General features: G+C 62.8%; 110 protein-coding genes and 1 tRNA gene (2 of these 111 cut by a window edge). 47 read left to right on the forward strand and 64 right to left on the reverse strand.

The features are described 5' to 3' along the window. Positions 1 to 14, forward strand: the 3' portion of a protein-coding gene (locus tag SJY08_RS10980) for a TetR family transcriptional regulator C-terminal domain-containing protein (protein ID WP_377275578.1). It extends 592 nt beyond the left edge of the window; the window shows 14 of its 606 coding nt (coding positions 593–606); the start codon falls outside the window, past its left edge; the stop codon is at positions 12 to 14. Positions 15 to 105: 91 nt separating this feature from the next. Here SJY08_RS10980 and dapA read toward each other — a convergent pair whose 3' ends face one another. Then, positions 106 to 990: a 4-hydroxy-tetrahydrodipicolinate synthase gene (dapA, locus tag SJY08_RS10985; protein WP_069041762.1), complete on the reverse strand. Its 885-nt coding sequence runs from the start codon at positions 988 to 990 to the stop codon at positions 106 to 108. Positions 991 to 1,213: 223 nt separating this feature from the next. Between dapA and SJY08_RS10990 the strand changes: the two genes are divergently transcribed. After that, on the forward strand, positions 1,214 to 3,283 hold the full coding sequence (locus SJY08_RS10990; RefSeq protein WP_377278554.1) for a transglycosylase SLT domain-containing protein: 2,070 nt from the start codon (positions 1,214 to 1,216) through the stop codon (positions 3,281 to 3,283). Positions 3,284 to 3,367: 84 nt separating this feature from the next. After that, entirely contained in the window at positions 3,368 to 4,228 is an 861-nt protein-coding gene (locus tag SJY08_RS10995) for an alpha/beta fold hydrolase (protein WP_377275581.1), read from the forward strand. 101 nt (positions 4,229 to 4,329) lie between these two features. On the opposite strand, the gene SJY08_RS11000 is transcribed toward SJY08_RS10995, so the two are convergent. Together SJY08_RS11000 and SJY08_RS11005 are read right to left on the reverse strand one after the other, a co-directional pair. Continuing rightward, positions 4,330 to 5,283 carry a porin gene (locus SJY08_RS11000; protein ID WP_377275583.1) on the reverse strand — a complete coding sequence of 318 codons (954 nt, stop codon included), beginning with the start codon at positions 5,281 to 5,283 and terminating at the stop codon, positions 4,330 to 4,332. A gap of 240 nt (positions 5,284 to 5,523) precedes the next feature. Next, a tRNA-Ser gene (locus tag SJY08_RS11005) sits at positions 5,524 to 5,614 on the reverse strand. A 605-nt stretch (positions 5,615 to 6,219) separates the two neighbouring features. On the opposite strand from SJY08_RS11005, the gene SJY08_RS11010 reads away from it, so the two are divergent. Together SJY08_RS11010 and SJY08_RS11015 are read left to right on the forward strand one after the other, a co-directional pair. After that, positions 6,220 to 7,224 (forward strand): porin, encoded by a 1,005-nt coding sequence (locus SJY08_RS11010; protein ID WP_069041766.1) that lies wholly within the window; start codon positions 6,220 to 6,222, stop codon positions 7,222 to 7,224. 298 nt (positions 7,225 to 7,522) lie between these two features. Further along, positions 7,523 to 8,455, forward strand: a complete 933-nt coding sequence (locus tag SJY08_RS11015) for a tyrosine-type recombinase/integrase (protein WP_377275585.1) — start codon at positions 7,523 to 7,525, stop codon at positions 8,453 to 8,455. Positions 8,456 to 8,555: 100 nt separating this feature from the next. Here the strand turns inward: SJY08_RS11015 and SJY08_RS11020 are convergent, their stop codons facing one another. Further along, positions 8,556 to 9,773: an NAD(P)/FAD-dependent oxidoreductase gene (locus SJY08_RS11020; protein ID WP_377275587.1), complete on the reverse strand. Its 1,218-nt coding sequence runs from the start codon at positions 9,771 to 9,773 to the stop codon at positions 8,556 to 8,558. 334 nt (positions 9,774 to 10,107) lie between these two features. Between SJY08_RS11020 and SJY08_RS11025 the strand changes: the two genes are divergently transcribed. The 3 genes from SJY08_RS11025 (at position 10,108) to SJY08_RS11035 (ending at position 12,279) form a co-directional block, all read left to right on the forward strand. Then, on the forward strand, positions 10,108 to 10,461 hold the full coding sequence (locus SJY08_RS11025; RefSeq protein WP_054149604.1) for a hypothetical protein: 354 nt from the start codon (positions 10,108 to 10,110) through the stop codon (positions 10,459 to 10,461). Positions 10,462 to 10,639: 178 nt separating this feature from the next. Continuing rightward, entirely contained in the window at positions 10,640 to 11,056 is a 417-nt protein-coding gene (locus SJY08_RS11030; protein WP_006727352.1) for a PilZ domain-containing protein, read from the forward strand. Positions 11,057 to 11,166: 110 nt separating this feature from the next. Further along, positions 11,167 to 12,279, forward strand: coding sequence for a pyridoxal phosphate-dependent aminotransferase (locus tag SJY08_RS11035; RefSeq protein WP_377275590.1), 1,113 nt, complete (start codon positions 11,167 to 11,169; stop codon positions 12,277 to 12,279). Positions 12,280 to 12,432: 153 nt separating this feature from the next. Here SJY08_RS11035 and SJY08_RS11040 read toward each other — a convergent pair whose 3' ends face one another. Further along, on the reverse strand, positions 12,433 to 12,699 hold the full coding sequence (locus SJY08_RS11040; RefSeq protein ID WP_006727350.1) for a sel1 repeat family protein: 267 nt from the start codon (positions 12,697 to 12,699) through the stop codon (positions 12,433 to 12,435). Between the two features lie 508 nt (positions 12,700 to 13,207). On the opposite strand from SJY08_RS11040, the gene SJY08_RS11045 reads away from it, so the two are divergent. After that, positions 13,208 to 13,543 carry a DUF2147 domain-containing protein gene (locus tag SJY08_RS11045; protein WP_054149607.1) on the forward strand — a complete coding sequence of 112 codons (336 nt, stop codon included), beginning with the start codon at positions 13,208 to 13,210 and terminating at the stop codon, positions 13,541 to 13,543. Between the two features lie 71 nt (positions 13,544 to 13,614). On the opposite strand, the gene SJY08_RS11050 is transcribed toward SJY08_RS11045, so the two are convergent. Beyond that, the gene (locus SJY08_RS11050; RefSeq protein ID WP_377275593.1) at positions 13,615 to 13,992 is read right to left on the reverse strand and encodes a glyoxalase superfamily protein; all 378 of its coding nucleotides are present in this window, start codon (positions 13,990 to 13,992) and stop codon (positions 13,615 to 13,617) included. Positions 13,993 to 14,247: 255 nt separating this feature from the next. On the opposite strand from SJY08_RS11050, the gene SJY08_RS11055 reads away from it, so the two are divergent. Both SJY08_RS11055 and SJY08_RS11060 read left to right on the forward strand, forming a co-directional pair. After that, positions 14,248 to 14,418, forward strand: coding sequence for a hypothetical protein (locus tag SJY08_RS11055; RefSeq protein ID WP_153761860.1), 171 nt, complete (start codon positions 14,248 to 14,250; stop codon positions 14,416 to 14,418). 92 nt (positions 14,419 to 14,510) lie between these two features. Beyond that, the gene (locus SJY08_RS11060) at positions 14,511 to 16,013 is read left to right on the forward strand and encodes an AMP nucleosidase (protein WP_054149609.1); all 1,503 of its coding nucleotides are present in this window, start codon (positions 14,511 to 14,513) and stop codon (positions 16,011 to 16,013) included. 91 nt (positions 16,014 to 16,104) lie between these two features. Here SJY08_RS11060 and SJY08_RS11065 read toward each other — a convergent pair whose 3' ends face one another. Then, a complete protein-coding gene (locus tag SJY08_RS11065; RefSeq protein WP_377275596.1) occupies positions 16,105 to 16,668 on the reverse strand; it encodes a GNAT family N-acetyltransferase in 564 nt (187 codons plus the stop codon). 61 nt (positions 16,669 to 16,729) lie between these two features. Then, positions 16,730 to 17,203, reverse strand: coding sequence for an OsmC family protein (locus SJY08_RS11070; RefSeq protein ID WP_377275598.1), 474 nt, complete (start codon positions 17,201 to 17,203; stop codon positions 16,730 to 16,732). Positions 17,204 to 17,353: 150 nt separating this feature from the next. Here SJY08_RS11070 and SJY08_RS11075 point away from each other — a divergent pair, with 150 nt between their 5' ends. From SJY08_RS11075 to SJY08_RS11090, 4 genes are all read left to right on the forward strand, one after another. Next, positions 17,354 to 17,944 carry a PadR family transcriptional regulator gene (locus SJY08_RS11075; RefSeq protein WP_054149645.1) on the forward strand — a complete coding sequence of 197 codons (591 nt, stop codon included), beginning with the start codon at positions 17,354 to 17,356 and terminating at the stop codon, positions 17,942 to 17,944. 2 nt (positions 17,945 to 17,946) lie between these two features. Next, positions 17,947 to 18,240: a DUF2218 domain-containing protein gene (locus tag SJY08_RS11080; RefSeq protein ID WP_377275600.1), complete on the forward strand. Its 294-nt coding sequence runs from the start codon at positions 17,947 to 17,949 to the stop codon at positions 18,238 to 18,240. A gap of 201 nt (positions 18,241 to 18,441) precedes the next feature. Next, positions 18,442 to 19,605, forward strand: a complete 1,164-nt coding sequence (locus tag SJY08_RS11085) for a TMEM43 family protein (protein WP_377275602.1) — start codon at positions 18,442 to 18,444, stop codon at positions 19,603 to 19,605. A 138-nt stretch (positions 19,606 to 19,743) separates the two neighbouring features. Continuing rightward, positions 19,744 to 20,517: an SDR family NAD(P)-dependent oxidoreductase gene (locus tag SJY08_RS11090; protein WP_377275604.1), complete on the forward strand. Its 774-nt coding sequence runs from the start codon at positions 19,744 to 19,746 to the stop codon at positions 20,515 to 20,517. Between the two features lie 45 nt (positions 20,518 to 20,562). On the opposite strand, the gene SJY08_RS11095 is transcribed toward SJY08_RS11090, so the two are convergent. Further along, entirely contained in the window at positions 20,563 to 21,936 is a 1,374-nt protein-coding gene (locus tag SJY08_RS11095; protein WP_377275606.1) for an aspartate aminotransferase family protein, read from the reverse strand. A 192-nt stretch (positions 21,937 to 22,128) separates the two neighbouring features. On the opposite strand from SJY08_RS11095, the gene SJY08_RS11100 reads away from it, so the two are divergent. The 5 genes from SJY08_RS11100 to SJY08_RS11120 all read left to right on the forward strand — a co-directional run bounded on the left by SJY08_RS11100 (position 22,129) and on the right by SJY08_RS11120 (position 29,048). After that, positions 22,129 to 23,487 carry a glutamine synthetase family protein gene (locus tag SJY08_RS11100; protein WP_377275608.1) on the forward strand — a complete coding sequence of 453 codons (1,359 nt, stop codon included), beginning with the start codon at positions 22,129 to 22,131 and terminating at the stop codon, positions 23,485 to 23,487. A gap of 247 nt (positions 23,488 to 23,734) precedes the next feature. After that, complete coding sequence (locus SJY08_RS11105; protein WP_069041773.1) at positions 23,735 to 25,333, forward strand: peptide ABC transporter substrate-binding protein; 1,599 nt, start codon at positions 23,735 to 23,737, stop codon at positions 25,331 to 25,333. A gap of 64 nt (positions 25,334 to 25,397) precedes the next feature. Further along, complete coding sequence (gene oppB / locus SJY08_RS11110) at positions 25,398 to 26,321, forward strand: oligopeptide ABC transporter permease OppB (protein ID WP_377275611.1); 924 nt, start codon at positions 25,398 to 25,400, stop codon at positions 26,319 to 26,321. Further along, positions 26,314 to 27,438, forward strand: coding sequence for an ABC transporter permease (locus tag SJY08_RS11115; protein ID WP_153761850.1), 1,125 nt, complete (start codon positions 26,314 to 26,316; stop codon positions 27,436 to 27,438). Before oppB ends, SJY08_RS11115 begins: the two co-directional genes overlap by 8 nt. Before the next feature lie 2 nt (positions 27,439 to 27,440). Then, positions 27,441 to 29,048 carry an ABC transporter ATP-binding protein gene (locus SJY08_RS11120; RefSeq protein ID WP_377275614.1) on the forward strand — a complete coding sequence of 536 codons (1,608 nt, stop codon included), beginning with the start codon at positions 27,441 to 27,443 and terminating at the stop codon, positions 29,046 to 29,048. Positions 29,049 to 29,104: 56 nt separating this feature from the next. On the opposite strand, the gene SJY08_RS11125 is transcribed toward SJY08_RS11120, so the two are convergent. After that, the gene (locus SJY08_RS11125) at positions 29,105 to 30,022 is read right to left on the reverse strand and encodes a diacylglycerol/lipid kinase family protein (RefSeq protein ID WP_377275616.1); all 918 of its coding nucleotides are present in this window, start codon (positions 30,020 to 30,022) and stop codon (positions 29,105 to 29,107) included. A gap of 252 nt (positions 30,023 to 30,274) precedes the next feature. Here SJY08_RS11125 and SJY08_RS11130 point away from each other — a divergent pair, with 252 nt between their 5' ends. Continuing rightward, positions 30,275 to 31,492 carry an MFS transporter gene (locus SJY08_RS11130; RefSeq protein ID WP_377275618.1) on the forward strand — a complete coding sequence of 406 codons (1,218 nt, stop codon included), beginning with the start codon at positions 30,275 to 30,277 and terminating at the stop codon, positions 31,490 to 31,492. A gap of 192 nt (positions 31,493 to 31,684) precedes the next feature. Next, a complete protein-coding gene (locus SJY08_RS11135) occupies positions 31,685 to 32,707 on the forward strand; it encodes a zinc-binding alcohol dehydrogenase family protein (RefSeq protein WP_377275620.1) in 1,023 nt (340 codons plus the stop codon). Positions 32,708 to 32,755: 48 nt separating this feature from the next. Here the strand turns inward: SJY08_RS11135 and SJY08_RS11140 are convergent, their stop codons facing one another. Continuing rightward, positions 32,756 to 33,229, reverse strand: coding sequence for an Lrp/AsnC family transcriptional regulator (locus SJY08_RS11140; protein ID WP_377278556.1), 474 nt, complete (start codon positions 33,227 to 33,229; stop codon positions 32,756 to 32,758). A gap of 129 nt (positions 33,230 to 33,358) precedes the next feature. On the opposite strand from SJY08_RS11140, the gene SJY08_RS11145 reads away from it, so the two are divergent. Next, positions 33,359 to 34,273 (forward strand): DMT family transporter, encoded by a 915-nt coding sequence (locus SJY08_RS11145; RefSeq protein WP_054149621.1) that lies wholly within the window; start codon positions 33,359 to 33,361, stop codon positions 34,271 to 34,273. A gap of 9 nt (positions 34,274 to 34,282) precedes the next feature. Here SJY08_RS11145 and SJY08_RS11150 read toward each other — a convergent pair whose 3' ends face one another. The 3 genes from SJY08_RS11150 to SJY08_RS11160 all read right to left on the reverse strand — a co-directional run bounded on the left by SJY08_RS11150 (position 34,283) and on the right by SJY08_RS11160 (position 37,528). After that, positions 34,283 to 34,690 carry a helix-turn-helix domain-containing protein gene (locus SJY08_RS11150; protein WP_054149622.1) on the reverse strand — a complete coding sequence of 136 codons (408 nt, stop codon included), beginning with the start codon at positions 34,688 to 34,690 and terminating at the stop codon, positions 34,283 to 34,285. A gap of 305 nt (positions 34,691 to 34,995) precedes the next feature. Continuing rightward, a complete protein-coding gene (locus SJY08_RS11155; RefSeq protein ID WP_054149623.1) occupies positions 34,996 to 35,610 on the reverse strand; it encodes a L,D-transpeptidase in 615 nt (204 codons plus the stop codon). 253 nt (positions 35,611 to 35,863) lie between these two features. Next, positions 35,864 to 37,528, reverse strand: a complete 1,665-nt coding sequence (locus tag SJY08_RS11160) for an electron transfer flavoprotein-ubiquinone oxidoreductase (protein WP_377275623.1) — start codon at positions 37,526 to 37,528, stop codon at positions 35,864 to 35,866. 331 nt (positions 37,529 to 37,859) lie between these two features. On the opposite strand from SJY08_RS11160, the gene SJY08_RS11165 reads away from it, so the two are divergent. From SJY08_RS11165 to SJY08_RS11180, 4 genes are all read left to right on the forward strand, one after another. Beyond that, positions 37,860 to 38,771: an NAD(P)-dependent oxidoreductase gene (locus tag SJY08_RS11165; protein WP_069041779.1), complete on the forward strand. Its 912-nt coding sequence runs from the start codon at positions 37,860 to 37,862 to the stop codon at positions 38,769 to 38,771. An 88-nt stretch (positions 38,772 to 38,859) separates the two neighbouring features. Continuing rightward, on the forward strand, positions 38,860 to 40,263 hold the full coding sequence (locus SJY08_RS11170) for an FAD-binding oxidoreductase (protein ID WP_377275626.1): 1,404 nt from the start codon (positions 38,860 to 38,862) through the stop codon (positions 40,261 to 40,263). 94 nt (positions 40,264 to 40,357) lie between these two features. Further along, the gene (locus SJY08_RS11175; RefSeq protein WP_377275628.1) at positions 40,358 to 41,143 is read left to right on the forward strand and encodes an SDR family oxidoreductase; all 786 of its coding nucleotides are present in this window, start codon (positions 40,358 to 40,360) and stop codon (positions 41,141 to 41,143) included. A 118-nt stretch (positions 41,144 to 41,261) separates the two neighbouring features. Further along, complete coding sequence (locus SJY08_RS11180; RefSeq protein ID WP_054149628.1) at positions 41,262 to 41,489, forward strand: hypothetical protein; 228 nt, start codon at positions 41,262 to 41,264, stop codon at positions 41,487 to 41,489. Between the two features lie 17 nt (positions 41,490 to 41,506). On the opposite strand, the gene SJY08_RS11185 is transcribed toward SJY08_RS11180, so the two are convergent. Then, positions 41,507 to 41,695, reverse strand: coding sequence for a hypothetical protein (locus SJY08_RS11185; protein WP_153763565.1), 189 nt, complete (start codon positions 41,693 to 41,695; stop codon positions 41,507 to 41,509). Positions 41,696 to 41,965: 270 nt separating this feature from the next. On the opposite strand from SJY08_RS11185, the gene SJY08_RS11190 reads away from it, so the two are divergent. From SJY08_RS11190 to SJY08_RS11205, 4 genes are all read left to right on the forward strand, one after another. Further along, on the forward strand, positions 41,966 to 43,258 hold the full coding sequence (locus tag SJY08_RS11190; RefSeq protein WP_054149629.1) for an Hsp70 family protein: 1,293 nt from the start codon (positions 41,966 to 41,968) through the stop codon (positions 43,256 to 43,258). A gap of 223 nt (positions 43,259 to 43,481) precedes the next feature. Beyond that, complete coding sequence (locus tag SJY08_RS11195; RefSeq protein WP_377275631.1) at positions 43,482 to 44,375, forward strand: uracil-DNA glycosylase family protein; 894 nt, start codon at positions 43,482 to 43,484, stop codon at positions 44,373 to 44,375. 143 nt (positions 44,376 to 44,518) lie between these two features. Next, positions 44,519 to 44,710 (forward strand): hypothetical protein, encoded by a 192-nt coding sequence (locus tag SJY08_RS11200; RefSeq protein WP_377275633.1) that lies wholly within the window; start codon positions 44,519 to 44,521, stop codon positions 44,708 to 44,710. 144 nt (positions 44,711 to 44,854) lie between these two features. After that, positions 44,855 to 45,013: a hypothetical protein gene (locus SJY08_RS11205; protein WP_153761840.1), complete on the forward strand. Its 159-nt coding sequence runs from the start codon at positions 44,855 to 44,857 to the stop codon at positions 45,011 to 45,013. Positions 45,014 to 45,089: 76 nt separating this feature from the next. On the opposite strand, the gene SJY08_RS11210 is transcribed toward SJY08_RS11205, so the two are convergent. Then, positions 45,090 to 45,986, reverse strand: coding sequence for a hypothetical protein (locus SJY08_RS11210; protein ID WP_377275636.1), 897 nt, complete (start codon positions 45,984 to 45,986; stop codon positions 45,090 to 45,092). Between the two features lie 327 nt (positions 45,987 to 46,313). Between SJY08_RS11210 and SJY08_RS11215 the strand changes: the two genes are divergently transcribed. Beyond that, a complete protein-coding gene (locus SJY08_RS11215; protein WP_377275638.1) occupies positions 46,314 to 47,585 on the forward strand; it encodes an MFS transporter in 1,272 nt (423 codons plus the stop codon). A 2-nt stretch (positions 47,586 to 47,587) separates the two neighbouring features. Here SJY08_RS11215 and SJY08_RS11220 read toward each other — a convergent pair whose 3' ends face one another. Further along, positions 47,588 to 48,526, reverse strand: a complete 939-nt coding sequence (locus SJY08_RS11220) for a DMT family transporter (RefSeq protein WP_377275640.1) — start codon at positions 48,524 to 48,526, stop codon at positions 47,588 to 47,590. A 300-nt stretch (positions 48,527 to 48,826) separates the two neighbouring features. Between SJY08_RS11220 and SJY08_RS11225 the strand changes: the two genes are divergently transcribed. From SJY08_RS11225 to SJY08_RS11240, 4 genes are all read left to right on the forward strand, one after another. Further along, entirely contained in the window at positions 48,827 to 49,936 is a 1,110-nt protein-coding gene (locus SJY08_RS11225) for a methyl-accepting chemotaxis protein (RefSeq protein ID WP_377275642.1), read from the forward strand. Positions 49,937 to 50,184: 248 nt separating this feature from the next. After that, positions 50,185 to 52,833 (forward strand): aminopeptidase N, encoded by a 2,649-nt coding sequence (pepN, locus tag SJY08_RS11230; RefSeq protein WP_377275644.1) that lies wholly within the window; start codon positions 50,185 to 50,187, stop codon positions 52,831 to 52,833. Between the two features lie 264 nt (positions 52,834 to 53,097). Continuing rightward, the gene (locus tag SJY08_RS11235; RefSeq protein WP_377275646.1) at positions 53,098 to 55,458 is read left to right on the forward strand and encodes a PAS domain-containing sensor histidine kinase; all 2,361 of its coding nucleotides are present in this window, start codon (positions 53,098 to 53,100) and stop codon (positions 55,456 to 55,458) included. Between the two features lie 889 nt (positions 55,459 to 56,347). Next, positions 56,348 to 58,423, forward strand: coding sequence for an autotransporter domain-containing protein (locus SJY08_RS11240; protein WP_377275648.1), 2,076 nt, complete (start codon positions 56,348 to 56,350; stop codon positions 58,421 to 58,423). Between the two features lie 91 nt (positions 58,424 to 58,514). On the opposite strand, the gene SJY08_RS11245 is transcribed toward SJY08_RS11240, so the two are convergent. From SJY08_RS11245 to SJY08_RS11260, 4 genes are all read right to left on the reverse strand, one after another. Then, on the reverse strand, positions 58,515 to 61,466 hold the full coding sequence (locus SJY08_RS11245; RefSeq protein ID WP_377275650.1) for a bifunctional [glutamine synthetase] adenylyltransferase/[glutamine synthetase]-adenylyl-L-tyrosine phosphorylase: 2,952 nt from the start codon (positions 61,464 to 61,466) through the stop codon (positions 58,515 to 58,517). Between the two features lie 52 nt (positions 61,467 to 61,518). After that, positions 61,519 to 62,934 (reverse strand): sensor histidine kinase, encoded by a 1,416-nt coding sequence (locus tag SJY08_RS11250; RefSeq protein ID WP_377275652.1) that lies wholly within the window; start codon positions 62,932 to 62,934, stop codon positions 61,519 to 61,521. Position 62,935: 1 nt separating this feature from the next. Beyond that, entirely contained in the window at positions 62,936 to 63,694 is a 759-nt protein-coding gene (locus SJY08_RS11255) for a response regulator transcription factor (RefSeq protein ID WP_150127417.1), read from the reverse strand. A gap of 97 nt (positions 63,695 to 63,791) precedes the next feature. Then, complete coding sequence (locus SJY08_RS11260) at positions 63,792 to 65,336, reverse strand: Do family serine endopeptidase (RefSeq protein WP_300889539.1); 1,545 nt, start codon at positions 65,334 to 65,336, stop codon at positions 63,792 to 63,794. Positions 65,337 to 65,544: 208 nt separating this feature from the next. Here SJY08_RS11260 and SJY08_RS11265 point away from each other — a divergent pair, with 208 nt between their 5' ends. Next, positions 65,545 to 65,805 carry a CopG family ribbon-helix-helix protein gene (locus SJY08_RS11265; RefSeq protein WP_054149641.1) on the forward strand — a complete coding sequence of 87 codons (261 nt, stop codon included), beginning with the start codon at positions 65,545 to 65,547 and terminating at the stop codon, positions 65,803 to 65,805. Next, on the forward strand, positions 65,802 to 66,119 hold the full coding sequence (locus SJY08_RS11270) for a type II toxin-antitoxin system RelE/ParE family toxin (RefSeq protein ID WP_377275656.1): 318 nt from the start codon (positions 65,802 to 65,804) through the stop codon (positions 66,117 to 66,119). Before SJY08_RS11265 ends, SJY08_RS11270 begins: the two co-directional genes overlap by 4 nt. Here SJY08_RS11270 and SJY08_RS11275 read toward each other — a convergent pair whose 3' ends face one another. The 13 genes from SJY08_RS11275 to SJY08_RS11335 all read right to left on the reverse strand — a co-directional run bounded on the left by SJY08_RS11275 (position 66,120) and on the right by SJY08_RS11335 (position 79,993). Beyond that, entirely contained in the window at positions 66,120 to 66,554 is a 435-nt protein-coding gene (locus SJY08_RS11275) for a cytochrome c-type biogenesis protein (RefSeq protein ID WP_153763564.1), read from the reverse strand. 164 nt (positions 66,555 to 66,718) lie between these two features. Next, positions 66,719 to 68,707, reverse strand: a complete 1,989-nt coding sequence (locus SJY08_RS11280) for a heme lyase CcmF/NrfE family subunit (protein ID WP_054151264.1) — start codon at positions 68,705 to 68,707, stop codon at positions 66,719 to 66,721. Then, positions 68,704 to 69,156 (reverse strand): cytochrome c maturation protein CcmE, encoded by a 453-nt coding sequence (gene ccmE, locus SJY08_RS11285; RefSeq protein WP_300889542.1) that lies wholly within the window; start codon positions 69,154 to 69,156, stop codon positions 68,704 to 68,706. The genes SJY08_RS11280 and ccmE overlap by 4 nt, the downstream gene beginning before the upstream one ends. After that, a complete protein-coding gene (gene ccmI / locus SJY08_RS11290) occupies positions 69,153 to 70,373 on the reverse strand; it encodes a c-type cytochrome biogenesis protein CcmI (protein WP_377275659.1) in 1,221 nt (406 codons plus the stop codon). Before ccmI ends, ccmE begins: the two co-directional genes overlap by 4 nt. A 181-nt stretch (positions 70,374 to 70,554) precedes the next feature. Next, positions 70,555 to 70,962 (reverse strand): hypothetical protein, encoded by a 408-nt coding sequence (locus SJY08_RS11295; protein WP_054151267.1) that lies wholly within the window; start codon positions 70,960 to 70,962, stop codon positions 70,555 to 70,557. Positions 70,963 to 71,085: 123 nt separating this feature from the next. Further along, the gene (locus SJY08_RS11300; RefSeq protein WP_054151268.1) at positions 71,086 to 72,480 is read right to left on the reverse strand and encodes an ATP-binding protein; all 1,395 of its coding nucleotides are present in this window, start codon (positions 72,478 to 72,480) and stop codon (positions 71,086 to 71,088) included. Then, complete coding sequence (locus tag SJY08_RS11305) at positions 72,477 to 73,142, reverse strand: response regulator transcription factor (RefSeq protein ID WP_006727294.1); 666 nt, start codon at positions 73,140 to 73,142, stop codon at positions 72,477 to 72,479. The genes SJY08_RS11300 and SJY08_RS11305 overlap by 4 nt, the downstream gene beginning before the upstream one ends. A 45-nt stretch (positions 73,143 to 73,187) precedes the next feature. Then, a complete protein-coding gene (locus tag SJY08_RS11310; RefSeq protein ID WP_069041794.1) occupies positions 73,188 to 73,427 on the reverse strand; it encodes a hypothetical protein in 240 nt (79 codons plus the stop codon). A gap of 377 nt (positions 73,428 to 73,804) precedes the next feature. Beyond that, positions 73,805 to 74,014, reverse strand: a complete 210-nt coding sequence (locus SJY08_RS11315) for a hypothetical protein (protein ID WP_377275663.1) — start codon at positions 74,012 to 74,014, stop codon at positions 73,805 to 73,807. Between the two features lie 23 nt (positions 74,015 to 74,037). Then, positions 74,038 to 77,817, reverse strand: coding sequence for a glycoside hydrolase/phage tail family protein (locus SJY08_RS11320; protein WP_377275665.1), 3,780 nt, complete (start codon positions 77,815 to 77,817; stop codon positions 74,038 to 74,040). A 2-nt stretch (positions 77,818 to 77,819) separates the two neighbouring features. Continuing rightward, complete coding sequence (locus SJY08_RS11325; protein ID WP_377275667.1) at positions 77,820 to 78,335, reverse strand: NlpC/P60 family protein; 516 nt, start codon at positions 78,333 to 78,335, stop codon at positions 77,820 to 77,822. Between the two features lie 132 nt (positions 78,336 to 78,467). Further along, positions 78,468 to 79,364 carry a DUF2163 domain-containing protein gene (locus SJY08_RS11330; protein WP_377275669.1) on the reverse strand — a complete coding sequence of 299 codons (897 nt, stop codon included), beginning with the start codon at positions 79,362 to 79,364 and terminating at the stop codon, positions 78,468 to 78,470. After that, positions 79,361 to 79,993 carry a TIGR02217 family protein gene (locus tag SJY08_RS11335; protein WP_377275671.1) on the reverse strand — a complete coding sequence of 211 codons (633 nt, stop codon included), beginning with the start codon at positions 79,991 to 79,993 and terminating at the stop codon, positions 79,361 to 79,363. The genes SJY08_RS11330 and SJY08_RS11335 overlap by 4 nt, the downstream gene beginning before the upstream one ends. A gap of 203 nt (positions 79,994 to 80,196) precedes the next feature. Between SJY08_RS11335 and SJY08_RS11340 the strand changes: the two genes are divergently transcribed. Both SJY08_RS11340 and SJY08_RS11345 read left to right on the forward strand, forming a co-directional pair. Next, on the forward strand, positions 80,197 to 80,442 hold the full coding sequence (locus tag SJY08_RS11340) for a type II toxin-antitoxin system VapB family antitoxin (RefSeq protein WP_054151275.1): 246 nt from the start codon (positions 80,197 to 80,199) through the stop codon (positions 80,440 to 80,442). Beyond that, on the forward strand, positions 80,442 to 80,846 hold the full coding sequence (locus SJY08_RS11345; protein ID WP_377275673.1) for a type II toxin-antitoxin system VapC family toxin: 405 nt from the start codon (positions 80,442 to 80,444) through the stop codon (positions 80,844 to 80,846). The genes SJY08_RS11340 and SJY08_RS11345 overlap by 1 nt, the downstream gene beginning before the upstream one ends. Before the next feature lie 104 nt (positions 80,847 to 80,950). Here SJY08_RS11345 and SJY08_RS11350 read toward each other — a convergent pair whose 3' ends face one another. The 4 genes from SJY08_RS11350 to SJY08_RS11365 form a co-directional block, all read right to left on the reverse strand. Continuing rightward, positions 80,951 to 81,559 (reverse strand): phage tail tape measure protein, encoded by a 609-nt coding sequence (locus tag SJY08_RS11350; RefSeq protein ID WP_377275675.1) that lies wholly within the window; start codon positions 81,557 to 81,559, stop codon positions 80,951 to 80,953. Between the two features lie 173 nt (positions 81,560 to 81,732). Then, entirely contained in the window at positions 81,733 to 81,936 is a 204-nt protein-coding gene (locus SJY08_RS11355) for a rcc01693 family protein (protein ID WP_082347826.1), read from the reverse strand. After that, positions 81,933 to 82,334 (reverse strand): gene transfer agent family protein, encoded by a 402-nt coding sequence (locus tag SJY08_RS11360; RefSeq protein WP_156322995.1) that lies wholly within the window; start codon positions 82,332 to 82,334, stop codon positions 81,933 to 81,935. The genes SJY08_RS11355 and SJY08_RS11360 overlap by 4 nt, the downstream gene beginning before the upstream one ends. A gap of 7 nt (positions 82,335 to 82,341) precedes the next feature. Then, on the reverse strand, positions 82,342 to 82,749 hold the full coding sequence (locus SJY08_RS11365; RefSeq protein ID WP_377275678.1) for a phage major tail protein, TP901-1 family: 408 nt from the start codon (positions 82,747 to 82,749) through the stop codon (positions 82,342 to 82,344). A gap of 431 nt (positions 82,750 to 83,180) precedes the next feature. Between SJY08_RS11365 and SJY08_RS11370 the strand changes: the two genes are divergently transcribed. Further along, on the forward strand, positions 83,181 to 84,377 hold the full coding sequence (locus tag SJY08_RS11370; protein ID WP_377275680.1) for an MFS transporter: 1,197 nt from the start codon (positions 83,181 to 83,183) through the stop codon (positions 84,375 to 84,377). On the opposite strand, the gene SJY08_RS11375 is transcribed toward SJY08_RS11370, so the two are convergent. The 13 genes from SJY08_RS11375 to SJY08_RS11435 form a co-directional block, all read right to left on the reverse strand. After that, positions 84,374 to 84,823, reverse strand: coding sequence for a HEPN domain-containing protein (locus SJY08_RS11375; RefSeq protein WP_054151340.1), 450 nt, complete (start codon positions 84,821 to 84,823; stop codon positions 84,374 to 84,376). The two genes, SJY08_RS11370 and SJY08_RS11375, sit on opposite strands and share 4 nt — an antisense overlap. Beyond that, positions 84,813 to 85,169, reverse strand: a complete 357-nt coding sequence (locus SJY08_RS11380) for a nucleotidyltransferase domain-containing protein (RefSeq protein WP_377275683.1) — start codon at positions 85,167 to 85,169, stop codon at positions 84,813 to 84,815. Before SJY08_RS11380 ends, SJY08_RS11375 begins: the two co-directional genes overlap by 11 nt. A 78-nt stretch (positions 85,170 to 85,247) precedes the next feature. Continuing rightward, positions 85,248 to 85,880: a hypothetical protein gene (locus SJY08_RS11385; RefSeq protein WP_377275685.1), complete on the reverse strand. Its 633-nt coding sequence runs from the start codon at positions 85,878 to 85,880 to the stop codon at positions 85,248 to 85,250. Between the two features lie 52 nt (positions 85,881 to 85,932). After that, the gene (locus tag SJY08_RS11390) at positions 85,933 to 86,331 is read right to left on the reverse strand and encodes a DUF3168 domain-containing protein (protein ID WP_377275687.1); all 399 of its coding nucleotides are present in this window, start codon (positions 86,329 to 86,331) and stop codon (positions 85,933 to 85,935) included. A gap of 90 nt (positions 86,332 to 86,421) precedes the next feature. Next, the gene (locus SJY08_RS11395) at positions 86,422 to 86,592 is read right to left on the reverse strand and encodes a hypothetical protein (RefSeq protein ID WP_156323007.1); all 171 of its coding nucleotides are present in this window, start codon (positions 86,590 to 86,592) and stop codon (positions 86,422 to 86,424) included. A gap of 80 nt (positions 86,593 to 86,672) precedes the next feature. Next, a complete protein-coding gene (locus tag SJY08_RS11400; protein ID WP_377275689.1) occupies positions 86,673 to 87,008 on the reverse strand; it encodes a phage head closure protein in 336 nt (111 codons plus the stop codon). Positions 87,009 to 87,010: 2 nt separating this feature from the next. Continuing rightward, on the reverse strand, positions 87,011 to 87,580 hold the full coding sequence (locus SJY08_RS11405; RefSeq protein WP_377275692.1) for a phage head-tail connector protein: 570 nt from the start codon (positions 87,578 to 87,580) through the stop codon (positions 87,011 to 87,013). 376 nt (positions 87,581 to 87,956) lie between these two features. Then, complete coding sequence (locus SJY08_RS11410) at positions 87,957 to 89,294, reverse strand: phage major capsid protein (RefSeq protein WP_377275694.1); 1,338 nt, start codon at positions 89,292 to 89,294, stop codon at positions 87,957 to 87,959. A gap of 5 nt (positions 89,295 to 89,299) precedes the next feature. After that, positions 89,300 to 89,875: an HK97 family phage prohead protease gene (locus tag SJY08_RS11415; RefSeq protein ID WP_377275696.1), complete on the reverse strand. Its 576-nt coding sequence runs from the start codon at positions 89,873 to 89,875 to the stop codon at positions 89,300 to 89,302. Positions 89,876 to 90,384: 509 nt separating this feature from the next. Further along, positions 90,385 to 90,705 carry a DUF6107 family protein gene (locus SJY08_RS11420; protein ID WP_054151347.1) on the reverse strand — a complete coding sequence of 107 codons (321 nt, stop codon included), beginning with the start codon at positions 90,703 to 90,705 and terminating at the stop codon, positions 90,385 to 90,387. Between the two features lie 238 nt (positions 90,706 to 90,943). After that, positions 90,944 to 91,513, reverse strand: coding sequence for an alpha-ketoglutarate-dependent dioxygenase AlkB (locus SJY08_RS11425; RefSeq protein ID WP_377275699.1), 570 nt, complete (start codon positions 91,511 to 91,513; stop codon positions 90,944 to 90,946). A 312-nt stretch (positions 91,514 to 91,825) separates the two neighbouring features. Beyond that, positions 91,826 to 92,998 (reverse strand): phage portal protein, encoded by a 1,173-nt coding sequence (locus tag SJY08_RS11430; protein WP_377275701.1) that lies wholly within the window; start codon positions 92,996 to 92,998, stop codon positions 91,826 to 91,828. 94 nt (positions 92,999 to 93,092) lie between these two features. Beyond that, positions 93,093 to 93,719 carry a TetR/AcrR family transcriptional regulator gene (locus SJY08_RS11435; protein WP_377275703.1) on the reverse strand — a complete coding sequence of 209 codons (627 nt, stop codon included), beginning with the start codon at positions 93,717 to 93,719 and terminating at the stop codon, positions 93,093 to 93,095. Positions 93,720 to 93,866: 147 nt separating this feature from the next. On the opposite strand from SJY08_RS11435, the gene SJY08_RS11440 reads away from it, so the two are divergent. After that, positions 93,867 to 94,841: an alpha/beta hydrolase family protein gene (locus tag SJY08_RS11440; protein WP_377275705.1), complete on the forward strand. Its 975-nt coding sequence runs from the start codon at positions 93,867 to 93,869 to the stop codon at positions 94,839 to 94,841. 246 nt (positions 94,842 to 95,087) lie between these two features. Here SJY08_RS11440 and SJY08_RS11445 read toward each other — a convergent pair whose 3' ends face one another. Beyond that, the gene (locus tag SJY08_RS11445; protein WP_377275707.1) at positions 95,088 to 95,393 is read right to left on the reverse strand and encodes a Dabb family protein; all 306 of its coding nucleotides are present in this window, start codon (positions 95,391 to 95,393) and stop codon (positions 95,088 to 95,090) included. A gap of 79 nt (positions 95,394 to 95,472) precedes the next feature. Continuing rightward, positions 95,473 to 96,156 carry a glycoside hydrolase family 19 protein gene (locus SJY08_RS11450; RefSeq protein ID WP_377275709.1) on the reverse strand — a complete coding sequence of 228 codons (684 nt, stop codon included), beginning with the start codon at positions 96,154 to 96,156 and terminating at the stop codon, positions 95,473 to 95,475. A 146-nt stretch (positions 96,157 to 96,302) separates the two neighbouring features. On the opposite strand from SJY08_RS11450, the gene SJY08_RS11455 reads away from it, so the two are divergent. Together SJY08_RS11455 and SJY08_RS11460 are read left to right on the forward strand one after the other, a co-directional pair. Continuing rightward, entirely contained in the window at positions 96,303 to 96,428 is a 126-nt protein-coding gene (locus SJY08_RS11455; protein ID WP_256367279.1) for a hypothetical protein, read from the forward strand. A gap of 348 nt (positions 96,429 to 96,776) precedes the next feature. After that, positions 96,777 to 97,133, forward strand: a complete 357-nt coding sequence (locus SJY08_RS11460) for an endonuclease domain-containing protein (protein WP_377275711.1) — start codon at positions 96,777 to 96,779, stop codon at positions 97,131 to 97,133. 275 nt (positions 97,134 to 97,408) lie between these two features. Here SJY08_RS11460 and SJY08_RS11465 read toward each other — a convergent pair whose 3' ends face one another. From SJY08_RS11465 to SJY08_RS11505, 9 genes are all read right to left on the reverse strand, one after another. Next, positions 97,409 to 98,890 carry a DNA-packaging protein gene (locus SJY08_RS11465; protein WP_377278559.1) on the reverse strand — a complete coding sequence of 494 codons (1,482 nt, stop codon included), beginning with the start codon at positions 98,888 to 98,890 and terminating at the stop codon, positions 97,409 to 97,411. A 443-nt stretch (positions 98,891 to 99,333) separates the two neighbouring features. After that, positions 99,334 to 99,807: a hypothetical protein gene (locus tag SJY08_RS11470; protein ID WP_377275713.1), complete on the reverse strand. Its 474-nt coding sequence runs from the start codon at positions 99,805 to 99,807 to the stop codon at positions 99,334 to 99,336. 279 nt (positions 99,808 to 100,086) lie between these two features. Next, the gene (locus tag SJY08_RS11475) at positions 100,087 to 101,247 is read right to left on the reverse strand and encodes a diguanylate cyclase (RefSeq protein WP_377275715.1); all 1,161 of its coding nucleotides are present in this window, start codon (positions 101,245 to 101,247) and stop codon (positions 100,087 to 100,089) included. A 196-nt stretch (positions 101,248 to 101,443) separates the two neighbouring features. Beyond that, positions 101,444 to 101,794, reverse strand: a complete 351-nt coding sequence (locus SJY08_RS11480; RefSeq protein ID WP_377275717.1) for a carboxymuconolactone decarboxylase family protein — start codon at positions 101,792 to 101,794, stop codon at positions 101,444 to 101,446. A 191-nt stretch (positions 101,795 to 101,985) separates the two neighbouring features. Continuing rightward, positions 101,986 to 102,189 carry a heavy-metal-associated domain-containing protein gene (locus SJY08_RS11485; protein ID WP_377275719.1) on the reverse strand — a complete coding sequence of 68 codons (204 nt, stop codon included), beginning with the start codon at positions 102,187 to 102,189 and terminating at the stop codon, positions 101,986 to 101,988. Between the two features lie 78 nt (positions 102,190 to 102,267). After that, positions 102,268 to 102,711 (reverse strand): Cu(I)-responsive transcriptional regulator, encoded by a 444-nt coding sequence (gene cueR / locus SJY08_RS11490; protein ID WP_377278561.1) that lies wholly within the window; start codon positions 102,709 to 102,711, stop codon positions 102,268 to 102,270. A 176-nt stretch (positions 102,712 to 102,887) separates the two neighbouring features. Continuing rightward, complete coding sequence (locus SJY08_RS11495; RefSeq protein ID WP_377278564.1) at positions 102,888 to 105,401, reverse strand: heavy metal translocating P-type ATPase; 2,514 nt, start codon at positions 105,399 to 105,401, stop codon at positions 102,888 to 102,890. A gap of 220 nt (positions 105,402 to 105,621) precedes the next feature. Further along, positions 105,622 to 106,050, reverse strand: coding sequence for a hypothetical protein (locus SJY08_RS11500; RefSeq protein ID WP_377275721.1), 429 nt, complete (start codon positions 106,048 to 106,050; stop codon positions 105,622 to 105,624). A 13-nt stretch (positions 106,051 to 106,063) separates the two neighbouring features. After that, the gene (locus tag SJY08_RS11505) at positions 106,064 to 106,546 is read right to left on the reverse strand and encodes an SRPBCC family protein (protein ID WP_377275723.1); all 483 of its coding nucleotides are present in this window, start codon (positions 106,544 to 106,546) and stop codon (positions 106,064 to 106,066) included. A gap of 411 nt (positions 106,547 to 106,957) precedes the next feature. Between SJY08_RS11505 and SJY08_RS11510 the strand changes: the two genes are divergently transcribed. Beyond that, a complete protein-coding gene (locus tag SJY08_RS11510; RefSeq protein ID WP_377275725.1) occupies positions 106,958 to 107,479 on the forward strand; it encodes a GNAT family N-acetyltransferase in 522 nt (173 codons plus the stop codon). A gap of 93 nt (positions 107,480 to 107,572) precedes the next feature. On the opposite strand, the gene SJY08_RS11515 is transcribed toward SJY08_RS11510, so the two are convergent. Next, positions 107,573 to 108,037, reverse strand: a complete 465-nt coding sequence (locus SJY08_RS11515; RefSeq protein ID WP_054149816.1) for a YcgN family cysteine cluster protein — start codon at positions 108,035 to 108,037, stop codon at positions 107,573 to 107,575. Positions 108,038 to 108,435: 398 nt separating this feature from the next. Between SJY08_RS11515 and SJY08_RS11520 the strand changes: the two genes are divergently transcribed. Further along, the gene (locus tag SJY08_RS11520) at positions 108,436 to 110,571 is read left to right on the forward strand and encodes a transglycosylase domain-containing protein (RefSeq protein ID WP_236759360.1); all 2,136 of its coding nucleotides are present in this window, start codon (positions 108,436 to 108,438) and stop codon (positions 110,569 to 110,571) included. Between the two features lie 314 nt (positions 110,572 to 110,885). Next, positions 110,886 to 112,076, forward strand: coding sequence for a GGDEF domain-containing protein (locus SJY08_RS11525; RefSeq protein WP_377275727.1), 1,191 nt, complete (start codon positions 110,886 to 110,888; stop codon positions 112,074 to 112,076). Here the strand turns inward: SJY08_RS11525 and SJY08_RS11530 are convergent. Beyond that, positions 112,045 to 112,171, reverse strand: partial view of a diguanylate cyclase gene (locus SJY08_RS11530; RefSeq protein WP_377275729.1) — the end only. 1,580 nt of this gene lie beyond the right edge of the window; 127 of the gene's 1,707 nt are visible here — the last part of the coding sequence; its start codon lies off the right edge, out of view — the gene reads right to left on this strand; its stop codon occupies positions 112,045 to 112,047. The two genes, SJY08_RS11525 and SJY08_RS11530, sit on opposite strands and share 32 nt — an antisense overlap.

Here is a 112,171-nt window from a genome sequence, read left to right on the forward strand (position 1 = left end):
GTCGGGAGACCTGACCGCCGTCTGATCAGATAAGATAAGATAAGATAAGATAAGATCAGGTCGAGGCCGTTGCGCTCGCCGCCTGGGCGGCGAGCGGTCATCTCCTCAGTTCAGAAGTCCTGCATGCTTCAGGGCCGCGTCGATCGCGGCTTCCGTCGAGGCCTCAAGCGTTGCCAACAGCGGCAGGCGGACGGTGCGGTTCATGCCGCGGGTGCGGTTCAGCGCATATTTCGCGCCGCAGAGGCCGGGCTCCAGGAAGATCGCCTTGTGCAGCGGCATCAGGCGGTCCTGGTAGGCGAGTGCCTTCGTATAATCGCCGGCCAGGGTCGCTGCCTGGAATTCGGCACAGAGGCGCGGGGCAACATTGGCCGTGACCGAAATGCAGCCGGTGCCGCCATGGGCGTTGAAGCCGAGTGCGGTTGCATCCTCGCCCGAGAGCTGGACGAAATCCGGGCCACAGGTGATGCGCTGGTCGGAGACACGCTCGATCTTGCCGGTCGCATCCTTCACACCGACTATGTTCTTGTGCGCCTTGGCCAGCGCGCCCATCGTTTCCGGCGACATGTCGATCACCGAGCGGCCGGGAATGTTGTAGATGATGATCGGCAGCGCGACGGCTTCTGCGATCGCCTTGTAGTGCGCGATCAGGCCCTTTTGGGTCGGCTTGTTGTAATAGGGTGTGACGACGAGCAGCGCATCGGCGCCGACGGCTTCGGCATGCTGGGCAAGCTCGATGGCCTCAAGCGTGTTGTTGGAGCCGGCACCGGCGATCACGGGCACGCGCTTGTTTGCCACTTCGACGCAGAGCTCGACCACGCGCTTGTGTTCGGCATGGGAGAGGGTCGGCGATTCACCCGTGGTGCCGACCGGCACGAGACCGGAGGAGCCTTCGGAAATCTGCCATTCGACATGGGCGGCGAAGGCTTGCTCGTCGACAGCGCCCTCTTCAGTGAACGGCGTGACGAGCGCGGGAATGGATCCCTGATACATGCAATGAACTCCTCGGGGGCCGACATCCACGCTTCGGCCGCATTCTCAGATTAAATCGGGGGCACATTACTTCGCACCATCAGGTGCGACAAGCGCATCTGCAGGAGATTTGTGACAGTTTTCCGAGGCTTCGTTCGAGAGAATGTGATCGCTGGCTTTAGGCTTTTGTTAACCGCGTGCTCGGCCTACTCTCTCGTGTGATGCCATGGGTTATAGTGTGTGGATGAAGATGTCGCTGCCTTATCGTTCTGTCCTCGGTCTCGGTCTTGCGCTCGTCCTGTCGTCGACGAGTGCGCAGGCGCTTTCCGACGTGCCTGTGCCGCCTATGAAGCCACTCGGCTTTGCACCGAGCAAGGCGGCACCGCCGTCGCTTGAGACCACCGGCGCCATTCCGCGCGGCGAGCGGCTGGCTGCGGCCAATCCGCAGCTGAAGTCCGGCCTTGATGCTCTGTCTGATCGCAAGGGCGCCCAGGCGATCGCGATCCGCGACCGCATGCCCGCGGGGCTCGACCGGCAGATGCTGACCTGGTCGATCGCCATGTCCGGCTTGAGCGACATACCGGCGGCCGAAATCGCCGCTGCCCAGCGGCAGCTTCAGGGCTGGCCGGGGCTCAAATCCTTCCGCGCCAATTCTGAAAAGGCGCTTTTCCGTGAAAATCCGCCGGCCGCCACCGTGCTTTCCGCCTTCGGCAATACCGCGCCGGAGACGACCGAAGGCACGATGCTTCTGGCACGCGCGCATCTCGCGACGGGTGACCGGAGCAAGGCTGCAAGCCTGATCCGCAACCTCTGGCGCACGGAGGGCCTGGACGAAGCGACGGAAGATCGGGTGAAGGGTGAGTTTTCCGGCCTGCTGCGGCCCGCCGATCACCGCGCCCGCATGGACTATCTGATGTATCGCGAGCGGGTGGGCCAGGCGAAGCGCTTTGCCTCGCTCGGTGAGGCGCAGTCGCTCTACCGCGCCTGGGCAGGGCTGATTTCGAAGGCCGACAATGTCGGCGGGCTGATCCAGGCCGTGGATGGCAAGTGGCGCAACGATCCGGCGCTGCTCTTCATCCGCATTGAAAACCTGCGCCGCCAGCAGAAATTCGAGGAAGCGGCCAAGCTACTCTCGCAGATGCCGCGTGATCGGGCCGAGCTGATCAATACCGGCGCCTGGTGGGACGAACAGCGTATCATCGCCCGCGGACTTGCCGATCAGGGTCAGGTCCGCGAGGCCTATCGCATCGTCTCCCGGCATGTGGCGACTCAGCCGACCGATATTGCCGATGCGGAATTCCATGCCGGCTGGTTTGCACTGCGCGCGCTGAACGATCCGGATACCGCGAGCCGGCATTTTGCCCGCATCCTCGAGGTTTCCAACCGGCCGCTGTCTGCCAGCCGCGCCTGGTACTGGCTGGGTCGCGCCGCGGAAGTGTCGCGCGACCGCAAGGCGCGCGAGTATTTTGCCCGCGCCGCCGAGCATTCCAGCACCTTCTATGGCCAGCTCGCCGCCGCGCGCCTCGACCGGCCGGGGATCCAGATCCCCTATCCGCGTCCCAGCCAATCCGATCGCAACCGCTTTGCGCAGCGCGAAGCCGTTCAGGCGATTGCCCGTTACGAAGCGGCCGGTCATGGCTGGCGGGCGCAAAGCCTCTACCGTGCGCTGGCCGATCAACTGGAGAGCCCTGGCGAACTCGCTATGTTGAGTGCAAGGGCGGAGAAATCCTCCGGCGGCCATCAACTGGCGCTGCAGATCGGCAAGACAGCCTATTCGCGGGGGATCGACGTGCCGGCGCTGGCCTTCCCCGTCGGCGTCATTCCGTCCTCGGCCAATATTGCCGGCTCCGGCAAGGCGCTTGCCTATGCCATTGCCCGCCAGGAAAGCGCGTTCAACCCGACCGCCATCTCGCCGGCGGACGCACGCGGGCTCCTGCAGCTTCTGCCGTCGACCGCAAAGGCTGTCGCGCAACGCCATGGCCTTGCCTATCGCCCGGAGAAGCTGACCAATGATCCCGGCTTCAATGCCACGCTCGGCGCCCATTATCTGGGCGAGCAGATCGACCGCTTCGACGGCTCCTATGTGCTGACCTTCATCGCTTACAATGCCGGCGCCAGCAAGGTGCCGGGCTGGATCGAGCGTTACGGCGATCCGCGTGGCAAGTCGATCGACGAGGTCGTCGACTGGATCGAGCGGATCCCCTTCCCCGAGACGCGCAACTACGTCATGCGGGTGATGGAGAATTACCAGGTCTACAAGAGCCGGCTTGGGCAAAAGACCGACATCGTGCACGACCTGCGCTTCGGCCGGTAAGCGCCCTGCCCTGTCCATTATTGCCTGGTGACCGGCGGTGAAGGCTCCGCTAGGCTCTCTTTCGACACAGCGAAGGAGAGCCGCATGGCCGATGTTATCGACCGCTTCATCACCGTTCCCGACGGACTCAACCTGCATGTGCGCATTCATGGCGCAGACAATGGCGGCACGCCAATCGTCTGCCTGCCTGGGCTCACACGCAATGTGCTCGATTTCGAAGAACTCGCGCGGATGCTGGCAGCTCCGCCCTATGATCGGCGGATCATCGCGATCTCCTCGCGCGGCCGCGGCCTGTCGGATCGGGACCCGCAGCCGGAGCGCTACACAATCCCGGTCGAAGCGGGCGACGTGGTCACCGTGCTCGACGCGTTGGGCGTAGACCACGCCGCCTTCATCGGCACCTCGCGTGGCGGCTTGATCCTGCATGTGCTGGCCATGACGCATCTTCACCGCATCGAAAAACTGGTGCTCAACGATATCGGGCCCGTGCTGGAGACGGAGGGGCTGAGGCAAATTCAGGGCTATCTCGGCACTCGGCCTGCGCCTTCCAGTTATGCCGAAGCGGCTGCCATTCTCAAGGCCACCCATGGCGCAGAGTTTCCGGCGCTGAGGCCGGACGACTGGGCCGGCATGGCGCATGCGCTCTATCGCGACATCGATGGAAAGCTCATCGCAGATTTTGACCAAGCCATCGCCGCGCAGTTTCGCGCCGCCGACTTAAGCCAGCCCTTCCCCGACCTCTGGGCGCAGTTTGCGCTGCTTGCGGACAAGCGGGTGATGGTGGTGCGGGGGGAACACTCGCGGCTTCTGTCCCGCGCCACGACGGATGAGATGGCTCAGCGACATGCCCAATGCACGGTCGTCGAGGCCAAGGGACAGGGCCATGCTCCGCTGCTGCATCTCAATGGGCTTGCAGAAGCGATCGGCGCGTTTCTCGGCAGCTGAACCCTGCCGCAGATCGCGCACCAGCGATCGTCACAAAACCTCTTCAAAAACGAAAAGCCCGGCACAAGGCCGGGCTTCCCTTATTCGATCTGGAGATCGAATTAGAACGAACGGATCAGGCGAACGAAGCCGGTCCAGTCCTTGGAGTCGGACTTGTTGTAGTCGACGGTTGCGTCAACCTTGAGGCCCGAAGCAACAGCGTAGGAAGCCAGAACGCCACCGGTTACGTAGTCGACGTTGTTGAACTGCTCAACAAAGTTGACCGACGGGGTGATCGTCAGCTTTTCGGTTGCCTTGAAGCCGTAAGCAGCGCCAACGGTCCACTCAACGGTGCCGACGTAGGTCGACGGGTCGGAAGCCCAACCAGCGTAGAGTTCGAAGGTGCCCGGGCCGATAGCAGCAGCGCCCTTACCGACGACGTAGCCTTCGTCAGCCTTGGTGTCGTAGCCGCCCCAGAGGGTCAGGGTTACGGCGCCGAGGGTCGTGGAAGCCAGGCCCTGGATGCCGAATGCGCCAGCAGCGCCGTTCAGTTCGTCAACGCCGAGACCGATGGTGAAGGCGTCAGCCGAGTAGGTGTAGCTGACCGAGTCAAACTTCGCGTTGTCGATGAACGTGTCGTTTTCGCCGGAGATGCCGATGTCGTCAGCCCAGGTCAGGAAGTAACCAGCCTTGAAGCCACCAACGGTGATGTAAGCCTGATCGAGCTGTACGTTGGTGTTGTCCGAGGTGCCTTCGAGACGGATGTACGAACCGATCGTGCCAACTTCCGAGTCGTTTGCAGACTGGATGACGAGACGGGCGCGGGTCTGGAAGTCGTCACGGTTGATACGGACCGTGTCGTTGTTGTTCCAATCGTAAGCGAAACGAACTTCGCCGCCGATCTTGAGGCAGGTTTCGGTGCCGGGGATGTAGAAGTAGCCGGTGCCGAAAGCGTCGCAAACGCGAACGTATTCCATGGGCTCGGGCTCAGCAGCGACGATTGCGTCAGCAGCCTGGGCGCCGGAAACTACAGCGAGAGCTGCAGCGGAGCCGAGAAGAAGGCTCTTGATGTTCATTATTGACCTCCAGTCAATTATAGAGGTCGCACCAGGTGATTTCAGAATTTAATTATTATTATCAATTGCTTGCTGGTGTCGCGTGAATCTGGTCGGCAACGCGGCGGCGAGTTGCGCGTCTCGGGAAACAGGATTTCTGACGGAGCTGTGGAAGGAAGCCAGGCGCGCAAGCTCGCGCAAAAGCTCGAGACAGTGCGAGCGATATGCAAAGTGTGATGGTGATGTGCAGGGGGAGAACAATGGCGGAGAGGAAGGGATTCGAACCCTCGATACGCTTTTGACGTATACTCCCTTAGCAGGGGAGCGCCTTCGACCACTCGGCCACCTCTCCGGTGACGCCTGATTATTTGCTTAAATCAGTGATTGCAAGGCCTTTTCTCCGCTCTCAACATTTTAGCGAGCGGTCGCCAATGCCAGGTGTTGATCCCATCACTCATAGGAAAAGCCGAATCGTTCCCGCCTCACGACATGATTCTGTCGCTCGGGCGGCCATCTGCTGCCGATTTTCAGGCTTAAGGTCTGAAACTGTCATTGTCGAAGATGCAGCTTCGAGGCGAGCCGACATGGTTCTAAATGCAACTTTTTGCAAAATCCTGTGCCAAAATGAGAAGAACACCCGTATGCGAACACCTGCGCCGGATACCCAAGACCCTGTGTAAGCGGCGGTTTTTTTTGGATTTTCTTAACAAACCCTAAATGGATATGGGACGCCGCAAGGGAGTTTGTGGCCTTTCAGCAACAGGCCGGGTGGAAGGGTGGCCACATTCTGTCCATTCCACTCTTTGGTGATTGCATGACCGACGGGGTTTTGTATTTTCAACCTCGGAAGCGAGGCGGTGGATCGTCCGTCTTCTGAAACCGACGGGGATGGGGCAGGGAATGCTGTCCTTCAGCCAATTAACCCAGACCCATACGAAACTTGACTGGAGGTCAATAATGAACATCAAGAGCCTTCTTCTCGGCTCCGCTGCAGCTCTCGCTGTAGTTTCCGGCGCCCAGGCTGCTGACGCAATCGTCGCTGCTGAGCCCGAGCCCATGGAATACGTTCGCGTTTGCGACGCTTTCGGCACCGGCTACTTCTACATCCCCGGCACCGAAACCTGCCTCAAGATCTCGGGTGAAGTCCGCGTTACTCTCTCGGCTAACGAGAACAACGCTCCTTACGGCACCCCGTCGAACGACACCTGGGATAGCGCAGTCCGTGCTCGCCTGGCATTCGACGCCAAGAACGACTCGGAAATCGGAACGATCGGTTCCTACGTCCGCATTCAGGCTGATAGCCAGGGCGCAACGACCACAGGCGCTAACATCACGCTCGATCAGGCCTACATTACTGTTGGCGGCTTCAAGGTTGGTCGTTCGCTGACCTGGGCTGACGACTGGGGTCTGGCTGGTGAGTCTGACGACTTCTTCGGCAATGCCAAGTTCAACACCGTTTCCTACACCTACTCGGCTGATGCCTTCACGGTCGGGCTCGGCGTGGACGACCTCTCCGACCAGTTTGCTGGCAACGAAGTTGGTCTGGAAGCCGTTGGTTCCGCTTCGCTCGGCGTGGCCACTGTCACCGTGAACGGCGTTTATGACTTTGGCTCGGAAGAAGGCGCGATCGCCGGCGTGGTCGCCGCTGACGTTGGTCCTGGCACCTTCGCTTTGGCCGCCGCTTGGGCGTCTGGTCAGTCGGTTGGTTACAACTTCACTTCCGAGTGGACTGTTGGCGCTGCCTACACCTTCAAGGCAACCGACAAGCTGTCGATCACCCCGCAGGTTGTTTACTGGGATAGCGTTGGCTTCACGAATGCTGACCAGTGGGGCGCAGACCTGCTCGTTGAATACGCTCTCGCTTCCGGCCTGAAAGCTTCGGCTGACGTTCGTTACCTCGATCGCGACGGCGCTGCTGACGGCAACTGGGACGGCTTCGTTCGCCTGACCCGCTCGTTCTAATCCACAGCGATTAGCGAAAAAATGCGTTGGGTCCGGCTTCATCACGAGCCGGACCCTTCGCGCATTCCAGAATGAGCTTGAATACGCGTTCTGCCAAAGGCTTGGGCAGGATCAGCCAGGCTCTTCCTCAGAACAGAAAGGAGCGCGAACGATCCATTTAGACAGTCCGATAGGGGCTTAACACGAAAGTTTGTGCTGTTCTGCACTATACTTTTTATAAGTTATAACGATATCTACGCCTGTGGGGACGGGCGGTGAGCCCGTTCGCGTGCTCGCCAAAGGGAAATTTGGGGGATACATGCAGGTGGAAATGCCGGCCGGGAAGGGTTTTGACGTCTTTGTGGGCGTGCCCGATTATTCGGTACATTATCAATACAGACAGGGAACGATCCTGCACGAGGTGCGCGAAACCAATTTGCGCGAACTGTTCGGCAAATATGGCGACCTGTTGTGGATGAATGGCAGCCACAAATATAACGTAACCAATTTTATCGGAGAGCTTCACGATCTCCTTGATTTTCCGAGTTTTTCGGCTTTTTCGGACGAGATGCTCGACCAATTGATCGGCAAATTGCGCAAACGCGGTAATAGCAATGCCACCATCAATCGAAAGATGGCGGCCTTAAGCAAACTGCTGCGAAAGGCGAACAAGATGGGAGACGTTCACAGTCTGCCTGAATTCAAGCGCCAGAAAGAGAAAGCGGGTCGCATTCGCTTCCTCGACAGGGATGAAGAGGACCTGCTGTTTTCCGAAATCCGGGCGCATTCCGAACTCTATTACCGGTTCTGCCTCTTCCTGGTCGATACCGGCGCCCGCCTGAGCGAGGGTCTGAACCTGCGCTGGGGTGACATACATAAAGACCGCGTGACCTTCTGGGTGACAAAATCGGGACGCTCGCGCTCGGTTCCGCTCACCCAGCGCGCGCTGGCTGCCATTGAATTGTCGGATCGTCGATATTCGGGCCCGTTTGCCGAGATCGACCAGCAGCGCTTCCGCATCGCCTGGCACAACGCCAAGGATGCGGTGGGCTTTGCCGACGACAAGGACGTTGTGCCGCACGTGCTGCGCCATACCTGCGCATCCCGTCTGGTTCAGGGCGGGATCGATATCCGTCGCGTTCAGATGTGGCTCGGCCACCAGACGCTCACCATGACCATGCGTTACGCCCATCTTGCTTCGCATGATCTCGACATGTGCGTTCCGATCCTGGAGCGGGCGGCGGCGTCGTGAGTCATATTGTAATGTAAGTTGCAAAAGGGCCGGCTTTGTCCGGCCCTTGCTCTTTATATTGTGTCATTCCCTGCCCTGCCCCAAAGGCGGGCTCATGGCCTCAGACCATCAGGCTCTTCAGGTCGAGCGCGGGATCGGCAATCGAGACAGGATCGACCGGCCGACCGAGTTCCAGGAGCTTCTTGCCGGTCACGTAGGCCTTGGCATCGTTGATCGCATCCACGGCAATGAAGACACCCTTGCGGAAATACCAGATCGAGAGGCTTCCCTCGCGGGTACCGGGGCGCAGCACCGTCTGATCATAGCCCAGATTGAAGCCGGCGATCTGCAGTTTGACATCATACTGGTCCGACCAGAACCAGGGCTTCGGGCGATAGGGCTCGGATCCACCCGCGATCACGGCTGCGACGGCTTCGGCCTGATCCACCGCATTCTGTACGGATTCGAGCCGTACCTGCTCGCCATTCCACGCCTGAACGGCGCAGTCGCCCATGGCGAAGATGGCAGGGTCGCTCGTGCGGCCAAAACTGTCGACGGCGATGCCGTTCTGAACCTCAAGACCGGCATCACCCGCCAGACGATCGTTTGGGGTCACACCGATCCCGACGATGACGAGGTCGACGTTGATGACGCGGCCGTCCGAGAGCTCGGCGGCCTTCACCCTGCCCTCATCGCCGATCAAACGGGTCAGACCCGTCTTTTCGTGGATGTGCACGCCCTCGGTTTCGTGGATCGTGCGGATCGCATCCGCCGTGTCGGAAGCTGCAACGCGGGACAGAATGCGGTCCGCCATTTCGATCAGCGTGACGTCGAGACCCAGCTTGCGGGCGACGGCTGCGGCCTCAAGACCGATATAACCGCCGCCGATAATGAGAAGCCGATGGCCCGGTTTCATCTCCTCGGCCAGACGATCGGCATCAGCCTTGTCACGCATCGTGAAGACGCCCTCGAGATCACCGCCGATTGCGGCCGGCAGACGGCGCGGCGTCGCCCCGGTGGCGATGGCGAGGGTCTCATAAGGGATCTCGCTGCCGTCGAAAAGCGTGACCACGCGCTTGTCACGATCGATCGCTTCGGCCGGCGTCGACAGCCGGATCTCGACCCCGTTCTCGCCATACCAGGCTTCGGGCCGGAACAGCAGTCGATCGAAGTCCATGTCGCCGAGCAGATACTTCTTGGAAAGTGGAGGCCGTTGATAGGGCAGGACCGGCTCGTTGCCGACAAGGGTGATCGGCCGCTCGTCCTTCAGCGCCCTCAGCTTTGCGGCCAGAGCGAAACCCGCCTGCCCCGCCCCGATAATCACCAGTCGCTCCGCCACGTGATGCACTCCCTGCCGCATGCCGTCCAAATCAGAATCGCTGCCTGAAGACCGGCCACGATGCGATGCAGCAAGGCCTAGCTTTGTGGCGGTTTGCGGTCAAGTTGGCCTGGGGCTCGCCGGTCGAAACCGCCCATTGTAAACGGCGTGCACATCCTCGCTGATTGCTACCTAAGGCATTCCCGACCAAAAACGGCACAGACTGCCAACTGACGAAGTGGCTGGCAAATCTTGCCAATTTGAAAGCTCGTCTGGATTTTACGGTTTGCATGCAGGATCTGGTAACGGACTTCGGCTAGCATGTCATTCTAACTTGACACCGCGGGAGGGTAACATGCCCTTGCAAAGGATACCGGACGCAAAATCGGACATCCCTCGGGATCAGATCTTCGAGAAATTCAAGATCGATCGCCCCGGCAAGATCGTGTTTGTCGGCCACCATCTCAGCATGGCACGGTCGCAGCGCTGCCTCATCCGGACGATTTCGCTCTATGGCGCCGATCTCGACGTCTCGCCGCATGTCCAGGTGCCGCCGAACTTCTTTCTGGAGATCCTCGGCATTCACGATGACATCGGCTGCACGCTGATCCGCCGCGAAGCCGAAAAGGTCACGGTCGGCTTCAACATGTTGATCGACCCCGAGTTCCTGCACCGTGTCGTCAGGCTTTCCTTCGAAACAAGTCACTGACATCTCGCGCCGACTGATCACCGCTTGCGCCCTCTTGCGGGCGCCAGCGCGGCCTGCGCTTGCCGGGACGTCCGTTGAAACCGAATATTCAGTATTGGTAAAATTTGAGCGATCTTATTGATGCTACTGCAAATATTAGTGCTCACAGTGTGAGACAGAAGAGTTTGGGGAGCCGGTCATGGCGATGGAAAATGCGACGCATCTGGCTGGGGTACGCTCGGAAATGTACGAGCGCAAATGGGAGCGCTTCTATGTTCGCCGGCCGGCCAAGGTGATGTCGGTTCGCCCCGGCCTCACCGGCATCACGATCCGCAGCTGCGAAGTGGTCGACATTTCGCAAGGCGGTGCGGCGATCGAACTCACGACCGCGATTGGCCTCTCCTCTCATTATTATCTGCAGATCGTCGGCCTTGCCGACCGGATCGGATGTGCCGAGGCCTATCGCAACGGCAACAGAGTCGGCGTGAAGTTCATTGCACCGATCTCCGAGCACATGTTGCACCGGATTGTCCGCGCCGACTTCATGCTTGGCGACGCCGTCAATACACCGCTCAAGCCTTTCCAGAACGGCAACGGTGCGCGCCTCGGTCGCTGAGAAAATCTCTGCCGGCAGATGAGGTCTGATCGCCGCGGATCCGGCTTGCTTCGGCTGCGGCGGCACTTATGGTGGGCGGATCGCTCTCGACCTCCGGATGCCGCTTCGCAATGACCGCCTTCTCACGCTTCACGCCCCTCTCCGCCTCGCTCCCCGCAACCGTGCCCTTTGTCGGTCCCGAAGCCATTGAACGGCAGCGGGGCCTTGCGGTTCGCGCCCGCATCGGCGCAAACGAAAGCGGCTTCGGTCCGGCACCTTCCGTGCTCGCGAGAATCGCCGAGAAGTCAGGCGAGATCTGGAAATACAATGATCCGGAAAACCATGCCCTCAAGGTGGCGCTCGCCGCGCATCTCGGACTGAAGCCTGAGAACTTCGTGATCGGCGAAGGCATCGACGACCTGCTCGGGCTGATCGTCCGGCTGGTGAGCGAGCCCGGCATGCCTGTCGTCACATCGCTCGGTGCCTATCCGACCTTCAATTTTCATGTAAACGGGTTTGGCGGGCGCCTGGTCACGGCTCCCTACCGAGATGACCGGGAGGATCTCGACGCGTTGCTCGCATTGGTGAAGCAAGAAGATGCGCCGCTCGTCTATTTCGCAAACCCCGACAATCCGATGGGAAGTTGGTGGGATTCAGACAGCATCGTCGCGTTCGCCCGCGCCCTACCCGCTACCACGCTTCTCATCCTCGATGAAGCCTATAGCGAGACGGCACCCGAAGGTTCGATCCCGGCGGCCGATGCGCTGATCGACCTGCCGAACGTGATCCGCACGCGCACCTTTTCCAAGGCCTATGGCCTGGCGGGTGCCCGCGTCGGCTATGGCATAGGCACGCCGGGCACCGTCTCTGCCTTCGACAAGATCCGCAACCATTTCGGCATGCCGCGGCTGTCGACCGAGGCGGCACTCGCGGCGCTCGCAGACCAGGGCTATCTCAACGACGTTGTCGGGCGGATCAAGGCGGCACGGGACAGGATCGCCAGAATTGCGACCGCGAACGGTCTTCGCCCCCTGCCCTCTGCCACCAATTTCGTCGCGATCGATTGCGGCCGCGACGGGGTCTATGCCCGGGCCATCGTCGACGGCCTGATGGAGCACGGTGTCTTCATCCGCATGCCCGGCGTCGCTCCGCTCAACCGGTGCATCCGGGTCTCGGCAGGCCTGCCTGAAGATCTCGACCTTTTCGAAGCGGCACTGCCGAAGGTCTTGAAGACAATCGGCTGACCTCGCCACAATGAAAAAGACCGCGCCGGCCTTGTTCCTGCCGGTCGCGGTCTTTGAAAAGTGTTGGCCCTGGCCCCGTCCAAAGGTCCCCGCCACGTTCCCCACTCAGGGTTATTCTTGTCATTCTCCTGCCGCGGTCGCGGCCGGAATTCGTCAGTGCATGGTCATCCATTCGCGGGCGGCACGAAGCGCCTCGGCGAGCTGGATCTTGCTCATCGTCTGGGCGAGATCGGCGCGCAGCTCGGCAGCGCGGTCGCAGCCCTTGATCGCGGCAATGTTCAGCCACTTGTGTGCCGACACCAGGTCAACAGGGCAACCGCGGCCGGTCGCATACATCAGACCCATGTCGCGGAAGACATCAGCCCGGGTTTCGCCACCCATCGTGGCATTTTCGGAATTGTGCATTTCAAAGCGTGCCATTGGTTTTGTCCCTGTTTGCCTAGTTTCTCGGTGGTCCCTGTTTTCCCTTGCGGGCCCTTCCGAAACGGCGCCGGATCTTTGTCCGGTCATTCTCGTATCGGTTGGGTTTGGCGGGGTTTTTCCCTGCTCGTTTGATGGGTTCACTATGCCAAACGGTCTTCAAAACTCGCTTAAAATGCATCCTTAATTTGCTGAAAACAAAGTACAAAAGCTTCGTAAACTTCGGATTCCGTTAAGCATCGCTTCCCCTGCAACCCAAGGATTTCCGCTCAAAATTTACGAAAGCTTCACGCTGACAAATCAACCGATTTTTCACCATGTTTCCCGAAGGCATTTCGCAAAAGTGCAGGATTTGCTGCGATCTGAGGCTTTCCACCGCTCGCATTTCGCGGCGGATTGCTTTTACCTTTACGTGTGCGTAAGATAATTCTTAACCGTTGGGCGGCTGCGGAGAGGACCGTCTCCGACCACGGGAGACGACCATCATCTCGGGAGGAGAGATCAGACCATGCGTTCCATCATCATTGCGGCAGCCCTTGCGCTTTCGGCCTTCACAGCCCAGGCCGCCGAGCCCATCGAAGGCAACTGGAAAACGGCATCCGGCGCCACGGCCCAGATCGCACCGTGCGGCGGCGCCTATTGCGTGACGCTGAAGAGCGGCAAGCACAACGGCAAGCAGATCGGCAAGATGTCCGGCAGCGGCGACAGCTACAAGGGCGAGATCACCGATCCGGAAACCGACAAGACCTATGCGGGCTCCGGCTCCGTCTCCGGCAATTCGCTGAAGATGAAGGGGTGCGTCATGGCCGTGCTCTGCAAGACGCAGACCTGGACGCGTCTCTGAAGCGATCGACATTCGAAAATAGCAAAGGGGCGCCGGCTACAACCGGCGCCCCTTCTGCATTCAAGGATTGATCACAGGGGCTGGCCCACATCGATGCGATTGCCATCGGGATCTTCGAAGACGAAGGCCCGCAGGCCATAATCCTTGTCCTGAAGACGCTTGACCACTTTCAACCCTCGTTGCTGCACGAGGTCATGCAGATGGTCGATATTCTCGACCATCATGTGGGCGATGTTGAAGTCAGCGGCCTTGTGGTTCTTTTGAAGCGTGAGATGCAGTTCGGCGTCGTCGCGCTGCAGGATCATGAAGCCGACGGGGCTACCGTTCTCGAAGACCTTTCGAAATCCAAGCAGATCGACATAGAAGGCTTGGGCCCGCTCCATGTCCTTGACGGGCAAGGTCGCGGCGATGCGCCCAAACCGGAGGGCGACGTCGTGTTTTTCTGTCATGGGTGAAACCCTGTTGCCGGACGGTGGGGCGCATGGCGACGGTGCACCAAAGGCGAGGCCATTCGGTAAGGAGAGCTGGACGGGACGGTGCCCGCCGGTTTCCATTATGTCCAGAAGCCGGAGAGAGGGAAGAGGCATTTCCAGACGCCCCGCATTTCAGTTAACCCTTCTGAATGCCAGATGAACCCACATCTCAGCCAGCATTCAGACCCGCTCCGCTATACCGGTCTCAACAGATCGGAAAGGAGCAAGGACATGGCCAAGCTGGCACGGCGTCTCACCATCATCTCTTTGAGCATGGCGCTTTTCGCCTTCATGTTCGCGCAGCTCGTCGTCAACACTCAGCCGACCGTGCGGCATCTTTCTTCGGGTCTCGTCGCAAGCTGCGCGCCGACCGGCCTCAACAGCTGCCGCCCGACCTTTTGATAGAAGCCGGGCGCGCAAGCGGCTCCGAAGAAATCTTGACGCATCCCCCATGACGTCGTTTGCTTGTCAGATTTCGTCTCCTATAATGCGCCATGAACACACGAATCCTGTCCCCAGCACCCCAGAACTCCATCAGCCCCGAGCCCTTTGCGCCTCAGGTCTTCACAGATGCGACGGCGGCCGTCGACGCGCTGACGGCGCTTTACGAGCGCAATACCAATTTCCTGATCGAGGCCTTTTCGTCTCTGGCCAAGGGCGGTCCGATCGAGGGTCGATATCGCGCCTTCTACCCTCAGGTCAGCATAGAGACGACGAGCTTCGGCCATGTCGACAGCCGTCTCTCCTACGGACACGTTACCTCGCCCGGCATCTACACCACGACGATCACACGGCCTCAGCTCTTTCGGCATTATCTGAAGGAACAGCTGGCGCTTCTGATGCGCAATCATCAGGTGCCGATTACGGTGTCTGAATCAGCAACCCCCATTCCGCTGCATTTTGCCTTTGCGGAAGGCGCCCACGTCGAGGCGTCTGCCGGCGGCCTCGTCGACATGCAGCTGCGCGACATCTTCGATACGCCTGATCTCACTGTTACCGATGACGAGATCGCCAATGGCGAATACGAGCCCTTGCCCGGCGAACCGCATCCGCTGGCCCCGTTTACGGCACAGCGCATCGATTATTCGCTAGCGCGGTTGTCGCATTATACCGCGACGAGCGCATCGCATTTCCAGAACTTCGTGCTGTTCACGAACTACCAATTCTATGTGGACGAGTTTTGCGCCTATGCCCGCAAGCTGATGGCGGACGGAAACAGCGACTATACGGCCTTCGTCGAGCCGGGCAACATTCTCACCCCTTCGGGCCATTCCGAACCGATCGAAGGTGTCGCCCTTGGACGCCTGCCGCAGATGCCGGCCTATCATCTGAAAAAGAAGGGGCACGGCGGCATCACGGTCGTCAATATCGGCGTCGGTCCTTCCAATGCCAAGACAATCACCGACCATATCGCAGTACTCCGGCCGCATGCCTGGCTGATGCTCGGCCATTGCGCCGGACTTCGCAACAGCCAGCGGCTCGGCGACTATGTGCTGGCGCATGCCTATATGCGCGAGGACCACGTGCTCGACGACGATCTGCCGGTCTGGGTGCCGATCCCGGCACTGTCGGAAGTGCAGCTTGCGCTGGAAGACGCGGTCGAGGAAATCACCGGCTATGAGGGCTTCGAGCTGAAGCGCATCATGCGCACAGGCACGGTCGCGACGATCGACAACCGCAACTGGGAACTGCGCGACCAGCGCGGCCCGGTAAAGCGGCTGTCCCAGGCACGCGCCATCGCACTCGACATGGAATCGGCCACCATCGCCGCCAACGGCTTCCGTTTCCGCGTGCCCTACGGCACGCTGCTCTGCGTCTCCGACAAGCCGCTGCATGGCGAGCTCAAACTGCCGGGCATGGCGACGGCCTTCTACAAGACCCAGGTCAGCCAGCATCTGCAGATCGGCATCCGGGCGCTGGAAAAGCTCGGCGCCATGCCGACCGAGAAGCTGCATTCCCGCAAGCTCAGAAGCTTCTTCGAGACGGCGTTCCAGTAAGTCAGCAAGCGCAGCGGCCGGCAGAAACGGCAGAATGGTGTCCGGCAGGAATTTCCTTCCTGCCGGCAATCATCTGATGGGAGCCTGAAGCTCAGCGCCCAAGGAATTCGCCGCGCGTCAGTTCGTACCAGACATCGCCGTGTTCGGAACCCGGGATGGGATCGGCAAAATCGGCAAACTCCGTGCGCGTGTGTTTCATGCCGATTTTTTCCATCACCCGTCGTGAACCCTGGTTCACGGCCATCGTGGTTGCCACGATTTTTTCGTAGCCACCGCTGGTGAAGCCCCATGTGACAAGCGCCGAGGCTCCTTCCGGCGCCAGTCCCTGGCCCCAGCACGCTCGGCGCAGGCGATAGCCGATCTCGGCGATCATCTCCGTTTCCGGAAACAGACAGAACCATCCGACAAACGCGCCGTCGGTCGTCATGCGTGCAGTCCACACATAGGGTTCCGTGCCTCTCGGCATCAGGAACGCCGCTTGCTCCGGGACAATCTTCTGGTGATCGACCGCGCCGCCGTTCAGAAAGCGCATCACGTCCGGGTCGCGTTCCAGCGCGATGAAATCGGCAGCGTCACTCGAGCGACAAGGAGCGAGCGTCAGGTTCGCCGTCTGCAATTGTACCATCAGGTCTCCTCGCAGGTCTTCCCGTTGCATGACGATATAGGTGGTCGACGGGAGAGCTTCCGTCGGGCAATACCTGCCCCGCCGTCACCTTTCACGCCTCGACGATCTTCGCCTCGCAGCGTACGGGAAAATTCACCGAATTGGCGATGAAACACTTTTCGTGCGCGTCGCCATGCAGGTCCAGCGCGAGTTCCGGAAAGGTGCCACGCTTGATGGTAACGGTGGGGCGAAGCACGACATCGGTAAAGCGCCCCGTACCATTGGCATCCATTTCCATGACACCTTCGGCATGGTCTTCATAAGCGATCACAATGACGCCGGAGACGGCGCAGAAGTGCAGATACCAAAGCTTGTGGCAGGCCGACAGCGAGGCGAGAAAGAGATCTTCCGGGTTCCAGCGCTTGGGATCGCCGCGAAAGGCCGGATCGGCGGAGCCGAGAATATCCGGCTTGCCTGCGGCTGAGATCAGATGATCACGTCCATAGTCGCGGTAGCCGGAGGTTCCTGTACCGACATTGCCCTGCCAGGTGACCGTGACTTGGTATTCGTGCCGCTTCTCGCTCATCGACGCCCTCCTCAGCGATTCCTCTTGCGATCTTAGTCCTCGCGCACAAGCCGGACCAGCATGACCCCGGAGAGATTTTTATGGCCGGGCCTTGCATCGTCCGATCTAAGATATATCTTAGATGCAATTCAAACAGAACGAGAGATGATCATGAGACATTCCCAGAGCGGCCGCGGCGAATGCGGCAATCCCTTCCACGCCTTTCGCCAGGCGATGCATGCTATGCGCCATGGCGGCCCCCAGGGCGGGCCTTTCGGCGGCCCCAGAGGGCGTGGCGAACGCCGCCGTATGTTCGACGGCGGCGAGCTGCGCCTCGTTCTCTTGAAGCTGGTCGAGGACCAGCCTCGTCATGGCTATGACCTGATCCGCGAGATCGAGAGCCTGTCGGGCGGTGCCTATGCCCCTTCGCCCGGCGTCGTCTATCCGACCATGACGCTGCTTCTCGACATGGGGCTGGCGGAAGAACATGAGAGCGACGGGCCGCGCAAGGTGATGACCATCACCGAAGCCGGCCGAACACATCTCGCAGAGCGGGCCGACGAGGTCGCGACCGCGATGGGACGCCTGACGGCCCTTGCAAAAGTCAGCGAAAGAACAGATGCAGCCCCGGTGCGTCGCGCCATGCACAACCTGAAGCAGGCCCTGCACGACTGTCTGTCGCGCGAAACGACCACGCGCGAGACGCAATTGGAGGTCGCCCGCATTCTGGACGAGGCGGTCGGCAAGATCGAAAGGCTTTGATCATGGCAACATCGACGACAACCGTTTCCACCGAAAACGGCTGGAAATATCTGCAGCAGCTCTGCAAGCACTGGTCCCACAAGCTCGAGGTCGAGCTGGACGAGCAGAACCACAAGGCCGTGGTGAAGTTTCCCGAGGCAACAGCATCCATGCACAGCGATGCATCGAGCCTGACGGTCACGATCGAGACCGAAGATGCCGGAAAGCTCGAAACCTATCAGGGCGTGGTGGCCAGCCACCTTGACCGCTTCGCCTTCCGCGAGGCCCCCCTGCCCTTCAACTGGAAAGCGGCTTAAGCCATTCCCGACGTCACGGGTCCGCCGGCCAGAACAGTCTGGTTTTTGGATCAGTCTCCTGCGTGAGGCTGATCCCTCTGGCGGAGGATGTGCAATACGTTCTGCCCCGCCTTCGATCCCCCCAAGATAAGAACTTTCCCTGGCAACAAAACTTGCTAGAAACTTGCAACTCGGCAAGGGCGCTAGGCAATGGGGGATGCCATGAATGTGGTAACAAGGACATCGACATCTTGGTTTTCCCGTCTGGGTGGGGCACTGACGGGGGCCATATTCGGCTTCATTCTCGTCATCGTGGCAATCGTCGCGCTGCTCTGGAACGAAGGGCGATCGGTCGCGACGTATGAGTTGCTGGTGGAAGGCCAGTCGATCGTCGTCAGCACCGATGCAGCGCGGATAGACCCTGCGCTCGATGGCAAGCTGGTGCATATCGAAAGCGGCGTGGTTCCGGAGGCTGACGTCGTCGACCCGGACACGGGAATCAGCGCGAGCGGCGTGATTGGCCTGGCTCGCAAGGTCGAGATGTATCAGTGGGTCGAGGAAAAAAGCAGTAAGACCGAGAAGAAGCTGGGCGGCGGCGAAGAAACCGTGACCACCTACACCTATTCCAGGGAATGGAGTGGGGATGCGCAGGACTCCTCGAAATTCCAGGAATCTGCGGGGCATGAGAACCCCGAATTCTGGCTGCCGTCGACGGAAACGCTGGTGGAGACGGCGAAACTGGGTGCCTTCAGTGTGGAAGGCTCGCAGATTGCCTCGGCTGGCACGCGGCAAGCCTTGCCGATCACCGCTGAAACGGCAGCCGAGGCTTCCGAAGCCCTCGGCTATCCCGGCGAAGGCCGTGCCGTCACGCAGGCGCTTTATTTCGGCGCCGATGAGAAGGCGCCGCAGGTCGGGGACACCCGGGTCCGCTTCGAGAAGATCGTGCTGCCCGAAGTCAGCATCGTGGCCATGCAGCGTGGTGATCGCCTGGCCGAATACACCACGGAAAATGGCTACACGCTCTTCCTGCTCGCCGCTGGCCGCGAAACCTCGGATAAGATGTTCGCCGACAGCCAGACCGAAAACGTCATTCTGACCTGGGTGATCAGGGCAGCGGGGATCCTGGGTTTGTTCGTCGGCTTTGCCCTGATCCTGCGGATCTTCAGCGTGATCGGTGACGTCATTCCGTTCGTCGGCACCCTGATCGGCTTCGGGACGGGGCTGATTTCGTTCGTCCTGGCGATCGCGGTCGGCGTAACGGTCATTGCGATCGGCTGGTTCGCCGTCAGGCCGCTGCTGTCGATCGGGCTGATCGTGGGCGTGGTCGCGATTATCTGGGCCTATTCCAGGTATGTCCGCAAACAGACGGCCCAGCCTGCAGCGTGACCCGTGGACGGTAGAGCACTGAGCACCCTGGGTTCACTGAAACATCCTAGGTCAAGGTGCAACGAGATGGACGAGAGCGGCCTTGCCAAATCACATCGGGGCCGCTCTAAGCTTGTCTGACAACAGGAGGACAAGCCCATGACCGCACTCACCATCCCCGACCTTTCTGGCAAGGCCGTGCTGATCACCGGCGCATCGAGCGGCATCGGCGAGGCCCTGGCACGCGGTTTTGCCGCACAAGGCGCCCTGGTCGGCCTGCACTACAATTCGAATGCGGAAGCGGCGCATGCCATCGCCCGCGACATAGAAGCCGCCGGTGGCAGCGTCGTACTGGTGAAAGCCGATGCGGCGTCATCGGAGGCCATGGCCGAGGCCGTCGAGCATGTCGCCAAGACCTTCGGTCGGCTCGATGGTGTCATCAACAATGCCGGCAGCATGATCGCCCGCGTGCTCTATGAAGAGATGACGGACGCTCATTACGACAAGGTGATGGACGTGAACGCCCGCTCGGTGATCGCTACGACACAGGCCGCCGTGCCGTATCTGAAGCGTGAGGGCGGCTTCGTCATCAATACGACGTCGGTGGCTGCTCGCACGGGCGGCACCGCAGGCTCCGGCGTCTACGGTTCCTCGAAAGCCTTTGTCGGTGCAGTCACCAAGGGCATGGCGCTGGAATTCGGCAAATACAAGATCCGCGTCAACGCGGTGGCGCCCGGCGTCATCACCACCCCATTCCAGGACAAATATGCCCTGCCCGGCCAACTCGATCAGGTGGCAGCCGCCGTGCCCTTGAAGCGCACCGGCACACCGGAGGACTGCGTCGGCGCCTATCTCTTCCTGGCGTCCTCCATGCTCTCCGGCTACATCACCGGACAGACGATCGACATCAATGGTGGCCAGTTCATGCCGTGAGGCAAAGGGCGCCGGTCTCGCCGGCGCCTCATTGGTTGGGCCGCTTCACCCGTCGCCGCGATTGTCCTTCAACCAGTCCAGGCCGTTGCGCAACGTATCGACCGCCTGGTCGATCTCGGCGCGCGAGATGATCAGCGGCGGGGAGAAGAGCATGCGGTCGCCGGTGGCGCGCAGCACGACGCCGGCATTGACACACTGGTTACGGACGGCGGTTCCCGTATCGTCTGGTTTCTTGAAGCGGCGGCGGGTGGCCTTGTCGGCAGCGATCTGCACTGCACCCATCAGGCCGACGCTGACGGCTTCGCCGACGAGTTCGTGGTCGGTGAGCGAGGCCAATGCCTGGGCGAGATAGGGGCCGGTGTCGTCGCGGACACGCTCGACCAGGCCTTCTTCCTCGATGATGCGGATGTTTTCGAGCGCTGCGGCGGCTGCCACCGGGTGACCGGAATAGGTGTAGCCGTGGTAGAAGTCGCCGAGCTCGTTGACCATGACCTCCGCCACGCGGTCGGAGACGAGTACGCCGCCGATCGGCAGGTAGCCGGAGGACAGGCCCTTGGCGATCGGGGCGAGGTCAGGCTCGAAGTCATAATGCTGATGGCCGAACCAGGAACCCAGGCGGCCGAAGCCGGAGATGACTTCGTCGGCGACGAGCAGGATCTGGTACTTGGCGCAGATGCGCTTGATTTCCGGCCAGTAGGTCGAGGGCGGTACGATGACGCCGCCGGCCCCCTGGATCGGCTCGGCAACGAAGGCCGCGACATTCTCTTCGCCGAGTTCGATAATCTTCTCTTCCAGCTCGCGGGCGACCTTCAGGCCGAAATCCTCGGGCGAGAGATCGCCGCCCTCGGCATACCAATAGGGCTGGTTGATGTGGTGGATGCCCTCGATCGGCAGATTGCCCTGTTCATGCATCCACTTCATGCCGCCGAGCGAGGCGCCGGCGACGGTCGAGCCGTGATAGGCGTTCTTGCGGGCAATGACCTGTGTCTTCGTCTCGTGGCCGAGCGCCTTCCAGTAAACGCGCGCCATACGGAACCAGGTGTCGGAGGCTTCCGAGCCGGAATTGGAGAAGAAGACCCGGTTGATCTTCGGGCCGGTCTTTTCGGCGATCTTCTGGGCGAGCAGCGTGGTCGGCGGCGTCGTGGTGCCGAAGAAGGTGTTGTAATAGGGCAGTTCCAGCATCTGGGCGTGGACCACATCGGCGATCGATTTGCGGCCATAACCGACATTGACGCACCAGAGACCTGCGAACGCATCGAGATACTGCTTGCCGGTCGAATCCCAGATATGCACGCCTTCCGCACGGGTGATGATCTTGGTGCCGGCCGCATTCAGCTTCTTCATGTCCGAAAAAGGGTGAAGATGGTGGGCAGCGTCGATGGCACCGAGGTTGGAGACGGCGGTTACTGGCTTGTTCATGGGTCGGGTCCTTGACCGGGGCGGAAGCTCTTGCTTTCACGGCCAAACTTGGTCCGCGTGCCTGCCTTGCCCCGCATTGAAAGGCGGAACATTATCGGCTACGAACATGACCGTCCAAAACGCGTTTGGCAAGGCACCGATTGCCGCGTTCCTCCGGCCAAATCCGCCCAAAAAGCCAACGAGAGTTTTCCCATGACAGCACCGACCGAGGCCGCCGATCTTACCGCAGCCGACCCTTCCGCGCGCATCGAGGTGCTGCTCGTCGGCATGAATGGCGACCTGCGCGGCAAGATGATTCCGCTGAAAGCCGAGGACAAGGTCTGGAAGAACACGGTGCGCCTGCCGGCCTCGACGCAATCGCTCGACATCTGGGGCGACGACAATGACGACATTACCAAGATCTCGCTGACGCTCGGAGATCCCGATGGCATCTGCATGCCGGACAGGAACTCGCTGACGACGCTGCCCTGGGGGCCTGCCGGCTCCAAGCAAGTGCTCGCCACCATGCATACGCTTGATGGAGAGCCGCATTACGTCTGCCCGCGCGCGATCCTCGCCAATGTGATGAAGCGCTTCGAGGAAAAGGGCCTGACGCCTGTTGTTGCCACCGAGCTCGAATTCTATGTCATGGAGCCGGATTTCCGCGAGACCGGCGTGCCGATGCCACCGAAGGCGCTGGTCATGAACGGCGAGGTCGAGGGCTACCAGCTCTACGACATGCGCGCGACCGCCGCGATGGAAGATTTCCTCGACACGGTGCGCGAATACTGCGACCATATGGGCCTGCCGGCCGATGCGACCACGGCTGAATTCGGCCCCGGCCAGTTCGAGGTCAACCTTTTGCACAAGCCGGATGCCATGGCCGCTGCAGACGACTGCATTTATCTCAAGCGCGTCGTCGATTTCGCCGCCCGCCGGCATGGTTTCAAGGCGACCTGCATGGCCAAGCCCTATGGCGATCACGCGGGTTCCGGCCTGCATGTGCATGCCTCGATCATCGACAAAGACGGCAAGAACATCCTCGACGCCAAGGGCGGCGATCCAGTGAAGCTGAAGTCGATCACCGCCGGCATGCTGAAGAGCATGCAGGATGCGCAGCTGATCTTCGCGCCCTTTGCCAATTCCTATCGCCGCTTCCAGCCGGGCTCCTTTGCGCCCGACAAGATCGACTGGGGTTTCGGCAATCGCGGCACCGCCATCCGCATTCCCGACAAGGACGGCCCCGCCGCCCGTATTGAACATCGCGTCGCCGGCGCCGATGCCAATCCGCATCTGCTGCTCGCCGCCATCCTCGGCGGCATCCTACTCGGTCTGGAAGAAGACCTCGATCCCGGCCAGGTCACGACGCCGGACAGCGCGCCTGAAAACCCCGACATGCTGACCTATGATTTCCTGACCGCCGTCGAGCGGTTCCGCGCATCCGCCTTCATCGCCGACATCTTCGGGGCCGAATATCAGCGCATCTATGGCGACACCAAGCGCAAGGAAGCCATGGCCTTCCTCAGGACCGTGTCGAGCTTCGACTACCAGACCTATCTGCCGCGCATCTGACCCCTATCCAGCCATCGGAAACCTTGCAGACGCGACCCTCGGGTCGCGTTGTCGCATCTCGGGCAGGATTTGGCGCTATAATTTTATTTCGTCACAAAACGGTCACACGAAATCTTCGTGCCAAGTCACAGGCCAACCCTCCAATTTCCTCCCAAAAATTAGGGTAGCCACAAAAAATGCGGCTTGCCACCTCCGCACGAATATTCTTCTCTCCCTTTCCGTTAACGTGAACTGGGAGTTCCAAACGATGTCTATCCAAACGCGCCGGCTGCTCGGCACCTCTCTTCTCCTCACCTCCTTGATGTTTGGCGCAAGCCAGGCGCTGGCCGAAGTCGTGCTTCATCGCGGCAATTCCGGCGAGCCGCAGACGCTCGATCAGGCCAATACCTCGATCGACATCGAAGCCTTCATTCTCAAGGATCTCTATGAGGGCCTGACGATCTACGACGCCAAGGGCGAAATCGTGCCCGGCGCTGCCGAAAGCTGGACCATCTCCGACGATGGCACCGTCTATACCTTCAAGATCCGCGAAAACGCCAAGTGGTCGGATGGCTCGCCGGTAACGGCTGAAGACTTCGTCTACTCGATCCAGCGCGTCCAGAACCCGGAAACGGCCGCGAAATACGCCAACATCCTCTACCCGATCAAGAATGCCGAAAAGGCCAACAAGGGTGAAGCGAAGCTGGAAGAGATCGGCGTCAAGGCCGTTGACGAGAAGACCCTCGAAGTGACCCTTGAGCGCGCAACGCCGTTCTTCCTCGAGCTTCTGGCCCACCAGACCGCCCTGCCCGTCTCCAAGGCAAGCGTCGAAAAGAACGGCAAGGATTTCGTCAAGCCGGGCGTGATGGTGTCGAACGGCGCCTACAAGCTCGAGAGCCATGTGCCGAATGACAACCTCGTGGTCGTGAAGAACGAAAACCACTGGGATGCCGCCAACACCCAGATCGACAAGGTTGTCTTCTACCCGATCGACGATCAGGCCGCTTCGGTCCGCCGTTTCGAAGCCAAGGAAATGGACCTCGTCTACAACTTCTCGGCCGACCAGATCGACCGCCTGAAGGATAGCTATGGCGAGCAGGTCCGCGTTTCGCCGTCGGCCTCAACCTATTACTACGTCTTCGACACCCGCCAGGAACCCTATAGCGACGTGCGCGTCCGCCAGGCCCTCTCCATGGCCGTCGATCGCGACTTCCTGGCCGAGGAGATCTATTCCGGCGCGCAGCTGCCGACCTACTCGCTGGTTCCGGATGGTCTCGGTGGCTACGAGGCAGCCAAGGCCGACTTCGCCGAGATGTCGCAGCTCGACCGCGAAGACAAGGCGATCGAACTGATGAAGGAAGCCGGTTACGGTGAAGGCGGCAAGCCGCTCAACATCGAGATCCGCTACAACACCAACCCGAACCACGAGCGTGTCGCGACCGCCGTTGCCGACATGTGGAAGAACACGTTCGGCGCAACGGTGACGATGACCAACCTCGACGTGGCCTCGCACTACGCCTACCTCCAGGAAGGCGGCGCCTTCAACGTGGCTCGTGCCGGCTGGGTCGCCGACTATGCGGATGCTGAAAACTTCCTCGGCCTCAACGTCTCGACCAACACCTCGTTCAACTACGGCAAGTACAACAACCCGGAGTTCGACGCGCTGATGGCCAAGTCCTACACCGAAGGCGATGCCGAAGCCCGCAAGAAGATCCTGCATGATGCCGAAGTCATCCTGATGCGCGACCAGCCGATCGCTCCGCTGATGAGCACGGCGAACCTGTGGCTGGTCTCCGACCGCGTCAGCGGCTGGCAGGACAACGCAGCCAACGAGCATCTCAGCCGCTTCCTCCGCGTCGCTGAATAATCTCGTCACGTGACCGGACGACGCACGGCCCCATGGCCGCGCGTCGTCCTTTCAGGAGCAGGACATGACATCCTTCGTACTGCGGCGGCTCATGAGTGCCGTTCCGACGATCTTTATCGTCGTCACCATTTCGTTTTTCCTGATGCGGTTTGCGCCCGGCGGCCCCTTTAACCTGGAGCGCCCGCTGCCGCCCCAGACGATGGCCAATATCATGGCCACCTACAAACTCGACCAGCCGCTGATCAACCAGTATCTGAGCTATATCGGCAATGCCGTCACCGGCGATCTCGGTCCGAGCTTCATCTACAAGGACAACACCGTCTCCGAACTGATCGGCAAGGCGCTGCCCTACTCGATCCAGCTCGGCGGGATCGCCATCCTCGTCGCCCTGATCGGCGGCGTGCTGCTCGGAACCGTCGCAGCACTCAGGCAAAACAGCGCGATCGATTTCGCCGTCATGTCCTTTGCGACTGTCGGCGTGACGATCCCCAATTTCGTTGTCGGTCCCGTGTTGACGCTTCTGTTTGCCGTGATCCTCAACTGGCTGCCGGCCGGTAGCTGGGGCGACGGCTCGCTGCGTTACCTCATCCTGCCGGTGACGGCGCTTGCTCTGCCGCAGCTTGCCGTTTTCGCCCGCCTGACCCGCGGCGCGATGATCGAGGCGCTGCATACCGACCATATCCGCACGGCCAAGGCTTACGGCCTGCCCTCGCGTGTCGTCGTCGTCACGCATGCGATGCGCGGTGCGATGCTGCCGATCGTCTCCTATCTCGCACCCTGTGCCGCCGCACTTCTGACCGGTTCCGCAGTGGTGGAGACGATTTTCACCATTCCCGGCGTCGGTCGCTACTTCGTGCTCGGCGCACTCAACCGCGACTATCCCCTCGTCATGGGCACCGTCATCCTCGTCGCCGTGTTCGTGATCGTCTTCAACCTGTTGGTCGACATCGCCTATGGCCTGCTCGATCCGAGGGTTCGCAATGACTGATATCACCGCTTCCCCCCAGCCGGAGATCACCGGACGCAGCCTCGCCCAGCTCGCCATGATGCGTTTTCGACGCAACAAGGCAGCCATCTCGGGCTGCGTGCTTCTGGCGTTCGTGACCCTGTTCTCCTTCGCCGGCCCGCTGTTCGTGCCACACAGCTACGATCAGGTCTTCTCCTCCTACGTCAACGTGCCGCCGAGCCTGACTCCAAGGCCCGATCCCGAGACGCTGCAGGACGTCGCCGAAAGCGTGGCCCAGCGGGCAAGAGTGCAACTCGACAGCTTTACGGTCGAGGATGGCCGGTTTACTGCCGTGATCAGTTCGGATGGGGAAATCGATCCCCGCACGATCCGCTATTTCGATCGCAACAACGAATTCAAGAATTCGGAAGTCGTGGACCAGGCAGCGGATGGTCGAAGCCTCACCGTATCCGGCAATGTGGACCAGATCACGTTCCCCTTCGGCACCGATTCCAACGGCCGTGATCTGCTCGTCCGCGTCATGCTCGGCGGGCAGATCTCGCTCGCCGTGGGTCTTGCCGCCAGCCTCGTCTCGCTCGGCATCGGTGTCGTCTATGGCGCGACCTCGGGCTATCTCGGTGGCCGCGTCGACAATGTGATGATGCGGATCGTCGAAATCCTCTACTCGCTGCCTTTCGTCTTCCTCGTCGTGGTGCTCGTGGTCTTCTTCGGGCGATCGGTGATCCTGATCTTCCTGGTGATCGGGGCGGTGGAATGGCTGGAAATGGCCCGCATCGTGCGCGGGCAGACGCTGTCGCTCAAGCGCCGCGAATTCGTCGGGGCGGCCGAGGCGCTGGGCCTGACTGACTGGCAGATCATTCGGCGCCACATCATCCCGAACACGATCGGCCCGGTCATCGTCTTCGTCACCGTCATCGTGCCGAAGGTCATCCTGCTCGAGAGCTTCCTGTCCTTCCTCGGCCTCGGCGTCCAGGCGCCGCTTGCCAGCTGGGGCACGCTGATCTCGGAAGGCGCCGCCAGCATGCAGAACGCACCCTGGCTGCTGATCTTCCCGGCGATCTTCTTCGTGGTGACGCTGTTTTCGCTGAATTTCGTGGGTGACGGCCTGCGGGATGCGCTGGATCCAAAGGACCGATGAGCATGGACGACAAGACAAACAACGAAACCGTGCTCGACGTTTCCGACCTCAAGGTAACGTTCGCGACACCCGACGGCACGGTCGAGGCGGTCAAGGGCATCAGCTTTTCGGTGAAGAAGGGCGAAACGCTTGCCATCGTCGGCGAAAGCGGCTCCGGCAAGAGCCAGACCATGATGGGTATCATGGGACTGCTCGCCAAGAACGGCGATGTCAGCGGAGAGGCCTTCTATGGCGGACGCAACATCGTCGGCCTGCCGATCGGCGAGTTGAACAAGGTGCGCGGTGCGAAGATCACCATGATCTTCCAGGAGCCGATGACCTCGCTCGACCCGCTCTACCGGATCGGCAAGCAGATCGCCGAACCGCTGATCCATCACCGGGGATTAAGCAAGACGGAAGCGCGCGCCCGCGTGCTGGAGCTCTTGAAGCTCGTCGGCATCCCGGACCCCGAGCGGCGCATCGACAGCTATCCGCACGAAATGTCCGGCGGCCAGCGCCAGCGCGTGATGATCGCGATGGCCCTCGCCAACGAGCCGGACGTGCTGATCGCGGATGAACCGACGACCGCACTCGACGTCACCATCCAGGCGCAGATCCTCGATCTGCTCGCCGACCTGCAAAAGCGCTTCGGCATGGCGATCGTGCTGATCACCCACGACCTCGGCGTGGTCAAGCACGTGGCCGACCGCGTTGCCGTCATGCGCAAGGGCGAGATTGTTGAGACGGGCAGCCGCGACGCGATCTTCGGCAATGCCCAGCACGACTACACCAAGATGCTGCTCGCCGCCGAACCCACTGGCACAAAACCGCCGCCGGCTGACGATGCGCCGGTCGTTCTGGAAGGCCGAAATGTCACTGTCGATTTCGACATTGGCAGCGGTGGCTTCCTGCGTCCGAACCGTACCTTCCGGGCCGTCGATCAGGTCAGCGTCCGGCTCCGCCAGGGCCAGACCATCGGCATCGTCGGGGAGTCGGGATCTGGCAAATCGACGCTCGGACGGGCGCTTCTGAAGCTGCTCGCAGCCGATGGCGCCTTCCGCTTCGAGACGGCGGATATCTCGAACCTCGACCGGGCCGGCATGCGCCCTTTCCGCAAGCAGCTGCAGCTGGTGTTCCAGGACCCCTATGGCTCGCTATCGCCGCGCCAGACGGTGGGCGAGATCATCACCGAAGGTCTCTACGTGCACGAGCCGCAGCTCAGCCGCGCCGAGCGTGATGCGCGGGCCATTGCTGCTCTCAAGGAGGTTGGCCTCGACCCGGCAGCGCGCAACCGCTATCCGCACGAATTCTCGGGCGGCCAGCGTCAGCGCATCGCGATCGCCCGCTCGATGATCCTGAAGCCCAAGGTCGTCATCCTGGATGAGCCGACCTCAGCACTCGACCGCTCCGTGCAGCGTCAGGTTATCGAACTGCTGCGCGACCTGCAGGACAAGCACGGCCTGTCTTACGTCTTCATCAGCCATGACCTCTCGGTCATCCGCGCGATGTCGGACCATGTCATCGTGATGAAGAACGGCAAGATCGTCGAGCAGGGTGGAACCGAGGCGATCTTCGATCATCCGCAGGAAGACTATACCCGCGATCTGATCGCGGCGGCCTTCAGCCACTGAGCGCGGTCTCTTCTGAAAAATGCCAAAACGGCGCCCCAATCGGGCGCCGTTTTCGTTCATGCCGGCGCCTGCGGCCGCGCCACGAGCACCTTCAGCTGTCCGGCATGGATCTTGATCTCGACATCGGCCGGCATGCGCAGGAGTTCACCGTCGAGCACACAGGCGGCACCCTTGCGATGTCTCGGGAAATGGAGATGCACCTTCTCCGCAGTCGAGGCGGTCACTGCCTCGTTCTCCTTGAACTTGCCCCTGATGATATCGAAAGCCAGATTGCCGACGCCCGTCGGCTCCAGCGGCTCCGCCAGATAGACCCCGAGCCTGCCGGTATCGACTCGGTCGGCGAAGAACAGCGAATTGTTGCCGAGCGGATTGTTGGAGACGGAGATCGCCGAGACCGGGCGCTCCTCGCTGCGGCCGTCGCCATCGATGTCGAAGACGACCTCGAAGCGCGGCGGATCGAGCATGACGCCGAAGGCGGCGCTGGTGCTTGCCCGGATCTTGCCGATACGGGAGGCAAAATTCATCTGGTTGCGCATCCGGACCATGCGGGCGTGCAGACCTGCGGAAAACTGGTGCACGAAGGGACGACCGTTCGCCGTTGCAATATCGACGTTGACGACGGTTGCGTCGGCCAAGAGGTCGAGTACCTTCCAAATATCCAACGGCAGCTTCAGCGAGCGGGCAAAGAGGTTCATCGTGCCGGCTGGGATGATGCCGAGCGGAACACCCGCTTCCCAGGCGATGCCTGCGGCCGTGGATATCGTGCCGTCCCCACCGCCGGCCAGAAGCGCATCAAGGTCGCTCTCTTTGCTCGCCTTTTCCAGAGACTGCACAACCTCGTCGCCGCCGACGACATCGCATACGAGATCATGGCCCTTCGCCGCAAAGGCGCGGGTCGCCGTCTCGCAATAGGTCTGCATGTCGGTGGTCTTGAAGGTGCCACCTTCGCGATTGAGTACCGCCTTGATTTTCATGTCGCCCTTTCGCGGCCCTTGAGAGGCCAATGCTCACAACGTGTCGACGCCTCGAAAGTTTCGAAAGCCGCCTGCAGATCGATAGCGCACGAGCAGATTTCAAGATGGCGAGCAAAAGCCTTTGCCGCAGCGCACACGGATATGATAAAAAACAGTTCCTTCTTACGGCCTGCTGGCTCCTTTCTTTCATTTCGGCTTCCTCGGAAGCGCGTTTCGCGTGGCAAGGTTCTCTTGCGCGCCCATGGTGTTTTCATGACCGAATTCGCTTCGTCCCCCACCGCAGAACTACAACAGTCCCCGGCCCTGACGCCAACGACGATCCTGCTGATCGAACTGGCGCTCGCCGCTGGCGGTTTTGGCATCGGGACCGGCGAGTTCGTGATCATGGGGCTGCTGCCGGAGGTCGCAGAGACCTACGGGGTAACGGTGCCGCAGGCAGGCCATGTGATCAGCGCCTATGCGCTGGGTGTCGTCATCGGCGCACCGATCATCGCAGCACTTGCCGCCAAACTTCCGCGCAAGACGTTGCTCTTGCTGCTCATGGGCCTCTTCGCCGTCGGCAATTTCGCCAGTGCGCTCGCCACAGAATTTGCGACATTCACGCTTCTTCGCTTCATCACCGGTCTGCCGCATGGCGCCTATTTCGGTGTGGCCGCCCTGGTTGCCGCCTCCATGGCGCCGCCGAACCGTCGCGTTAGGGCCGTTGGCCGAGTGATGCTGGGGCTGACGATCGCCACGCTGATCGGCACGCCGATCGCAACCTTCCTCGGCCAGATGATGAGCTGGCGCGCCGCGTTCTTCCTGGTAGCAGCCATCGCGGCCATAACCGTGGCGTTGATCGCACTCTATCTGCCGAAGGACGAAGTGGCCGAGGGCGCCAGCATCCGCCGCGAACTGTCGGCCTTCGGGCGCCTGCAGGTCTGGCTGTCCTTCGGTGTCGCTGCCGTCGGCTTCGGCGGCATGTTTGCGATCTTCAGCTATATCGCCAAGACCGTGACCGATACCGCGGGTCTCCCGGCCAGCATGGTGGCAGTGGTTCTTGCCCTCTTCGGTATTGGCATGAATGTCGGCAATATCGTGGGCAGCCGCATGGCCGACTATTCGCTGAAGGGGACGATCGGCGGCATGCTCGCCTTCAATATCGTGCTGATGGCAGTCTTTTCGCTCACCGCGCACAATCCGATCATGCTGTGCATCTGCGTCTTCCTCACCGGCTGCGGCTTTGCCGCCTGCCCGGCCGTGCAGACCCGTCTCATGGATGTGGCAGCCGACGCGCAGACGCTCGCCGCCGCCACCAATCATTCCGCCTTCAACATCGCGAACGCACTCGGCGCCTGGCTCGGCGGACTGGTGATTGCCGCTGGCTACGGCTACGCCGCCACCGGCTATGTCGGCTCGGTGCTCTCGGCCTTCGGCCTGATCATCTTCCTGATCTCCATTGCTTTGGAGAGAAGGCCGTCACGCGGCTGAGGCGGTCTTCAAGGTCCGCTTGAGGGGACAGCCGGGAAATTGCTGGCCATCCTTTCGCGAGGGCGTGACATAGTCGGCACTGTGAAATGAACCGAGGTTCTTTTCTGTGCCTACAGACAACATGTGCATTCTTGCAGAACTCCAATCTATGCCCTTAATGGGTAGCGTTCAAACGCCAGACAGGAGTTGTCCATGCGCGCCATCGGCTTCCATACGCCCCAGCCCATCACCTCGGAAACGGCACTTGTCGATCTCGAGCTACCCATGCCAGAGGCGGCAGGCCACGATCTCCTCGTCGAGATCAAGGCCATCTCGGTAAACCCGGTCGATACCAAGGTTCGCCGCAACCAGACGCCGCCGGCAGGCGAAGCCCGGATCCTCGGCTATGATGCGGCGGGCGTGGTCAAGGCCGTCGGTCCGGATGTCAGCCTCTTCAAGCCAGGAGACGAGGTCTACTACGCCGGCGCGATCAATCGTCCGGGCACCAATGCCGAATATCACCTCGTCGACGAACGCATCGTCGGCCTGAAGCCGAAGACGCTCTCCTTCGCACAAGCCGCCGCCCTGCCGCTGACTGCCATCACCGCTTACGAGGCTCTGTTCGACAGGCTGAAGGTGAGCGATCCCGTCCTCGGCGCCGGACGGTCGATCCTGATCACAGGCGGTGCCGGCGGCGTCGGCTCGATTGCCATCCAGCTTGCCAAGGAACTGACCGACCTTACCGTCATCGCCACCGCCTCGCGCCCGGAGACGGTGGACTGGGCGAAGTCTCTCGGTGCCGATCACGTCATCGACCACAGCAAGCCACTCGCCCAGGAATTCGCCGCACTCGGCATCGACCCGCCGGGCTTCATCTTCTCGGTGACCCACAGCGGCCAGCATCGACTGGCAATGGCCGAGATCATCGCGCCGATGGGCCGCATCTGCCTGATCGACGACTTCCCCGAAGGCTTCGACATCCTTGCCTTCAAGCAGAAGGTCGTGTCGCTCCACTGGGAGTTCATGTTCTCCCGGCCGGTCTTCCAGACGCCTGACATGATCGAGCAGCACAAGCTCTTGACGCATGTTGCCGAACTCATCGACGTGGGCAAAATCCGCACGACGCTCGATACCGTGCTCGGGCCGATCACGGCTGAAAACCTGCGCGAGGCGCACAGGCTGATCGAGAGCAACCGCACGCGCGGCAAGATCGTGCTGGAAGGTTTTCCGGCCTGAGCCAGTTCTTACCGGCCGCCGTCTCTGCGGCGGCCACCTCTTCCGCGATCAGGTGCGAACCGGGAGCTTCAGCGGCGCACCAGTCTTGACGCTCCGGATCGCAAAATTCGACCGGATATCGGTCACGTTGGGCAAGACGAGCAGCTTCTCCGTGAGCAAGGTCTCGTAGGCCGAGAGATTTTCAACGACGACTTCTGCCAGGAAATCGGACTCACCCGAAATCATGTAGCAGGCGACGACTTCGGGAATGTCGAGCAGGGCCTCGTGCAGCGCATCGGCGTTCTCGCGCGTGTGGCGCGCCACCTTGAAGGCGACGAACACGGTGAGTTCGAGCCCCAGCATCCGACGGTCAAGATCTGCACGATAGCCGCGGATGAGACCGCTCTCCTCCATCAGCCTGATACGTCGGAGGCAAGGCGATTGCGAGAGCCCGACCTTGTCGGCAATCTCGACATTGGTGGTGCGTGCGTCATCCTGCAGAAGCTTGAGGATCGCGTGATCGAACTTGTCGAGTTTTGGCAGCAATTAGAACTCCAGCACTTCTTTTTGGCATAGTCTGCCAAATTGCTAACCATCCGGCGTGCATTGCGCAAGGACACGTCAGAGCGAACGGCATAAGATTGGACGCAAGCATCATCCTCTGGAGCAACCATGTCCGCCGTCGGCACCACTCCCCTTCCCGGCTCCGGCCGCTCAGCGCTGGGTGCATTGTCGGCGCTGTCCGTCGTGCTCATCTGGGCCTCGTGGCTGGTTTCCACACGTCATAGCGTCGGCGCCGGGCTTGGCCCCCTCGACCTCAGTCTTCTGCGTTACGGAATTCCGGCGCTCGTGCTGGCGCCGGTCTGGTGGCGTACGGGCCTGTTTCCCAAGGGGGCCATGGGACCACTCTGCCTGATGATTCTCGGCTCCGGCGCGCCCTTCTTTCAGATCGTCGCCTTTGGCATGCGCCATACACCCGCCTCGGCGGCCGGCGTCTTGCTGCCGGGGCTGATGCCGCTTGCGGTCGCAGTCATCGGGATGGCATTCCTCGGCGAACGACCCGACAGATGGCGCAAGGCAGGCATGGTTGCGATCCTCGCAGGCGGCGGCATCCTGCTCGCGGGCAATCTGGGTGCTGACGGGCTCGGCTGGATCAGCTTCACCATCCTTCCCATCGGCGCGACGCTCTGGGCCGTCTATACCCATGCCTTCCGCCGCAGCGGACTCGATGCCTTCGAAGGAGCGGCCTTGATCTGCGTCTGGTCGACCCTTCTCAACCTTGCGGCCCTGCCCTTTGTCGGCACCCAATTCCTGACGGCACCCTTGGGGGAAATCGCCCTACAATCCGTCACGCAGGGCCTGCTTTCGGGCTTGGTCGCGACCTTGCTCTATGGGACGGCAGTTCGCGCACTCGGCGGAACCCAGGCTGCCGCCTATACGGCGATCACGCCAGTGGCTGCGGCCATTGGCGGTGCCGTGCTGCTTGCGGAGCCGCTCGGCATCTCGGTTCTCGTTGCGGCGCTTGTCACCGGGCTCGGCGTCCTCTTGTCCACCGGCCTTTTGTCCCGACGCCAGCCCGCAGGCTGACGGTCGGCATCACGCAGCAGAACGCATGATCGCCGCACTGCCCGTCGGGCTCTCGCTCGGCTTTAGTGCCGCATCCTCGACGGCCACGAGGTTCTCCTGGCCCCAACGGCCGATCGCCTGAAGCACTGGCTCGAGGCTGCGGCCGAGCGGGGTCAGTGAATAGTCCACACGCGGCGGCACGACCGGATAGACGGTGCGGGCGACGAGACCGGCGACCTCCATGTCGCGCAACTGTTTCGACAACATGCGATGGGTAATCGATGGCAGGCGCTTCACCAGTTCGTTGAAGCGCAGCACTTCGTCCTTGAGGAGATGGTGGAGGATCACGCCCTTCCATTTGCCGTCGAACAGCTGCAGGGTCGCCTCGATCTGGCAACCACCGAGGTCGGACAAGCCGGCGTTCATATCGCGAGCCATTCAAAATCCCTTCTCAAATCTTCGACGCGGCCGGTCACCGGCGCATCTGTTTCCACTTAGTCCTGATCGGCCGGCGGAAAAAGCCTCCGGCCGATCGGAATTGGTCGACACAGCGTCAACCAGACATTCGACGCACAAGAGCGCCGGAAAGTTTCATTGCGGGGAGATTGGGGCAAAGGCTTGGAGCTGCAAGCGTGATGGCACAGTCGTGACTGGGTGTGACAAGACAGTGCCAATCGATCACAGCAAAGTGGCGCCGGTCAGGGACCAGCGCCACAATAAAGACGGGAAAGTCGCAATGCCGATCAGGCCTGAATCACAACGACCTTGCTGCCGACATCGACGCGGGCATAGAGATCGATCACGTCGTGGTTCATCATGCGGACGCAGCCCGAGGACATCGCCTGGCCGATCGACCAGGGCTGGTTGGTGCCATGAATGCGGAACATGGTGTCGTTGCCGCCACGATAGAGATACATGGCGCGGGCGCCGAGGGGATTGTTCGGGCCGCCGGGCACACCGCCGGCATATTTCAGGTTCCGCTCGGGGTCACGGCGGATCATGTTGGGGGTCGGCGTCCAGCTCGGCCATTCTGCCTTGCGACCGACATAAGCATTGCCGGAAAGAGCAAGGCCCGCGCGGCCGACGCCGATGCCGTAGCGCATGGCCCGACCATTGCCCATCACGTGGTAGAGCCGGCGCTCTGGCGTATTCACCACGATCGTGCCCGGAGCGTGTGGCGTCTCGTATGCCACTTCCTGACGACGCAGTTCCGGCTTGATCTTCTCGATCGGTACCTTTTTCAGCGGAAACGGCTCATCCGGCACGTCGCCATACAGGGCCTGCTGATTGGGAACGGACTGGCAGCCGGCGATGAAGAGCGGCAGGCCAAACAAAAGACCGCGGCGGGAAATGGTCATGTTTCAGGCGTCCTCGGGATTACGATTCGTTGCCGAGGAGCCTAGGAATTTATGGTTAATGACGGGTTAAATCTAAAGGTGCTTGTTAAGATCGATGGCGAAGATGGGGCGGTGGCTGGTGGCGACACCGCACTGCAATGCAAAAAGGGCGGCCTCTCGACCGCCCTTTGAATAGACATTACATGTTCGGATAGACCGGCCCTTCGCCGCCAATTTGCCAGCGGCGGTCCGTGCGGGCCTGCCTCTCGAACATTTACATGTTCGGATAGACCGGCCCTTCGCCGCCTTGTGGCGGCACCCAGTTGATATTCTGGTTCGGGTCCTTGATATCGCAGGTCTTGCAGTGAACGCAGTTCTGGGCGTTGATCACGAAGGTCTGCTCGCCCTCCTTCTCCACCCATTCATAGACGCCCGCCGGACAGTAGCGGGTCGACGGACCGGCATAGACGTCGAGTTCGGATCGCTTCTGCAGATCCATGTCCTTGACCTTGAGGTGGACCGGCTGGTCTTCCTCGTGGTTGGTGTTGGAGAGGAAGACCGAGGAGAGGCGGTCGAAGGTCAACACACCATCCGGCTTCGGATAGGCGATCGGCTTGTGGCTCGCTGCCGGCTCCAGGGATTGTGCATCGGTCTTGCCATGCTTCAGCGTGCCGAAGAAGGAGAAGCCGAGGAGCTGGTTCATCCACATGTCGATGCCGCCAAGGCCGACGCCCAGCGCCGTTCCAAGCTTCGACCAGAGCGGCTTGACGTTGCGCACGCGCTTTAAGTCCTTGCCGATATCGGTCGAACGCCATTCGTTCTCGATCTCGATCGGTTCGTCATTTGCGCGGCCAGCGGCGATCGCGTCTGCAATCTTTTCTGCTGCCAGCATGCCGGAGAGCACGGCGTTATGGCTGCCCTTGATGCGCGGCACATTGACGAGACCGGCGGAACAGCCGATCAGCGCGCCGCCCGGGAAGGAGAGCTTCGGCACCGACTGGTAGCCGCCTTCGGTGATGGCGCGGGCGCCGTAGGAGAGCCGCTTGCCCCCCTCGAAGGTCTTGGCAATCGCCGGATGGGTCTTGAAGCGCTGGAACTCCTCGAAGGGCGCCAGATAGGGGTTCTTGTAGTTGAGGTGCACGACGAAGCCGACGGCGACCATGTTGTCTTCGAGGTGATAGAGGAAGGAGCCGCCACCGGTCTTCATGCCAAGCGGCCAGCCGAAGGAGTGCTGCACGAGGCCCGGTTTGTGATGCTCGGGCTTGACCTGCCAGAGTTCCTTCAGGCCGATACCGAATTTCTGCACATCGCTGTCGCGCGACAGATCGAATTTGGCGATCAGCTGCTTGGCGAGCGAGCCACGCACGCCTTCCGAGATCAGCACATATTTGCCGAGCAGTTCCATGCCGCGGGTATAGGCCGGGCCCGGCTCGCCGTTCTTCTCGATGCCCATGTCGCCGGTCGCGACACCGATCACGGCGCCCTCGTCGTTGTAGAGCACTTCGGAGGCGGCAAAGCCCGGATAGATCTCGACGCCGAGCGCTTCGGCATGGGTGCCGAGCCAGCGACAGACATTGCCGAGCGAGACAATATAGTTGCCGTGATTGTTCATCAGCGGCGGCATCAGCATGTTGGGAAGGCGAATTGAGCCGGCCGGACCGAGGAAGAGGAACTGGTCATCGGTGACTTCCGTCTTGAACGGATGGTCGGCTTCCTCGCGCCAGCCGGGGATCAGCCGGTCGATGCCGATGGGATCCACCACGGCACCGGAGAGAATATGCGCGCCGACTTCCGCACCCTTTTCGAGCACGACGACGGTCAGATCCGGATTGACCTGTTTCAGACGGATCGCTGCCGACAGACCTGCGGGACCTGCGCCCACGATCACGACGTCGAATTCCATGCTTTCGCGTTCTGGCAGTTCCATATCCGTGCTCATCGTCATTTCCTCATCAGGCGGTCCCATCCGCCTTCCTCCTTGACAAAACCGAACCCAATTGTCGAGCCGAAGCGCGACGCGCCAAGGCGCAAATTCCGGCAGTGCGGTGTGAAGCGCGAGAATATCTTACGTGAACGTAAGGGTCAATGCGACGATTTCGCTGCGTTGGCTGTAGTCACCGCTCGCCGGACCTTTCTTCTCGCTTTCCCAACGAAAAGTGCGGCGCCGTGTTCCGCCTGCGTCAAATCCTGTCGCAGGCCAAAATCTGTCTTTGAAACCTTCCCCGCTTTGTCTCAGTCTGGCGACAAAACGCCAGCAGGGGGCAGACAACATGGCATTCACATATGGTTTCATCGGGCTCGGCCATCTTGGCCGCCATCTCGCCGGCAGCCTGGTCCGGGCTGGCTTCACCGTCGTGGTCAATGATCTCGATCCCGACAATGCCAAGGAGCTGGTGGCTGCCGGCGCCAAGTTTGCCGCAAACCCTCAAGCTGTGGCTGAAGTCGCAGATGCCGTGATCACGTGTCTGCCCTCGCCCAAGGTCAGCGAACGCGTTCTGACCGGCGAGCGCGGCATTCTGAAAGGCCTGAAGCCGGGTGCCACCTGGATCGAAATGAGCACGCTCGACGAACAGGAAGTCCTGCGTCTCGGCAAGATCGCGGCCGATGCTGGCGTGCGCATGCTTGAAGCGCCCGTTACCGGCGGCGTGCATCTGGCAGCCTCAGGCGAAATCACCGTCATCATCGGCGGAGATGCCGACCTCTACGATCTGCACCGGCCGGCCTTCCAGGCGATGGGAAAGCAGATTTTTCGAGCAGGCCCGCTCGGCAAGGCTGCCGTGATCAAGGTCATCACCAACATGCTCGCCTTCATCCACCTGATCGCAACCGGCGAGGCACTGATGCTGGCGAAGAAGGGGGGCATCGACCTGACGGATGCCTTCAACATCATCAAGGCCTCCTCGGGCAACAGTTTCGTGCATGAGACCGAGGGTCAGGTGATCCTCAATGGCAGCTACAACATCAACTTCACCATGGATCTCGCCGTCAAGGATCTCGGCTTCGCGCTCGGCTTCGGCCGCGACTTCGGCGTGCCCCTCGACCTTGCCTCCCATGCACTGCAGACCTTCATTCGAGCCCGCTCGACCTATGGCGGCGACGCATGGTCGTCGCAGGTCGTGAAACTTCTCGAAGATGCAACCGGCACCGATCTGCGGGCACCCGGATTTCCAGCGGAGCTTTGAGCGGTTGGAGAGGTCTTGATTGGTGGCTCGGCGCCTTGCGGCGACCGGATTTTCAGGCGAAGAAGCCGCGAACAGTTCAGGTTGCCCCATGTCTTCGCATTCGACCTTCTCGCCCCTCGACCTCACCTCGGCACTTGACGGCCTGCATCCGGACCTCCGGATCCTCGGTCCCGAGGCGCTTGCTGGTCGCCATCCCGGAGAAGACCAAGCGAACCTGAATGCCGGCGTGATGGCGCAGCCGGCATCGACGGAGGCGGTCGCGGCGCTGGTATCCTGGTGCAGGGCAAACCGCGTTGCCATCGTGCCGCAAGGTGGGGTCAGCGGGCTCGTCGGCGGCAGCGTTTCCCATGCGGGTGACATCATTCTGTCCAGCGCCCGGCTTAACCGGGTGCTGGCAATTCATGCGGACGAGGAAACGGTCGAAGTGGAGGCAGGCGTCACCTTAGAGGCCCTGCAGACGGCACTGGACCCGCATGGGCTAACCACAGGCATCGACCTCGGCTCGCGTGGATCGGCGACGATCGGAGGAATGGCTGCCACCAATGCCGGCGGCATCCTCGCCTTCCGCAACGGCGTGATGCGCCATCAAGTCCTGGGCCTTGAAGCCGTTCTTCCCTCGGGCGAGATCTTCTCGGACCTGACGCGGGTGGTGAAGGTCTCGGCGGGGCCGGATCTGAAGCAGTTGCTGATCGGCAGCGAGGGTGCCTTCGGTTTCGTCACGCGGCTCGTGCTGAAAGTCGAGACAATCCGCCCGCATCGTGCCGTGGCGCTCCTCGGCGTACCCGATGCGAGCCGCGGGTTGCGGGTTGCCGCGCGGCTGCGGCGCCATCCGGCGCTCCAGTTGGAAGCCGCCGAGATGATGTGGCCGCGTTATGTGCGCGATCACGCCGCGCTGAAGCGCTTCGACCTGTCCTGGCTGGAGAACAATACGCCGGTGCTGCTGCTGGAAGTCTCCGGCGAGACGCCAGAGGCCGCAACAGCGCTTCTCGAGGCAGAACTCGCCGAGATCTGGGAGGAGGCCGAGCTTCAGGGCGGGATCATCGCCCAGTCCTCCGATCAGGCACACCGCTTCTGGGAAATGCGTGAGGATTCCGGCTTCTACTTCGCCGCATTTCCCAATGCCCCGTCCTTCGACGTCTCGATGCCGCCCTCCGCCCTGGACGACTATGTCGCCGGACTGACTAATCGTCTTGACGCGATCGGCGATGGCTTGGAGGCCTATGTCTACGGGCATATCGCCGACGGCAACCTGCATATCGCAATCGCGGCTGCCGGGCCCCTGCCCTCTGAGCTGAAGGCGGCCGTCGAGGCGGCGGTCTATGATGGCATCCGTGCCTCGGGCGGCAGCTTCTCCGCAGAACACGGTGTTGGCCTCGAAAAGCGTGCCGGCTATCTCGCCCAAGTCGATCCGGTGAAACAGGCGCTTGCGCGCCAGATCAAGTCCGTGCTCGACCCGCACAACCTGTTCAATTCGGGCAAGGTGCCGTTCTGAAACCGGTTGATCCGCAGATCGCAGGGGTTTCGATCGCGGTCCGGCACCGATAGACTGCCGCAAAGCATATCGCATCACAGGGAAGGATACACCCATGGATCTCGGCATTTCCGGCAAACGTGCCCTCGTGCTGGCCGCATCGCGCGGTCTTGGTCTCGGCATCGCAAAGGCGCTTGCGGCGGAGGGGTGCCATGTCCTCATCTGCGGACGCACGGAAGACAAGCTCAAGGCCAATGTCGAGGCCATCAGGGCATCTGGGGGCAAGGCGGACTATGTGGTCGCCGACCTCGCCGACGCGCATTTCGTCGACCAGATGCTTTCGGCCGTGCATCACACGCTCGGCGGCATCGACATCCTCGTCAACAATACCGGCGGCCCGACGCCCGGCACCGTCGAGGACATGGATGCCGAGAAGCTCTACAACTTTTTCCAGTCCATGGTGGTCCGCGTCATCACGCTCACCAATGCGCTGGCGCCCTTGATGAAGACGCAAGGCTTCGGCCGCATCCTCACGGTTGCCTCCTCCGGCGTCTTCGAGCCGATCCCGAACCTCGCCCTCTCCAACACGCTGCGCGGTGCGCTCGTCGGCTGGAACAAGACGCTGTCGGCGGAACTCGCCTCTTACGGTGTGACGGCCAACATGATCCTGCCCGGCCGCATTCACACGGACCGCATCGACGAGCTCGATGGCGCAAACGCCAAGAAACAGGGCACGTCATTGGACGAAGTGCGCGCGGCATCGGTCAAGTCGATCCCCGCCCAGCGGCTCGGCCGTGTCGAGGAGTTCGCGGCCGCTGCGGCGTTCCTCTGCTCTAGTCCAGCAAGCTACATCACCGGCACCATGCTGCGCGTAGACGGCGGGGCGGCGAAATCGATCTGAGCGGCCCGCCATCGGCGTCAAATTCGCATTAGCTAAAATGAGAGCGATCGACTGAACGGCTTGGAAAGCTCTTGGGTTTACTCAAACGTGAGAAACCTGGGAGATGAGAGTTCCCGTGATGACCGATGCCGGACATGAAGACCGGATGCTGCTGGCACTTGACCCGGCAGCACTCGTGACCGAACCCGAACCGACCGTCGAAGAGCGCGCGCGTGTCCCGCGCTCTCGCAACGCCAGCTATGGCCGGATCATCGATCACTTCCTGACAAAGCTTGAGGGCTTCAACGAAGAGCAAGAAGCGCCAGAGATGGCGCAGTACGCTGCCCGTCTCTATCATGAAGTCTGAGCACGACCGGTCTCGCCTCAACGCCGCCTCAGCCAGGCAAGTCCAGCCACACCCGCAATCGCCAAGAGAATACCATACATGATCCAGGGGCTCTGATCGATCATGAAGCTCGACGCCGGATAGGGAAAGTGACCCGAGCCCTGCCCGATCCACACGAAGCCGATCAGAATTGCGAGAGCAGCAAAGCAATGCAGGGCGATGCGCATGGGTGACATCTGTCGATCTCCAGGGTGAAGCCGACCATAGACCCAGGCGCCAACCACGGCTAGAGGCGCCCGCTTCGCAGGGACCGTCGATGCAATAGTTCGTGTCTGCGCGCCCACCTGCGCTCCGATTGCAGCCGTCACAAAAAGGTCGCTTGCCCTCGCCGGCCCCCTGTGGCATCAGGCGCCCTCTTTCATGTCTCGGCATCGCCGAGCACGACCGGCTCGCCGGGTCTCACAGACAATCAGGCATAGATAAAGGGAGCGATGGCCATGGCTGAAGCGCTTGGGCTCGATTTCGGCACGACCAATACCGTGATCGCCGTCGCGGAAAGCAGCGACGCGACACATTCGGTCGCCTACACCTCGCCGGCCGGCACATCCGACAGCATGCGCACCGCGCTCTCCTTCCTCAAGGATCGACAACTCGGCGCCGGCGCGCTGAAGGTCGAGGCGGGCCAGGCCGCAATCCGTGCCTTCATCGACAATCCCGGCGACTGTCGTTTCCTGCAGTCGATCAAGACCTTTGCTGCTTCCGCCCTCTTCCAGGGGACGCTGGTGCATGCAAGGCGCTTCCAGTTCGAAGACCTGATGGAGGTGTTCCTGAAGCGCCTGCAGGCCTATGCGGGCGATGGCTGGCCGGGCGAGGCCAAGCGTCTCGTCGCCGGTCGTCCTGTCCATTTCGCCGGCGCCAGTCCCGATCCGGCGCTTGCCGTCACCCGCTACAACGAAGCGCTGACGCGGCTCGGTTTTCCCGAGATCCACTATGTCTATGAGCCGGTGGCCGCCGCCTTCTACTTTGCCCGCACGCTCAAGCGTGACGCGACGGTTCTCGTCGCCGACTTCGGGGGCGGTACGACCGACTTCTCGCTGATCCGCTTCTCGACCGAAGCCGGCAAGCTCAGCGCCACACCGATCGGCCAGTCCGGTGTCGGCATTGCCGGCGACCAGTTCGATGCGCGCATCATCGACCAGCTGGTGGCGCCGGAAATCGGCAAGGGCAGCCAGTTCAAGAGCTTCGGCAAGCTGCTCGACGTCCCAAGCAACTACTATCTCGCCTTTTCGCGCTGGAACCAGCTTTCGGTCTTCAAGACCTTGAAGGAATTCACCGACCTCAAGTCGCTGGTGCGCCAGGCGGAAGAGCCGGAGAAGCTCGAACTGTTCATCGATCTGATCGATCACGACGAAGGTTACCCGCTCTATCAGGCGGTCTCGGCCACAAAGATGGCCCTGTCTTCGGCGGAGGAAGCCGATTTCCGCTTCGCGCCGCTCGGCAAGGCCGGCGAGAAGCGCGTGACCCGCCGCGATTTCGAAAGCTGGATTGCCGACGACCTCGTCCGCATGGAAGAGGCGCTCGACGAGGTGTTGGCCAAGAGCAACACCGAGGCCGGCACGATCGACAAGATATTCCTCACCGGCGGCACATCCTTCGTGCCCGCAGTGCGTGACATCTTCCACCGCCGCTTCGACGCAAGCCGCATCGAAACCGGCGGCGAACTGGTGTCGATTGCCCATGGCTTGGCCTTGATCGGCGAGCGGGACGATATCGAACAGTGGGTGGCGTGAACCGGGCCGACTAACTCCCACGGCCAGCGCATGCCGGGGGGCTCCCCTCATCCTGAGGATGCCTGCGAAGCAGGCCTCGAAGGATCAAAGCCATACAGAAAACCACCCGCCCTCGTCCTTCAAGGGTCGCATACGGTCCCGCCTCAGGACGAGGGCTGGTCGCCAAAGTTTGTCCTACGCTTTCCATTTGCCTTCCGTCGGCCAAAGGCACTAGAACAGCCTCATGATCCAGGCCCGCGACATGTCCTCCGCAGAGCTCGCCGCGCTTCTCGCATTTCATGCAGAGGCCGGTGTTGAGTGGCTGGTGGAAGACGATCCGATCGACCGCATCGCGGCTTTTGCAGCCGAAAAGGCGGCGCGGCAGGTGGCACGCCCTGCAGCGGATACACAAGCCACCAACGCCCCGGCGCGCAGCCTGCCGGGACGCGGCGTAGCTCCCCCCTCAGAACGCCAGCCGGCGCGGGCGCAACCCGCCCAAGGCTCTGCGCTGCCGGCGATCCCGGATGAGAATGCCATTGCCGAGGCGCGCTTTGCGGCCGAAAGCGCACGTTCGCTTGCCGAATTGAAAACTGCCATCGAAGCCTTCACCAGCTGCAATCTGAAAACCTCGGCACGGTCGACCATCACGGCCGAAGGTACCGGCACGGCCGGCATCATGGTGATCGGCCCCATGCCGAACGCGGATGACGACCGCGAGGGTCAGGCCTTTTCAGGGCGCGCAGGCCTTCTCCTCGACCGCATGCTTTCGGCCATCGGCCAGAGCCGCGAAAGCGCCACCATCACCACCATCATCCCCTGGCGGCCGCCTGGCGACCGTATGCCCTCCGGCCCGGAAACTGCCATTTGCCGACCCTTCATCGAACGCCAGATCGCGCTTGCTGAACCTCGCCTGGTCCTTGTGCTCGGCAATTATGCCGCCCGCTTCTTCTTCGGCGAAACCGGGACGATCCACGCTCTGCGTGGCAAGTGGCGTGATATCGGCGCCGGCGGCCATAACGTCCAGGCCATGGCGACGCTGCATCCGCAGGAGTTGCTCGCCGCCCCAGCCAGCAAGGCACTTGCCTGGATGGATCTGCTCGCCTTCTCCGAACGCGTGAATCCTGTCCAAAACGGCTAAATTATCATCAGCATGAACAAATTATGAAGACAGCCATGCGTTTGATGCAGGGCAGGATCGCAGCCTTGTTCGTTGCCGAATCTATGCTGCACTGCGATATATAGGTCTGAAAGTGGGAGGGACACTTTTAAAGGAAGACCATCGTGAGCCTTCGCACCCGCCCCATTCACTGCAAGTTCGAGACCTTGCGTCTCGCCAGCGAACACGGCCGCAGCGCAAGCCCCTACAACCGAAGCAGCGCCGCAGTTTCCTCAGAACAGCTGAGCGCGCGCTTCACCGGCCATGCCGGTCGCATAGCGCGCCCCGCCAGTGTCTTTTCCGAATTCCGCACCTGACGTTCGACGACCTCACCGGCCAAAAACCGGCGACTTGCTAGGAACGCATATCAGGGCTTCTGCATTGTGCATTGCGGCATCGGTTCATCCATGAACAGATATACCTACAAACATCGATATGCATTTAGAGCAGAGGATATGACCATGAACATCTCGTTCCACCCCGTCCGCAGCCTGCGCCAGGCCATGCATCACATCGGCCATGCCGTCAGCGCTTCGGAAGAATTGTCCACCGCCGCCCGCAAGCGCCAGCAGGCCCAGGATCGTGGCGTCGAGCGTGCCTTGCAGCCGCTCGGCTTCTGATCCGGCCTGCACGATAGGCGGTTTCGTCGGGCCCGCCTTGCGCGGGCCTTTTCGCGTCTACAGATTGGAACCGTGTTTACAAGCCGCCGACCGCCCCGAGGCGGGGATCAGGCTTTCCCAGGCGAACAGGCCCGCAGATCCGCTCATAGGCAAAGTCAACAATCGAGAACTTGATCGCCTGCCAGCCACAATACTCCTCGAGGAAGTCGCGGTTGAGGATGCAGTGGTTACGATCGCCATCGGGCCAATGGAGGCAGCCCGTCTCCACCGCGCGGCGGAAAAGCCGCTGCAGATGCGTGCGGGAGATCATGAAGTGCTCGGCCATGACACGGGCATCGATCCGACCGATATCGTACCCGTCGCTACCCGGTGAATGCTCCATCGCCCGGCGAACCAGTTCATCCATGACGAGACCACCCGCCTCGGTCCACAGGAAGAGCGCCACGCGCGGCGGAGGCTCCAGCCAACTCGGATTGAGACAGGCATGGCGGGCGATCTGCGGCTGGATGAGACGGAAGAGATCCGGCTCGGCCGCAAGGGTCTCGGCCCGGTCGCCGCCATCGAGGCAATCGAGGAGCTCCAGATTTGTCACGAGCCATTGATACATCGCGCGGGTCGGCAATTCCGTCGCCTCGTAGCGCTTCGGCCGACGGTTCGGATCGCCGACGATGCGGACGAACTTGTAGCTCAACAACTGGTCGAGGAAATTCAGGACCGTATTGCGGCTCGCAGAATTGTTCGAGGTGATGATTTCGCGGAGATTGGTCGTCGTCAGTCCGCTTCCCGGCTGTGTTGGATCATATTCAAGCTGCAGCGCAAAAGCCGCCTGGCTGAGCAGCCAGCGCTGGTGCGATGCCAGCATGCGTGAAAGCCGAGGGCTCTGGTCGAACTGGCCGCGCAACTTGCCGGCATAGGCACCCAATGCGGTGGCGAATTGAGGATGACCGACAATATCGCTGGAGGAGAGCGTCATGACGGCCTCCGCGATCCGTACTTCCAGGCTGCAAAGGAGATCGACGCAGTCAGGCATCGCAATGCGTGCCGGTCCATTCCTCTGTTCGCCGCGGTCGTCCCCATTCGATCCCTTTGGCGGACGTGGACACTGGGTCCGACGCCTCTCTGACGCTGTTAGTGTGAAGGTAAACGAATTCCTGACGACGTTTCAATCCCTTATTGCCAAAGCGCGAGGGAAGAATGATATGGCGTTCACGATTGCGCCGACTTGCGTCGTATTCGACATTTCACTTGCCCGGCTCTACTGGCACTATTCTCGTTCCCAATTGCGCCCCACGGAGGCCAAATGCTGTCCAGTCTCGCCTCCATCGCCACCCTGATGCTGTCGACGCTGCTGATGATGGCGGGCTTCGGACTGATGGGCTACATGCTGCCGATCCGCTCGCTCAACGAGGGATGGTCGACCTTCATCATCTCCGTCATCGCCACCGGCTATACCTTCGGCTTTACGATGTCGTGCATCGTCACGCCGATCTTCGTGCGCCGCGTCGGGCATGTGCGGGTCTTCGGCGCTCTGATCACGCTCCTGACCGTCTCCATCCTGCTTTGCGCGCTCGTTGTCGAATGGTGGGCCTGGATGATCTTCCGCGGTCTTTCCGGCTTTGCAATTGCTGGCGCCTATCTCCTGATCGAAAGCTGGCTCAATGAGCGGGTGACGAACGACAATCGCGGCGCCTTGTTTTCCGTCTACATGGTGACCTGCCTCGTGGGCTCGATCGGCGGCCAATACATCGTACCTCTCGGCGATGTGAACGGGCCGAACCTTTTCATCATCTGCGCGCTGATCTTCTCGCTGGCACTCTTTCCTGTCGCCCTGTCGACGGCCAAGTCGCCAAGCCCGATTGCCGAGGCGCGCTTCGATTTGAAGCGGCTCTATCGCCGGTCGCCGATTGCATTCTTCGGCTCGCTGCTTTCCGGGGCGCTGTCGGGAACCTGGGGCAGTCTCGGCGGCGTCTATTCCCAAACGATCGGCATGACCACGGCGCAAGGGGCGACGCTGCTGGCTGCCTTCCTGGCCGGTGGTGCTATCTCGCAGGTGCCGATCGGACGCATATCGGACCGCATGGATCGGCGCTTCGTGATGATTGCATCCGGACTGTTCGGCGTCGGCGCCTGCGGGATGATGATCGCTTTCGGCGCGGATGACCCAACCGCGCTCTATATCGCCGGCTTCTTCGTCGGCACCGTGCTCTATCCGGTCTATTCGCTCAACGTCGCCCATGCCAACGACCTCGCCGAGCCGCATGAATATGTGACGCTGTCGAGCGCCATCATGATCCTCTACGGCATGGGTACAGTCACCGGTCCGATCATGGCGGGCACGCTGATGCAATGGTTGGGGCCGACCGCGCTTATCGGCTTCCTCGGAACGGCCTTTGCGCTTTATGCCGGCTACGCGGCCTACCGCATCACAAGACGCCCTGATGACGTGACTCCGGAAGATAAGACCGATTTCCAGGCGACGATCCTGCCGATGCAGGGCGCAGACAACGCCTCTCCGCTGCCCGAGCCTGAACTGGAGGAGCAGCTGGAGCTCGGGATCGAGTCCGGGCGCTAAGCTCACCCTTGCGGGGTGGATGCCTTGCGGGCGGCCCGCCGTTCCAGGCCAAGCTGGTGTTCGCGGTAGATGATGAAGATGCCGGCCGCAACGACGATGGTCGCGCCGATCAGGGTGGTCATCGTCGGGACTTCCGAAAACAGCATATAGGCGGCAATCGAGCCGAGGATGATCGAGCAGTATTCGAAGGGTGCGATCGTCGAGACATCGGCAAAGCGATAGCTTTCGGTCAGGAAGATCTGACCCAGCCCGCCGAAGAAGCCGGCAAGGGCAAGGAGCCCGAGCCCCTGCCAGGACAGGTCGGCCCAGCCGAAGAACCAGGTAATCGCCGAGAGAAGGGCTGCGGTCAGCGAAAAGAAGAGGACGATGGTCGAGGTCTTCTCCTCGCGGACCAGCTGGCGAACCTGCAGCATGGCCCCTGCCCCGAGGACGGCTGAAACCAGCACGGCCACAGCGCCGACCGCCACGTCTGAGCCCAGCCCTTCTTCGCCGAACAGCGTCAGCTTCGGCAGGGAAATGATCAGGACACCGACAAGCCCGATCACGACCGCCGTCCAGCGATAAAGCCGGACGGTCTCCTTCAGGAAGATGGCTGCAAAGACGACGGCAATCAGCGGCATGGCATAGCCAATGGCGATCGCATCCGGCAGCGGCAGATGGACGAGCCCATAGAAGCCTGCCCCCATCGCACAAACGCCGAGCAAACCGCGCTTCACATGGCCGACCGGGTTGTCTGTCTGGAACGCCTGACGCAACTCGCCGCGACAGGCGAGATAGACGAGGATCGGCACAATGGCGAAAGCCGACCGGTGAAAGCTGATCTGGCCCGGCGGAATACCGCTGCCTGCGAGTTTGATGCAGGTCTGCATAGCGACGAAGACGGTCACCGAGCAGACTTTCAGCACGATGCCGCGGAGAGGATTGGGATCGGCGAAGGCCATGGCGATCAGATTCTTGCGGGCAGGCTATGCGCAATCGCATAGGGATTTTGAGCCGGCGACGACCACGCCGTGGACTCGGGCTTCCGTCTAGCATGCATGCCCGTCCGCTCCGCGCAAGTGCAGTGCAAGTGCAGATATCGGCAGGTTGAACCCAGAAATGGCCCGGAAACACCGGGTTTTTGGCCATCCATCGTTAACCGACCGTTCAAACGAGGAAATTATCTTTCCTGTCAATAAGTCATATTATTGCGGCACTTTGCCGTCTTTGCTGCTCGCTTTTTCAAACCGGGGTTTGGCGCCATGCCGCAGGCCGAATATCAGACCAATTCCATTTCAGAGATCCGCGCCACGCCCCGGTCCATGCGCCTCGTCACCGAGAGTATCGGCACCGATCTCGAGCAATTCAGCGCCGACAACGCCCAAATCGTGCGGCAGATCCGCCTTCTCGCCATCAATGCGCTGATCGAGGCGGCGCGTGCCGGTGAGGCCGGCAAAGGTTTCGCCGTCGTCGCCAACGAGGTTCAGCGTCTGGCGCAGGGTGCCGGAGAAACCGCAGAACGCTTCCAGGAGAACGTGCTTGGACGTATCCGGCAAAGCCGGACCATGGCGGATGATCTCGTCGACCAGATGGAAGGCGTGAGACTGATCGACCTTGCCCAGACGCTCGTGCAGTTCATCGTCCGCAATCTCTTCGAGCGGACAGCGGACGTGCGCTGGTGGGCGACCGACAGCGCGCTCTGGGAAGCCCTCGAACAGCCCTCGCCCGAGCGAGCCCAGCATGCAGCCGCGCGGCTCGGCGTCATCAATCGGTTCTACACGGTCTATCTCGATCTCGTCATGACCGATGCCGCCGGCAAGGTCATCGCCTCGGCCAATCGCCGGCATCATCGCAGCCTCAAGGACCAGGATCTCTCCAACGAAGCCTGGTTTCGGGCAGCTCGCACCTGCCAGAGCGGTGACGACTATATCGTCGACACCGCAAAGCGCAGCCTGGTGCACGACAATCGCGACGTTCTCGTCTACGCCACCGGGATCCGGGAAGGCGGCCGCAGCGATGGCGCACTTCTCGGCACGCTCGGCGTCTATTTCGACTGGAAGGCCCAGGGCCAGGCCATCGTCGAGAAGGAGGCGAACCTGGCGCCGCAGGTCGCCGAAAAGACCGAGGTCCTGCTGCTCGACGGCAACAACATGGTGATCGCCTCATCGCGTCCGGAGCGGATCTACACCCATTTCGCGCTCAACAATCCCAAACAACTCGCCAAAGGCAGCTATTACGACCAGAGCGGTGCCATCGTCGCCTTCGCAAAGACCCTCGGCTATGAGGACTATGACGGCCTCGGCTGGTCCGGCGTCATTATCCAGACCATGGACAGTGAGGACCTCTTGCGTCAGCGGTTGCGATTGAAGTGATGCTGCCCACCTGGCTGCCGGTATTGCCGAAGATATTCTCCTGACTATTCTTGGATTTGAAGCCCGATTTCGGCCGTGAAATCCAAGAAAACCGGCGCCAGGATCAAGAGCATCGTAAAAATAACTCGTGTTTTAACAATCATTCAGAAATTGCTGCAATCATCGCGACAACTTGACCCCAGGCGATCGCGAGCCCAAGCGCTCGTGCCGTGCCTTGGTGGCCAACCCCGTAGCGACCAGGACACATTATGCGCACAGACACGGGCCGGATCGTTCATCTGGCAGACTACCGCCCCACCGACTTCGTTCTGGAACGGGTTGATCTGACCTTCGAACTGGACCCGACGGAAACCAAGGTGGAAGCCCGGTTGATCTTCCATCGGCGCGAAGGTGTCGATGCGGCAGCCCCCCTGGTGCTCGACGGTGACGACCTCACCATGACGAGCGTGCTCTTCGACCAGATCGAGATGGACCCGTCGCGCTACACGGCGACGCCCGAGAGCCTCACCATCCGCGACCTGCCGGAATCCACGCCCTTTGAGATCACCGTCGTGACGATGATCAATCCGGAGGCCAATACCCAGTTGATGGGCCTTTATCGCTCGAACGGCATCTACTGCACCCAGTGCGAGGCCGAGGGCTTCCGCCGTATCACCTATTTCCCCGACCGTCCGGATGTGCTCGCCGTCTACACGATCAATATCATCGCCGATAAGGCGGCCAATCCGCTGCTGTTGTCGAACGGCAACTTCCTCGGCGGCGCCGGCTTCGGCCCGGACAAGCATTTCGCCGCCTGGTTCGATCCGCATCCGAAGCCGTCCTATCTGTTTGCGCTGGTTGCCGGCGATCTCGGCATTGTCGAAGACACGTTCACCACGATGTCTGGTCGCGAAGTGGCCCTGAAGATCTATGTCGAGCACGGCAAGGAGCCGCGCGCGGTCTATGCCATGGATGCCTTGAAGCGTTCGATGAAGTGGGACGAAGAGGTCTTCGGCCGCGAATACGATCTGGATATTTTCATGATCGTCGCCGTCTCGGACTTCAACATGGGGGCCATGGAGAACAAGGGCCTCAACATCTTCAACGACAAGTACGTGCTCGCCGACCCCGAGACCGCGACCGACCAGGACTACGCGAATATCGAGGCGATCATCGCGCATGAATACTTCCACAACTGGACCGGCAACCGCATCACCTGCCGCGACTGGTTCCAGCTCTGCCTGAAGGAAGGCCTCACCGTCTATCGCGACCACGAATTCTCCGCCGACATGCGCTCGCGTTCGGTCAAGCGCATCGCCGAAGTCCGCCACCTGCGCTCGGAGCAGTTCCCGGAAGATGCAGGTCCGCTCGCTCATCCGGTGCGGCCCAGCAAGTATCGCGAGATCAACAACTTCTACACGACGACCGTCTACGAAAAGGGCTCCGAAGTCACCCGGATGATCGCGACCATTCTCGGCCGTGACGACTTCAAAAAGGGCATGGACCTCTACTTCGATCGTCATGACGGCGATGCCGCCACCGTCGAAGACTTCGTCAAATGCTTCGAAGATGCGAGCGGCCGCGACCTCACACAGTTCTCGCTCTGGTATCATCAGGCCGGTACGCCGCAGATCACCGTTTCCTCGTCTTATGACGCCGGTGCCAAGACGCTCACGCTGTCGCTCGAGCAGATGATCCCGGCAACTCCTGGCCAGAGCGCCAAGGAGCCGATGCATATTCCGCTCCGCTTTACGCTGATCTCGGAAAACGGCTCGGAAGCCTCGGCCTCTGCGATATCAGGCGGCGACGTCACCGGCGATGTGCTGCATCTGACCGAGCGCGCCCAGAGCTTCACCTTCTCCGGCATCGGCAGCCGCCCTGCTGTCTCGCTGAACCGCGGCTTCTCCGCTCCGGTCACCCTGCATTTCTCGCAGAGCGCTGAGGATCGCGGCCATATCGCCCGCCACGACAGCGACCTCTTCGCCCGCTGGCAGGCGATCACCGACCTCGCTCTGCCGGCCCTGATCGATGCTGCGAAGACCGCCCGTGACGGTGGTACCGTGGCGGCCGACCCCGCTTTCGTAGACGTCCTGCTTGCAGTGGCAGCGGACGAGGCGCTGGAGCCTGCCTTCCGCGCCCAGGCGCTCTCGCTTCCGAGCGAAGCCGACATCGCCCGTGAACTGGGCGGCAACAACGACCCGGATGCTATCCATGCCGGCCGCCAGGCCGTGCTCAGCGCCATTGCCACCGCAGGCGCCGATGTCTTCCGCAAGCTGCACGCCACCCATTCGGCTGCCGGCCCCTTCTCGCCAGATGCCGCAGGTGCAGGCAAGCGGGCGCTGAAGAACCTTGCGCTTTCCTTCCTGTCGCTGGCGGAAAACACCCCGGCGCTGGCCGCCGAGGCATTTGCTAAGGCCGACAACATGACGGACCTGTCGCAGGCCCTCACCATCCTCGCCCATCGCTTCCCCGATGCGGAAGAGACGAAGCAGGCGCTCACCGCTTTCGAGACCCGCTTCGCGTCGAACGCGCTCGTGCTCGACAAGTGGTTCACCATCCAGGCGACGATCCCGGGTGCGGCGAGCCTCGACCGGGTAAAGGCCTTGATGGCGAGCCCGCATTACCAGCCGACCAATCCGAACCGCGTGCGCTCTCTCGTCGGCACCTTCGCCTTCGGCAATGCGACCGGCTTCAACCGTGCGGACGGTGCGGCCTATGCCTTCTTTGCCGAGCAGATCCTCGCGATCGATCCTCGTAATCCGCAGCTTGCGGCACGCCTCCTGACCGCCCTGCGTTCCTGGCGGCTGCTGGAAGCCGGCCGAGCCGACAAGGCGCGCGCGGCGCTTGCGACCATCGAAGCCTCGGCGACGCTGTCGACCGACGTGCGCGACATCGTCGACCGCATCCTGAAGGGCTGAGCCGCCCGTCCGATCCGATGAAAAAAGGCGCCGCGCTAACCGGCGCAGTTTTTCGTCCTCGATCGTTTTTCGGCCTCCAAACGCCGGCTAATTTTCCATGAGATTCAGCCTCTTGCACTGACGCCGATAAAAAAGCGGAGTCGGAGCAATGGGTTAATATTTTCTTTACGCACCGGCTCTGGACAAGCCGAATCGGCCATGATTCCTTGGCGTCAGATTCGGGCAAGCGGCGCTCGAATCACACGAGGGACAGAGGCAGGGACGATGTTGGACGCGCGGCGGGTCACCGCAGCCGATGAGCGGCTGCGCATCAAATTTTCGGACAGGGGTGAATTCTTCACGCGGCTCGGACGGCGGTTTTTCGGCTCGTCCTCGTCCGTTCCGGGTCAGGCCGAGGTATCCGTCCGCTCGATGCGGATCGAGACCATTTTGCGTCGGGCAATCCCGATCCTCATTCTCGCTTTTCTCGCCGTCGTGGCGCTCGCCCGCACTATCGGCATCGTCAACGAACACCAGCGCATGGCAGCGGCAGCCCGCCAGTCGACGGCCCTGATCGCAGCCACGGTCAATGCCGCGCTCGGCGAACGGCCGGCGCTATTTGAGACCCGCAATCGCGCTGAGGCCGAGAAACGCCTCGCCACGTATCTGGATCACGAGCATTTTGCCAACGGTGCCCTCGTGCTGCTCGTCGACCCCACCGGCCGCGTCTTCGGCTCGTCGCCGGCAGCCGCAGGTCAGGTCGGTTCGATGCTCGTCAGCCTGCTGCCGGAGATGATGACGATCCGCAAATCCGGCAGCCGCGCCGGCGCAATCGAAACGGATCTGAACGGCGTGCCCCATCACGCGATCTTCACACCCGTCGGCACCGATGGCGCGATGATCGTCGCTGCCCATTCGCTGCAGGCTGTCGAAGACTTCTGGCGCCGCGAGCTGTCGCTGAACGTTACGCTCTTCACCTGCATCACCGTCATCCTCTTCGTCATCCTCTATGCCTATTTCTACCAGGTGAAGCGGGCCCGTGAGGCAGACGATACCTTCCTCGAATCCAACCTGCGGGTGGAAACGGCGCTCGCCCGCGGTCGCTGCGGCCTCTGGGATTTCGATCTGGAAAGCCGCAAGCTCGTCTGGTCGCGCTCGATGTACGACATGCTTGGCCTCACGCCCTCGACCCAGCCGCTGGCATTCGCCGATGCCGCCCGCCTGATGCATCCCGACGATGGCAATCTCTATGCGCTCGCCCGCTCGGTCGGTCGCGGCAGTTCGCGGCATATCGACCAGATTTTCCGCATGCGCCACGCCCAGGGCCATTATGTCTGGATGCGCGCCCGCGCCCAGATCATCTCTTCCAATACCGGCGACCTGCATGTGATCGGCATTGCAATGGACGTGACCGAACAGCACCGCCTCGCCCAGCGTTACGCCGAAGCCGATCAGCGCCTCGCTGACGCGATCGAATGCACCTCGGAAGCCTTCGTACTCTGGGACAAGAACGACAAGCTCGTCGCCTGGAACGGCCATTTCCAGAAGGTCTACGGTCTGCCTGACGACGTGCTGGTGCCCGGCAAGGAGCGTTCGCTGGTGCTCGCGGCCGCCGGCAAGCCAATCATCCAGCGGCGCATCGCCGACGCCGATGACGGCACCAATTCGCGCACCTCGGAAGTACAGCTCGCCGACGAGCGCTGGCTGCAGATCAACGAGCGCCGCACCCGTGACGGCGGCCTGGTCTCGGTCGGCACAGACATCACGCTGCTCAAGCGGCACCAGGAGCGCCTGCGTGAACAGGAACGCCGCCTGATGGCCACGATCGGCGATCTCTCCGCCTCTCAGAAGATCCTCGAGCGTCAGAAGACCGAACTCTCCGACGCCAACGAAAAGTATATCGCCGAGAAACAGAATGCCGAAGCTGCCAACAAGGCAAAGTCGGAATTCCTCGCCAATATGAGCCACGAGCTCAGGACGCCGCTCAACGCCATCCTCGGCTTCTCGGAAATCCTGCTCGCCCGCATGTTCGGCCCGGTCGGTTCGCCGAAATACGAGGAATATGCAAAGGACATCCACGAAAGCGGCAAACACCTGTTGAACGTCATCAACGACATCCTCGACATGTCGAAGATCGAGGCGGGACAGATGAAGATCCGCTGCGAAACCATCGATCTCTGCCCACTGATCGAAGAGAGCATGCGGCTGACCGCGATCCCGGCAGAAGAGAAGAACATCACCGTCGAACAGCGTATCGAAGCCAGCCTCTCGCTCGTCGCCGACCGTCGCGCCATCAAGCAGATCCTGCTCAACATCCTGTCCAACGCCGTCAAGTTCACCGATGAAGGCGGCAAGATCGCTCTTCGGGCCCGCAAGGTTCAGGGTGCCGTGATCGTCTCCATCGCCGATACCGGCATCGGCATTCCGAAAAGCGCGCTCAGCAAGATCGGCAATCCCTTCGAACAGGTGCAGAGCCAGTATGCCAAGTCGAAGGGCGGCTCGGGTCTCGGCCTTGCCATCTCCCGTTCGCTGGTCGCGCTGCATGGCGGCTCGCTGAAGATCCGCTCCCGCGAGGGCCAGGGCACGGTGGTGTCGATGCGCATCCCGGATGTGAGCTTCGCCCAAGGCTTGAAGCGGCGCGCGTGAACGCGACGGCTGCAAGCGTTGAGCGGTGTTCACCTCACGGCAACCCTTCCCGGTGAATACGCAGCCGAACTGCCTCGTCCGTGAGGGTCCTCGGGCCATGACAGGCTCGGGATAATCCGGCACGAGGCCGGAGGCAAAACAGGGACCGCACTGGCCAGTGAAGGCAAATAGCGCAGTGGGCTCTATGTCAATTTCATCATCGAACTGATCGGCGCCCTGCTGCCGATCAGGTTGATGATCCTGACAGTCGCCGGCATATGGATTAGGTCGGCGACGCCCGCTACGGCGTCATTTCCCTGATCTGGATGAGGATCGGCTATCTCGGCGCTCTCAAACTCGGCCTTGCTCCCGCCACTATCAATGCACTGGCGCGCCTCGACCATTCCGCCCAGCGCGAACGCGCCTGCGTCCTTGTTGGGACCGCCCTGCTCTATCTTGGCATCTGCGCGTCAAGGATCCTCTTGATGGATCAGCCCAAACCGTCGGCGGGCTGCAACGGCACCCATCTAATGTGATATCGTGATAATTTTGTACTTTGTTTGGTAGCGTCGCCTTCCGCCCTCAAAGCTCGATTGCGCGCAACAAACATCGCTTGTATTTCCGAGAGTTATGAGCGCCCCATAATTCGCAATACATCTGCCCGCAAGAAAACCTACCGCCAAATACAGTCTCAACTTATCGAGGAGAAATACACCCTGTAGTTTTAACGGCTATAGAGTGCCACTCAACCATGACAGCATCACAGCATTTCCCCTCGCTTCGCCACCGTCGTCTTTCTCTTGTCACTGCCACTTCACTAAGCCTAGTGATGAGCCTCGGCCTTACCGGTCCGGTGCAGGCGACTAGCCTTGTCAACCGCGATCTATCCGTCTTGCTCTCCAGGGGTTACTTGGCAAACATTTTGGGCTTCACGAGATCGCCAAGCGGTATCGGCGCCAGCACCGGCTACTCGAGTTACCAGGATAGCAATCAACTCTCCGCCGGACCAAACACGATCACCACCCCATCGAATGATCTTGATGCGACCGCGATCAGCGGCGACGGAAGTACCGTGGTCGGTCACGAGTTGATTAACCCCGAGACCCGCCGTCTTTTCGTCTGGTCACAAGCTGACGGGTTGACGTACGTGGGCACCGATACGGTCGGCTACACATTCGACCTGCGGCACGTCAGCGACGATGGTTCGGCGGTAGCAGGGACGAACTACTATAACAATCCTACGGCGTTCTACTGGCATAAAGGTGACACGACGATCACCAATCTCGGCACTCTCGGTGGCACTCAATCCTATGCTAACGCGCTGAGCGGCGATGGCAGCACGGTCGTTGGCTATTCCTATAACGCCGACGAGGTGCAGCAAGCGTTCGTCTGGATACGCGGCGGCGGGATGGTCGGCATCGGCGTTCCTGACGCCCAAACTGCAAGCTTCGCCACTCATGTCAGCTTCGACGGCAGTGTCGTTGGCGGTGGATTGTTTAACGAATTGGGCCTTCGCGCCTTTCGCTGGACGGTTCAGACGGGCCTGACCGACCTCGGCGATCTCGGTGGTGGCGGTCAAACGACTCTCCAAGCAATGAACCGGGATGGCAGTGTCCTGGTGGGGTACTCCACCGGTGCATCGGGCGGTGCGCGGGCGTTCCGCTGGGCCAATGGCGCGATCGGGGATCTCCAAGCACCAGGTTTCATCAATTCATTTGCACTCGGCGTCAGCGACGACGGCGCAGTCGTCATCGGCAATGCCAGCATGCCTGACCCCAGCGGTGCCCAAGGGCCAGAAGGTCCCGTGATCCTCTACCGTGGTTTTCGCTGGACCAACGAGAGCGGCATGATCACCGTCGATCAATGGCTCCGCGACAATGGGGTCACGCTGGCGCAAGACATCACCGGCGATGCCGCGGCCGTTTCTGCCGATGGCGAAACCGTTTTTGGCCGGCTTGCGAACGGCGGCGGCTACTACATCGCCCATGTCGATCCTGATGCGGCAGGCGTGATCGACCCTGTTCCAGGAAGCGTGGTCAAGCCTGTTGCGGGAGGCGTGATCAACGTTTCCAACTATGTTGCTTCCGCCGCACAGACGAATTCCGTGGCGATCGGCCTCCAGACATCAACCGCCAGCACTGTCATGTTCGGTGCCCAGGGCAGCCCGATGCGCAATCTTCTCGACGTCGGCCGTCGTTCCGTCTGGGGTACCGTGGACACCGGTTACGACAGCGGTACGAAGTCCGAAGGGGCTGTCGCGCTGGGAGATTTCGGTTTCGGCTACGGCCTGATGGACGGCGTCACCGTGCGCCTCCAGGGTGGCACGACGCATACCGATCAGGATCTCTATGACGGCGGCGACTTCCAGGCACTTGGCTGGTACGTGGCACCCGAAGTTACGGCCAATCTGGTCGGTGATCTCTATCTGACTGCCGGCGGCCTCTACGGTCGCGGCAAGCTTGACATCAATCGTGGTTATCTGAACGGCACCGCACTCGACTATTCGAAAGGCGAAACCGATACGGAAATGCTCTCCGGCAAGGTGCGCGTCGACTGGCTGAACGCGCTCACCTTGGGTGATGCCGCCTTTACGCCCTACCTCGCGCTTTCGCGAACCTTGGCGAAGACGGATGCCTACAGGGAAACCGGCGGCGGCTTCCCCGCCAGCCATAATGCGGTGAGTGAAAACGCGACCATCGCCCGCCTCGGGGTCGACGGCGTCTACAAGCTGAACGACACCGTGTCCCTCCTCGCCCGTGCCGAAGCCGCCTACCGCTTCGAAGAGCAGAGCACAGGCACGTCGACGGAAGTCGCCGGCGTCCAGCTCGCAGTTGCCGGTCAAGACATCAAGCAGTTCTGGCTGCGCGGTGGCGTCGGCACCGAACTCGCCATCGGCGGCGGCGTCGCTTCCTTCATGCTGAACGCCACGACCGAAAGCGACGATCCTGACGTCTGGCTGCGCTCCGGATGGAAGGTCGACTTCTGAGGCCAATGTCGCGCAAGACATGCAAAAGCCGCCGGTAACCCGGCGGCTTTTGCATTTTCAGTTCAGGTGTAGCCGCAACGTCCCGTGCGTCCTACACCACCACCCGCGAGAACACCTTCCTCACCGCCTTGGACAGCCGCTTCACTTCCGACTCGGCCGTTTTCATATCGGGACTTTCGGCGGCGCGTGCCACGCGGTCGGTCAGGCCGGCCGGGACATTGGCGGGATCGAAGGGGCCGTCGATGCAGAGGCGAATGACCTGCGACAGGTCCGTGTAGAGCTTGAGCGCCGAGAGGCAGATATCGAGATCGTTGGGGTCGATCAGCGTGCCGAGTGCCTTCAGAGCATCCGCAGTGGACAATTCATTGGTGCGCACGCGGTGGCCTGTGGAGGGAGCCAGAAGCGCCAGATACTGCGCGATGAACTCGATATCAACCAGGCCGCCGGGAATGAGCTTCAGATCCCATATGTCCTTGGCCGGCTTCTCCTGTTCGATCAGGGCGCGCATTTCCAGCACGTCCTTGACGGTCTTTGCGCGATCGCGCGGGGCTGCCAGCACCTCCTCGATGATCCGCTCGGCCTCGGCCACGAGGCCTGCATCGCCGGACATCATGCGGGCCCGCGAGAGCGCCATGTGTTCCCAGGTCCAGGCCTCCTCGCGCTGATAACGGGCAAAGGCGCGAAGCCTCGTTGCGACCGGCCCCTTGTTGCCGGAGGGGCGAAGCCGCATGTCGACCTCGTAGAGCACGCCTTCTGCCGTCGGCGCCGAGAGTGCCGCGATCAGCCTTTGCGTCAACCGGGTGAAGTAACGCACCGGATCAAGCGGCTTTGCACCATCCGATTCAGAGGCATCGTCGTCATGCTCGTAGAGCAGGATCAGGTCGACGTCGGATCCTGCCGTCAGCTCGAAGGAGCCGAGCTTGCCCATGCCGGCCAGCGCCACCCGGCCGCCAGGGATCCTGCCATGCGCCGCCTCCATCTCCGCGATGACCGCCTTCAGCGCCTCGTCGATGACGAGGTCGGCGAGGTCGGTAAAGGCATGGCCTGCCTGGGCGCCGCCAATCGAACTGGTCAGCAGACGGATGCCGATCAGGAAACGCTGTTCGGCGGCAAAGATGCGCAGCCGGTCGAGGATTTCCTCGTAGTGGCGGGCGCTGGAGAGAAAGCTCTTCAGCCGCTGGCCGAGATAGTCACGGGTGGGAAGTTCGACCAGCAGGCCCGGATCCAGCATGCCATCAAAGACATGCGGTCGCTCGGCGATGATCTCGGCGAGCCTTGGCGCGGCCGCCATGATGTTGACCATCAGGTCGAGAAGGGCGGGATTGTTGCCGAGCAGCGAGAAGAGCTGGATGCCGGCGGGGAGCCCTGAGAGGAAATTGTCGAAGCGCAGAAGTGCCTCGTCGGCCCGCCGGCTCTCGCCGAAGGCCTTCAAAAGATCTGGCGTCATCTCGGTCAGCCGCTCACGGGCCTCGACCGATTGCGTCGCCCGGTATCTACCGTAGTGCCAGGTGCGGATCACACCGGAGATGGCTTCGGGCCTCTCGAAGCCAAGCCCCTTCAACGTCTTCAGCGTGTCTGGGTCATCCTGCTGGCCGGTAAAGACGAGATTGCCGGTCGCGCTCGACAAGCCCTCCTCCTTTTCGAACAGGCGTGCGTAACGCTTCTCGACGGTCTTCAGCGTCGTTTCCAGTGCCCGCGAAAAGGCCGTCGTGTCGATGAAGCCCAGCATGAAGGCAATGCGCTTCAGCTCGGCCTCGGTCTCGGGCAAGACATGCGTCTGCTCGTCATGCACCATCTGGATGCGATGCTCGACATCGCGCATGAACCAGTAGCAGTCCGTCAGTTCTTCCGCCGTCTGCTCATCGATCCATCGCGCCGAGGCCAGCGCCTTCAAAGCTTCTTCGGTCGGGCGGCAACGGAGGTCCGGCATGCGGCCGCCGGCGATCAGCTGCTGCGTCTGGGCGAAGAACTCGATCTCGCGGATGCCGCCGCGACCGAGCTTGACGTTGTGTCCCTTCACCGCGATTGCGCCGTGGCCCTTGTGCACATGGATCTGACGCTTGATCGAGTGGATGTCGGCGATGGCCGCATAATCGAGATATTTGCGGAAGACGAAGGGCACGAGTTCCCTCAGGAACCCCTCGCCCGCCTTTAGGTCGCCGGCCACCGGCCGTGCCTTGATGAAGGCCGCCCGCTCCCAGTTCTGTCCTCTGCCCTCATAGTAGATGAGCGCCGCTTCAACAGGCACGGCAAGCGGTGTCGAGCCAGGATCGGGCCGCAGACGCAGGTCGGTGCGGAAGACATAACCATCCGCCGTGCGCTCCTGCAGGATGCGCACCAGACGACGCATCATCCGGCCATAGGTCTCCATGGCATCGTCGGGGTCTCCAAGGATCCCGGCGTCCGGGTCGTAGAAGATCACAAGGTCGATATCGGAGGAGTAATTCAGCTCGCGGGCGCCGTGCTTGCCCATGCCGAGCACGATCAGCCCGCTGCCTTCAGCCGGATTGTCCCGGTTCTTGAGGGTGAGCTTCCCGCCCTCATGGCCCGAAAGCAGCAGATGATCGATGGTAGCAGCCACGGCTGCGTCTGCCACCGCACTCAGCCAGGCCGTGGTATCGCGGGCGGTGAACACACGGGCAAGATCGGCAAGCGCCGTCAGAAAGGCCACCTTGCGCTTGGCGCGCCGCAGCCTCGCCATCACCTCGCCTTCGCCCGGCACGGCACCGGCGGCATCCGGCTTCCAGGCCGTGCGCGCCTCTTCGATCGCATCGACAATCTGCGGCTCGATCGGTGCCGAGACCGCATCGAGCAAAAGCGACGGCTTCAGATTGGCGACGTCGCGCAGGTAGGGGGACAATGTGAAAGCCGCAAGGATGAAGCTGCGCAGCGGCCCTTCAGCCGAAAGATGCTCGACGAGCGCCGGCTCCTGTTTCGTCAGATCCTTGAGCAAAGCGGTGGCCGCCTTGAGCTCTGTCTGATTCAACGGACGGATTGCTCCGTCGGCCACATCGGACAATCTGCTCGTCCTGCCGTTCCCCATCAGCGTCTCCTCTCCCGGTCGAGATTTCTAGCGAATCTCCAACCGGGTAAGGTTACGACCTCATCCCGGGAAAAACCATGGTCGCGGTCAGGCCGGGATAATCGGCATGGCTGCGAGTATCCGTCAGTTGCAGCCGGCCGCCATGGAGGGCCATGATCGCCTCGACGAGCGACAGGCCCAGGCCTGTCCCCGGCTTCGACCGGCTCTTGTCCAGCCGAACGAAACGTTTGACCACCTCGGCACGTTTGTCGGCAGGCACGCCCGGCCCCTCGTCCGAGACGGAAATCTCGACACCATCCGTCCCCCGCGAGACTCGCACCCGGATCTCCGAGCCTGCCTCTCCCTGACCACCATATTTAATGGCATTGTCGATCAGGTTGGAAATCGCCTGTCCCACCAGTTCGCGGTTGCCGCGCACGGACAGACCCGGCGAGATCTCGCAGATCATCGTCTGGCCGGCCTCTTCCGCCACCGGCTCGTAAAGCTCGGCGCTGTCGGCCGCGATCGCAGAGATGTCGATGTCGGAAAGCTCGGCCGCAATCGATCCGGCTTCGACGCGCGAAATCATCAGCAGCGCGTTGAAGGTGCGGATGAGCTGGTCGGATTCGCCGATGATCGTCTCAAGGGCTGCCCTGCGGGCATTCGCATCATCCTCGTTCAGCGCATCGGCCGCCTTGTTGCGCAGGCGCGTCAAGGGCGTCTTCAAATCGTGGGCGATGTTGTCGGAAACCTGTTTCAGCCCCTCGTTCAGCTGTTCGATGCGCCCCAGCATGCCGTTCAGCGACGACGACAACCGGTCGAATTCGTCGCCCGAGCCCGATACGGGGAGTCGCTGAGACAGGTCGCCGGCCATGATCTTCTGGCTCGCTTCCGAAACACGGTCGATGCGTTTCAGCGCATTGCGGCCGATGGCGAACCAGATGACGACGGCGCCGATCCCCATGATCAGCAGCGCCACCATGAGCGCCTGACGCACGAGAAGTCTGAGCTTGCCTGGCTCGCCGAGATCGCGCCCAACAAGCACACGGATGCCATTGTCCAGCACGAAGACATGGCCCGTCGCGAGGTGACGCTTCACCCCGCCGCTGTCGGTATAACGCTGGTAGCGGAAGGGAAAATCGGTCCAGCCCTCCTCGTCGAAGACACCGGGTTGAAGCGAGGCGACATTGCCGGCGAGGATCTCTCCGTTCGGGCTTGCGATCACATAGAGGTTCGCCCCCGGCTGGCGGGCACGCCTCTCCATGGTGCGCAAGAGCTGGTTGATGCCGCCGCGCTCGAAGGCGCCCTGGATTTCGGTCACCTCCTGGCGAAGGGCATCGCGGGTCTGGTTGTTGAGGATGCGCTCGGCGAGCCCCGTTACGTAAAAGACGAGGAAGGCGGCGCAGAGCGCAAAGAGAATGATGTAGAGCGCAGACAACCGGACGGCCGTGGACTTGGCCAGCACCCCGATGCGGGACTTCAGCCGCATGTCAGCCTTCGTCCTTGATCATGTAACCGGCACCGCGAACCGTCTTCAGAAGCGGCCGGTCGAAATCCTTTTCGATCTTCGAGCGCAGCCGCGACACATGCACGTCAATGACATTGGTCTGCGGGTCGAAGTGATAGTCCCAGACGTTTTCGAGCAGCATGGTGCGCGTCACCACCTGTCCGGCATTCTTCATCAAGTATTCCAGAAGGCGGAATTCACGCGGCTGCAGCAGGATCTCCTTGCCGGCGCGTTTCACCTCATGGGAGAGCCGGTCGAGCTCGAGATCGCCGACCCGGTAGGCCATGTCTTGCTCCGGTTTGCCCTTGCGGCGGCCAAGCACCTCGACGCGCGCCAGGAGCTCGGAAAAGGCATAGGGTTTCGGCAGGTAATCGTCGCCGCCGGCACGAAGCCCCGTCACGCGGTCATCCACCTGGCCCAGCGCCGAGAGGATGAGGACGGGCGTATCGATGCCGCGCTTGCGCAGCTCGCTGATGACGGAAAGGCCATCACGGCGCGGCAGCATGCGGTCGACAACCATCACGTCATAGGCGTTTTCGGTGCCCATGAAGAGCCCGCTTTCGCCGTCGCTCGCATGGTCGGCGACGATGCCGGCCTCGCGAAAGGCCTTGGTCATGTAGGCTGCAGCTTCCAGATCGTCTTCGATGACAAGTATCTTCATGCGCGCGACATTAGCCTCAGCATCCGCCACCGTATAGCCGGTTTCGCCGGACTTAGGCTGTCCTTGTTCCGCGATCCCCATGCTTCGTCCTTTCCTTGCATCTGGCGGTCGGCGACCACCGGAAACGACAAGGGGCGCCGCCGGTCCTCGACCGCCGACGCCCCTCGTCAGATCACAATTAGCCCTGGGCGATCGGCAGCGCCACGAAGCGGCTGCCGCTATCCGATTCGACCTGGAAGAGCGCCCGGGTCCGGCCGTCCTTCTTCGCCTGGTCGAGGACCTTCTGGACATCGGCAGCGGACGAGACCTCCTGGTTGTTGACCGAGGTAATCGTCTCCCCGGCCTTCAGGCCCTTGTCGGCGGCGTCGCTCGACGGATCGACGTCGATGATGGCAAGCCCCTTGCCGCCATCAGCAGGGCGAACGGAAAGGCCGAGGCCCGACAGTTCCTGCTCGGCTTCCGGAGCGGGTGCGGCATCATTCTCCGTGCCGGCACTCGCAGACTGCTCCGCCGGCAGTTCACCGAGCTTGACCTCGACTTCGGTCGCCTTGCCATCGCGCCACAGCGTCACATCAACCGTGGTATCCGGGGCATAGGCGGCAATGCGGCGAGCGAGATCGCGAGGATCCTTGACCGGGTCGCCATTGACGGCAGTCACCACGTCACCCTGCTGAATGCCGGCATCTTCGCCGGGCGAGCCGGCCTGCGGGGCAACAACCAGAGCACCGGCTGCCTCAGACAGGCCGAGGCTGTCGGCGATGTCCTGGGTCACCGGCTGGATCTGCACGCCGAGCCAGCCGCGAGACACCGTCCCGGTTTCCTTGAGCTTGGCGATGACATCGGTTGCAACCGAGGCCGGGATCGCGAATGCAATGCCGACATTGCCACCTGAAGGCGAGAAGATCGCGGTGTTGATGCCGACGACTTCGCCGTTCAGGTTGAAGCCGGGACCACCCGAGTTGCCGCGGTTCACCGCTGCGTCGATCTGGAGATAGTCGTCATAGGGGCCGGAGCCAATGTTGCGGCCACGAGCGGAGATGATGCCGGCAGTTACCGTGCCGCCGAGGCCGAAGGGGTTACCGACAGCGACGACCCAGTCACCGACGCGGACCTTCTCGTCGTCTGCGAACTTCACATAGGTGAACTTGGTGTCCGGCGCGTCGACCTTGAGCAGCGCGAGATCGGTTCGGCTGTCCTTGCCGACGAGCTTGGCATCATATTCCTTGCCGTCGTTCATCACGATGGTGAAGGCGGCACCGTCATCGATGACGTGGTTGTTGGTAACGATATAGCCATCTTCAGAGATGAAGAAGCCGGAGCCCTGCGAAGTCGGACGCAGGCGTCCCGGGCCACGCTCGGCGCGCGGACCACGGTCGCGCGGACCTTCCATGCCCGGACCGCCGAAATCACGGAAGAAGCGCTTCAACGGGTGATCGTCCGGCAGATCTTCAAAGCTGCGGCCACCGAAATTGAAGGAGAAATTGCTTTCGTCGGACGAGGCCGGCTGAACATTCGACTGGACGCGGACGGAGACGACGGCCGGCAGCACGGCCTGCACGACATCGCCGAAACTCGGGACCTGCGGTGCGTTCACTTCAACCGGGGCGGCAAGCGCCGGAACTGCGGCGAAGGGAGCAGCGGTCACCAGCATCATGGCGGCGAGGCCCGCTGCGGTGGAGGTCTTGAGGATCGACTTCATCGAAGGACCTTTGTTCTCGGACATTTGATCTACCTTCATCTGTTCTTCTGACTGGAGCCGCCGGACAACCCGGCGGTGGGAAGCGGTGGATGAACTGAGATATAGGGGGCGTCACGTTACGGCGAACTGTACGGCAGATGAATTCTTCGTAATCTTTGGCGAAAGCTTGGACGGGATTTGACCCCATCTCTGGCCAGAGCTATCATCCGTATTACAAACGGAGCAAAAAGCTATGTCGAAACAGCATCTGTCAGATCCGATCACACTTCGCTTGCCACTTGATCTTCTGGGCGAAATCGAAGCTGTGGCCGGCGCCTGTGAACGCAGCCGCAGCTGGGTCATGGTACGGGCGTTGAAGGCCTATATGGCTCAGGAAGGCCGCGAGATCCTTGAGATCGCGCAGGCACGCAGGGCGATCGCCGACGGTGAGGGGACGGACGCCGATGATGTGCTCGCCGAACTGAACGCCATCATCAAGGGTGCCGCGGCGTGAAAGTCGTCGTTTCGCCCAGTGCCAGAGCGTATGTCGCGCGCGAGGCCGGCTACTTGAGAGAACGAAATCGGGCAGCAGGCGAGCGTTTGCTTCACGACTTCAAACAGTTCCTGACAGCGCTCGCGCAGTTTCCCATTATGGGTCAGGACGCAACTGAGCTTCCCCTTAGCGGCATCCGGCGCTTCGTCCTTGGAGATTATCTGATCCTCTACGAGGTTGGGGCCGCAGCCATCGTCATTCTGACAATCCCCCACGGTCGCGAGCGGCCACCAGAACTGCCGCTCGACGATGCCTCCGACTACGAATTTCCTTGATCACTCACGATCCAGCAGCTTCCCCAACCGAGCTTCCTCTTCGGGCGAGAGCTTCGCCACCGGCTGCACGGCGCGCCGGCGCGTATAGACCACAGCCACGATCAGCCCGATGATCGCGAGTGCCGCCGGCGCGCCCCAGAGCCCGATCGTCCGGATGCTGAGCCGCGGCTTCAACAGCACGAATTCCCCGTAGCGCGACACGACATAGTCGAGCACCTGCTCGTCGCTGTCGCCACCCACCAACCGCTCACGCACCACGACGCGCAGGTCGCGGGCGAGCTCGGCATTGGAATCGTCGATCGACTGGTTCTGGCAGACCATGCAGCGCAGCTCCGCCGAAAGGGCCCGCGCCCGCTGTTCAAGAGCAGGATCGGCGAGCACTTCGTCGGGATTGACGGCAAAGGCATGGAGGGGGGTGAAGAGCAGTGCGAGCAGGAGGAAAAGGCGGTGGAGTGTAAGCCGTCGCTGCCCCTCATCCGGCTGCCGCCACCTTCTCCCCGCAAGCGGGGAGAAGGCCGAAGCCACAAGCGCCTGCCATCCCCTCTCCCCGCTTGCGGGGAGAGGGTCAGGGTGAGGGGCAATCTTCTGAAACCAAGCACTCACTCCGCAGCCTCCAGCACCGGCTTTGCCGCCACCTTGGCCCGTTTCGGCGCACCGACCCGCAGTCTGCGGTCGGACAGCGACACGACACCACCGACCATCATGACGATCGTGCCGTACCAGATGCAGAGGATCCACGGCTTCCACCAGACCCGCACGACAATGCCGCCATCGGCCATCGGATCGCCCAGCGAGACATAAAGCTGACTGAAGCCGAAGGTGACGATGCCGGCTTCTGTCGTCGGCATCTGGCGGGCCGTATAGAGCCGCTTCGACGACCAGACATCGGCGACTTCGACACCGCCCTCGCGGATGGTGAAATGCCCCTGGTCTTCGGTGTAGTTCGGGCCGTTGGCAGCGCGCAGGCCATCAAAGGTGATGACATAGCCACCGGATTCCACCGTCATGCCAGGCTTCATCTCGACCACGGCTTCCGTTTCGAACGTGGTCACAGCCACGACGCCGAGCACCGTGACGCCCACACCGAAATGGCCGAGCGCCGTACCGAAGGCGGAGCGCGGTAGGCCCTTCAACCGAGCCCAAGCCGTGGCGACCGGATGTTTTCCGAAACCGGCGCGATACCAGAGATCGGAGACCGCGCCGCCCATGACGAAGAAAGCGAGTGCGAGACCGCCCACGGCCATCACGGGCCCGCCGTTCTGGGCGTACCAGAGGCCGAGACCGAGAACGAGCGAAAGTGCCGCTGCCACATACAGGCGCTGCAAGGCGCCGAGCAGATCGCCGCGCTTCCAGGCGAGGAACGGCCCAAAGGGTACCGCCAGCAGAAGCGGGATCATCAGAAGCCCGAAGGTGATGTTGAAGAAGGGCGGACCGACCGAGATCTTCTCGCCCGTCAGCGTCTCGAGCAACAACGGATAGAGCGTGCCGATCAGCACCGAGGCGGTAGACACCGTCAGGATCAGGTTGTTGAGGACGAGCGCGCCTTCACGCGAGATCGGCTGGAACAAGCCGCCGGCCTTCAAAAGCGGCGCACGCAGGGCAAAGAGCATGAACGCGCCGCCGATGAAGATGACGAGAATGCCGAGAATGAAGACGCCACGCGTCGGGTCTGTGGCGAAGGCATGCACCGAAGTCAGAACGCCGGAGCGCACCAGGAAGGTGCCGAGCAGCGACAGCGAGAAGGCGATGATGGCGAGCAACACCGTCCAGATTTTCAAAGCGTCACGCTTTTCCATCACGAGCGCCGAATGCAGGAGCGCCGTGCCCGCAAGCCAGGGCAACAACGAGGCGTTTTCGACAGGATCCCAGAACCACCAGCCGCCCCAGCCGAGTTCGTAATAGGCCCAGTAGGAGCCCATGGAGATGCCGGCGGTCAGGAACACCCAGGCAGCCAGCGTCCAGGGCCGTACCCAGCGCGCCCAGGCGGCATCGATGCGACCGTCCATCAGCGCAGCGATCGCAAAGGAGAAGCAGACCGAGAAGCCGACATAGCCGAGATAGAGCAGCGGCGGATGGATCGCGAGGCCAATATCCTGCAGGACCGGATTGAGGTCCTGCCCCTCGGCCGGAATGGGCGAAAGGCGGATGAAGGGGTTCGAGGTCAAGAGGATGAAGAGCGTGAAGGCGGCGGTGATCCAGGCCTGCACGGCCAGCACATTCGCCCTCAGACGGTCCGGCAGGTTGGTACCGAAAAAGGCGACCATGGCGCTGAAGAAAGCCAGGATCAGCACCCAGAGCAGCATTGAGCCTTCATGGTTCCCCCAGACGCCGGAGATCTTGTAGATCATCGGCTTCAGCGAATGGGAGTTCTCGTAGACGTTCTGGACCGAAAAGTCGGAAACGACGTAGCCGTAGGTCAGAACCGCAAAGGAAAAGCCCACGAGCAGGAAGAGCGCGTAGGTGCCGGTGGTCGCGACCGCCATCATCGCCGCGTCGCCGCGGCGCGCACCGATCACCGGCAGGATGGAGACGACGAGACAGGTGGCAAGCGCCAGAACGAGGGCATAATGGCCAAGCTCGATGATCATTGGATCTTCTCCTTGCCGCTCAGTTGAACCCCTTGCGCCTCCAGACGGTCCGCAACGTCCTTCGGCATGTAGTTCTCGTCATGCTTGGCGAGAACGGTATCGGCGACGAACAGCTTGCCCATGCCCTCGAAGCGACCTTCGGCGACGACCCCCTGCCCCTCGCGGAAGAGATCGGGGAGGATGCCGGTATAGGTCACCGGCAACTGGCTCAGGGTGTCGGTCACTGTGAAGGTTACCGTCGAGCCTTCTCCGCGCACCAGCGAACCCGTCTCGACCAGTCCGCCGAGGCGGATGCGGGTGCCCGGCTGGACATCGGATTCGGCAAGATCGTTGGGCACATAGAAATAGGCGATCGACTGGCCAAAGGCGAACATCACCAGAAGCACGGCGGTCAGGATGAAACCCATGCCACCGCCAATCACGGCCAGGCGTTTCTGTTTGCGGGTCATTGGCTCACCTCCTCAACGGACAGGTCGAGTTCCCTCGCCATGGCGAGCAGCTGCTGGCCCTCGGCGCCGTCGGCCGGGAAGGTTTTTAGGCCCTCCTTGAGCGCGGCTTCTGCCCGTTCCTTGTCTTTCAGCATCGCATAGGAGCGGACGAGCCGCATCCAGCCTTCAAAATTATTCGGATCTTCCTTCAGCCGTGCATCGAGGCTCGCCACCATGCCGCGGATCATCTCGCCGCGATCAGCCTCCGACATGGCTCCGGCGTTGGCAACGTCCTCGGCCGTCGGGTTGCCCGGGGCTGCCGGGTTCTGAGCCTGAGCTTCGCCTTCCGGTGTCGCCGGCGCGGGCTGATTGACCAACGGCACGCCGGCGCTGTTGACCGCAATATGCTGGTTGACCAGTGGCATCCAGGGGGCCGTCGGCGGCGAGGCCTTGGCGATGTTCTGGAAGGCCGTGAGCGCCTCGGCGCGGCGACCGGACTGCTCGAGCGCCAGCGCCAGATAGAAGTCGGCACGCGGATTGTTGGGTTCGAGCTTCAGCGCCGCCTGGAAGGCCATCTGGGCATCGTCGGTGACGATCCCGTCATTGCGCATGACAACGGTCTCGCCGAGGCCGTTCATACGCTCGGCATCCGGCCCGAGAATGCGGATCGCATTGCGAAAGGCAAGCTCGGCATCGTCATAGCGGCCAATACGAAAATAGACGGGCGCCAGAACGTTCCAGCCGTTCCCGTCTTCCGGTGTGGTCGCGAGATGCCGCTCCACCTTGGCCACCAACAGATCGACATCGTCGCCGGGGTCGGCAATGCGTGCTTCGAGCGGCGCATCGGGTGTGCCCGGGCTGCCGATTTCCAGATAGCCCGCAAGCCCGATCACGGGAAGACAGAGCAGGATGAAGGCTTGCGACCAGGTGTAGCGACGGCGGCCGGAACGCTTCGCCGCGGCATCAGCGGGCTCGTCCCCCTCGCCTTCGCCACCGGCCTTCTCCCGACCTGCGATCGCCAGCAGACGACGGCCGATTTCGGCGCGCGCATAATCGGCATCTTCGGGAGAAATAAGCCCCCCGGCCTTGTCCCGCTCCAGCTCGCGCAGCTGGTCGCGATAGACCGCCGCCTCGCCTTCGTCATAACGCGTCGCTCGGGCCGAAGCCCGCAGCAAGGGGGACAGCAGGACGACGGCAACAAGGACCGTCAGAAGCGCGGAGATGATCCAGAACAACATGAAACTCAATTACGTCAAGGACAGGTGCTTTCCAACAGCCAAACCTCGCCTGACGGAAAGTTGAGGCGTTTGGCCGCAAGAATTCTCTAAGTCACCATAACCCGCCCAGCCTTGACCCAAGTCAAGTGGGAGGCGCGTTCAAATGATTGAAATCCTCGGGATCAGCAGCCCCGGGTTCGCCTCAGCTCAGCGGCGTCCAGGTGCCGTTCGGGTTGCGGCAGGCAGCGCCGCGGGCCTGGCGTTCACGCCCGTCCGTAAAAACCTTGTGGGTGAACTGGCGGCAGTTCTGCTGGCCGACCTGGTAAGGGGCGGCTGCAATGACCTCCCCACGCACCTCGCCGCCTGCCCAGATTACAGGCTGGCCACCGGGGGCAGCCTCAAGCGCGCGATATTCGGCTTCGAGCGCCCGCTGCGTCTGGCTGCGCGAGAGTTCGACGCCAGTCCGGGATACGATGCCCCCCTGCAAGGCAGAAATATAGACCGCGGAATTGGCGATTGCGCTGCGTCCGCCGCCCGAAGTGGTGCAGCCCGCAAGCGCGAGCGACACGAGGCCAGTGGTTGCAAGTATCCCGAAGTGCTTCACACCCATCAGACCGTTCCAAGTCCCGTCGATTTCTGTTGTCTAGGCCGATCGTTTCGCGCGAAGCGGATCGCGGCCTTCGACCGGCTCAAGGCCATCTTATACACCTATGTAATTTCACAGGAAAATCAATCACGCAGTGTCCTTGGTCACAGCTGGTAGGATCAACTGTGCGCGAAGCCCACCGATGCCGGCGCGCGACAGGCCGAAAGAGCCTTGATATTCCCCCGAAATCTCCTTGACGATCGACAGCCCGAGCCCCGTGCCGGGCTTGCTCTCGTCGAGCCTTCGGCCGCGCTTCAGCGCCTCGCCGATCTGGTCGGGGGCAAGCCCCGGCCCGTCATCTTCGACCACCACCTCGATCCAGCCGCGCCGGCCGTCGGTCGTGTCGCCATCACGGGTCGTCATCACGGCCCGGGTGACGACCTTGGTTCGGGCAAAGCGGGAGGCGTTTTCGAGCAGGTTGCCGACAACTTCCTCGACATCCTGCTGCTCCATCGCGAAGGTCAGGTCCGGCGCGACATCGAGTTCGAACACGATATCGGCGTTCAGCTTGCGCATCACCCGCGCCAGCCGCTCCATGACGGGCTGCGCTTCGGTGCGGGCCAGCACGCTGTCGCGCTGGGCTGCGATCCGCGCCCTGTTCAGATAGGAGCTTACCTGCGCCTGCATGGCCTCGGCCTGGGTCGCGATGACTTCGGCCTGGTTCTTCTCCAGGGTGCGCGCCTCGTTCAAAAGCACGGCGATTGGCGTTTTCAGAGAATGGGCGAGATTGCCGACCTGCATGCGGGCCCGCTCGACAATGCGGCGGTTGCTGTCGATCAGCGCGTTGATCTCGTTGGCAAGCGGCTGAACTTCGCTGGGGAAATCGCCTTCGATCCGCTCGGCCTCGCCACGTCGGATTCGTTCCAGCGCCCGGCGCGCGCGGTCGAGCGGTTTCAGGCCATAGAGAATGGCAAGTCCGTTGACGACGAGGCCGCCAATACCAACCACCGCGAGAGCCGCATAAAGACGGCTGGTGAAAAAGGCGATCTCGTCCTCGACCACCTGTAGATTGCCAGACACGCGGAAGCGCGCCGCCCGTCCCTGGTCGTCGAGCACCACTTCGGTTTCGGCAACCCTTATCTGGTTACCGACATCATCCGTCATTTCGTAATAGCGTTCGTAGTTCTGGTCGAAGGGTGTTGCGTCCACGTCGGGGACGGCCAGGTTTGCGACCCCGAGCGAGGCGGAGGCGAGCGGTGCCGTGGCATAGTTGCCGAGCGGCTCAACCAGCCAATACCAACCGGTTGCTGGCTGGGAGAACCGGAGATCACCCAGCGCCGGCGAACCGGTCAGGCTGTCGCTATCGCCGATCGAGACCGAGTTGACGACGTTATAGAGCTGGGCGCGCAGGAGATTGTTGAATCCGCGCTCGACACCCTGGCGATAGAGGGCTGAAATCGCTACCGCAATCGTCACCAGGGCCAGCGCCGACCAGAGCGTGGCGAGGATCAGGACGCGCGCGGTGAGCGAGCGGATCCTCATTTCGCCGGGGCTTGGATTCGGTAGCCGAGGCCGCGCACGGTCTCGATCATGTCGACGCCGAGCTTCTTGCGCAGACGGCCGACAAAGACCTCGATCGTGTTGGAATCGCGGTCGAAATCCTGGTCGTAGAGATGCTCGACCAGTTCGGTCCGCGACACGACCTCGCCCATATGGTGCATGAGATAGGACAGAAGCCGGTACTCATGCGAGGTGAGCTTCAGCGTCACGCCTTCGACGGTGGCCTTCGAGCTTTTGGTGTCGAGCCGGACGGGGCCGCAGACGATTTCCGAGGATGCATGGCCTGCCGCACGGCGGATCAGGGCGCGGATACGGGCGAGCACTTCCTCGACATGGAAAGGCTTGGTGACATAGTCATCGGCGCCTGCATCGATACCGGCCACCTTGTCCGACCAGCGGTCGCGAGCGGTCAAAATCAGTACCGGCATGACCCGGCTTGCGGCGCGCCATTTCTCCAGCACCGTAATGCCGTCCATCTCGGGAAGGCCGATGTCGAGGATGACGGCGTCATAGGGTTCGGTCTCGCCGAGGAAATGGCCTTCCTCGCCGTCGAAAGCCTTGTCGACCACATATCCCGCTTCCTGCAGGGCCTCGACAAGCTGGCGGTTCAGATTGACATCGTCTTCGACGACGAGAATGCGCATGCGTTCACCCCTCGGTGCGGAAAGCTCTTCAATCCCGGAGGCGGGTCACTCGGCGACCCGCATCGTGACCTTGCGCGGCCGTTCGTTGCCGTTGCCCGGCACGAGCACGACGATCACGCATTCACCGCCCGATTCGTGCACGGAAAGCAACTGCCCGCCGACTTCGGCGACCACGCGTTCCGCGGCTTGTCTGCAATCCGCCGCCACGGCATCGCCCACCGTCGCCGGCAGAGCCGCCACGGTCACGGCCAGTGCCAGGCCCGCGTATTTCATGAAAGATGCCATTGCTGCTTCTTCTTGGATGACGTCCACTTTGGCAAATTATTTACCGCAAGGCGTCTGAATGGCAAATGAATGCGTGGACTCAGAGTGTGGATCACGGTCGGGAGCCAATCACGACCGTCACACAGGGGGCAAGACGCAGAGGTCACCTTGTCGGTCCCCTCTCCAACAAAATCTGAGGTTTAGCCCTCATCGGGCTAAGCCCTCGATTTTGTAACCTCTCCCAAAAGGGGAGAGGAGATGACGCGGCCGGCCTTGGCCTTCCTCTCCCCCAATCGTGGGGGAGAAAGCGAAATCGAAGGCTTAGGCGAGCGTAAGCCGCCTAAACTTCAGATTTCGCAAGTGAGGGGATCGGTGCAGTTGGCAACATCGGCCCGCCCTCACCCACCCACGCCCTTCGTCGCCGTCAGCCGCCCGTAGAGCGCGAGCAATCCTCCGACCGTGCCGGCAAGCGTCGTCAGTGCATTGGCAATTTCGGCCTGCTCGGCGCCGCCGAGCTCCAGTCCGGCCCTGCCGAGAAGCGGGGCAGCGATCGCAATCAGGGCGCCCCAGACGGTCTTCGACTGGTACCATGGTTTCATCTCCAGCATGTCATCCTCCTGTTGAATGGTTTTCAATCGACGGGAACCACCGCCAGGAGCGGCAGGCCGGCGGCCAGCCGTCCGAGTTGCCGGATGCGGAGGCCAAGCGCCGTCTGCGGCGCGCCGAAATCTGCCAGTTCATCGGCGACGGCATAGGTCCAGGCGGGCTCGGTCACCTCGGCCACACGAAGCACGGTGCCGCCATCAAGGATCTCCAGCCGGTAGCGCTCCTGCGCCTCGTCGAGCGGCACCTCCCCGTCTGTCCAGGCATCGGCCTCGATGCGGCTGCGCCGGATCCAGCTGATCGAAAGATCGCCCGCGGCCTGCCGCAGCACCTTCGCATGCACAGGCGATAGCGGCGTCTCCGCCCGCAATCCGCCGGCAAAGACATGTGGCCCCGAAAGCTCTGTCACGAGCCCCATCGGCTCGAGGATCCAGTTTTGTGCGGCCCCGCGTTCGGCATTCCCGAGCCCCAGCGGCCGGACCGCTTCGTCGAGAGCCACGACCTCGGCCCCGGCTGCGGCACCAGCCACGACTGCGTCCTCCGTGCCTCCCAGCCCGCGCAAAAGGCCCGTCAGCCGGAAGCGTCCGACCGCAACCTCCTCGGCCTCGACAAAGCCGACGACCTCCCAGCCGCCGGTATTGGCCCGGACCGCGAGCCGGTTCGCGCCGGAGAGAACAGCCATGCGGCTCGCCGAGGCAAAGGCTCCTGCTAGAACCTCGACTACAAGGGCATTCGCCCCATCGAAGCGCCCGACAGGTCCGGGGGCAAGCGGCTCCAGAAGCCGTCCCAGGGTCGCTGGCCGATCCAGCGTCAGCCTGAGCCGATAGCCCTCGGCTTCCGGAGAGCTCGATACCGCAAGCCGCCGCCAGGGACGGCCATATGCCGCAACGCTCGCGTCACCGGCATGGCTTGCACCCTCCAGCCTCGGCAGATCGAGAAATTGCACGACCGGCGCAAAGCCGGCCGCACCGCCATCGTCGACCACCCGTCCGGGTTCAACCACCGGCACGGGTGCGGAGACCTTGCCCGCGAAGGCCCTGAGGGTCAGGCGTCGTTCGAAGCCCTCGTCGATGCCCTGCACCAGGAACCGCCCCTCTGGCCCTTCCGGAAAACGCAGAACGTCTCCGGGCTCGATCGCAATCTCCTGCGGCCCGAGCGCCAGCTGAACCGTGCGCCGCGCCAGCCGGTTGTCACGCAGCCAGCCTTCGGCGGCCGCAAGTGCGGTCTCTTCCGGCATGGCCGCCGGCAGGTCGCGGGCCAGTTGCCGATCGGTCGCCGCCTCCACCTTGCGCGAGCGCACGCTCGCCTCGACATAATCCGCCGCCGGATCATAGAAAGTCACGAGCGCTTCCGAAGCAAAATCGCTGTCATGGCCGCGCGTCTCGCTCCACAGCGGGCGATCGGCGATGTCGGCAAGTACGTTGATCTCGCGGGCAGCCAGGCTCGCCGTCGGCCGAGTGCGGAATTTCAGCCGCCCGGCGTCCTCGATCACGTCGATCTGGAAGAAGTCGAGCAAGGGCTCGATCAGGTCGCGCGCAGAGGTCAGATCCCCCTTTACATAGCCGCCGAGATCGCCTGCCACTTCCGACACGTCGAAATCGACAAAGCCATGATCCCTGAGGATCGCCGCAATCGTGTCGGCCAGTGTCGCCGTACCCACGCGGCCGTTCAACCAATGCCCTGTCCGCCAGTTCGATCCATCTGCCCAGAGCGCCGTGTTCTGCGGAAAGGCCGGATAGGGCCGCGCATCCCAGGTCCAGGAATAGACATGCGATGGATCGACCATATTAGGCGGCAGGAGACTGCCGGCCCAGTGGTCGAGATGCGCCTCCAGAAACCGGCGCTGTTGGCTGTCGCTGCGCGCACCCGCCGAGAAGTGAGGCCTTCCGCTCTCGGCCGATTTGGCATCGACGAAGATGTTCGGCTGGTTCGCTCCCTTGTCGACCGCTCCGCAACCGACTTCGGTCATCCAGAAGGGTTTCATGCCAGGTACCCAGGCCGTCGGGCTCGCCTGCTCGACGCCGCCGATCCGGTTGAAATGGGGGTTCTCCCACCAGGATTTCAGGTCCTTGAACCTGAAGACCCAGGGCTTGCCATAGGCGCCATCGGTGATCGGCGTCCTCACCCGTGCCCTGCGGTCTGCCTCGCTGGCATAAAACCAGTCGAAGCCCTCGCCCGATGTCAGCGTCCGGGCAAAACCTTCGGCATCGTCGGCACCGGTGAAGCCATCGGGGCTCTCCGCCTCGAGATCCTCGTCACGCCAGTCGGCGAGCGGCATATAGTTGTCGATCCCGACGGCGGTGATGTGAGGGCTCGCCCAGAGCGGATCGAGGTGAAAGAAGACATCGCCCGAGCCATCCGACGGCTGATGGCCGAAATACTCGGTCCAGTCGGCGCCATAGGAAATCGCCGTCCCGCCGCCGAGCAGACCGCGCACTTCACCGGCGAGCGCCACCAGCGCCTCAACGAAAGGAAAGGCGTTGGCATCGTCGCGCAGGGCGGTCAGCCCACGCAGTTCCGAGCCCAGCAGGAAGGCGTCGACCCCGCCGGCAGCGGCGGCAAGCGCCGCATAATGCAGCACCAGACGTCGATACCCGTCACCGCGGTAGACGAAGCTGGAGACCTGCGCCCGCGCCGCGGCCGTCTTGTCGCTTCCGGGAGGATAGGCCGTGATCCGTCCCCGCCAGGGATAGGCCGCCTGCTCGGCCCCGCCATAGGGGTCGGGCAGGCCGTTACCGGAGGGAATGTCCATTAGCACAAAGGGATAGAGCGTCACCTTCAGCCCGCGTGCCTTCAGGTCGCGGATCGCCTCGATGACGCTCTCGTCGCTCGGCGAGCCGCCATAGGCTGGACCACCGCTGTGGCGTGACACCACATAGGCATCACCCCGCGCCAGCCCCGCGACACTCCAGGGCCGGCTCTCCTCGTTGCGAAACGCCACCTCGACCCCCGGCAGTACCCGACAGTCGCCCGCGCGCAAATCCGTGCCGAACCAGGCAACGACCAGGGCCACGCTTTCGAGATCAGGGCAAAGCGCCTGCAATTCGTCGAGCGAGGCCTGCCAGTCCGTCGCTGCAACAAGCGTGTTGCGGTTCCGCCAGCGTTTCGCGCCCTCGCTCGGTGCATCCGAGACCCGGACCGTCGCATAGCCGTGCTCGGTCGCGCCGGGGATCATCGTCACCGCCCGGATCTTCTCTTCCAGCGCCCCGACGGGTCTCATCACCTCGAACTGGATCAGCGGAATGCGGTTGCCGAAATCGTCGAGCGGCAGCCGCTCGAAGACGACATAGGCTAGCCCCCGATAGGCCGGCGCATTGGCCGCCCCCTGCTTCGCCGCAATCAGCGGATCGGCCGGCTGGCTTTCCGATCCGCGATAGACGCGCATCTCGATTTCGGTCGTGTCGAGCTCGCGACCGTCCGCCCAAACCCGCCGCACGCCCGCAATCGACCCCTCGCAGAGCCCAAGCGCCAGATTGGCATAGTAGCGATAGGTCGTGGTGCGCGTGCCGCCGGAGGATTTTCCGCCGCTACGCTCGGTCACAGTCTCTTCCTCGAAACGCGTCGCCCAGATCAGCGTGCCGCCCAGCCGCGCGGTGCCGTAGAGCCTCGGAATGACAGTGCCTTCGCTGGCGCCTGAAATACGCGCCGAAGACAGCCGTGCACCGTTCACTTCGCGGGTGCCCGACAGCAGGCTCCGATCGATCATGCTGCCGGCAAGCGCGCCTGCCGCCTGGCCGATCGCCGCTCCGACCGGACCGAAGACGGAGCCGAGGGCAGCACCCGCCGCCTGCAGAAGAATGGTCGCCATCTTCAGATCCTTTCGGGGAAGCGGTAGATGCCGGCAATCCTGCGCCGCCAGGCCGGCACGAGCGCCGATAGCGTCACCGCCGATTGTTCATAGGCATGGATGAAGGCGTCGGGCGGCGGCTGACTAGGAGCGTATTCCGCCGGAAACCGCGCCCCGTCGGCGTCCATGTCAAAGCCGCCCCCTTCCCAAGCCATGCAGGCCAGAATGCCCGCATGTTTCGCCGCCAGATGCGGCCGAAAGCGAAACAGCACGAGATCGCCCGGCCGGCTCTCCGCCAAGGAGGCCACGGCTTGAAAATGCCGCCCGGCCGCCGCGATCAACCGCTCCTCGCCCGCCCGCTCCGCCCAGTCGGACGCATAGGCCGGCACAGCCTCGGGCTCGGCGCCATAAAGCTCCCGCCAGATCCCGCGCACGAGCCCAAGGCAGTCGCAGCCCACCCCCTTCACCGATCCCTGATGCCGATAGGGCGTGCCGATCCAGGTCCCGGCAATCGCCAGGACGGATAAGTTGACGGACATGGGGAAGCTCCGGAGGGAAGGTGATGACCGGGAAGCGGCGGGTGGGGGGTGAACCGAAGAGAAGCAAGCCAGGCTCACCCCACCCCGGACCTTCGGTCCGACCCTCCCCTCAAGGGGAGGGTTTTTAAGCCCTCACCGATACAACACCCCGCCATCATGGGTGCTATCGCCACTGACATAGGAATAGGCAAAGTCGCTGCCCGGCATGTGCGGAAAGCCACGAAAATTCAGCGGGTTGCCGAAGACTGCTCGACAGGTGGCAAAACTCTTGTCACAGCCGACCGTCAGCATCACGGCATTCCCTTCGGCCGGCCGCGCCTCCAGCGGCAACCACAGCCTCAGCGTCATCAGCCCACCCACCACAGCACTGCTCTCCTCGATGGCCAGCCGCTTGCCGGCCAGAGGCCCGTCGTCGAACCTCACATGCCCGAGCCGGAAATGCCCCTCGCCCAGACCCGGCAGGCCAGAGACCGTCAGCCGGTCCCCCGCCAACACCGCCGCAACGACGCCCATAACCCGGCGGTTCGCAACGTCCATGTTCACCCGGCACCTGTCATCGCCGAGATCCGCATCGCAGCGGCGGTTGTAGATCCGCCCCTCCGACTGCTGCAGGCGATGGGCAAAGCTGCGGAGCTCCGCCGAAAAGCCCGGCCCCGCGCGGCTCACCTCGCCGATTTCCTGCACCGTAACAAGCGCGTGCTGGTCTTCCGGCGCCTGCCAGTTGATCAAAAAACACTCGACCCGCGCCCCGTCAAAGCGCCCGGCTGCGAGATCGGCTTCGGTAATCGCCTCGCTCGAAAATCCGCCCCGCACCTCAGCCCCGGGCGCTGCAAGACCGCTTGCACTACTGGCCTCAGTCGCTGAGAAGCCGGTACCCGGCTCGAAGACCGTGCCGGCGAAGTCGAGCCGCTGGTCATGTTCGGTGAACCCGAGCCGAAAACCGTCCCGGCAGGTGACGCGCCAGGCGCGGCACAGCGTCGTCTCGCCGGTCGCAACATGGGTGGCAAGCGCTTCAGGAAGCCTTCTCATGGGATTACCTCGATCAGCGGAATGGAGGGAATGCGCCCGGCGCGAAAGGCTTCGAGATCAATCTCGATCCGGTCGGCGTCGAAACGAACGGGCACGTCATAGTCGAAACCCGCCCGGATCTCCGTTCCCTCTTCCGGCACATGGCCGGGTCCAAAGGTGACGATCCCCGTCGTCGCATCGACGGAAAACCCACCCGTCTGCTCCACCCCGTCAAGCGCAACCCGCACCGATCCCGCCACCGGCTTCACCACCGGCCGCCGCTCGACCGCCGCGCCATCGCCATAGGCCTTCACCAGCTGGAAAGCCGCAGTCTCGCCGTCACCTGCCCCGATCCACTGGTCGAGCGGCGTCACCGCCATCCCGGGTCGGGCCGACGAACCATCGACTGGATCGCGAAAGCGAAACCCATGCAGCTGCCCGCCGCGCGCCTCGAAGAACTCCAGCACGGCATAGAGATCCGCGACCGAGCGCACTGCGGTGCCGACATCATAGCGGCGCCTGGAAAACCGCCAGCGCCGATTGCGCGCCTCGCGACCATTGGAGAGCGAAATGATATCCGTCTGCCGCCCCGGCCCGCCGCTCGTGGACAGCGACAGACGCAGCGGAAAACGCTGTTCGTGAAAGGCCATGATGGGCTCCGTTCGATAAAACTGCGAGAAAGAGAAAAGAGAAATGTCAGACGGGCGCCTGAGCGGTGATCTGTAGGGCTGACGACATCTGTCTTTGGCGGCAGCGCACGCGGATATTCCGGACGGCAGCGCGCCTGGCGCCCCTTGGAAAACCGGCCACGACCATCTACATTGAAAGCGAAAAACATCTACATGGAGCCGTCATGGCCATCAACGTCAACAATCCGGAAGCCGATGCGCTGACGCGGCAGTTTGCGCAGATGGCAGGCGTCGGCATCACCGATGCGATCGTGATCGCCATGAAGGAGGCGATCGAACGGCGCAATCGCGCCGAAACAGCGCTGGAAACCGCCGCGCGCCTCAGGACAAAACACCAGGTCGTGCTGGCGGAGCGGGCCCGGAGCCCCCTTCCCCGCGAGGTCTTCAATGACCTGTGGGACGACAACTGATGTTCGTCGACGCCTGCGCGATCATCGCCCTTCTCTCAGACGAGCCGGAAGCACAGCGCGTGTCAGATGCGCTCGCGTCCGCCACGCGGCCGTTCACATCACCGGTCGCGGTCCTCGAAACGGTTCTCGGCCTCGCCCGCCCGGACAAGCTCGATCTTCCGGTGCCTGCAGTTCAGGCCCTGGTGACGGAATTTCTCGAAGCCCGCGGCATCGACATCCGCGATCTGCCGCCAGCCGCAGAGACGGTGCGGCTCTCCTCGGAGGCCGCCCATCGCTTCCGCCAGGGCCGCCACGGTCTGAACCTCGGCGATTGCCTGCATTATGCCTGCGCAAAATTCCACGGCGTCCCGATCCTTGCCACCGCCGACGAGTTTCGCGCCACGGATCTGGAGGTCGTCGCCTGAGCACAGGCCGGGCGCCGGCCGCCCCTTCCTTCTCCCCGCCTGCGGGGAGAAGGTGGCCCGCAGGGCCGGATGAGGGGTAAGCCATTCCCCATTCCCTACCCCACTCACATCCCCCGCCGTCCGCGCCCCACGGAGCGCGCCAGCATGGCCGTGATCTGCCCCTCACTTCTGGCAAAACTTGCCGCATCGCTCGCCGTCACCTGGAAATGGATGACCGTGGTTGCAACGCTGCCCTCGGACGCCACCCCGAGCGCGCCGTCCGCACCGCGTTTCAGTGGCAAAATCGCCTCCGCCCCGGCCTCGCCCATCAGCCCGCTCCCACCGGCCATCGGAAAGTAAGTCGGTGCCGCCACGACGCCGCCGTCGGCAAAAGGGGTGACCCGTCCCGGCGCGCCGCCTTGGGCAAAGGCCGTGACCCCGCCCGAAATCGACGATCCGAGCCCGGCGGAGAGACTGCCGATTAGGTTCCCCGCTGCATTGCCAAGCATTGTCTCGAGCGGCTTCAGACCCGAAGCGAGCGCAATATCGGTCAATCGCAGCCCGACCCCGCGCAACACTTCCTCCAGCCCCTTGCCGCCCGTCGTCGCGCCCTTCAACGCCGAGGTCAGCGCCCGGCCAAAACTCGCCGACCGGCTTTCGAGATCGTCGAGCACGGAAAGCGCTGCCGCCGCATCGAGGTCGACTGCGACCGCCAGTGTGTCGTCATCAGTCATGGAAACGTCCTTTTCGTGAGAGGGTCTGACGGCCAGGCAAGAGACATCCGTGATGCCTGGCAGCACTTTCCCCTCACCCTGAGGCGCCCTCGCCCCGTGAGGGCCTCGAAGGGCGAGGGGGTGCAATCTGCAACACACCTCCTCCCCGAAGGGAGAGGCGGTCACGCCGACGCTCAATCTGGAAATTTCTGCATCAGGGTCTCCACCTCCCGCCGCGACAGGCCGGTAGGCTCACCGAAAGCCCCCGCCATCGCCGCCAGCTCCGGCAAGCTCAGCCCCCAGAACACATCAGGAGAAAGCCGCAGGCGGGAGAGACCGAGCGTCATCACCGATCCCCAGGGAAACGGCCGCGCCGCTCGCCCGCCTGCGGCCCTCAAGGGGAGCTGCCGCCCTCGCCTGATCTCAGATCCTGTGCGCCCGGTTCGGCCCCGAAGGTCACGGCCAGCAACTCGCCCACCAGTTTCGCTGCACCCGCTACACCGCCCTCGACCGCCATCTCGGCGACATCCGTATCGGAAACCCGGTTGCCCCCGCCACGCAATCCGCAGGCGAGGATACGCGTCAGATCGGCGCTCTTCAGCCGTCCGCCGGCAAAGCGTGTCGCGAGATCCGTGAGACTGTCAGCGCCGAAAGCGGTCTCGAGCTCGGCAAGCGCGCCGAGCGTCAGACACAGGATGCGCCGCTCACCGTCGATGACGCCTTCGACCTCGCCGCGATGGCGGTTGGCGCGGTTGACCGTCACCGGCTCGCGCATCTCGCGTTCATAGCCCCGCATGGCCGCCTCACAGCGCCGCGAAGGAAACGGCACCGGCCGATTCCAGCGCGATCTCGAAGGTCACCTCGCCGTCGTGATTGCCGCCATAATCCAGCGCCGTCACCTGAAACGGCGCCGTCACCGTGCCGAAATCCGGGATCACCACCTGATAGGTCAGGATCGAACCGGCAAAGAAGGCCGCCCTTATCAGCGCATCGGAAGCGGCATCCTTGAACAGGCCAGAGCCCGTCAATCCGGCCCGCCTGACACCTGCCCCCTCCAGCAGCTCCCGCCAGCGCCCGGCGCTTTCACTATCGGTCACGTCAACCGATTGCGCATTGAAGGCAAGACGCCTGGCCCTCAAGCCCGCCACCGTCACAAACCCCGCCCCATCCTCGACCTTCAGCAACAGATCCTTGCCCTTCTGCGCGCCCATGGCGTCTCTCCTTTGATGATGTCTGTGATTGTTTTCGGGCGAGGCGCCGGCGGCGCTCCCACCTCCCCCTTGAGGGGGGAGGTCGCCGCAAAGCGGCGGGTGGGGGTGACCACCATCAGAAAGGGCACAGCCGGAATCGGAATCAGCCCACCCCGGACCTGCGGTCCGACCCTCCCCCTCAAGGGGAGGGTGGAGACGGCACACTCGAACGTCCGCTCACCCTGAGGTGCCCGGCAACGCCGGGCCTCGAAGGGCCGAGGCTCAGCCGGCGCCCCATCTCTCCCCCGGCGGGGGCGAACGGAAAATCGAAGGCTAGGCGAACCCGGAAAAGCCCCAACACCGCAGCCCCTGAGATTTCGCCCTATCGCCCGCCCCACAACCGGCCTAGAAGAAACACTCCTGCCGATTGCAAACTCCCCCTCGAGTCTCCCATGAACATGCCCCGCACCCTCCTCGTCGCCGCGCTTGCGGTCTCGCAGATCCTTGGCTGGGGCACGACCTATGAAATGCCGGCCGTCTTCGGCCGGGCCATGGCGTCCGATCTCGGGCTTGCCAACGAGACCGCCTTTGCCGGGCTCACCGTGATGATGCTCGTCATGGCCTTTCTCGGCCCCTGGACCGGCCGGATGATCGCCCGTCATAGCGCTGCCCGCGTGCTCGCCATGGGCTCGGTCCTGATGGCATCCGGCCTTGCCATGCTGGCGCTCTCGACCGGCATCGTCACCTATGCGATCGCCTGGCTGATCCTCGGCGCCGGCGGATCGTTTGCCCTGACGGTCCCGGCCTTTGCCGCCGTCGTCGAGCGCGAGGGCCACAATTCCCGCCGCGCCATCGGCATCCTGATGATCTTCACCGGGCTTTCCTCGGCGGTCTGCTGGCCGCTGCTGACGCTCGCCGGTGAGGCCTTCGGCTGGCGCGGGGCGCTTTTCGCCGCCGCCGCCGCGCAGCTCGTGCTGGCGCTTCCGATCCATCTGTCCCTCGGCCGCATCGCGATCACCCGCTCGGCTGAGGACCTCGCCGCAGACGCCCGGGAACCGCTGGAGTTGAGCCGTCGCATGGCGACGCTTGCCTTCCTCATGATTGCGCTCTCGACCTCGCTCGCCAGCCTGATGACCTTCGGCCTTTCGCCGCAGCTCCTGCATATCCTCGAACTCTCCGGCGCGACGCCGGCACTGGCGCTGCAGCTCGGATCGCTGCGCGCCGTCTTCGGCATTGCCGCCCGCGCCTTCGATCTGGTGCTCGGCAAGCGCTCCTCGCCTGTGACCACCGGGCTTGCCGGCATGGCCATGCTCACGGGCTCCACCCTGCTCTTGATCTTCTCATCCGGCACGCCCTCGAGCCTGCTGATGTTCACCGCGCTCTACGGCTTCGGCTCCGGCGTCACGACACTCGCCCGCGCCACGCTGCCGCTCGCCTTCTTCTCCGCCAGCCGCTTCGCCCGCCAGTCGGCGCGCCTCGCTCTGCCGCAAAACCTCGCCAATGCGACCGCCCCCGTTCTGATGACGGCCGTCATCGACCGCGCCGGCATCGATGCCGGCCTCGTGCTTGCCACCCTCTTCGCCACCACGGGTTTCGCGGCCATCCTGGCGCTGGCGGTGATTGCGAAGCGGGGACAGGTCAAGGTCTAGGCGCGCGGTGGGCTCGACGTCGCTGCTGGCAATCGATCCGAGGCGAGAAGCTCGACGCCAAAATGCCCCGCGAGATCGGTCAGGATTTGCTTCAGCGTTGCGAGTGCCGCTTCCAATTCAACGCGCTCGGCCCGCGCCGGAATTCGACCGGCATCCTTAGGATAGCGATAGGTGGTCGCGAACACCGTCAAGAAAGTCAGTGTTGCAAACCGCGCCTTGAATGGATCCGTGTCGGGCAGAAGCTCCCGCAACACGTCGATACGGTGGCTATCCCGGCGCTCGGCCCTGATACCTTCCGCCGTCAGAAGGGCCAGGAGCATTTTCTCCGCAGCTTGTTGTGCATGATAGGCGTCATTGCGGTTATCGGCAGCCGCAAGCAAGGTCGCCGCCTCCAGATCCTCACGCGCCAACCGCAACGCGTTGGCGATGTGCAGTTCAGCGGACAAGCAGGATACCGTCGTCTACGATATGGCTGGCTGCGGAATTTGCGACTTCGAGGTCCCCCTGGAATTCCGAAAGGCGCGCAACGGAAACGTCTGCATGCACCCCTGAGCCTTCCTGCAGACGCCAGCCGAACAGCGGCGACATCACCGTCTCCGGCGCGTCATCCGAAACGATTACCTTCAGATCCCAGTCGCTCTGAGCGTTGGCGTCACCGCGCGCACGGCTCCCATAAAGGATCACCTCGATGGGATTGCAGGCCGCGTCGATCCGCGCAAGCAAGGTCTGCAGCTCCGGAAACCTCTCAGGATCCGCCACCCGCCCGCTCAAGCTCTGCGCGATCTCGCCCATGGATCTTCCCATTGAAAAACCACCGCGAAGATACAGTATTCTGCCTTTGCGTTCCACAGCCTTGTTGTCTTGATGTCGTCAGCGCTTCAGCGCGTGACTGTCCGTCCAGGCACTGGTGATACCTCCGTCCGCACTGACGACCGCGCGCATCCACATCGACTCGCCTCGAATCATGAAGCCATTGCCAAAATCACTCGTCTGCTTCGATATCTCGCCGGTAACAGCAGTCTTAAGATCGGTCTCGAACGTTTCAGCCTCCTGCGCGCCGCAGGCAGTCGTACCGCCGAGGGCACCGATGGAGCTCATGACCTCGAAGGTACAGGTCACGGACGCAAATGAACCGTAGTCCTGATAGAATACAGCGAAGGCAAAGCCGTCAGGAGAGGTGGCCGTAAACGAGCCAGATCGAGGTATGGGTCGATCCACCCGGTCTGTGTTTGCGTCCTTGGTCCAGCCTGGTCGCTCCGCCAGTTCTCGAAGGCGCTCGATGTCGGCGGCACCTGTAACGCAAAAATCGATCATTGCCGGCAACGGGCAGGACGATGCCAGACTGACCGAATGCGTGGATGACAAAAGGACCATGGAGAGAAAAGCCCGTTTCATCGAAACTCCTTTCAACGCAAATGTATGGAATCGAACGTCAATCGACAGCAACCAGCCTGCCACCGCACCCCTGAGGACACAACCGTTTGTCCGCAGGCGGTCCAACATAGACACCTGGCATCCCAGCCCCACGTGACGCCCGGCTCCGAGCTTCGCTACCTCACTCCACCACCGCCCGATACGCGGCCTCGGCCACGAACAACCCCGTCTTCACCTCGCGCCGGCTCACCGTCCGACGGTGGCGAAAGTTGACCAGTCGAAACTCACCCAGCATCTCCGGCAAGCTGTCGGCCAGCCGCCTCACCTCCGCCACCAGCCCTTCGGCCTCACGTCGGGAGACCGCACTCCAGGCCTCGAGCGTCAACAGGATCTCAGCGCCGTCCGCCTCGCCGGTTGAAAAGTCGCGTGCCTCGACCGCGCCGACGACAAGCGCCGGAAAGCGTTGCGGCCGGATCGTCCGGTCGGACAGTCCCTGGGGTCCGAGCGCGGTCGTCAGCGCCGTGTCCGCCTTGACCGCCTGTTGAAGCGCTGCAAGCAAGGCATTGACCGCATTCGTCATATTCCATTCTCCCCAAGCTGTGCCAAGCAACACCTACCGGCGCCTTTGTGCCCCTCGCGCACAGCCGGTGTCCGCGAAGCTTCCATTTGCCTAGCGGCCCGTCTGCGCCTCACCCGACACCCGGTTATAGCGTCCGTCAGCGCCCAGTCCTTCGGCCGCCGACCCATCCGGCTCCATCGAGCCCCCGTCTTTCGATGTCCGATCGCTGCGCTTCGCCACACGGACTGCCAGCGCCCGCCGCAAGATCTCGGCGAGCTGCATGCCCGTCTCCTCCAGCGCCACGCACCGCTGCCCGGATCCGCGCCCTTGTCCGGACCCTCGCCCTTGTCTGGCGCCGCGGCTCATCCCGTCACCTCGCGGCACAGCGCCACCTGAAACCTACCGGTCTCGTCGGGGTCGCGCACGGCCTGGATCTCGAACACCCGCGCGCCTTTGCGAAAGCGCTGCCCGGCCACGAGATCACCACGGGCCCGAACCGTCACATGATGCGTGACGGTCGCCACAAGCCCCGGCCCCTTTTCCTCTTCGGCAAAGCTGCGCGGCTCGATCAGTGCCCAGACGCGGGCCAGTTCAACGAACCCCGTCACCGCCCCGCCCTGATCATCGTCGACCACATCCGGTCGCTCCAGCACCAGCCGCGCCGTCAGCCGCCCGGCATCGATATCCATCATCGCCATGATCAGAGCCCACGCCGGCAGAAGGGTGCAATCAGCCGCTCGTAACCGGGCGGCACAATAGCCGGCTGCGCCTCGACCGCGACCGCACCGCGGCAGGCATACATCGCCGCGACATGCGTGAGCATCGCCCGCTTCAGCGTCTCCGGTAGATCCGCGCCGCTCTCGCCGAAGCCGGCTGACAATTCCACCTCGATCCCGTTCATCGCCCGCCCCGGCTCAGGCACGTCCCGCAGCCAGAGCCGCGCTGGACGCGCCTGACCGTCGAGCAAGTGGCCATCGAGATCCACAGCCTGCGGCTCACCCTCGCCATCATAGACTGTCACCGCGGTCACCACCCGGACCGGCCCGCGAGGAATGGTCACAATCCCGTCCGCCGGCCAGTCGTCGAGGCAAAACCTGAAATCCCTGGTCGCCAGCACCAGCCCCGTCTCCCGCTCCAGATGCTCGCGGGCGACGATGGCAAGCGCTGAAAGCAGCGCATCCTCCTCCTCCGTATCGAGCCTCAGATGCGCCCTGATCTCGACAAGCGTCAGCGGCTCCACAGCGGGTGGAGTGAGTTCGATGATGGTCATGGGAGGTTCCTTGAAAACGAATTGCAGGTAGCCCCTCACCCTGCGGCGCCGGGCCACGCCCGGCCTCGAAGGGCGAGGCCACCCTGAAGAGTTGAGAGATGGATGCTTCGAGGGGCGCTCCGCGCCCACCTCAGCATGAGGGCGGTGGCGGGCCTCCCTCTCTTCTCCCCAGCGGGGAGAAAGTGGCGCGCAGCGCTCAGGTGCAACTTTTTGCACCGGGGATGAGGGGGAGCGAAGCTCAGGCTTACTATTCGACGCTTCGCCGAACCGCCCCCTCACCTCGCCTCCGCTGCGCTCGGCGTTCCTCTCCCCGAGGGGAGAGGCGGTCACGCGGCCGCAAAACCACCTCGCCCTCAAGCGGAGGGGCACGCCACCCTCACGCCCCGAACTTCACCAGCTTGATCGCCTCGAAGTCCTGCACGCCGCCGCCGACGCGCTTGGTGGTGTAAAACAGCACGTAAGGTTTCGCCGAATAGGGATCGCGCAGCACCCGCACACCGACGCGATCCACCACGAGATAGCCCGCCCGGAAATCACCGAAGGCGATCGCCGTCGCATTGGCCGCAATCTCCGGCATGTCCTCGGATTCGGCGACCGGGAAGCCCATCAGCGAGGCCGGATCACCGGCGCGCGCTGGCGGTGCCCAGAGATAGTTGCCGTCGGCATCCTTCAACTTGCGCACCGCGCCCTGGCTGCGGCGGCTCATGACGAAGGTGCCGTTCTGCCGGTGTCCCGCCTTCAGCGCATAGACCACGTTGATCAGCACATCGGATGCACCGCTTGCCGCGAAAGCCCCCGCCGCCCCCGTGGCAACGGTGCCGATCTTGCCCCATTCCCAGGCGCCGTCATCCACCTGGTCATAGGCCAGGAACCCCTTCGGCTTCAGCACGCCGTCACCCGACACGAAGGCCTCGCCCTCCTGTTCGGCAAAGGCGATGTCAACTTCGGCTGCAATCCAGGCCTCGATGTCGACGGCGGCATCATCGAGCAGGCCTTGGGTTGCCGCCGGCATGGCATAGAGCTCCATGGTCGGGAAGGCGAGTTCGGCCAGTTCCGGCGTGCCGGTCTGCGTGCGCGCCGCCGTCTCCGCCACCCAGCCCGAGGCAAAACCCGAGGCAGCAAACGGCTTCTTCAGCACCGCGCCCGAGACCTGCCGCACGGTCGCCAGCGACCGGATCGGCGAGATCACCCTCAGCCTGCGGCCGATCTCCTCGTCCACCTGCTGTGGCACCAGATAGCCGCCGTCGCCGGAAACTCCCGCCGACAGCGCCTTCTGGTCGAGGTCACGCAGCGCTGCATCATCGCCACGCCGCACATAGGCCTCGAAGGCCGCCTTGTGTTCGGCAAGCCCCGCCTCGTCGCGGCCGACACGTTCCAGCGCCGGGCGGCGCTTTTTCAGCACCAGTTCGTCGAGAAGCCGGCTCTGCTCGTCGATCGCCTTGTTGATCCGCTCGACCTTGTCGCGGGTCACGACATCGCTCGAAAGCTTCTCCTCGATCTCGCCGAGCCGCTCGTCATTCGCCTCTTTGAAGGCCTCGAAAGCGCTCATGAATTCGGCAAAGGCCGAGGTCACCGTATCGGGGGCCGCCTTCACCTCGGGTGCCAGCCTTGCCAGCGCCCCCTTGGCCCGCTTGCCGCTCCGCCCGCCTGCCGCAGAGGCCCCACGCCCCACCGCATCCGTCCTGTCCTGCCCCGTCATCATCTCGTCTTCCATGTCGCTCATCCTTTCGTGAAGTGATTGTTCGCCATCGACCGAGCCGCCCGGCGCATCAGCCGAACGAGCTCGGTTTCCCTGTCGCGGTAGAACCGCCTGTGCTTGACATTGGACACTCTCGCCGTCGGCAGCATGGGAAAGGTCACCACCGAGATCTCCCAGAGATCGGCCTCGAGAATCCGCCGCACGCCCGTCTTGCGGTCCGCCCGCGTCTTGACCGCCCGAAACCCAATCGAGAGGCCGTCCAGCGCGCCGGCCTTCATCAGCGCATGGACCTCGCGGGCGCGGCCGACATCGGTCGCGAGCCTGCCCTCGACATAAAGCCCACGCTCGTCCTCGCGGATCTCGGTCCAGCGGCCGATCACCTCGGCCGGATCATGCTGAAAGAGCATGCGCACACCGCCCGCCCCGCGCTTCGTCAGCGACGCGGCAAAGGCCCCGGGCTCAATCGCATCGCGGCCAAGATCGACCTCGCCGAACAGGCTCGCATAACCCGAAAACCGCCCGTCGCCCGCCACGCCCTTCAGCGTCAGCCCGGCATACCAAAACCGCGGCGCACCCGCCGTTTCCAAAGCCTGCATGGCTTGTCTCCTCGTGATGTTGATTTGGTTTGGTCTCCTTGCGACGCGCAAAGGCGGTGCCCACCTGCCTGCCCCTTGAGGGGGGAGGTCGCCGCAATGCGGCGGGTGGGGGTGACGTGCGGACGCAGAACGGTTGGCACGGCAGCGGCGGGTCCCTGCCTCTTCTCCCCAGCGGGGAGAAGGTGCCCGAAGGTCTCAGGTGCAACTTGTTGCACCGGGGATGAGGGGGAGCGAAGCTTACGTTGAACCTTCGACGCCTCGCCGATCCGCCCCCTCACCTAGCCTCCGCTGCGCTCGGCGATCCTCTCCCCAAGGGGAGAGGCGGTCACACAACCGCTCCCGGCTCCCCGTCAAGGGGAGGGTAGAGACCGGCGTCCCCCATCGCCCTCACCCTGAAGTGCCCGCGCACCGCGCGGGCCTCGAAGGGTCAGGGCCACCGATAAGAACGAAGCGCGATCCTTCGAGGCCCCTGCCTGCGCAGGGGCTCCTCAGGATGAGGAGTCACTGCGTCACCCACCCACCCTGTCCCCCGCCCGGCCCGTCAGCCGCACGAGAACACCGAGCCCCCACCAGGCGGTAAACGACGCCAATGTCGCCCCCGCCAGCATGATCTCCGCCGTCGACAACCGGCCCTCAAGCCCCAGCTGTCCGGCGCCCCAGAGACCCGTCGGCCCGCCGAAGATCAGCCCGCAGGCAACCCCGGTCAGAAAACGCACGGCCGCCTCGCGGCGATGTTTGGGGAGGAGATAGACCAGCGAGATCGCGGAGCCCGCGACAGCACCGATCAGACGCGCGGAGGTCACCCCGCCATCATGGCCGAAGTCAGTCATTTGTTCATCTTTCGCAGTTAGCTTTTAGGAGAGCGCCGGCCGGAACGATCCCGCCCTCAAGGCTGCGGCCGGCGCCCCTTTTCCCCTTCAGCCCGAGCCGAGCGCTTCACCCGTCAGGTGAAGTGGCAGCGAATTGCCGAGTCAGTGGAGTCGCTTGACGGCGAAAGTTCACAATCTGATTCCGCCGGTTGAATTGATAGATGAAGCCGTGGCTGGCCCTGCCTGCCACGAACTGCGGTCAAAACCGCATCGTCCGAAACGTCAGCGACACCCGCCGCACGCGCATCACCCGCACGCCATCAATCACGTCCGACCGCCGCGCCGGGATCGCATGCGTCCAGTCGCGCCGCACTGGTCCCGCGAGCACCAGCAGCGAACGCGGCTGCAAGATGACTGCGCGCGTCTCGCCGCTTGCAAGGCATCCAAACCGCATCTCGCAGCCCGACAGCAGACTGAGCGAGGCTATAACCTCGCCGAAACAGGGCTCGCAATCGACATGCGCGCTGATCCCCTGCCCGGGCAGATATTCATTGGCAATCACCTGGTCCGGCACGTCTGAGAAAAACCCGTCCGCCACCAGCCGCTCCGCCAGCCCCTTGAGCATGTCCGGCAGCGGCCCGATCCGGCTCTCCGCCGTGGCGCTCCTCGCCCGGTAGTCATAACGATACCCGAAATGCCGCACGCGCCGCTTCAGCTCGCCGCTCCAGTCACCGGCATCGAGGAAGGCGACAAGTGCTACTTCCTGCTGAGGGGTGATCCAGTCGGGGGTGAGGCTGGCACCGGGTGGGAGGTGGGGCTGGGTTTCCATAGGCGATGTCCGTATCGGTAGAGCAAGCATCCTAGTGCGGACATCTGTAACTGGCATCCGTGTGATGCTGGGGGATATTGCCAGCGGAACTGATCCCCTCACTTGCGAAATCTGAAGTTTAGGCGGCTTGCGCTCGCCTAAGCCTTCGATTTCGCTTTCTCCCCCACAGAGGGGGGAGAGGGAGCCGAGGCCCGCAGCATCGACACCTCTCCCCTTTGTGGGAGAGGTTACAAAATCGAGGGCTTAGCCCGATCAGGGCTCAACCTCAGATTTTGTTGGTGAGGGGATCAGTGCTTTGGCACAACAAAGCCCTCAATACCCCACCGCCTCGCGCTTCTCCTCGTCCGTCAAAAACGCCGCCGCCCCCACCCGCGCCCAGAGCGCATCGCGCTCGGCCGATAGCCCCGCCACGGTGTCCAGATCCGGCACTAGCCGCAGCGTCTCGCCCGTCAAGTCGCCGAGGAACACCGAAAGCGACGCCCCCGTGCGTGTCACCAGCGGCAGCACGGTCAGGCGATAAAAGGCGCGGTTGGCCTCCTGGTAATTGGCATAGGTGTTGTCGCCGGGAATGCCGAGCAGCATCGGCGGCACGCCGAAGGCGAGTGCGATGTCGCGGGCAGCCCCATTTTTCGCCTCGACAAAATCCATGTCCTTCGGAGAAAGCCCCATGGATTTCCAGTCCAGCCCGCCCTCGAGCAAAAGCGGCCGCCCCGCCCGCATCGGGCCGGAATAACCCTCGTCGAGCTCCACCTTCAGCCGCTGATACTGGTCGGCAGAGAGATTGCCGCCCTCCTTCGGCTGGTAGACCAGCGCGCCGGAAGGCCGGGCCGAATTGTCGAGCAGCGCCTTGTTCCAGCGCCCCGCCGCGTTATGCAGATCGAGTGCCACCTGCGCTGCCGCCAGCGGCGCAAAACCCTCGTGATCATCGAGCGGATGAAACAGCTTCAGATGCAAGAGACCGTCGAGCGCAATCCGCCTGGCCTTCGTGCCGGCGCGGTAATCATAGGCCGACGGCCAGCCATCCGCCCCGGTCACCACGCTCACCCGGTCGGGCCGCAGCAGATGCAGCTCCACCGCCCGCGCCGAGGCCCGTCCGCCGGCTGCCACAGCCTCGACGTAGGAATTGCCCGAGAGCAGCAGCTGCCCATAGAGCGTTTCGAGAAAATCCGCCCCTGTCATCGCGCCGTTGGGCCGTGCCAGCAGAGCAAGTGCGGGATGCTCCGGCCGCTCGGTTTCGCTGTTATAGGCGAGGAATGCGATGCTCGCCGCCGCCTCCGATACCAGGCGCACGCAGCGATGCGCGACCGGGTTCTTCATGAACCCCTCCCGCGAAAGCGCCTGATAATTCCGCCCCGTCCAGCGCGCCTCGCCCTCGCCCGCAATCAGCGCCAGCGCCGTTCCGGGGCGTGGATGAAGCGCCTTTTCTTGGCGCACGGAGGTTCGATCCCGGGCGAAAGCCCTGGGCAGACGGAAGGGGAGTTTCATGGGGGTGTCCTCGACAGAAATGAAAATCGATCAGGCAGCCCGCCGCGATCGCCCGGGCCCCGCCTATGCCGTCTCTTGCAAACGATCGCCGGCCTCAGCCTGCAGCCGGCGATACTTTGCCCGCACCAAAGCGCAATCCGTCGATCAGCAGCTCGACCATCACTGATGTCTCGCCCTCCGGTTCCGCACCCTTGATCGCGGCAAGATTGCCGATGGCGCGCAGCAATTCGTAGGGCTCGATACCGGGCCGCACGGCGCCTGCCTTGACAGCTGCGTCCAGGAGCCCGGCCAGAGCCGGCTCGAAATTCTGGCGAAAATAATCCGGCAGCGCCTGAAAGGCCGGATCGCCGGAATGCAGCGCCTGAGCCAGCCCACGCTTGGCGGCAATGAACCTGGTGAAACGGCGCAGCCAGAGCGCCAGCGCCTCGCCCGGCGGATGCCCTGATGCAAGCACCGCCGCTTCCGCCGTACAGGCATCCACCTCGCGCTTGAACACCGCGATGACGAGATCCGCGCGGCTCGGAAAACGCCGGTAGAGCGTGCCCACACCCACTCCGGCGCGTGCCGCGATCTCGCGGGCCGGCGCGTCGACACCGCTCGCGGCAAAGATCGCCTTGGCCGCCTCGATCAGCGCATCCTCGTTGCGCTGCGCATCGGCGCGCACCCGCGATCCGCCTGCGTCCTGTCCGTGATTCCCGTCCAATTCGGCCTCTTTATCCATGCTCAGTTTGGAGCAGCACGGAGAAATCCCGCGCAGCCCTTGCTAAACGGAACGGCGTTCCGTATACAGCCTCAACATTCGGAACGACGTTCCGCTTAATCCTTATCCCCTTCACCCCGCAATTTCCAGAGCCCGGAGCTTCATTCCATGAACGATCTCGTCACAAAAGCACGCACCATCCCGACGCCGACCCCGCAAGCCACCATAACCATCAACCCGGTCACGCTGCCGGCGCCCGGTCGAGGCCGCCCGCTCGATCTGCGCATCACCACACCGCTCTCCGGCGACAGCCTGCCGGTCATCCTTCTCTCGCATGGCCACGGCCCATCGCTCTATACTCCCTCCAAGGACGGCTATGGCCCACTCGTCGATTTCTATGCCGCCCATGGTTTCGTCGTCATCCAGCCGACCCATGCCAATTCGAAGGTCGCGGGCCTTGGGGTGGATGCGCCCGGCTATCCCTTCTTCTGGCAGTCGCGGCTCGACGACATGACGCTCATCCTCGACAGTCTCGGCACCATCGAACAGACCGTACCGCTGCTATCAGGCCGCCTCGATCACACACGGATCGCGGCCGTCGGCCATTCGCTCGGCGGCCAGACCGTCGGCATGCTGCTCGGCGCGGGCCTCACGGATACCGCCGATCCGGCCGTTACCCGCATTCGCCGTCCGGAGCCGCGCATCAAGGCGGGCGTGCTTCTCGCCGCCCCCGGCCTTGGCGGCGACAGCCTCAGCGACTACGCGCAGGCAAACTACACCACCCTCAACCCGGATTTCTCGACGCTGACCACCAGCACCCTGGTGGTAACAGGCGATGCCGACGACAACCCACACCTGACGCCGCGCGGCGCCGACTGGCACGTCGACCCCTATCGCCACGCCCCGGGTGCGGAAGCGCTGCTCACACTCTTTGGCGGAAAACACGGCCTCGGCGGCATTGCCGGCTATGACGCAAAGGAAACCGACGATGAAGACCCTGATCGCCTTACTGTTACCCAGCGCATGACACTCGCTTGGCTCCGCACTGCGCTCGACATTGACGCCAAGAGCTGGCCGGACGCGATGGCTGCGCTTGAGGCCCATGCTCCGGATCTCGGCAAAGTCGAGCAGAAGCAGATGTGAACTGGGTGCCCCGCTGCGGCGCGTGTCTCGTGCCGCAGCGGGACGGTTTGTCAGCAGACCGTTCCCGTGCAAAACTGCGCAGCACCCTTACCGGCACGAACATTTCTCTCGGACCTTGAGGAAGCACCATGATGGACATCACTGCCACCAGCGGTTTTTTCAACCAGGCCGGTCTCTTCCTGCTCGGCTTATCGGTCCTCGCCGGTCTCTATCTCTTGCTGCGCCGGCGCCAGAGCCGCTGAGCCCTCACACCCGCGCCGTCACCGCGTCCCCCACCACATAATCCGCCGCAAACCGCTCCTCGCGCAGCGGCTTCACCCGGCGGATGCTCTCCTCATACAGCGGATGCGCCTTGTAGGCGGCAAGAGCTGCCTCGTCCTCAAACTCGCCATAGACGACGAGGTCGATGCTGCGGTGAAAGCCGTCGGTCTTCACATTCGTGCCGATCTCGAGCCGCGTTGCACTCGGGATCTCCGTCAGGATCGACAACCCCGCACGCACGGCCTCGAGATGGTCGGGGCTGACGGTGAAGAAGACGATATGGCGGATCATGAGGCACCTCGAAGAGCTATTGCAGCGCAAAAGCCGATAGCATCGCGCGGGCCGCCGCTCAATGCGCCGCTTGGCCGCTTCACACCATGAGCCCGGCCCTGATCGCCGCGTCGAAGGTCCTCGCCGTCACCGCGATCTTCTTCGCCCGGTCCGTGCCGTTGACGATCTTCCTCGCCCCCGTCCAGTCGGCCTTCATGCCGGAGAAGAAGTCGGACAACCTCAGCCCCGAAAACAGCCCCTCGCTCATGCCAACCACCAGGATGGTCGCGGATACGTCCATCCTCAGCGCCAGATCCGGTTCGGCCACGAGGTCGAGCCCCACCACCCGGCTCATCTTCGCGTAATTCTCCCGGTGGGTGATCTGCACAAGACCCCGACCATAATAGCTCCGGTCCTGATCATCGCGGCGCCAATAGGGTGTCGTCACCGTCGGCAGCCTGCCCGCCCGCCAGGCCCGCTCCAGCCGCGACACGGCCTCCTCGTCGGTCTCCGCCAGCGTCTCGCGCACTGCCTGCATCGTGCCGGCGGTCTCGTGATGGGCGGTCGCCAGCATATAGGCAAGCCAGCGCGGATCGGCCCAGCCGCGTGCCGAAAAGCGCGTCAGCACGGCCTCCACGCCCTCCACCTGCCCTTGGGAGAGCCGCCCGCCGAACACGGCATTGCGCAGCCCCGCGAAGACGATTCGCCGGTCGATCCGCATGGTGATTTCCTCATTGGGAGAGAGAAAGCCGACCTTGTCCCAAGCCCTGGTCACGGCAGCCATGAAAAAAAGTTCAGAATTAAAACGATTGAAGTAATTTCAATCGTTTAGAGCTCGTTCTGTTCATATTTACAAAGGTTTAACGCTGTGGAACTTTCAGTCCACAGACACGTTTGGAGGCCAGACTTCCAAACCCGAGGAGGGAAGACATGCAGACGAACACTTCGACCAAGACCGCCGCCCCGGCAACGATCCCGGCCCACGTCCTGCAGCGCCTCGAAAACGAATGGCGCCAGGTCCGCCAGCCGGCAGCCCCCGCAACGGCTGCGAAGTAAACCTACCCACCGCATTGCGTGATCAACCGGCGTCCGAAAGGGCGCCGGTTTTTTTCGTGTGGTGGATAATGGAACGGATCCCCTCACTTGCGAAATCTGAAGTTTAGCCGGCTTGCGCTCGCCAAAGCCTTCGATGTCGCTTTCTCCCCCACAGTGGGGGGAGAGGGAGCGCGGGGCCAGCCGCATCGACACCTCTCCCCCTTGTGGGAGAGGTTACAAAATCGAGGGCTTAGCCCGATCAGGGCTAAACCTCAGATTTTGTTGGTGAGGGGACCCGTTCCGTTGGCACCACACCTCTTGCCACCACAACCCAAAGGCGCATACTGACCCAATCCAACAGGCCAGCTCATGCGCCACGAACCAAAACCCCTTGCTCGAGCCCGGGCGCGCCAGATGCGCACCGACCCGACGACACCCGAAGCCATGCTCTGGGGCGCGCTCCGTGACCGCCAGCTGGCCGGCGCCAAGTTCCGCCGACAGGTTCCGCTGCGCGGCTACATCCTCGATTTCGTCTGCTTCGAAGCCAGGCTGATCATCGAAGTCGACGGCGGCCAGCACGGCGACAGCCTCCACGACCTTAACCGTGACGCCCTCTTCCGCGGCGAAGGCTTCCGCATCCTGCGCTTCTGGAACGACGAGGTCCTGCAGCATCTCGACGATGTCTGCCGTCATATTCTGTCGGAGCTGCGCAATGGTGGGGAGTGAGGGTGCCAGCTAAACCAATCCCCTCACCAACACAGGGGGAGGTGTCGATGCCGCAATGCCTCGCTCCCTCTCCCCCCTTTGTGGGGGAGAAAGCGAAATCGAAGGCTTAGGCGAGCGTAAGCCGCCTAAACTTCAGATTTCGCAAGTGAGGGGATCGGTTCCATTGGCACCATCATCACCGATCCCCTCACCAACAAAATCTGAAGTTTAGCCCTCGATCGGGCTAAGCCTTCGATTTTGTAACCTCTCCCACAAAGGGGAGAGGTAGCCCCATCTCACACCCCCCTGATCCGCGGCTCGCCACCGCCCTCCAGCATCAGCGCCGTCAGCGCCCAGACCAGCGCATCCAGCCGGTCCGGCGAGCGCCCGTTCGACAGTCCCTCCGGGCCAAAATCACACATCTGGTCCTCGAGTTCGACAAACCGCCCGGCATGAACCACCCGCCCCTGCTCATACAAAGCCGCCACCGGCTCGGCGCGCATAAACTTCCCGCGCGTTGCCCGGACCGTCGTCACCGGCAGCCGCGCCTCGATGCCCTCGAGCACGGCGCGCACCATGTCGCCACCCTGGTTGACTTCGGCCACCACCCGGTCGGCCTCGAAGCGCCGATAGGCCGACACCACCGCCCGCGCCCAGCCAGCCGGGCCGGTGCCCTCCACCGAACAATCGGACAGCACCACCGCCTGGCCATTCTCCTTCAGCCCGGCCACCACGATGCCGCAGCAGGCAGAGACCCCGCCGGCCGGCGGATCGACCGCAACCACGATGCGCCGCAAGGGCTCTGAAAGCTTCACCACGATCTCGTCGAGCCGCGCGCGCTTCCAGAGCGCATCCGGCCGGTCCTCGATCAGCTCGCCATCGAGCTCCTGCCGCCCGAGCCTTGTCCCGCCATAACGGGCGGCGAGCGCGCTCAGGAACCCCGGCGCCAGATGCCTCGCATTGGCCGCCGTCGCCATCCGGGTCAGCGCCGTTCCCTCATCCGCCATCAGCCGCTTCAACAGCGGCACGGGCCGCGGCGTCGTCGTCACCACCTGGCGCGGATCATCACCCAATCTCAGCGCAAACTGCAGCATGTCGAAGGTCTCGTCGGCATGTTTCCACTTGGCGAGCTCGTCGCACCAGGCGAGATGAAACTGCGGCCCACGCAGGCTTTCGGGGTCTTCGGACGAGAAGATCTGGGCGATCGCCCCGTTCGGCCATACCAGCCGCCGCCGCGAAATTTCCACCTCCGGCCGCATCCGCCTGGCGATCCGGGCCAGTCCCGAGGCGCCGTCGATCATCACCTCACGCGCATCGCCGAGCGTCTCCGCCACCAGCGCAATGCGCAAATCCGTCCGCTTGCCCGCTGCCAGCACCTCAGCCTGCACCCATTCGGCACCGGCCCGGGTCTTGCCCGATCCCCGCCCGCCCAGGATCAGCCAGCTGCGCCAGTCTCCGTCAGGCGGAAGTTGTTCGGGCCGCGCCAGAAGCGGCCAGTCACGGGAGAGAAAGGCGAGATCGGAAGGTGAGAGCTGCGAGAGGTTGAGTGGTCCCTCCGGGCGAGCAGCGACACCTGCACCATCCTCAATCGCCCCTGCCGTCACCCTCACGTCCCGCACCCGATGCCCTATGCCAGCCCCAACAGCCGCCGGAGCATCGAGCCCCGCCGCCGCCCAGTTTTCGGGCGCCATGGTCGTGGAAACAGTCTCCAGAGCGGCTGTGGTCCTCCTGCCATTCACGGCCAGCGCCTCGGCTTCCACCGCGACCTGCCCGATCATGACGGATGCGGCCCGTTCAGTCTCGACCACCCGATCCCTCATCCGCCGCCCCAGCGATTTCGGCGTCATCGGCAGTCTCCTTGGGCGATTATGCAAAACAGCGTCAGCCCTCAGGGCGCCCCTCATGCCGAGGTGTTCGCAACAGCTAGTTACGAAGCATCCGTTTGATCCGGTGCCTGTGTAACCGATCCCCTCACCAACAAAATCTGAGGTTTAGCCCTGATCGCTCTCAAGCCCTCGATTTTGTAACCTCTCCCACAAAGGGGAGAGGGGTCGTCGCCGCCAGCCCCGCGCTCCCTCTCCCCCTTGTGGGGGAGAAAGCGAAATCGAAGGCTTGAGGTCAGCGCGAGCCGCCTAAACTTCAGATTTCGCAAGTGAGGGGACCGGTTCAGTTGGCAAGCCTCCTTCAGCATCAGACCTCGAAAGCTTGGCTCAATCACCCCTCACGGCGGCCCCCGCCCCTCGGCGAGGCCAGCCACCTCCGCCATCCGCGCGGCCACCGCCGCATCGAGCCGTCCGGCCACTTCCGCCTCGACCCGTGCCGCAATCAGCGCATCAACCTCGCCCCGCAAAACCTCCGGATCGCGCGCCTCGATCAGCCGTTCCTCGGCATCCAGTCGGTCGCGCTCCATCTGGCGCAAAAGCGCATCGATCTTCTCCAGGGTGCGCACGATCAGCGCAATCGCATCGGTCGCCGCCTTGATGTCGGCCCGCGCCAGTTTCGCCAGCGCCTCGTCGGCCCCGTCGATCAGGATCTCGGCCCCGGCCCTGAGGCGCCGAAACAGCTCGAACTGGGCGCGCATCTCGGTGGTGAATTCGGTGAGCAGGGTCACCAGGTCGCCAGCGCCTGCCGCCTTCACCTCGATGACATCAGGCAGCGCCTCGTCCAGATCCCCACGTCGATCCTCGCCCAGCATGGCCCCCTCCGAAACGAAAGAAGGGCCCGCCAAGCGGACCCTTTCCAAACCTCTCCGGATCACCTTGGCCCTCAAGGCCACAGCTTCCCGATCATGTCAAAATCCTATCCTACGACCGTCACGGCGTCAAGGATTATTTTCCTATTTTGGTTGTGACCCACCTCCCCCCTTGCGGGGGAGGACGGAAAATCGAAGGCTTAGGCGAGCGCAAGCCGCCTAAACTTCAGATTTTCCAGGAGAGGGGCGCAGTTCCGTTGCATCTGCCGTACCGAGCCCCCCTCACCCCGCCTTCGACCTGTTGCGCCCCGCGTTCTTCGCCTCGTAGAGCGCCAGATCCGCCCGGGTGATGAGATCGCGCGCTTCCCGCACGCCGCCCTCACCCGTGCCAGCGTAACCGACGGAGACGGTGACGGTCGTAAGCCCGTCGGCGCGGGCCGGATGCGGGATCGAAAGCTCGCGCACGGTGCGGACCAGCCGGTCGGCCAGGAAGGCGCCGCCGGTCTCTTTGTCCACGGCAAAGAGCAGCGTGAACTCCTCGCCGCCATAGCGGGCGGCAAAGCCCTCGTGACGGGCGGCGAAGGTTGCGAGCGTCGAGGCGATGCGGCGCAGGCAGTCGTCGCCGGCGACATGGCCGAAGCGGTCGTTGAAGGCCTTGAAGTGATCGACATCGACCATCAGCAAGAGCACGTCGCTGCGGGTCTCGAGCCAGGCATGCAGCGTCTCGTCGAGATGCCGGCGGTTGGCAATCCCGGTCAGCATGTCGGTCAGCGTCAGGTCGCGCAACTGGTCGCCGCGGCGCTCGGCAATGTCGGCACGGTTTTGCGCATCGTAGCGGGCGAGATAGGTGAGACAGCGCTGTCTCTCGACATGCCAGTTGCCGTAGAGCGTGAAGAAGAGGCCGGTCACCACCTGCACGGTCAGGGGAAAGATCAGGTTCTCGTCCAGCCCCGGCTTGGCGTGGATGACAAAAAGCGCCGTCAGGCAGGTACCGGCGGTGAAGATCAGCGCAAGGCGAAAACGCAGCACCAGCAACATGTTGCCGAAGAGCAGCACGAGCGGCAGTTCACCCAGCGTATAGGTCGCATAGCTCGATTGCGAGATGTAAACCAAATAGAGCGGCAGCAGGCTCGCGACGAACATACCGCCGAGCAGGAGCAATTCGCGGATCGCCGGCGGCACGCGGGGCACGAGATAGAAGATCACCAGCGAGCCCGGCACCAGCACCAAGAGGCGCATGGCGACCGTGAAGGGCTGGATGTCGGCCATCAGGTGCAGGCTGGTGAGATTGTAGATGTTGTAGACGATCAGGCCGACGATGATCGCATGGCGCAGATGCCGGATGCGTTCGGCGCCGAAATCCCGTTCCTCTGCGCGTTCCACTTCGGGCGCCATGCGCAACAGCCAGTTCAACCGCCCTCTTGCGCCCGTCTCCGTCTGCATGCCCCCGCCATTGCTCCCTCGCGACGCTCGAACAGCGCCGCATCGGGTTTCACCATGGCGGAAGGCGGCAAATTTTTCGCTAATTTAGAGCGCGCAAAATGAAGCTGGCCCGGTATTTTTTGGGCCGCGACCTAGCGCCGTCGCACCAGACTTTGCCCCTGCTTGACCCCAGCTCGGGGCCGGGTTGCGCCTGCCTTCAGGCCTCCGGCCCGCCGAACTGCTCCCAGGCGGCCATGGCGTCGCCGCCATACATCAGCGAGGGGCCACCGCCCATATAGACGGCGAGCCCCAGCGCCTCCTCGAATTCCGCCTTTGTGCAACCAAGCTTGATCAGCGCTTCGGTGTGAAACCCGATGCAGCCGTCACAGCGGGTGGAAATCGCAATGCCGAGCGCCACCAGTTCCTTCACCTTTTTCGACAGCGCCCCATCCCTGGTCGCCGCGCCCGCCATGGCTGAAAAGCCCTGCATCACATCGGGAATGTCCTTGCGCAGGGTCTTGATCCCGCTTGAGATATCCCGGGTTATGGCGATGTAGTCCTTGCCCATGGCGGCGTCTCCAAAATATATACGATACTACATATATATTGAGGTTCGAGGAGATTGCAAGACGTTCAGCGAGTAGCGAGTAGCGAGTAGCGAGTAGCGAGTAGAATGCAAGTCGCCTATAGGCCGATCAAGCCCTTGCCTGTTCGACCTGCCCCCTTCCAACTCTTCACTATTCGCTATTCCCTCCACCCTCACACTTCCCGCACCGGCGTATAACCCGCCTCGCGGATCGCCTGTTCGGCAAGGACCGCATCGCCTTCGACAAAGGCCTTGCGAGCTTCGAGATCGATCGTGACCGCCTTGCCCGGCAAGACCTCCGCCAGCGCCTTTACCACGGTCTTCTCGCAGTGCCCGCAGGTCATGTCCTCGATCTTGAAAACCGTCTGTCCAATCATGGTCTTGTCCTTTCCATTTGCCGACCGCTTCAAGCCGTCGCTTCCAATCCCTTTCTGCACCTTCCCATGGGGGCAAGGTCAATCCCCGCAGCAGTCCCCGGCCTTGTCCTTTGCGGCGGTCTTTTGCCGCAGCGGCTTGCCCTCGAGATCGGCGAGGATCGGGCAGGTGGGTCGATCATTGCCGAGGCAGCGCTCGGCGAGATGGGCCAGCGTGTCACGCATCGCCTGCATCTCGGCGATCTTCTGTTCCAGCTCCTCGACATGGGCGAGCGCCAAGGCCTTCACCTCGGCACTTGCCCGCTCCTTATCGTCCCAGAGCTTCAACAGCCGCTCGGTCTCTTCAAGCGAAAAGCCGAGATTGCGCGATCGCCGCACGAAACGCAGTCGGTTGACGCTGTCGGCATCATAGACCCGGTAATTCGAGGCCGTCCGGCCCGCCGGCGCAATCAGCCCGATCTCCTCATAGTAGCGGATCATCTTGGCCGAAACGCCCGAGGCATGAGAGGCTTCGCCGATATTCATCGTCATCGTCGTTTCTCCTTTCGTTCGCTCTCGCCTTGTGGGAGAGGCGGAAATCGCCGACCTCCGCGCACGCCACCCTCCCCTTGAGGGGGAGGGTCGGAGCGAAGCTCCGGGGTGGGGTGAACAAGCGGCGCACATCAACTCACCCCACCCGCGCGTTCCGCGCGACCTCCCCCTCAAGGGGAGGTCAAGAACCCCGTCACCTTCGCCGTCCGCAACCGCAATGCATTCGTCAACACAAACACGCTCGACAACCCCATGGCCGCCGCCCCCAGCATCGGCGAAAAGGTGATGCCGAGGAGCGGATAGAGCAGCCCCGCCGCCACCGGGATCAGCGCGACATTGTAGCCGAAGGCCCAGAACAGGTTCTGGCGGATATTGGCCATGACCTTGTCCGAGAGCTCGATCGCCTGCAGCGCACTCATCAGGTCGCCGCCGACCAGCACGACATCGGCGCTTTCGATCGCCACGTCGGTGCCGGTGCCGATGGCAATCCCGGCATCCGCCGTGGCGAGCGCCGGCGCATCGTTGATGCCGTCGCCGACAAAGGCGACCTTCTCACCCTTCGCCTGCAGCGCCTTGATCGCGCTCACCTTTCCCTCCGGCAGCACTTCCGCCACCACAGCATGGATGCCGGCCTTCCTCGCCACGGCCTCTGCCGTGCGCCTGTTGTCGCCGGTCACCATCATCAGCTTCAGACCGCGGGCCTTCAGGGCTGCAATCGCCTGTTCACTCGTCTCCTTGATCGGATCGGCGACCGCAATCGCCGCGGCCAGCTTGCCGTCGATGGCAACGTAAAGCGGGCTTGCGCCTTCATCGGCAAGACGGGTGACGGCGGCGGTGAGATCCGATGTCTCGCCCTCTGCCATCACCCCGAGCTTCACCATGAACCGGTCAGCCCCCGCTGCAATCTTCCGCCCGTCAACGATCCCGGTCACGCCAAACCCGGCAACGGCCTCGACATTCTCCACGACAGACAGGGCGATCCCCCGCGCCTCCGCCGCCCGCACGATGGCATCCGCCAGGGGATGCTCCGAGCGCGCCTCAAGGCTTGCGGTCAGCCGCAGCACCTCGGCCTCGTCGAACCCCTCTGATGTCACGATCTCGCTCACTTCGGGCTTTCCGGCCGTGATCGTGCCGGTCTTGTCCATCACCACCCAGTCGATGTCCGCCAGGCTCTGCAGCGCCTCCCCCTTGCGGAAGAGCACGCCGAGTTCGGCGGCGCGGCCGGTTCCGACCATGATCGAGGTGGGCGTGGCGAGCCCCATGGCACAAGGGCAGGCGATGATCAGCACGGCCACCGCCGCCACGAGCCCGTGCGTATAGGCGGGCTCCGGCCCGAAGATCAGCCATAGGAAAAAAGTCACAACTGCGATACCGATGACTGCGGGCACGAACCAGGCGGTCACCTCATCGACCAGTTTCTGGATCGGCAGTTTCGCCCCTTGCGCTTCCTGGACCATGCGGATGATGCGCGAGAGCATCATGTCTGCGCCAATGCCTGTCGCCTCGAAGCGGAAGCTCCCCGAACCGTTGACCGTGCCGCCGATGACGGTGGCGCCCGGCCCCTTTTCGACAGGGATCGGCTCGCCCGAGATCATCGCCTCGTCAACGGCACTTGCCCCGTCGATCACCCGGCCATCGACCGGAATACGCTCGCCCGGACGAACCACGACGGTGTCACCGAGCTTCACCTCCGACAGCGGCACGTCGCGCGTCGCCCCGTCTCGCTCGACCCGCGCGGTCTTTGCCTGCAGGCCTGCCAGCTTGCGGATCGCAGCCCCCGTCCGGCCCTTGGCGCGCGCTTCCAGCAACCGGCCGAGCAGGATCAGCGAGACGATGACGGTCGCGGCCTCGTAATAGACATGCCGGGCATCGACAGGCAGGATTTCAGGCGCAAAGGTGGTCACGACGGAATAGAGATAGGCGGCCGAAGTGCCGATCGCGACCAGCGAATTCATGTCCGGTGTCAGGCGAACAAGTGCCGGAAAACCCTTGACATAAAAGCCTCTTCCGGGACCGGCCAGCACCAGCGTCGCCAGCACGAATTGGCTGAGATAGAGGGTATTGCCGGGGAAAATCCCCATCAGCACATGATGCAGCGGCGGATAGAGATGGCTGCCCATTTCCAGAGTAAAGAGTGGCAGGGTCAGCACCAGCGCGATCAGGAAATCGCGCTTCAGGCCTGAAATTTCCCTCTCGCGTCGCGCCTCGCGGCTATCGACATGCGCAGCGGACGGAGGCCCGGCAGCAGGTGCCTCGCCACCGATGTCGCCGTTCTCCACCAGGGCCTGCATTTCACCGGCACCCGAAAGCCTGACGGCATAACCCGCCTTGGCCACGGCAGCGGTCAGCGCCGGCAAGGCAGACACCCCGCCCAGCACCTTCACCACCGCCTCGCCGGTCGCCAGATTGACGCTCGCCGTCTCGACAGCGGGCACTGTCTTCAGCGCCTTCTCGACCCGCGACACGCAGGAAGCACAGGTCACGTCCTCGACCTCCAGCACCAGCGTCTCGGCCTTGGCCTCATAGCCGGCCTTGTCGATCGCTTCGAGCAGGGCTTCTGCCGAAAAGCCCGGCCCCGGCGTCACCGACAGCGTCTCGGTCGCGAAATTCACCGCACTTTCGGCCACGCCCGGCACGGATGCCACGGCCTTTTCCACCCGCCGCACACAGGAGGCGCAGGTCATGCCCTCGACCGGGATCTGCAGACGGATCGCCCCTTCCTCGGTCGTGGCCTCGGTCGTGGCAGCCTTGTTGATACTCTGCGTATTCATGTCATCACCTCTGTCCCCTACATGGACCTTCCCATAATGGGAGGGTCAAGGGGCGGCGGTGAAACTCGTTCCATCACTTTCGATCTCGTCGGGCAAGGAGCTGGCCCTCCCTTCCCTTGAGGGAGGCGGGAAGTCACCCTGCCTCCAGCGCCCTCAGGTGCTCTATCCGCTCAGGCCCGCAGGAGAGCTTGGCGGCGAGCTTTTCCGTCGGTTCGATGATGCGCCAGAAGGGCACGACCTCGTCCATCGATTTTCCCGCCTCCATGTCGTCAAGCGCCACTTCGGCCACCACACGCAGATAAATCGAGGTGGTGACCGGGCACATGGCGTCGGCCTTGGCGCGTTTGGCAAGATCGCTGCGCAGGCGGGTGATCGTGCGGGTTTCGCCTGATGGAATGGCGGCGACATAGCGGGCGATCTCACCCGGCGAAGAGATCAGCATCATCGCGCCGGCCGGCACACCGGCGAAGGGTGAAGACAGCATGACGACATGCGGCTCCTTGGCAGCACCAAAACGCTTGCGCCAGTCAGTGGGTTTCTTCGGTTTCTCGCTCTTTGCCATGGGTTTCCTCCTCTCAACGCTCGGCTTCGATTTTCAAGGCTTGCAGATAACGTGCCGCGAAAGCCTGCGGATCAAAGAACATGCGGGCCATAAGACGACTGAGCGGATTGTCGATCGTGGCGCGCTCCACCACCGTCACCAGCGTGCCCGTCGCCTGCGGCTCAAGTTCCGCCTGCCACATGCCATGATAACCGGCATCGGAGCGGAATGTCAGGGCCAGCTTCAACGGTTCGCGCTTTGACCAGGCGAAGCTGATCACCTCGCCGCGCGTGGTCGTCTCAACCCAGCCATCGCCATCGACCTCGATGGAGGCAACGCCGTCGCGCCACTCCGGCTGGCGAGCGACATCGGTGATCACGGCGATCACGCGCTCGGGCGGGACTGCTATTGCGATTTCGGCCCGGCCCTCGCGCATCGGCGAAAGAGCCATGCCTGCGGCTAACACAAGAGCAGCAAGCCCGATGATGGACAGTGACAGCATCAGAAACAGTTTCACGCAAACCTCCCTGGTCGTGGTAGCGCGTCATAGCGAAGGGATCGATCTGCGGAAGTATCAAGCGGAAAATCATTTATGATCATCAGCTTGCAGGCAAAGCCTCGCTCTTCGCAGCGTTTTCCTGACACCGCGCCCAACATCGCGCCGTCCATAAGCAAGACATGAACTGTCGGGCAAGGAGCGGACCACCGTCCCCTTGAGGGGGAGGGTCGGAGCGCAGCTCCGGGGTGGGGTGACGGGCGAGACGTGAGCGTTGATCAACAAGGTCGAATTCGTAGCCAGGTCACCCCCACCGGCGCGTTCGCGCCACCTCCCCCGTCAAGGGGGAGGTGGGTGTACCCCTCGCCATCCCGGGCTTGCCGCGCAACCACAAGCGTCTTAGGGATGGAGGCAATGCCCGGAGGAAACGCCATGCCACACAGTTTCACCCTCAGCGAGACACTGCCCGCCGATGGGGACCAGATCCCAGAGCTGTATGCTGCTGCGTTTCCGCAGGAGGATCTTGTCGCTCTCGTCGAAGCGCTGCTCCCAGGCCCTGCCGTTCTGTCGCTTTCGGCCAGAACCGGGGCAAGGCTGATCGGCCATGTGCTGTTCACACGGGGGCGGCTCGAAGGCGCAACAGACACCGTCGCCCTGCTCGGGCCTCTCGCCGTTCATCCCGAGCATCAACGACAGGGCATAGGCAAGGCGCTGATCGCCGAGGGGCTTGCCCGCCTGAAAGCTGAGGGTGTGACCGAGGTGCTGGTGCTGGGTGACCCCGCCTATTACAGCCGCTCCGGTTTTCGGCCGGCAAGCCGTGTCATGCCGCCCTATCCGCTCCCCGCCGAATGGGCCGAGGCCTGGCAATGGCTGAGGCTTGATGGCGGCGAGGACGATCTTGCCGGGCGGCTGCTGCTGCCGGAGGCCTGGATGCGTGCGGAATTGTGGAGCTAAAGGGCTTCGAGGTCCTCGGGCCGCGAAGTAGCCAGCATGACGATGGTTTCCATCATCAGCATGATAAAACCTGGCCCACCGCCCGCGAGCCCCTCAATCCCGTTCCTCTCCAACTCGCATCGGCCAGTCGACCACGTAATCCTCGAGATCCTCGACATCGAGCCCCTCCTCCGAGATCGTCCGGCCGCGGGCGGAAATCCCGGCCTGATGCACCGTTTCCGCACTGCCAGAGACCAGCGGGTGCCACCAGTAGAGGTCGAGGCCTTCATCGATCAGCCGGTAGCCGCAGGTCGGCGGCAGCCACTGGATTTCGCGCAGGCCCTTGAGCGTCAGCTGGATGCAGTCGGGCACGGTTTCCTGGCGGTTCTCATAGTCGGAGCAGCGACAGCTGTCGCCATCGAGCAGCTTGCAGGCAACCGAGGTGAAGACCACCTCGCCGGTGTCCCAGTCCTCGAGCTTGTTGAGACAACAGAGGCCACAGCCATCGCAGAGGCTTTCCCATTCTGCGTTGCTCATTTCGGCCAGCGTCTTGGTCTTCCAGAAGGGCTGTTCGGTCATCGTCTCGTTCAACTGACTGTGGTCTTTCGGTCTTGCTGTGGCATCTGGCTGCGGTGCTGGCCGCTATCCTCGACCAGTCGGTGGCCGGGGTGCAACGCCCGCCGCCAAAAGCGCATCCGGGGCCGCGCCGGGTTCACCATGGCCGGCGAAACCGCTTGTTCTTTTACGGCAAATCGACCATCACTCACATAATGACGACACGCCCGTAATCTCTCCGGGTCCTGATCCCAATCGGCGGGCGCGTCAAGGGAGCCGACAACAAGTTTTCGGGAAAAGCCACGGTGGCCGACAACGACAAGCCTGACGATCTTCAGCCTGCGGAGCGCCTCGGCGGCGCCGACAGCGGCGATCGGCCGGCTTCGGGCAACACTGGAACCAGCGCCGAAAAGCCACAGAAGCTGAAGCGTCACATCTTTCTCAAGATCGACAGCTGGCTCGACTCGACGCTCTGGAATGCCGGCTACGACCTCGCCGAGGCCTGGGAAGAAATCACCATTTTCTTCCGTCGCTTCCGTGTGCGCGGCCTCAAGAAGCTCGGCTTCGAGATCGCCGGCGAAGCCATGACGCTCGGCACGGCGGGCATGGTGCTCTTGCTCGCGCTTGCCCAGCCGGCCTTCGAGGAAACAAAGAAGGACTGGCGCAACCACGACAATTTCGCCGTCACCTTCCTCGATCGCTACGGCAACACGATCGGCCATCGCGGCATCATTCATGAAAACTCCGTTCCGGTCGACGAATTGCCGGACCATCTGGTCAAGGCGGTTCTGGCGACGGAAGACCGGCGCTTCTTCGATCACTTCGGCATCGACTTCATCGGTCTTGCGCGCGCCATGACGGAGAATGCCAAGGCCGGCGAAGTGGTGCAGGGCGGCTCGACGCTGACGCAGCAGCTGGCGAAGAACCTCTTCCTCACCAATGAGCGGTCGATCGAGCGCAAGATCAAGGAAGCCTATCTCGCGCTCTGGCTCGAGGCGAACCTGTCGAAGAAGGAAATCCTGTCGCTCTATCTCGACCGCGCCTATATGGGCGGTGGCACGTTTGGCGCAGCAGCCGCCTCGCAATTCTACTTCGGCAAGAACATCACCGAAGTGACGCTTGCCGAAGCGGCGATGCTGGCCGGCCTTTTCAAGGCGCCGGCGAAATATGCCCCGCATGTCAACCTGCCGGCGGCGCGTGCCCGCGCCAACGACGTTCTCACCAACATGGTGCAGAGCGGGCTGATGACCGAGGGCCAGGTTGTCGCGGCACGCCGCAATCCGGCCTCGGTCATCGACCGCGACGAGAAGGATGCGCCCGACTTCTTCCTCGACTGGGCCTTCGAGGAAGTGCAGCGCATCGCCGCCCGCTTCAAGGATCATACGCTGGTCGTGCGCACGACAATCGATCTTGGCCTGCAGCAGGCAGCCGAAGAGGCGGTCGCCTCGTCTCTGCGCGAATATGGCGAGAGCTACAACGTCAAGCAGGGCGCCCTGGTGATGGTCGAAAACGGCGGGGCGGTGCGCGCCATGGTCGGCGGACGCGACTATGGCGAGAGCCAGTTCAACCGCGCGACAAGGGCGCTGCGCCAGCCCGGTTCGTCCTTCAAGATGTACACCTACGCGCTGGCCATGGAGAACGGCTATACGCCGGAAACCGTGGTTGTCGATGCGCCGGTCGCCTGGGGCAACTGGAGCCCGCAGAACTACGGTCGCAGCTTTTCCGGCCGGGTGACCATGGAAACGGCGCTGGCGAAATCGATCAACACGATCCCGGTCCGGCTCGCCAAGGAAAAATTCGGCATCGACGCGATCATCCAGACGACCAAGGCGATGGGTGTGGAGACGCCGATCAAGAAGGACGTGACGATCCCGCTCGGCACGTCGGAAGTCACCGTCATGGATCAGGCGACGGCCTATGCCGTGCTACCGGCCGACGGTTATGCCTCGCGCCGCCACGGCATCGCGCAGATCGTCAATTATGCCGGCGAGGTGCTTTACGACTTCGAGCGCGACGCGCCCGCGCCCGAGCGCATCCTGTCGGAACAGGCCGCCCGCTCGATGAACCAGATGATGACAAAGATCCCCTATATCGGCACGGCACGGCGCGCAGCGGTTGACGGGATCCTGACGGCCGGCAAGACCGGCACCACGCAGGCTTACCGCGATGCCTGGTTCGTCGGCTATACCGGCAATTACACCGCCGCCGTCTGGTTCGGAAACGACGACTACACCTCGACCAACAACATGACGGGCGGCTCGCTGCCGGCCATGACCTTCAAGAAGCTGATGGACTATGCCCATCAGGGCATCGACATCAAGCCGATCCCCGGCGTCGACCAGCCGATGCCGGAGAGGGAAGCCAAGCCCGAAGTCGCAGATGCCGCCAATCCGGATGCTCTGCCGCCGATGGTGCGTCCGCGCTCGCTGTCATCGCAATCGACCCGCCTGATCCGGGAGCTTGCGACACGGCTGAAATCTGCCGACGCGCTTTCGGCACCGGCGGGCACGGCACAGGCTGCGATAGAGCCCGAAACGACCGGCTCGACCGGTCGTTAAGACAATCACAAGTTTACTTCGTCTCAAGCACGGTGGCTGCGAATCACGACAGCGACGCGTCGGCTTTCGGCACTCTGTGCGTCCCATCGAGGCACAGGCCTGCGCCCGCCCTTCCCTACCATCCTGAATTGAAACAGGTTGCAGTCTCCAAGGCTTTCCAGGTCGTCAAGCGTTCACCAACGGTTAACCATGTCGCTTGTGTTCATCCATGATTTCTCGTATTGGCACATCGCCTTCACCCCAAATTAAGGGGGCCAAACATACATTTCGGCTGTTTCGACGGTTCATATATTTCAATCGGTGATTGGACATCCATGATGAGATGGCTCGGACTTCCCGCTAGGCCCCGATTGACGGTGGAGCAGTATGCGGCGTTTCTCGAAGATCGCGCAGCTTTGCGCAGCCGAATGCTGAAGGCTGCCGTTGTCTGTGTTCTGATCTTCTATCTCACCTGCTTTCTCTTCGATCTGTGGTTGCTCGGCGATGTCACCGTGCTGTCGGCGGTTTTGCGCTTCGGCGTGATGCTGCCGATCGCGATTGGCCTGCTCGTCTACATTGCCGGCAATCATCCGATCGAGAAGAAGGAGATCGCGGCGATCCTCGTCGCGCTTCTCGCCAATGTCTGCTGGTGCGCGATCCTCGTCTCCAGTTCGAGCCCGGGCGTGCTTACCTATTTCTATGCGGCCGCGACCTTCCAGATGGCAATCACGATTGCCGCCGCCTCGCCGTTCCGTCCGGCGCTGCGCGCCAGCATCTTCACCTTCTGCCTCAACTATTCGGTCATCTGGTTCCTGCAGGGGGCGAGCCCCTCCTATGTCATCCAGCATCTGGCGGTCTACATGCCGACGGTGCTGATGACGCTGCTGGTCTCCTATCAGCTCGAGGTGGAGGCGCTTACCAGCCATCTGCAGATGCAGGAAAACGAAGCGCTTAAGCGGGAGTTGTCGCGGCAGAACAAGGATCTCGCCCGGCTCTCCGTCACCGACCCGCTGACCAGGCTTGCCAATCGCCGCGGCACCGAAATGGAGCTGATGCGGCTTGCGACGGACGTGCCGGACGAGGCGCGGCGCGTGGTGCTGCTGGTTGCCGATGTCGATCACTTCAAGGCCTATAACGACGCCTATGGCCATGGCGCGGGCGATGAATGTCTGAAGCGGGTGGCCCGCGCCATGCGCCGGGCCCTGCCGATGGAGGCGCATCTCGCGCGCCATGGCGGCGAGGAATTCCTCGCCATCTTCTCCGACGCCGACAGGGACATGGCACCGACGCTGGCCGAGAGCCTACGCCGCGCCGTGCGCCAGCTCGGCATCGCCCACGGCTTTACCGGCGACAGGAACACCTATGTGACGATCAGCGTCGGCGCGGTCTCGGGGACGATACAGTCCGAGGGCGACTTCGAGCGCCTGCTCGACATGGCCGACCGCGCGCTCTACGCCGCCAAGGCCGACGGCCGCAACACCTGGCGTGTCAGCCTTAATGAGGACGAGGCGCGGGTGGTGGCGTGAGGGTGAGTGCGGGGCTTTCGCCGACTGCCTCTCCCCTGTTGCCGCCGCGGGTTCTGTTGCGTCCGGCCCTCTTGGCTTCGTAAAGCAGCTTGTCT

This window comes from Rhizobium sp. R86522, from assembly GCF_042466255.1.
Classification (GTDB): Bacteria; Pseudomonadota; Alphaproteobacteria; order Rhizobiales; family Rhizobiaceae; genus Allorhizobium.

Bases quoted from the DNA above. Each gene is read 5' to 3' on its own strand.
- dapA (WP_069041762.1), bottom strand. From the start codon at position 990: ATGTATCAGGGATCCATTCCCGCGCTCGTCACGCCGTTCACTGAAGAG.
- SJY08_RS10990 (WP_377278554.1), top strand. From the start codon at position 1,214: ATGAAGATGTCGCTGCCTTATCGTTCTGTCCTCGGTCTCGGTCTTGCG.
- SJY08_RS10995 (WP_377275581.1), top strand. From the start codon at position 3,368: ATGGCCGATGTTATCGACCGCTTCATCACCGTTCCCGACGGACTCAAC.
- SJY08_RS11000 (WP_377275583.1), bottom strand. From the start codon at position 5,283: ATGAACATCAAGAGCCTTCTTCTCGGCTCCGCTGCAGCTCTCGCTGTA.
- SJY08_RS11010 (WP_069041766.1), top strand. From the start codon at position 6,220: ATGAACATCAAGAGCCTTCTTCTCGGCTCCGCTGCAGCTCTCGCTGTA.
- SJY08_RS11015 (WP_377275585.1), top strand. From the start codon at position 7,523: ATGCAGGTGGAAATGCCGGCCGGGAAGGGTTTTGACGTCTTTGTGGGC.
- SJY08_RS11025 (WP_054149604.1), top strand. From the start codon at position 10,108: ATGCCCTTGCAAAGGATACCGGACGCAAAATCGGACATCCCTCGGGAT.
- SJY08_RS11030 (WP_006727352.1), top strand. From the start codon at position 10,640: ATGGCGATGGAAAATGCGACGCATCTGGCTGGGGTACGCTCGGAAATG.
- SJY08_RS11035 (WP_377275590.1), top strand. From the start codon at position 11,167: ATGACCGCCTTCTCACGCTTCACGCCCCTCTCCGCCTCGCTCCCCGCA.
- SJY08_RS11040 (WP_006727350.1), bottom strand. From the start codon at position 12,699: ATGGCACGCTTTGAAATGCACAATTCCGAAAATGCCACGATGGGTGGC.
- SJY08_RS11045 (WP_054149607.1), top strand. From the start codon at position 13,208: ATGCGTTCCATCATCATTGCGGCAGCCCTTGCGCTTTCGGCCTTCACA.
- SJY08_RS11050 (WP_377275593.1), bottom strand. From the start codon at position 13,992: ATGACAGAAAAACACGACGTCGCCCTCCGGTTTGGGCGCATCGCCGCG.
- SJY08_RS11055 (WP_153761860.1), top strand. From the start codon at position 14,248: ATGGCCAAGCTGGCACGGCGTCTCACCATCATCTCTTTGAGCATGGCG.
- SJY08_RS11060 (WP_054149609.1), top strand. From the start codon at position 14,511: ATGAACACACGAATCCTGTCCCCAGCACCCCAGAACTCCATCAGCCCC.
- SJY08_RS11065 (WP_377275596.1), bottom strand. From the start codon at position 16,668: ATGCAACGGGAAGACCTGCGAGGAGACCTGATGGTACAATTGCAGACG.
- SJY08_RS11070 (WP_377275598.1), bottom strand. From the start codon at position 17,203: ATGAGCGAGAAGCGGCACGAATACCAAGTCACGGTCACCTGGCAGGGC.
- SJY08_RS11075 (WP_054149645.1), top strand. From the start codon at position 17,354: ATGAGACATTCCCAGAGCGGCCGCGGCGAATGCGGCAATCCCTTCCAC.
- SJY08_RS11080 (WP_377275600.1), top strand. From the start codon at position 17,947: ATGGCAACATCGACGACAACCGTTTCCACCGAAAACGGCTGGAAATAT.
- SJY08_RS11085 (WP_377275602.1), top strand. From the start codon at position 18,442: ATGAATGTGGTAACAAGGACATCGACATCTTGGTTTTCCCGTCTGGGT.
- SJY08_RS11090 (WP_377275604.1), top strand. From the start codon at position 19,744: ATGACCGCACTCACCATCCCCGACCTTTCTGGCAAGGCCGTGCTGATC.
- SJY08_RS11095 (WP_377275606.1), bottom strand. From the start codon at position 21,936: ATGAACAAGCCAGTAACCGCCGTCTCCAACCTCGGTGCCATCGACGCT.
- SJY08_RS11100 (WP_377275608.1), top strand. From the start codon at position 22,129: ATGACAGCACCGACCGAGGCCGCCGATCTTACCGCAGCCGACCCTTCC.
- SJY08_RS11105 (WP_069041773.1), top strand. From the start codon at position 23,735: ATGTCTATCCAAACGCGCCGGCTGCTCGGCACCTCTCTTCTCCTCACC.
- oppB (WP_377275611.1), top strand. From the start codon at position 25,398: ATGACATCCTTCGTACTGCGGCGGCTCATGAGTGCCGTTCCGACGATC.
- SJY08_RS11115 (WP_153761850.1), top strand. From the start codon at position 26,314: ATGACTGATATCACCGCTTCCCCCCAGCCGGAGATCACCGGACGCAGC.
- SJY08_RS11120 (WP_377275614.1), top strand. From the start codon at position 27,441: ATGGACGACAAGACAAACAACGAAACCGTGCTCGACGTTTCCGACCTC.
- SJY08_RS11125 (WP_377275616.1), bottom strand. From the start codon at position 30,022: ATGAAAATCAAGGCGGTACTCAATCGCGAAGGTGGCACCTTCAAGACC.
- SJY08_RS11130 (WP_377275618.1), top strand. From the start codon at position 30,275: ATGACCGAATTCGCTTCGTCCCCCACCGCAGAACTACAACAGTCCCCG.
- SJY08_RS11135 (WP_377275620.1), top strand. From the start codon at position 31,685: ATGCGCGCCATCGGCTTCCATACGCCCCAGCCCATCACCTCGGAAACG.
- SJY08_RS11145 (WP_054149621.1), top strand. From the start codon at position 33,359: ATGTCCGCCGTCGGCACCACTCCCCTTCCCGGCTCCGGCCGCTCAGCG.
- SJY08_RS11150 (WP_054149622.1), bottom strand. From the start codon at position 34,690: ATGGCTCGCGATATGAACGCCGGCTTGTCCGACCTCGGTGGTTGCCAG.
- SJY08_RS11155 (WP_054149623.1), bottom strand. From the start codon at position 35,610: ATGACCATTTCCCGCCGCGGTCTTTTGTTTGGCCTGCCGCTCTTCATC.
- SJY08_RS11160 (WP_377275623.1), bottom strand. From the start codon at position 37,528: ATGAGCACGGATATGGAACTGCCAGAACGCGAAAGCATGGAATTCGAC.
- SJY08_RS11165 (WP_069041779.1), top strand. From the start codon at position 37,860: ATGGCATTCACATATGGTTTCATCGGGCTCGGCCATCTTGGCCGCCAT.
- SJY08_RS11170 (WP_377275626.1), top strand. From the start codon at position 38,860: ATGTCTTCGCATTCGACCTTCTCGCCCCTCGACCTCACCTCGGCACTT.
- SJY08_RS11175 (WP_377275628.1), top strand. From the start codon at position 40,358: ATGGATCTCGGCATTTCCGGCAAACGTGCCCTCGTGCTGGCCGCATCG.
- SJY08_RS11180 (WP_054149628.1), top strand. From the start codon at position 41,262: ATGACCGATGCCGGACATGAAGACCGGATGCTGCTGGCACTTGACCCG.
- SJY08_RS11185 (WP_153763565.1), bottom strand. From the start codon at position 41,695: ATGCGCATCGCCCTGCATTGCTTTGCTGCTCTCGCAATTCTGATCGGC.
- SJY08_RS11190 (WP_054149629.1), top strand. From the start codon at position 41,966: ATGGCTGAAGCGCTTGGGCTCGATTTCGGCACGACCAATACCGTGATC.
- SJY08_RS11195 (WP_377275631.1), top strand. From the start codon at position 43,482: ATGATCCAGGCCCGCGACATGTCCTCCGCAGAGCTCGCCGCGCTTCTC.
- SJY08_RS11205 (WP_153761840.1), top strand. From the start codon at position 44,855: ATGAACATCTCGTTCCACCCCGTCCGCAGCCTGCGCCAGGCCATGCAT.
- SJY08_RS11210 (WP_377275636.1), bottom strand. From the start codon at position 45,986: ATGACGCTCTCCTCCAGCGATATTGTCGGTCATCCTCAATTCGCCACC.
- SJY08_RS11215 (WP_377275638.1), top strand. From the start codon at position 46,314: ATGCTGTCCAGTCTCGCCTCCATCGCCACCCTGATGCTGTCGACGCTG.
- SJY08_RS11220 (WP_377275640.1), bottom strand. From the start codon at position 48,526: ATGGCCTTCGCCGATCCCAATCCTCTCCGCGGCATCGTGCTGAAAGTC.
- SJY08_RS11225 (WP_377275642.1), top strand. From the start codon at position 48,827: ATGCCGCAGGCCGAATATCAGACCAATTCCATTTCAGAGATCCGCGCC.
- pepN (WP_377275644.1), top strand. From the start codon at position 50,185: ATGCGCACAGACACGGGCCGGATCGTTCATCTGGCAGACTACCGCCCC.
- SJY08_RS11235 (WP_377275646.1), top strand. From the start codon at position 53,098: ATGTTGGACGCGCGGCGGGTCACCGCAGCCGATGAGCGGCTGCGCATC.
- SJY08_RS11245 (WP_377275650.1), bottom strand. From the start codon at position 61,466: ATGGGGAACGGCAGGACGAGCAGATTGTCCGATGTGGCCGACGGAGCA.
- SJY08_RS11250 (WP_377275652.1), bottom strand. From the start codon at position 62,934: ATGCGGCTGAAGTCCCGCATCGGGGTGCTGGCCAAGTCCACGGCCGTC.
- SJY08_RS11255 (WP_150127417.1), bottom strand. From the start codon at position 63,694: ATGGGGATCGCGGAACAAGGACAGCCTAAGTCCGGCGAAACCGGCTAT.
- SJY08_RS11260 (WP_300889539.1), bottom strand. From the start codon at position 65,336: ATGTCCGAGAACAAAGGTCCTTCGATGAAGTCGATCCTCAAGACCTCC.
- SJY08_RS11265 (WP_054149641.1), top strand. From the start codon at position 65,545: ATGTCGAAACAGCATCTGTCAGATCCGATCACACTTCGCTTGCCACTT.
- SJY08_RS11280 (WP_054151264.1), bottom strand. From the start codon at position 68,707: ATGATCATCGAGCTTGGCCATTATGCCCTCGTTCTGGCGCTTGCCACC.
- ccmE (WP_300889542.1), bottom strand. From the start codon at position 69,156: ATGACCCGCAAACAGAAACGCCTGGCCGTGATTGGCGGTGGCATGGGT.
- ccmI (WP_377275659.1), bottom strand. From the start codon at position 70,373: ATGTTGTTCTGGATCATCTCCGCGCTTCTGACGGTCCTTGTTGCCGTC.
- SJY08_RS11295 (WP_054151267.1), bottom strand. From the start codon at position 70,962: ATGGGTGTGAAGCACTTCGGGATACTTGCAACCACTGGCCTCGTGTCG.
- SJY08_RS11300 (WP_054151268.1), bottom strand. From the start codon at position 72,480: ATGAGGATCCGCTCGCTCACCGCGCGCGTCCTGATCCTCGCCACGCTC.
- SJY08_RS11305 (WP_006727294.1), bottom strand. From the start codon at position 73,142: ATGCGCATTCTCGTCGTCGAAGACGATGTCAATCTGAACCGCCAGCTT.
- SJY08_RS11310 (WP_069041794.1), bottom strand. From the start codon at position 73,427: ATGGCATCTTTCATGAAATACGCGGGCCTGGCACTGGCCGTGACCGTG.
- SJY08_RS11315 (WP_377275663.1), bottom strand. From the start codon at position 74,014: ATGCTGGAGATGAAACCATGGTACCAGTCGAAGACCGTCTGGGGCGCC.
- SJY08_RS11320 (WP_377275665.1), bottom strand. From the start codon at position 77,817: ATGGCGACCATTCTTCTGCAGGCGGCGGGTGCTGCCCTCGGCTCCGTC.
- SJY08_RS11325 (WP_377275667.1), bottom strand. From the start codon at position 78,335: ATGTCCGTCAACTTATCCGTCCTGGCGATTGCCGGGACCTGGATCGGC.
- SJY08_RS11330 (WP_377275669.1), bottom strand. From the start codon at position 79,364: ATGAGAAGGCTTCCTGAAGCGCTTGCCACCCATGTTGCGACCGGCGAG.
- SJY08_RS11335 (WP_377275671.1), bottom strand. From the start codon at position 79,993: ATGGCCTTTCACGAACAGCGTTTTCCGCTGCGTCTGTCGCTGTCCACG.
- SJY08_RS11340 (WP_054151275.1), top strand. From the start codon at position 80,197: ATGGCCATCAACGTCAACAATCCGGAAGCCGATGCGCTGACGCGGCAG.
- SJY08_RS11345 (WP_377275673.1), top strand. From the start codon at position 80,442: ATGTTCGTCGACGCCTGCGCGATCATCGCCCTTCTCTCAGACGAGCCG.
- SJY08_RS11350 (WP_377275675.1), bottom strand. From the start codon at position 81,559: ATGACTGATGACGACACACTGGCGGTCGCAGTCGACCTCGATGCGGCG.
- SJY08_RS11360 (WP_156322995.1), bottom strand. From the start codon at position 82,334: ATGCGGGGCTATGAACGCGAGATGCGCGAGCCGGTGACGGTCAACCGC.
- SJY08_RS11365 (WP_377275678.1), bottom strand. From the start codon at position 82,749: ATGGGCGCGCAGAAGGGCAAGGATCTGTTGCTGAAGGTCGAGGATGGG.
- SJY08_RS11370 (WP_377275680.1), top strand. From the start codon at position 83,181: ATGAACATGCCCCGCACCCTCCTCGTCGCCGCGCTTGCGGTCTCGCAG.
- SJY08_RS11380 (WP_377275683.1), bottom strand. From the start codon at position 85,169: ATGGGCGAGATCGCGCAGAGCTTGAGCGGGCGGGTGGCGGATCCTGAG.
- SJY08_RS11385 (WP_377275685.1), bottom strand. From the start codon at position 85,880: ATGTTGGACCGCCTGCGGACAAACGGTTGTGTCCTCAGGGGTGCGGTG.
- SJY08_RS11390 (WP_377275687.1), bottom strand. From the start codon at position 86,331: ATGACGAATGCGGTCAATGCCTTGCTTGCAGCGCTTCAACAGGCGGTC.
- SJY08_RS11395 (WP_156323007.1), bottom strand. From the start codon at position 86,592: ATGCAGCTCGCCGAGATCTTGCGGCGGGCGCTGGCAGTCCGTGTGGCG.
- SJY08_RS11400 (WP_377275689.1), bottom strand. From the start codon at position 87,008: ATGGCGATGATGGATATCGATGCCGGGCGGCTGACGGCGCGGCTGGTG.
- SJY08_RS11405 (WP_377275692.1), bottom strand. From the start codon at position 87,580: ATGACCATCATCGAACTCACTCCACCCGCTGTGGAGCCGCTGACGCTT.
- SJY08_RS11410 (WP_377275694.1), bottom strand. From the start codon at position 89,294: ATGGAAGACGAGATGATGACGGGGCAGGACAGGACGGATGCGGTGGGG.
- SJY08_RS11415 (WP_377275696.1), bottom strand. From the start codon at position 89,875: ATGCAGGCTTTGGAAACGGCGGGTGCGCCGCGGTTTTGGTATGCCGGG.
- SJY08_RS11420 (WP_054151347.1), bottom strand. From the start codon at position 90,705: ATGACTGACTTCGGCCATGATGGCGGGGTGACCTCCGCGCGTCTGATC.
- SJY08_RS11425 (WP_377275699.1), bottom strand. From the start codon at position 91,513: ATGGAAACCCAGCCCCACCTCCCACCCGGTGCCAGCCTCACCCCCGAC.
- SJY08_RS11430 (WP_377275701.1), bottom strand. From the start codon at position 92,998: ATGAAACTCCCCTTCCGTCTGCCCAGGGCTTTCGCCCGGGATCGAACC.
- SJY08_RS11435 (WP_377275703.1), bottom strand. From the start codon at position 93,719: ATGGATAAAGAGGCCGAATTGGACGGGAATCACGGACAGGACGCAGGC.
- SJY08_RS11440 (WP_377275705.1), top strand. From the start codon at position 93,867: ATGAACGATCTCGTCACAAAAGCACGCACCATCCCGACGCCGACCCCG.
- SJY08_RS11445 (WP_377275707.1), bottom strand. From the start codon at position 95,393: ATGATCCGCCATATCGTCTTCTTCACCGTCAGCCCCGACCATCTCGAG.
- SJY08_RS11450 (WP_377275709.1), bottom strand. From the start codon at position 96,156: ATGGCTGCCGTGACCAGGGCTTGGGACAAGGTCGGCTTTCTCTCTCCC.
- SJY08_RS11455 (WP_256367279.1), top strand. From the start codon at position 96,303: ATGCAGACGAACACTTCGACCAAGACCGCCGCCCCGGCAACGATCCCG.
- SJY08_RS11460 (WP_377275711.1), top strand. From the start codon at position 96,777: ATGCGCCACGAACCAAAACCCCTTGCTCGAGCCCGGGCGCGCCAGATG.
- SJY08_RS11465 (WP_377278559.1), bottom strand. From the start codon at position 98,890: ATGATCGGGCAGGTCGCGGTGGAAGCCGAGGCGCTGGCCGTGAATGGC.
- SJY08_RS11470 (WP_377275713.1), bottom strand. From the start codon at position 99,807: ATGCTGGGCGAGGATCGACGTGGGGATCTGGACGAGGCGCTGCCTGAT.
- SJY08_RS11475 (WP_377275715.1), bottom strand. From the start codon at position 101,247: ATGCAGACGGAGACGGGCGCAAGAGGGCGGTTGAACTGGCTGTTGCGC.
- SJY08_RS11480 (WP_377275717.1), bottom strand. From the start codon at position 101,794: ATGGGCAAGGACTACATCGCCATAACCCGGGATATCTCAAGCGGGATC.
- SJY08_RS11485 (WP_377275719.1), bottom strand. From the start codon at position 102,189: ATGATTGGACAGACGGTTTTCAAGATCGAGGACATGACCTGCGGGCAC.
- cueR (WP_377278561.1), bottom strand. From the start codon at position 102,711: ATGAATATCGGCGAAGCCTCTCATGCCTCGGGCGTTTCGGCCAAGATG.
- SJY08_RS11495 (WP_377278564.1), bottom strand. From the start codon at position 105,401: ATGACCTGCGCCTCCTGTGTGCGGCGGGTGGAAAAGGCCGTGGCATCC.
- SJY08_RS11500 (WP_377275721.1), bottom strand. From the start codon at position 106,050: ATGGCAAAGAGCGAGAAACCGAAGAAACCCACTGACTGGCGCAAGCGT.
- SJY08_RS11510 (WP_377275725.1), top strand. From the start codon at position 106,958: ATGCCACACAGTTTCACCCTCAGCGAGACACTGCCCGCCGATGGGGAC.
- SJY08_RS11515 (WP_054149816.1), bottom strand. From the start codon at position 108,037: ATGACCGAACAGCCCTTCTGGAAGACCAAGACGCTGGCCGAAATGAGC.
- SJY08_RS11525 (WP_377275727.1), top strand. From the start codon at position 110,886: ATGATGAGATGGCTCGGACTTCCCGCTAGGCCCCGATTGACGGTGGAG.